Here is a 110,608-nt window from a genome sequence, read left to right on the forward strand (position 1 = left end):
AGAGGTTCCTGAGGTCGAACCGACCCGGAGGTCGGCGGAGGCGGCGATGTAGTCGCCTCCGATTTCTGCGTCAAGTTGTTCTTTTAAAAGAACTTCTGTCGGCGTTTCCGGCCCCCTTGAGGGCGGCGGAGGCGGCTTCCTAAAGAAGGCCGAACCCCGTGTCAACCGGGCTTTTCAGCCATTCCGCAGAGACGAAAACCGAAGCCTTCAGTCCGCAAAATACCACCCGGGAAAGCCACACTGGCTTCCCCGTTTCGTTACCGAGGCGATTCGATTGGAGCAAGCAGACTATGTGGAACCGGCCGTGGAAGCAAGGGTTTTTAGTCCCCTTTTTCCTCCGGGTCCCTGGCGACTTGCGTCCCCGGGGCCCCGGTGGCCAGCCCGTCTCCGAGCGAGGTGGCGATATACGTAGGGGCATCTTCGTCCGCAAGCGGCATTGTTGTGGCGCCCGAAGATTCACACCGAGTCCGGTTCAGCGAGCCTTGTCGCTCAGCGGCTCAACCCGCCGCTATATAGGTCCGCAGGCTCTCGGCCTCATGGGTGGCCTCGGCGATCTGGCACTTCACCACGTCACCGATAGAGATGACGCCGCTCAACCGGTTGTCCTTCAACACCGGCAGATGGCGGATCCGTCGATCGGTCATCCGCCCCATCAGAATCGCGACCGTCTCGCCCGGCTCGGCGAAGACAACGTCTCTGGTCATATAGGCGGACACGGGCCTGGCGAGGCCGGCGGCTCCGTCAGCGGCGACAGCCTTGACGACATCTCTCTCCGAGATGACGCCGACGACGCGGTCGCCGTCGCAGACGATCAGGGCGCCGACCCGCCGGCTGTCCAGCTCGGCGCAGGCGTCGGAGAGGGTGATGTCGGGCGCGACGCTGAACACGTCGCCTCCCTTGCTCTTGAGGATTTCTGCGACCAGCACAGTGCGGCTCCTTCCCTTATGTTCTTGGGAACGGCCGTCGGCCGAAGGACCGAAGCCGCTTCAGCCGAGAGGATCGCCCAGACCGCCCGACGAATCAAACCTTTCGTCGGGCCGCGCGAACAGACGCGCCAGGGGGCCGATGGCCAGAATGCCGAACAGGAAGCCGAAGGCGTGGGCCTCCCAGGCGATTGTTGCGCCCTCGGCGCCGGGCGCGAACCCGATCAGGCCGACGACGGCGTTGATGCCCATCCAGGCGATGGAGGTGGTGATGACGCTGCGGTTGGTCAGGGGCAGGACCCGCCCTCCCCCGCCCAGCAGGCGAGTCGCGGCCCCGATCAGACCGAACACCGCGCCCGATGCCCCGACCAGCGGATCCGGGCTGCCGAGGTGGACGAGGCCATAGCCCAGCGTCGCAAAAATTCCGGCGCATATATAAAGTGCGAGAAACACCCCTGCGCCGGCCGGTCCGCGGAACAGTCTCGCGACCGGCGCGCCGAACGTCAGGGCGGCGACCGCATTCATCAGGGCATGCACCCAGCCGCCGTGCACCAGCATGGAGGTGAACAGTCCGCCGTAGCGCCCCTCGCCGAGATCGACCGGAGCGAAGGCGAGCCCGAGCCAATTGTCGCGCGACCGCTCCTGAAGGACGTAGAGCGCCGGCATCGAGGCGGCCAGCAGCACCGCCAGCAGCGGCGCATTGAAGATGCGTTCCCTCGGGGGCGGACCGGCGAATCGGTCGGGCATCGGCTCCATTCCGCTCAAATGCGGAAAGGCGTCAGCGATCTCAAGCGCTTCTTAATAACCATATCTCATTTTGGGACGCGGACCGCGCCCGGCGGCCGTTAACCGTGTTCGCGTGGGATTGGCCAAATGCGCTTCAAGAGGACGTCCATCGCCCTGCTGACCGTCGCTCTGGCGACGCCGGGCGCAGCCCTGGCGCAATCGAGCGGCTCGGCGGGCCTGTCGACATTCCAGAGCGGCTACGGCGGCGCGCGGCAGTCGGTAACGTCGGCCCAGACCGGATCGACCCGCGACCAGAACGGCAATCGCCTGATCGTCGATGGAATCATCCAGGCGGGCGCCTCGGCCTATTCCCGCCAGTCCGGCGGCGTGTCGAACACCTACTCCGGCGGCGTCGGTAACTCGCAGGGCACGACGATCGCGGGCTCGACCGCCATCGGCAACAATCTGAACGTGGTGGTCCAGGGCAGCCACAACACGGTCATCGTCAACTCGCGCCAGACCAACACGGGCAATGTCAGCGCCCGAACGGATCTGACCGGCACCCTGACAGGCTTCGAATGATCGCGCCCATGTTTGGTCCCCGGCTGAGGAGCGGCGTCGTCGCCGTCGCAGTCGCCGCACTGCTGTCCGCCTGCGTCAGTCCCGTGGCGGGGCCGAGCGGTCTCTACGCCACGCCGATCGGCAATGCGCCGGTGACGTCGAACCCGACGCCCTATTCGACGGCGCTGTATTGCCTGGCCGACTATGCCCGGCGCTACAACCTGCCCTCGCCGCGCATGGCGGTGGGTCGGATCGCCGACTACACAGGGACTGTCTCGGCCGACGGCGGCCGCCAGATTACCCAAGGCGCGTCCCTGATGGCGATGTCGGCGCTGGCGAAGTCGGGCGCCCAGATCGTCGAACGCTACGACACCTCGATCTCGGAGATGGAACTCCGCTACGCCAACAACCGCCTGATCGGCGACCAGGGCGGCACGGCGGAGGAGCCGAACTATCGCCGGATTCTGGCCGGTCAGGTGCCGGGCTCGGACTTCTACATCGCCGGCGGCATCACCGAGGTGAACTACAATATCCGCTCGGCAGGCTTCGACGCCGCCGTGGGTGAGACCGACACCGACGTCCCCGGCTCGGGCATCATCCAGGGCAAGGTCTATGTGATGAACATCGCGATCGACCTCCGGCTCGTCCAGACGACGACACAGGAAGTCGTCGATGTCATCTCCTACCAGAAGCAGATCATCGGCCGCGAAATCTCCGCCGGGGTGTTCGACTTCCTCAACGGCAATGTCATCGACGTCTCGGCCGGCACGGGCGGTATGGAGCCGGTCCAGCTGGCGGTTCGCGCCCTGATCGAACGGGCGACGCTGGAGATGATGGCGAATCTGTACGGCGCGCCGGGGCCAGAAGTCTGCCTCGACGCCGCCAACGACCCTCTGAACACGGTGGGCGCGACCGGCGGCTACTACGCCGCCTACGACAACACGGGAACGAACAATGGCCAGACTCGCGCCGAACCGTCTCGCTGGCACGATCGCCGCGACGGCGATGTGCGTCGCAGCCGCTACTGAGGCCTTTGCTCAGGACCGTTCGATCGTCCTGAATCAGCAGCTTCAGCTCGGCGACGTCATCGCGGGCCAGACCCTGAACGTTGAGGACGCCACCGGAGAGGTGGGCGTGAACAACGCCGCCCAGGGCAACAGCCTGTCGGGCTCGGTCGAAAACGACGCCCTGGACCTGACCTCGACCCAGACGATGCGCGGCAATACCCGCGCGACCACCACCCTGACCCTGACCGGCGACACCGAGGGGCCGGTCAATGCGACGACCCAGGCGCGCGGCAACTATCTGGCGGCCGGGGCCTACGGCGGCGACCTGACAATCGAATCCTCCCAGAGCGTCGAACCGTCGGAGGTCACCGCCTCTTCGACCCTTACCGGATCGAACGCCCGCCTGATCGGCGGGGCCTCGATCGGGGTCACGGCCATCGCCAACACCACGGCCATCGGCGCGAGCGGTGCCCATGTGCAGGGCACGGTGATCCAGAACTCCTCGGCCGGGGTTCGCGCCGAGAACTTCGCGGGCACCCAGTACATCCCCGAGACGGGTGAGTTCATCAGCCAGTCGATCGGCAACTCGGTGCTGGTGAACTCCGGCCTCGCCTCCAGCCAGGACCTGACCCTCCGCCAGCGTCAGGCCGGCGACCAGGTCACCGCCTCCACCAGCGCCAACTCGGGCAATGCCTGGGATCTGGCCGGCCGGGCGCGGGCCACAGGCAACCAGGCGGTTCTCTACAATCAGGGCGGCTCGGCCGTGGTGACAACCGACCAGTCGAACCTGTCCCGGATCCAGACCGCCAGCCGGGTCACCAGCTACGACTTCGGCGCGGCGACCTCGAACGCCTACGGAACAGGCAACGAGGTCTCGATCGGCAACAACGATCGCTATCTGGAGATCGACAATTCCCAGGTGAACTCCGGCGGCGTCGAGGTCTTCTCGACCTTCGAAGGCACGAACGGCTACGACGCCCGTGTCGCTGCGGAGGCCGTCGGCAACTCCGTCACCGGCTACGCCTGCTCCCAGTGCGACGGGTATATGGACGTCACCAACGCCCAGACGAACTCCGGAAACGTCTCGGCTACGGCCACGACGACGATCCGCGGAAGCGGCCGTTCGGTCGCCACCGGGGCCAACGCCGTAGGCAATACGGCGACCTTCTACGTTTCGCGTCCGGGAACCTAGCGCCGCGTCCGCGGCGCAATCTCTTCAAATCCGCCCCGCGCTGGGTCCTTGCGAACGGGCAGTCCGGTCTCGTCCGAGACGTATACCAAAGATTCGGCGACCCCGACGGTCCCGTCGAATTTCCTCTGCTCAAACGACGTGTGAAACAGATGGATGTTTCTGGGTTTGCCCAGAATATCCATTCGGCCGCAGCCAAGGAATTTCACGACGTAATGGACGTTCGTTGTGCCGGGTCGGTCCCCGCCCGATCTCGTTTCCCTCACTGACAAGGTCTTGATTTCGTCAGGTGACATCGCCCCGATCACAGCGATCGGATCCTCGTCGTATTGAAACGTCCGATCGCCAGCATCGACGGCGAACATGTTGCGATAGGTAGAGAGCGTTCTGGTCCCGCTGGAAGCCTCGTCACCTGTTATCGATCTTAACTCGGTGACTGTCTGGATCAGGTCGCCCTCAACCCGGGTGATGCGGCTAGTCATATCGAGAGCGTCGCCGTCGCCGGTCACTGCCCGTCCCGAGAGTTCGGTCCCTACTGAGATCGGCGATTCGAAAGGGTTGGCCCCACTACATTCGACGTACTGGAAGCCAACCCCCGGCGAACCGACTTTTTCGGGCGACTGAGGGACCTCAGCCTGGCATGCGCCGACGACAAACAGGCCTGCCAAACATATCTTGCAGATCCTCACGCCCTTTGAGCCCTAGCCTTGGTTCTTGATGTCGCACATGGCCCGGCAGCCCGTCAGACACGCAGCAAAGCCCGCGTTATCCGTCGGATAGGCGTCTTGGCACGCATCGACGCATTCGAGCTTCTCGAACTCGTTGCAGGTGAACGCGTTGCTCGGCGAGGCGGCGGCCGTGAACAGGGCCAAAGCCGCAAAGATCGATGATTTCATGTTGTCCTCCCGTGATTGCAGAAAGCTGCGCATAACAACCTGAACGACAACGTAGACATGTCAACACCAGGAACGGGTGATCGGTGTCGCAGTCTCCATTCCGCTTTGGTGACCCCACTTCACGCTCCCCAAACTGCACCTGAGACGCCCTCCTTTGGGAACCTGACGTAAAGTTCATTTTACACCCGCACCGGTTCGGAGCGAAGGTGACGACAACCGGCGGGGGCCGTCGGGTTCATATCGTCATCTCTGTTCGGCCGCGCCTGCCCCGGCTCGGCGACCGTTCCACCGGAGCCCGCATGTCTAACGCCCGTCGCCTTCTTCTCCTCGCCGCCTCCGGGCTGGCGCTTCTCAGCGCCATGCCCGCCGTCGCCCAGACGGCCCAGCCCTCTGCCCCGTGGGCCCAGGCGGCCAGCGACATTCCCGCCGATTCGAACGTTCGCTTCGGCGTCCTGCCCAACGGCATGCGCTACGCGATCCTGCGCAACGCCACGCCTCCGGGCCAGGCGAGCCTGCGCCTGCGCATCGCCGCCGGCTCGCTGATGGAAAACGACGACCAGCAGGGTCTGGCCCACTTCATGGAACATATGGCCTTCAACGGGACGACCAACATCCCGGAGAATGACCTGCTGCGCATCCTGGAGCGCCTGGGTCTGGCCTTCGGCGCCGACACCAACGCCGCCACCAGCTTCGACCAGACCTTCTACCAGCTGGAACTGCCCCGGACGAACGACGAGACCGTCGATACGGCCCTGCGGATCATGCGCGAGCAGGTGTCCGAAGCCCTGATGGACGCCGATGCCGTCGACGACGAGCGGAACGTCATCGTCGGCGAGGAGCGGACACGGAACACGCCCGGCCTGCGCTCGGCCAAGGCCCAGTTCGCCCTGCTCGCCCCCGGTCAGCGGATCTCGCAGCGGTTCCCGATCGGCGACCTGGACATCATCCGCACCGCGCCGCGCGATCGTTTCGTCGAGTTCTACAACGCATACTACAGGCCCTCGCGCGCCACGATGCTGGCCGTGGGCGACTTCGATGTGGATCAGATGGAGGCCAAGATCCGCGGCGCATTCGAGAGCTGGCAGCCAAAGGCGGCTGACGGTCCCGAGCCCGAACTGGGCGCCGTGGCTCCGCGTGGACCCGAGACCCGCATCCTGGTCGAACCGGGTGTCCAGTCGTCGATCCAGCTGAACTGGACGCGCGGCCCTGACCTCGATCCCGACACCGTCGCCGAGCGCCAGTCGCGCATCGTGCGCAGCCTCGGCCTGTCCGTGCTGAACCGCCGCCTGGGCGAATTGGCGCGCGCGGACAACCCGCCGTTCGTGGGCGCAGGCGCGTCGAGCTCCACCCTGTTCGACAGCGTCGACATCGGCGGGGTTCAGGCCAGCTTCAACCCGGGCGGCCTGCCGCGGGCGCTTCAGACTATCGAACAGGAAACCCGCCGCCTGCAGGAATTCGGCGTGACCGAAGCCGAGCTGCAGCGCGAGATCACCGACAATCGCACCAGCCTGGAGAATGCCGTCGCCGCCGCCGCGACCCGTACGACGCCTGCCCTGGTCAACGGACTGCTGTTCGCGACCAATGACGACCGCGTCTTCTCCTCGCCCCAGACCAATCTCGACATCTTTAACGCCACCGTCGAAGGCCTGACGCCCGCAGCCGTCGATTCTGCGGTCAAGGCAACCTTCGAAGGCCAGGGCCCGCTGGCCCTGGTGGTCACGCCGGAGCCGATCGAGGGCGGCGAGGCCGGGGTCACCGCCCTGCTTGAGGCCTCCCAGGCCACGCCGGTCACCGCCCGTGCGGTCCAGGCCGCTCTGGAATGGCCCTATGCCGAGTTCGGCGCAGCGGCCCAACCCACAGCCCGCCGTGAGATCGCCGAGGTCGGCGCCACCGTCGTTACCTTCGCCAACGGCACGACCCTGACGGTCAAGCCGACCACCTTCCGCGACGAGCAGATCCTGGTCAGCGTGCGCACCGGGCTCGGCGAACGGGGTCTGCCCACCGACCGCCAGGACCCCCAGACGCTCGCGTCGTTCGTGTTCGCCCCCGGCGGCCTTGGCAAGCTTACAGCGGATGAGCTGACCCGGGTGCTGAGCGGCCGGATCTATGGCGCCAACTTCTCGGTGGACGGCGACGCCTACCAGCTGTCAGGCGCCACCCGGCCCCAGGATCTGGCGCTCGAGATGCAGGTTCTGACCGCCTATCTGACCGACCCGGGCCTGCGTCCCGCCCCGTTCGAGCAGATCAAGGCCCTGTTCCCGCAGATCATCGCCCAGCAGATGGCCACACCGGCCGGAGCCTTTGGCATCCAGTCCTCGGGCCTCCTGGCGTCGGGCGACGCGCGCCAGACCTTCCCGACCGCTCAGGACATCGGCGGCTGGACCATGGACCAGCTCAAGTCCGGCCTGACCGCGGGCCTCGGACAGGGTCCGGTCGATGTCGTCATGGTCGGCGATGTCACCGTGGACGACGCCATTGCAGCGGTCGGCTCGACGATCGCCGCCCTGCCCGCGCGTCCGGCCCTGCCGACCCCGGCCGCCGGCGCCGATGTGCTGCGCTTCCCGGCCGGGACGGCCACGCCGGTCGTGCTGACTCACACCGGGCCGGCGGAACAGGCGCTGGGCTATGTCGCCTGGCCCACGATCGACGCGGTCGCCGATCGCACCGAGGCCCGCCTCGCCAATCTGCTGGCAGCGGTCATGGAACTGCGCGTTCTCGACGAAATCCGCGAAAAGCAGGCCCTGGCCTATTCGCCGGGCGTCGGCGCCTCGTCTTCGGATGTCTATGCGGGTTACGGCTCCATCTCGGTCACCGCCCAGACGACGCCGGAGAACCAGGCCAAACTGTTCGAGGCTGTCGACGTCATCGCCGCCTCGCTCCGCGACACGCCGATCACCGAGGATGAGCTGACCCGGGCTCGCGCGCCCCAGGTCGAGGCCCTGCGCCGCAGCCAGGCGGGCAACGACTACTGGCTGGGCCAGCTCAACGATGTGGCGAGCGATGCGGACACCGTGACCCAGATCACGACCCACATCTCGGACATCGAGGGCTTCACCCCCGCCGACATCCAGGCCGCCGCCCGGCGCTGGCTGATCGACGCCAAGGCCTGGCGCGCGTCGGTAATCTCGTCGAACGTGCCGGCCCAGTAGGACAAAAAAGGCCCCGGAGCTTTCGCTCCGGGGCCAGGTCTTAACTCAGGATCGCCGGCGATGAACCGACGATCGAACACTAGGCCCAGGCGGATGCGCCCAGCCTGAACGGCGCGTTGTCCGCCGTTCAGGAGACGCGGTCGGTCTCTAGAAGACCCGCCCGCCGACCCCGCCGTCCAGCATCATGGTCGCGCCGACGATCGAGGCGCCCTGCGCCATCACGGTTTCCTCGCGGTATTCGGTGTAGATTTCCTCGCGGATCCAGGTGACCACCTTCACGCCCGCGCCGTAGCGGCGCAGCAGCGAACGCTCGTTGCAGTCGCGTTCCTGACGCTGGACCCGGCAGATGATCTCACCCGAACGGTCGCGCCACAGGGCGTTGCCCTTCTCGCAGGCGAAGGTTTCGCCGCCCTGGCCGCCGATGCCGACCTGGCCCGACCATTCCGACCAGGTGACCTGCAGGTGGGTGCCGGCGATGCAGCGGTAGAGCTCGCCTTCGTAGCTGTCGGAAATGTCGCGGTCTGGCGTCACCTGGGAGGCGGGATGCGGGATGTCGCGATCATCGATGCAGAAGGCCTGGATGACGACGCGCTTTTCCCAGCGACGACGCGCTTCGTAGGGCACGCGGATGATCTGGGCGACGGCCCCGGCCTCGACGTTCAGGTTCTGGATGACCGTGGGATAGGGCTGATCGACATTGAAATAGGCAGAGCCCCCGCCACCGCCGCGCAGGTTGCCGTAACCGCCGACGCGGGCGTTGATTCCCGCGCGCGAAGACGCTGAGGCATTCGCGTTGGCGTTCACATTGACGTTGATGTTGATGTCGCCCGGCGGCGGGTAGTCGGGCGGCCCGGGGTGGGTGCAGCAATCCGGCGGAGGCGGCGGAGGGGGTGGCGGCGGAGGCGGGTTGCAGCCCGTGTCACAGGGCGGCGGAGGCGGCGGCGGACAGCCGGCAGTGCACTGGGTCGAGCCCGCGGCGCTGGCCAGGCTCCAGAGGCCGACGGCGCCGGCAAGGGCCGGCAGCCAGGTCTTTATCCGCACCCGCATGGGCTGGGCTCCTGCAACAGTTCGACGGCGTCGCGCGGGGCGCGGGCCGGTTCAGCCTGACATCTGGCGGCAAAGGTCTTTCGTTTCCGTTGCCAAGGCGATGGTCCGGCCTTTGCGCGAGGCCTCTCGAAGGCGAGAGCGATGTTCCATCCCGGCACGCAAAATCTGATCGACCACTGGGCGGCCCTGCCCGAGGCCGGGCGGATCCCTGAGCGCACCGCATTCGATCCGATGCGGCTGGGACGGCTGGTCCCGCAGTTGTTCAGCGCCGACCGCGCTCTGGAAGGCGCGACCTTCCGGCTCGCCGGCGCCTGGATTGAAACCGTGCACGCCCGCCCGATGCGCGGGGTTTCATGGCTGGAGCTGTGGGCCCCGGAAAGCCGGCCGCTGGTGGCCAGCGCCGTCGTCCAGACCTTCCGGGAGGCCCGGCCGGTGGTCATGGTCGCCGAGGCCGCGCGGCTGAGGGGCGTGCTGGAGATCGTCATCGCCCCGATGCGCCGGCCCGACGGGACGGCGGATCGTCTTATCGGCCTTTATCAGCCGGTGGCCGAACAGGAGCGCCGCCGCGAGGCCGTCGGCCCCCTGACGGCGCGACTGTCAATCGGTGTGGGGACGCAGAGCCGCGCGCCGCTGACGCTGGCGGCGCTGGATGGGCGGAGGATCGCTTAATTCGCCTCCTCCCCGTCGCTACGCGACGAGGAGGAGGCTTTGGGCATACCGCTTCCAGTTCTGCACATAGTGCTGCGCCGAGGCCGTCAGGGCGGCGATCTGGCCTGCGTCCAGTTCGCGGATGACCCTCCCCGGCTGGCCCATGACGAGGGAGCCGTCGGGGATCACCTTGCCCTCCGGGATCAGGGCGTTGGCGCCGATCAGGCAGTCCCTTCCGATCACAGCCCGGTTCAGGATTACGGCGCCGATGCCGATCAGACTGTTGTCGCCGACCGTGCACCCGTGGAGCATGACCTTGTGCCCCACGGTCACGTCACGGCCGATGGTCAGGGGCGAACCGGGGTCAGAATGCAGCACGCTGCCGTCCTGGATGTTGGTGTTCTCGCCAATGGTGATCGGCTCATTGTCGCCGCGGACAGTCACCCCGAACCAGACGCTGGCGCCGGACCTCAGAATCACGTCTCCTGCGACGACAGCATTGTCCGCGATCCAGTATTCGCCCTCTGGCGGAAGCTGCGGTTTCTTGTCCGCCAGCGAATAGATCGTCATGGAAGTATCACCTTATTCTTAAGCAAATGAGGGCTTTAACCCTTCGCTAACCACGATAGCATCATTCTGATGATGCGATTCGAGGTCGCCATTTCGGCCCCGAGTCCGAAGCCGGATCAATCCCGGTCCGGTCAGAGCCTTGGGGGCGTGCGTGACGCGTTCGGGTATGCGGCGGGTTCTCCCGCTGGATGTGGGATACATCTCCGACCCCGGATGCCGCTTCTGCGCCTCCCCTCTCCTCCCCACCCTCGTTCGAGGCGATGCTTTCGCAGCATCGCCTTTTTTCATGCCCTGGAGGCACTGATGACCAAGCGTGCAGCCCTGAAGCGTCAATCCCGCGACGGCGGAGCCTTCGACGGCCCCGACTATGGCCAGGATGCGAAAGTCCGCCGCCTGCCGACTCCGCACACGCGGAGCGCATGGTCGCCACATCCGTCCAACGATGACAGGGACCAGGCCTATCTGAAGACGCTGAAGCCCAGGTCCGAGGGACAGGCCGAACTGCTGAACGCCATCGACACCCACAACCTGACCGTGGCGCTGGGCCCGGCAGGCACGGGCAAGACCTATCTGGCGGTCGCCAAGGCGGTCGAGGCGCTGGAAGCGGGCAAGATCGGCAGGATTGTCCTGTCACGCCCCGCCGTAGAGGCCGGCGAATCGATCGGCTTCCTTCCCGGGGCCATGGAGGACAAGCTGGCTCCCTATCTGCGCCCCCTGTACGATGCCCTGTCCGATCGCCTGACCATGAAACGGGTCGGGGCGCTGATGGCCGAGGGGCTGATCGAGATCGCGCCGGTCGGTTACATGCGCGGCCGCACCCTGAACAACGCCTTCATCGTCATCGACGAGGCCCAGAACTGCACCTATGTGCAGCTCAAGATGCTGCTGACCCGGCTGGGCTGGCATTCGACGATGGTGGTCACGGGCGATCCCGGCCAGACCGACCTGCTGCCCTCGCTGTCGGGCCTGGGGGACATCGCCCAGCGTCTGGAGGCGGTGCCGGAGATCGCGGTAGTGAGGCTGGCCGAGGGCGACATCGTCCGTCACCCGCTGGTCGCGAGCATGATCGGGGTGCTGTGATCTGAAGAAGCGTCTCCTCCCTGTTCGCCGCCTGGCGAATGGGGAGGTGGATGCGAGCCCTTGCGAGCAGACGGAGAGGTTCTTCGTGCACGAAAAAAGAACCCTTCCCGTCGTCGGGTCGCATGCTACCCTTCCTCCACTCCGCTCCGAGCAACCTCCCCATTCGCTGCGCGCATGGGGAGGAGACTGTGCGACGGATCAGCGCTTCTTCGCGCCGTCCAGGCTCCAGGCGCCGGGGCCGGAGGTGACGAGATACAGGAAGACGAAGCAGAACAGGATGGCCGCGTCGCCGCCGTTGACGGCGGGGTACGGGCTCTGCGGGAAGTGGCCCATGAAATAGGCGACGGCCATCATGCCCGACAGGATGAAGGCGGTCGGGCGGGTGAACAGGCCCACGATGATCAGGGCCCCGCCCACGGTCTCCAAAATGCCGGCCAGGCCCATCAGGGAGACGATCTCCTGCTGACCGGGCATGGAGCCTTCGGGGAAGCCGAACAGCTTGATGACGCCGTGGGCCATGAAGGTCAGGCCGGTGACGATGCGCAGGATCGCCAGGGCCTCGGATTGCCAACGCGAAGCGCCGTTGAAGAGGTTCATGTGTCTCATCCCTGTCTGTGAAGGATCGCGTTAAAGCGTGCGGCCCGTATAGCGACGCTACGCCAAACGGGCCGCCAGGCAAGTCAGCCCCTGGTGTCAGGCGGCGTCGACCAGGACGATCTCAGCGTCATTGACGGCGGTGACCGTGATCGTGGCCTCGTCCGAAATGGCCGCGCCGTCGCGGGCGTTCAGGCGAACGCCGTTGACCTCGACCTCGCCGATGGCCGGAACCAGATAGCCGCGGCGCGATGCGCCCAGGGGATAGGTGGCGCTCTCGCCGGCCTTCAGGGTCGCGCCGACGATGCGGGCGTCGGTGCGGATCGGCAGGGCGCCCCCTCCCTCTTCGCTGACGTCGCCGTCGAAACCGGAGGCCAGGACCACGAACTGGCCGGCCCGGTCCCCCCTGGGGAAGGGTTTGGCGCCCCAGGCCGGGGCCTCGCCGCGCCTGGTCGGCTCGATCCAGATCTGGAAGATCCGCGTCAGGGTGGCTTCGGCGTTGTATTCCGCGTGGCGTATGCCGGTGCCGGCGCTCATCACCTGGACATCGCCGGCCTCGGTGCGGCCCTTGTTGCCCAGGCTGTCCTCATGGGTGATGGCCCCTTCGCGGACATAGGTGATGATCTCCATGTCCGAGTGCGGGTGGGGCGGAAAGCCCGAGCCGGCGGCGATCTCGTCGTCGTTCCAGACACGCAGATTGCCCCAGCTCATACGCGCAGGGTCGTAGTAGTTGGCGAAGGAGAAATGGTGTTTGGCGTTGAGCCAGCCATGGTTGGCGCCGCCCAGGCTCTCGAACGGTCTGCGCTCGATCATCGAAGTCTCTCCGGCCGCAGGACGTCCCGCAGCGCTGTTGCTTGGACGGTAACATAGGGACCCGGGAGGGAACTGCAACTGTTGTAGTATCAGAAAAGATGTCTCCCTCTCCCGGTGGGAGAGGGAGAGCGCGCACGGCGGCGATAGCCGCCGTCCTGGCGCGGTCGGGTGAGGGGCGTGAGTCGCCGGGAACGCACGACCCTCACCCTTTCGGCTTCGCGCATCGCTGCGCTCTGCGAGCCTCAAGCCCTCTCCCGACGGGAGAGGGTTCAGGATTACCGACCCAGATCATACGTCCCGGTGATGTCGATCCGCACGGTCATCTCGCCGGCCGCGACCGGGGTCGAGGCGCTATCGGCCATCTGCAGACGGGCGGCGTACATCGGCATCGGCGGCTGGGGCGTGTAGCCGCCGCCTTCGTTCAGGGAGCGGATGGCGCCCAGTTCGACGCCCAGGGCCTGGGCATAGAGGCGCGCCTTGTCCTGCAGGGCGCGGACGGCCAGGACACGGGCCTGGTCCTCGGCGACCTTGGGATCCTTCAGACCGAAGGCGATGCCGTTGATCTGGTTGACGCCGGCGGAGACCACGGCGTCGGCCGTGGTACCGACCTTCGTCAGGTCGTTGATGACCACCGTGACCTGGTTGGAAGCCTGGTAGCCGCGCAGGCGGGGCGGCTCGTTCTCGACGTAGTCGTACTGGGCCGCCAGGTTCAGGCCCGAGGTCTGGATATCGCGGTCGGCGATGCCGGCGCGGCTCAGGGCGGCGAAGACCTCCTGCATGCGGCGCGCGTTGTCAGCCATGGCCGCCTGGGCGGTCGTCCCCTCCGTCGTGACGCCGAAGGTGATGGTGGCCATGTCGGGCGCGACCCGGACCTCGCCATAGGCGGACAGGTTGAGGGCGGGTTGAGCAGCCATGGCGTGCACCTGCATCGGACTGGCCCCTCCCGACGAAGATTGGGCGAAGGCGGCGGGCGCGGCGAAAGCGGTCAGAGCCGTGGCGGCCATCAGGGCCTTGAGCGTGCGGGTCATGGAAAACTCCTCATCGAGAACGAAACCTGGGACGGCCCCGTTCTCTGCGGAGGCCGTGGCGGAACCTTGGCCTTGAACGCCTGAACGGCGCGGTGGTCGCATCGGCAGAAACCGTTCATCGGGATGACATCGCCGACAGGGTCCGGGCTCTTTCCCGGCGTGGCTGGCCCTGCTAGGCCGGTCGCCCGCCCGAGGTCGTGCGGTTCGGGGGCGCGTAGCTCAATGGTTAGAGCCGACCGCTCATAACGGTCTGGTTGGGGGTTCGAGTCCCTCCGCGCCTACCACCCTCGCCTATCTGCGCCAGCGATCCTCGCCCCGGACCCGGCCGCCGTCGACGTAGCGACCGTCGGAATCGTACCAGCCGTCGCCCTGCTGGAAGCGGCCGTAGTTGTCCGGCATGTAGGAATAGGACTCGTAGGGATCGCCGTAGGCGCCGTCCATTTCGTCCCACCAGTCGCGTGGATAGGCGGTGAACTGGCAGTCGTAGCCCTGATCCGGGCTCTGGTACCACTGGGGCGCATAGCGGTCTTGGTAGCGCGCCTCCCAGCGCGGCCGGCACAGTTCGTCGGACCAGACGCGGTTGCCCGAGGCGTCCAGTGTGGCGCGATACTCGCGATCGAAGACCTTGCGCATACCGACGAAGGTGTTGTTGGTGACGATCGCCCGGCCGGACTGGACCGCCACGCCGACCGAACCGGCGCGGACGCGGCTGTCGGTCAGGGTCAGTTCGCCGTTGTAGAGGACCGCGCCCTTGTCGGCCCGGCAGATCTTGGAGCCCGAGACCGTGACCGAGGCCCCCTCGACCGCCACGCCCTCGGAGAAGCCGCAGATCCTGGTGTTGACGACCTCCACCCGGCCGTAGTCACGACGCGACCGGACCGCCAGGCCGATGGAGCGCGGGCCGAAATTGTTGGGCGTCTCGGCGCCGCTCAGGGTCACCGAATCGATGCGCGACGGATCGGCGTTGCCGGGCACGATCTCGATGCCGGACTGGGAGCCGGAGATCACCGTCTCCCACAGGTTCAGGGTCGCCCCGTCGGCGACGATGGCCGGAGCGATGGTCTGGGCGTCGATGATGGTGTCGCGCAGTTCGACCGCGCCGCCGTCGGCATAGATGGCCGCCTCGTCGCCCGCATGACGGATGCCGAGACGGTTGGCGACGATCTGGCCGCCGTAGCTGACGATACAGGCCGCGTCCCCGCCGCGCGGCGAGGCCAGGACGACATCGCGCAGTTCCAGCCGCACGCCGGACGCCACGGTGATGCAGGGCAGGCCGTCCGGGGCCTGAAGGGTGATGGCCGAGCCTTCGTTCCAGCGGCGCGGATCGAAGCCGCCCTCCCCGATAATGGTCATGGGCTTGTCGACGTTCAGCCAGCCGACGCAGGCGCCGCCGCGCGCGCGGATGACCAGGGTGCCGCCGGGGCGCACGCGCTGGACTGCCGCTTCGACGCCGCCTGTGCCCGGATTACCGCCGCAGTCGACCAGGACGATCTCCTCGCCGCCGGGGTTCGGGCTGTAGGGCGGCTGGTGATCGGGCCGCCAGTCGGGGCGGTGCGTGTCGTAGTTCCAGCGGCGCGGCCGGTGCTGACGCCGGCTCTGGCTCGCTGGCGGATCCAGCAGCAGGCCGAAGTTCGGGCGGGTCTGGCTTTCGACCCGCGCGGCCGTCTGGGCCTGTGCGTCAGGGGCCGCGACCGTCAGGCCGGCGGCGATGGCCAGGGCGGAAACGGCGATGGTCAGCGTGTTCATCGGATCAGCCCCTCCTTAGCGGCGCTGCGAACGGGAAACCTGGGCGAGGACCGCCTGCAGGCGAGAGGCGGACGGGCCGAAGCCGGCCAGCGCAGAATCGATGCGGGCGGCGACCGCCTCCGCCTTGTCCTGATCCGCGACCCCGGCGACGCCGAGGGCGAAATAGGTCGAGATGGCGAACTTGGCCTCGGGGCTGCCCTGTTTGTCGGCCTGGGAATACCAGTGGAAGGCGCGGGCGTAGTCGGGAGGGACGCCGATGCCTTCGGAATACATCACCGCCAGGACCAGCTGGGCCTCGGACGAGCCGTTGACCGCCGCCAACTGGATGGCGCGCACCATCTCCAGATACGACAGCCGCGATTCCATGTTGTGGCCGAGCATCGCCTCCAGCGTCTGGATCTGGCGCGCCGACAGGTCGTTCGGCGCGTTCGCCACGGTTTCGGTCACGCCGAGATAGCGCAGGGCCCGCCCGACGTGGACGAAGGGCAACTCCGTCATCCGGCCGAGCGCATACTCATAGGCGTCGCCGCGTGGGCGGCTCTCGTCCGAGAAGGGCACGCCCGAGGCCGGGGCCTGGTTCGGATAGAATTCGTAGGGCGGCACCCACTGGCGCGCCTTGGCCTCGACGAAGGCGCCGTAGCGCGATCGGCCGGGCGAGGACCGTTCGAAATCCTTCAGCAGGACATAGGCCCCGACGTCGCCCGTCTGAACCGCCAGGTAGCTGTAGAGATAGGCGTCGACGTCGTTGCGGGGGAACAGGCTGACGGCCGCATAATAGCCCGTGCGACGGCGATCAGTCTGGCCTCCCGAATTGCGGCCCCATGCCTCGCGCGCCTGGGCGTTGTCCTGGGGCTCGCCGAACGGGCCGTAGAGGGCGTCGTGCAGGCGAGCCAGGGCGCGGAAACCGTCCGCATCCTGGGTCGACAGGACGTAGATGATGCGGTTCCGGACCTCGGACTGCTCCTCCATCGTCATGCGGGACAACTGGTTGTCCAGCCGCTCGTAGGCGACGTGGCGTTCCCAGGCCCGGCAATCGTCGTAGCGCGACACATTGCGCAGGCCGCCGAAGAAGCCCCCACGATCCGTCCGGTTGATCGGGGCGTAGCCCTCATCATTGGCCAGGGCCATGCCGGTCCAGACGGCGCTCTCGATCGGGTCCTCGATATTCTTGTCGGTGGCCCGCAACGCCGCATAGCGGGCGCCGAGCTCCAGTTGGGCGAAGAAGTCGCCGCGGAAGGCCGCCCGGCGCAGCTGGCGCAGGCCCGCTTCCTGGGCGTTGAACTCGGATCCGGTGACGGACTGGGGCCGGGGACAGGCGTTGGCGGCCGTGTTGTCATCCTTGCGCCAGAAAGCCACACCCGGGTCGCTGCAACTGGCGACGGCGCCGGCGGTCACGGCTAGGCCGGCGATGACGGCGACGGCCATGATCGGCCCCCGCAGGCGGGAGCCTCGCGAGCGGTCGTCATCTCTGGCGTCGCGTTCGCGCATCCCTCACCCCGTTCCCACGCAGCCGTACAGCGGCTTGGCGTTAACCATTTCCGAAACCATCGGTTTGGTCCAGTGAACTTCCGACCATGGTTAACGCCGGTTTGCGACAAAGCGTTGCCGCAACAGGGACAGAATCCCGTGCGCTCACAGTTAGTTCAAAGACAACATCGGCTTACGCCTGATTGGCTGACGCTCCCTCGCGCTCGCGGACCCCGCGGCCTATATGCCGTCCCCGCCCATCGCACCGCTGGAGCCCGCATGTCCCACGTCGCCCGCGACGACCGCCCCGCCGACAAGGCCGCCCGCTATGCCGAGGTCGAGGCCGAGATCCTGGCGGTGCTGGATGGCGAGCCGAACACAACCGCTCGGATGGCCACCGTGGCGTCGATGCTGGCCGACGCCTTCGAGGACTATTTCTGGGCCGGATTCTATGTTGTCGACCCGACGAAGGCGCGGGAGCTGGTGGTCGGGCCGTATCAGGGGACGCTGGGCTGTCTGCGGATTGCATTTGGACGCGGGGTCTGCGGGACGGCGGCAGAGACGCGCCAGACCCAGCTGGTCGAAGACGTCCACGCCTTCCCCGGCCACATCGCCTGCGACGGGCGGTCGGAGAGCGAGATCGTGGTGCCGGTGATCGACCGTTCGGGCGAACTGATCGCCGTGTTCGACGTCGATGCGACGCGCAAGGCGGCGTTCGACGCGACGGACGCCGAGGCTCTGGAACGGTTGCTGGGAAAGGTGTTCGGCTGACAGTCCCTCTCCTTCCGGCAGAGGGTTCAGGTAGATGAGTCCCATGCGTATCGGGATCGACTTCGGCGGAACCAAGATCGAGGCGGTGGGGCTGGGCGCTGACGGCGCCATCCTGGCCCGGAAACGCGTGCCCAATCCCGGAGCCTATGACGCCGCCATCGACGCGGTCGCCGGGCTGGTCGCCTTCATCGAGAGCGAAAGCGGGCGCATCGGCACGATCGGCATGGGAACCCCGGGCTCGAGGTCGCCTCGCACCGGGCTGATGCGGAATTCCAACTCCATCTATCTGAACGGGCGGCGGTTCGGCGACGACCTGGAAGCGCGCCTGGGCCGGCCGGTTCGTCTGGCCAACGACGCCAACTGCCTGGCCCTGTCGGAGGCGACCGACGGCGCGGCGGCGGGGGCCAGGGTCGCCTTCGCCATCATCATCGGCACCGGTTGCGGCGGCGGGCTGGTGGTCGACGGATCGCTGGTCGAGGGCGTGGGCGGGGTCGCGGCCGAGATCGGCCACATCGGCCTGCCCTGGCCGAGCGCCGAAGAGGCGCCCGGGCCGAAATGCTGGTGCGGCCTGCACGGGTGCCTCGAGACCTGGGTGTCGGGATCGGGCCTTCAACGGGATCATCTGGAGCGGACGGGCCAGGCGCTGGACGCGCCGGGGATCGTGGCGGCCGCACGTTTGGGCGAGGCGGCGTCGGTGGAGAGTCTGGACCGCTACGTTGATCGGCTGGGCCGGGCGATCGCCATGGTCACCAACCTCGTCGATCCCGATGTGTTCGTGCTGGGCGGGGGGATGTCGAACGTGACCGAGCTGTACGAACGTCTGCCCGCCGTGGTCGAGCGGCATGCCTTCTCCGACCAGTGGGCCGGGCGGATCGCGCCGGCGGTCTGGGGCGATGCATCCGGCGTGCGCGGGGCGGCGCGGTTGTGGGCGCTCTGATTTCCCTCTCCCGGTGGGAGAGGGCGCGCGCTAAGTCACCTCCAGGGAGACACTCATGACCACTCGCACCCTCGTCGTCACCGGCGGCCACGGAATTCTCGGCAAGGCCGTCGTCGAGGCGGCGTTGGCCCAGGGGCTGAACGTCGCCCTGCTCGACCACGCCGCAGGCAAGGCGCCGGACGGGGCGCTGGAGATCGGCGGGGTCGACCTGACCGACGCAGCTGCGACCGGCACGGCGATCGCAAAGGTCGTGGAGCGGTTCGGCGGCATCGACGCCCTGCTCAACGTCGCGGGCGGCTTCGTCTGGCAGACCATCGACGACGCCCATCCGGCCTGGGACAGGATGTTCGCCCTGAACCTCACCACCACGCTGAACGCTTCGCGCGCCGCCCTGCCCCATCTGAAGGCGTCGGCGGAGGGCCGGATCGTCAATGTCGGGGCCAACGGCGCGCTCAAGGCGGCAGCGGGGATGGGGGCCTATGGGGCGTCGAAGTCGGCGGTGCACCGGCTGACCGAAGCGCTCGCCGAGGAGTTGAAGTCGACCTCGGTCACCGTCAACGCCGTCCTGCCCTCGATCCTCGACACGCCGCAGAACCGCATGGACATGCCCGACGCCGATCCGGCGAACTGGGTTCAACCCTCCGATCTGGCCGCGGTGATGCTGTTCCTCGCCTCGCCCGCCTCGCGCGCCATGACCGGCGCGCTGGTGCCCGTCACCGGCCGGGTCTGAGCGTGGACGCCCCCCGCAGCCTGCTGTTCCTGCCCGCCTCCAATCCGCGCGCCGTCGAGAAGGCGCGCGGCCTGGGCTGCGACCTCGCCGTGCTGGACCTCGAGGATGCGGTCGCGCCGGAGATGAAGGCCGAGGCGCGGGCGGCTGCGGTCGCCGCCGTGAAGGCCGGCGGCTTCAAGGGCGCGGTCGGGGTGCGGGTCAATGCACTGGGGACCGACTGGGGCGAGACCGATCTGGAGGCTCTGGCCGGGCTCCCCCTGGACTGGATCATCGCACCCAAGGTCGAGGAGCCGGGCCTGATCGACGCCTATGACGCGCGCATGGATGAAGGCGTGCGGCTGTGCGCCATGATCGAAACGCCCCGCGCGCTACTGACTCTCGCGCACATCGCGGCGGCCGGAGGGCCATTGAAGGCGCTGATGCTGGGGGTCAACGACCTCGCGGCGACGCTGGGGTCCGGGCCTTCGCAGGATCGCGAACCCCTGAAGCCCTGGCTGGCGGCGACGGTGGCGGCGGCGCGGGCCAATGGTCTGGCGGCGATCGACGGGGTGTTCAACGGGCTGAGCGACCCGGAGGGGCTGGCGGCCGAGTGCGCTCAGGGCCGGCTGTATGGTTTCGACGGCAAGAGCCTGATCCACCCGAACCAGATCGAGGCGGCCAATGCCGCCTTTGCTCCAAGCCCGGACGAGATCACGCAGGCGCAGGCTATCGTCGATGCCTTCGCCGCTCCGGGGGCGGAGGGATCGGGCGCGATCCGCGTCGCCGACGCCATGGTCGAGCGCCTTCATCTCGCACGCGCACAGGCGCTGCTGGCGCGCGCCGCCGCGAGCCGATAGAGCGATAGCCGAGCTCGGCGAAAGCGTAACGGTTGCAACACCCTGTCCCCCTCAGCACTGACGCGCTCGGCGGTTCGCCCCGGCGGGCCTGGGTCTGTTCTCCGGGCATCCTTGACGTTCCATTCCTTCGGACCTTCCTGCCTGAGCTCGATCTGAAGGCCAGCCCGTTCGCGGCCGTAGACGCCATCGTCGGCTGGGGCCTGAAGCCGACCTCGACCGTCGGCCGCAAGCGGGCCGAGAGCCGGAACCTGCCCTATCTGGCGCTCGAGGACGGGTTCCTGCGCTCCATCGGCCTGGGAGAGACCGGGGCGGCGTCACTGAGCCTGATCGCCGACGACATCGGGGTCTATTACGATGCGACCCGGCCCTCGCGACTGGAACGGCTGATTGAGACGGCGCCCGACTGGTGCGATGCCGCGATGCGCGCGCGGTCGGCGGCGCTGATCGACAAGGTGGTGGCCTCGGGCCTGTCCAAAACCAACATGGGCGGCCCGCTGGACCGGTCGATTCTGAAGCCCGGGCCCCGTGTCCTTCTCGTCGATCAGACGGCGGGCGACGCCTCGATCGGCTATGGGCTGGCGGGGCCGCAGAGCTTCGCCGACATGGTGCGAACGGCCAGAGCGGAACGGCCCGGCGCCCAGCTGATCGTCAAGCGCCACCCCGCCGTGGCGGCGGGAAAGAAGAAGGGCTGTATCGGCGAAGCGGACCTGACCGGCGTGACCTTGCTGGATACAGACGTTCGGCCGGTTGAGCTTCTGGCCGAGGTGGACGAGGTCTGGTGCGTGACCTCCGCATTGGGATTCGAGGCCCTGTTGCGTCGCCTGCCCGTCCGCTGTTTCGGCGCCCCCTTCTACTCCGGCTGGGGCCTGACGACCGATGAGGTTCAGACCGGACGACGCGGGGTGGCGCGCGACCTGCAGACTGTCGCCGCCGCCGCCCTGATCGCCTACCCCCGCTACGTCGACCCCGTGACCGGCCGACGCTGCGAGGCCGAGGCCGCCGTGGATCGGCTGATTTCGTTGCGGGACCGGGCCGAGCGGCTGGCGGGATACTGGGCGGGGGTCGGTTTCTCGCCCGCCAAACGCCCGCCGATCCGGCGGCTGCTGAACGGCCCGCGCACGACGATGAAGTATTTCGCCTCCGCCAGCCGGGCGGCGGCGAAGGCCGAGGCGCTGGGCGGTCGGCTGATCTACTGGGCGGGCAAGGAGACGCCGGAGATTGCGGGCGTCGCAGCGACCACGACCGCGCCGGTTGTGCGGATGGAGGATGGTTTCATCCGGTCGCGCGGGCTGGGCTCGGACTTCTTCGGGGCGCTCAGCGTCGCCCTGGATGGCGAGGGCGTCTATTATGACCCGAGCCGGCCCTCGCGGCTGGAGAGCCTGATCGAGGGCGGCGCGCAGTCGCCTGTTCTGCAGGCGCGCGCGGCCGCCCTGCGCCGGCGCGTCGTCCAGGCCGGCCTGTCGAAATACAATCTCGCGGGCGGGGCGGCGCGGCCGGACTGGCCGAAGGACCGTCGCAAGGTGCTGGTCGTCGGCCAGGTCGAGAACGACAAGTCGATCCTCAAGGGCTGCGGCGACATCCGCACCAACTCCGGCCTGGTCGAGGCGGCGCGGGCGGACTTCCCCGACGCCTTCCTGATCTACCGCAACCATCCCGACGTCATGAGCGGCAACCGGCCCGGGATGCTGGACGCCTCCGCGATCCATGCCGTGGACGCGACGGCGGACGGCTTCGACATCATCGACTGTCTGGAAGCCTGCGACGTGCTGGCGACCCTGACGTCCCTGTCGGGGTTCGAGGCCCTGCTGCGCGGCAAGACCGTGGCGACCTATGGTCGACCCTTCTACGGCGGCTGGGGACTGACGCAGGATCGGATGACCTACGAGCGCCGGACGCGCCGGGCGAGCCTGGACGCGCTCGTGACCGCCGCCCTGATCGAGTACCCGATCTATGTCACGCCGGAGGGCTGGCCCTGCGAGGCCGAGGATCTGGTGACCGCCCTGATCGCCGCCCGAAACGACCCTCCGCCCGAGGCGCCGCCGCACCAGATCGCGCGCTGGTGGAAGGGCATCCTCGCCAGTCTCGACCGCCGCCCCCCACCGGCCTATTGAAGGTTCAAGCAGAGGCCCAATCTACATTGGCCCCTTCTCACCGTGCACCCCGGCGAAGGCCGGGGTCCAGATGGCGTTCCCGGTTCCAGGGTCAGTGTTTCCAATGCTGCTCCAACCGTTCGAGCCTGTGATCTGGACCCCGGCCTTCGCCGGCGTGCACGGGGGGATGAAACAGGAAACGCACCACTCGTGACCCACGCCGTCATCGCCGCCACCGGCCTGTTCACCCCTGAACAGTCGATCTCGAACGCCGAACTGGTGGAGGCCTACAACGCCTGGGCCGAGCGCTGGAACAGGGACCACGCGCTGCAGATTGCCGAGGGCGATGTCGCCGCCCTGACGCCCTCCTCGGTCGAGTTCATCGAGAAGGCGTCCGGGATCAAGAGCCGGTTCGTCCTCGACAAGGCCGGCGTACTCGACCCCGAACGGATGGCGCCGCGCATCCCGGAGCGCGGCAACGAAGAACTGTCGATCATGGCCGAGATGGCCGTGAAGGCCGCGCGTCAGGCGATCGAGGCCTGGGGCAAGCCGGTCTCGGAAATCGGCGCGGTCCTGTGCGCCGCCTCCAACATGCCCCGCCCCTATCCGGCCCTGGCGGTCGAGGTCCAGCAGGCCCTGGGCATCGAGGGCTTCGGCTTCGACATGAACGTGGCCTGCAGTTCGGCGACCTTCGGCATCAAGACGGCGGCGGACTTCATCGCCGGCGGCTCGGTCAAGGCCGTCCTGATGGTCAACCCCGAGGTCTGTTCGGCGCACCTGAACTTCACCGACCGCGACAGCCATTTCATCTTCGGCGATGTCTGCACCGCCGTGATCGTAGAGAGCTCGGACACCGCCGGGCCCGGCGGCTGGGACGTTCTGGGCACGCGGCTGAAGACCGTCTTCTCAAACAACATCCGCAACAATTTCGGCTTCCTGAACCGCTGGGCGCTGGAGACGGGCGCCGTTGCGGGGTCTGACCGGGTCGCCGGCCAGCAGGACGACAAGCTGTTCATCCAGCAGGGCCGCAAGGTCTTCAAGGACGTGGTGCCGATGGTCTCGGAGATGATCATCGACCACGCGGGAGACCTGGGCATCGAGCCCACCGGCCTGAAGCGGATGTGGCTGCACCAGGCCAACATCAACATGAACCAGATGATCGGCCGCAAGGTCCTGGGCCGCGACCCGGCCGAGGACGAGAACATCATCATCCTGGATGAATACGCCAACACCTCCTCGGCGGGATCGATCATCGCCTTCCACCTGCATCACGACGGGTTCGCGGCGGGGGAGACGGGCCTGATCTGCAGCTTCGGCGCGGGCTATTCGGCCGGAACGGTGTTCGTCAGGAAGCGCTGATCACGAAGTGATGACCCGTCGAACATCGGCATAGCTTGCGCCTGCTGCGGGAGTCTGGGAGGTATTCGCAACCAGACGCCGAGCGGCACGGAGTCCCCCGATGAGCCAAGCGCCCGCCAAACCCAATTTCCTTGAAGCCCTCGCACGAGACGTCGCGATGGTGCTGAAATCGCTCGGCGGTTCCGCGCACCAGGACACGGTCATCGACTGTGTCGCGGCGCTCAGGCGAACGCGCGGCGAGCCGGTGACGCAGGATTTGCGTCAGGCGATCGTGGATGCGTTCGAACAATTCTCGGAATGGTTCACCCGGCCGTTCGGCGACGGGTCGATGCGCTGGGCGCTGATCGCGGAACCCGGCTGACGCCGATTGTCTCCTCCCTGCCGCGTAGCGATGGGGAGGTGGCAGCGAGCCCCTTGCGAGCTGACGGAGGGGTTCTTCGCGCCGCGAGATCCCCTCCGCCTCTCCGCTTCGCTGCGAGCCACCTCCCCACGCCTTCAGCGCAGGGAGGAGACGGGCCTCTTATTAGAAGCGACGCACGTAGCTGACGCCGTAGGTGTCGATTTCGCCGCCGTTGTCGTCGGTGAAGTCGCGGCGGGTCCAGTCGGCGCGCAGGCCGTTCTGGGCGTTCAGATAGTAGGTGCCGCCGACGCCGTAGTTGACGCTTTCGCCGTCTTCCTGGGCGCTGACGCCCGCGATGTCGGCCTTGATCGAGGTGGTGCCGTAGCCGACCCGGCCGAACAGTTCGAAGTTCGGGCTCACTGGCACGACGCCCACGGCATAGAGGGCGGCGTCATAGTCCTGTTCCACCGAGCCGTTCACGCCGGCCACGGTGATGTCGTCGTCCTTGACGCCGATGGAGGCTTCGCCTTCCACGGCGAAGTTCGGGTGCAGACGGGCGGTGGCCCGGCCCGTGATCGCGCCGAGATTGACGTTGTCACCGTCCAGCACGGTGTAGCCGACCGAACCCGACCACTGAGGCGAGGAAACGGACTGGGCCATTGCCGGAACAGCGAACAGTGAAATGGCGGCGGTTGCGAGAAGAATGTTACGCATAGTTTCTTTAACTCCGAGATGCGGGACTGTTGTCCCGGCCCCATCCAGCGAGAGCTCAAGTATGTATAGAGCGCGGCCGTTCCAAGGCCCGTTCATTACACGATGGAAACTGTGAGAATCGAAGCACAGACGGCGTTATACTGGCCGCTTTGCTGCCCTATTCCATCGCTGACAGCAGGGTCGCGGCCATGGCGTTCAACGGAGCGGGGATGCCATGCGCCGCGCCCAGACGGGCGATGACCCCGTTGCGGGCGTCCCACTCCATCGGTCGACCCGCCAGACGGTCGCCGAGCAGGGAGTTCACCGAATCCGGCGGGGAGGTCTCGGCCCGCTCGACGACCCAGTCGGGAATGTGGTCGCCCAGATCCGCGCCGACCGCCCGACCGACCAGGACGCATTCGCGCACCATGGCCCGGATGAGGTCGGCGACGCCCGCCTCGCGCACCACTTCGCCCGGCAGACCGGTCAGGGCGTTGACCGCCCCGGCGCAGTTCAGGGCCAGCTTGGTCCAGGCGACGGTGGTGCAGTCGTCGGTGGTCGAGGCGGCGATGACGCTTTCGGCGAACAGGGCGGCGAAGGCCTCGCCCGCCTCCCCGGCCGGGACGACGATCGTGCCGTCGCGGCGGTGCTGGATACGGCCAGGGGCGCTGCGTTCGGCCGGGATGTCGACGACGACGGGCACGATGCGGTCGGCGGCGATGAAAGAGGTGAAGCGCTCGACGTGTTCGACGCCGTTCTGGAGCACGGCGACGAGGGTCTTTGGCCCGACCAGCGGGGCCAGCCAGGTCGAGGCGGCGGCGACGTCATAGGCCTTGGTGGCGACCAGGACCCAGTCGACGGGGGCGGTGATCTCGGCGGGGTCGGTGACGACGCGCGGTCTGGCCTCGATCAGCCGCCCGTCGGGGGCCTCGACCACCAGCCGGTCGAGAGGGGTGCGGGCGCACAGGGTGACCGACGAGACGAGCGGGCTGTGAGACAGCCAGGCCGCGACCGTGCCGCCGATGGCGCCGGGTCCGACGACGGCAATTCTCACGCTTCCTTCTCCCCTTGCGGGAGAAGGTGGCAGCCGAAGGCTGACGGATGAGGGGTCACACGGACGGTCGGGATGGGATTTGGCAACTCAGACCTCCAGTGTCGGAGTGACCCCTCATCCGACCTCGCCGCGCTCGGCCACCTTCTCCCGCAAGGGGAGAAGGAAGCGTCTACCGATCCTTTTCGCGCGCCTCGGCGCCGCGCGCGACCAGAGCCGCCTGGGCCGCCGCCAGACGCGCGATCGGCACGCGATAGGGGCTGCAGCTGACGTAGGCCAGGCCCACGTCCTCGCAGAAGGCGATGGAGGCCGGGTCGCCGCCGTGCTCGCCGCAGATGCCCATCTTGATGTCGGGACGGACCGCCCCGCCCCGCTCCGCCGCAATGCGGATCAGGTCGCCGACGCCTTCCTGGTCCAGGCGGACGAAGGGATCGGTCTCGAAGATGCCCTTGTCCATATAGGCCTGCAGGAACCGGCCCGAATCGTCCCGGGAGATACCGAAGGTGGTCTGGGTCAGGTCATTGGTGCCGAAGCTGAAGAACTCGGCGTGTTCGGCCAGGTCTCCGGCGCGCAGGGCGGCGCGGGGCAGTTCGATCATGGTGCCGACCAGGTAGTCGACGCTGTCGCCGGCCTTGGCGAACACATCGCGGGCCACACGGTCAGTCAGCTCGCGGAGATATTTCATCTCCAGACCCATGGCCACCAGCGGGTGCATGATCTCAGGGATCGGGGCCTCGGCGGCGGTTTTCTTGACCTCGAGCGCGGCCTCGAGGATGGCCCGCACCTGCATCTCGTAGATCTCGGGATAGGCGACGCCGAGACGGCAACCGCGGTGGCCGAGCATCGGATTGGTCTCGTGCAGTTCGCGGGCGCGGCGCTTCAGCTTGGCGGCGTCGATGCCCGAGGTGGCCGCCAGGGCGTCGATGTCCTCGTCCGTGTGCGGGATGAACTCGTGCAGGGGCGGGTCGAGCAGGCGCACGGTGACCGGCAGGCCGGCCATGATGGTGAACAGTTCGACGAAGTCCGACTTCTGGAACGGCTCGATCTTGTTCAGCGCCGTGCGACGCCCGGTCTCGTCATCGGCCAGGATCATCTCGCGCACGGCGGCGATCCGGGCCTCGTCGAAGAACATGTGTTCGGTCCGGCACAGGCCGATGCCCTCGGCCCCGAAGCCCCGCGCGGTGCGGGCGTCCAGCGGGGTCTCGGCATTGGCGCGCACCCGCAGGCGACGGACCTTGTCGGCCCAGGCCATCAGGGTCTGGAAATCACCGGTCAGCTCCGGTTCGATCATGGCCACGGCGCCGTCCAGAACCTCGCCCCTGGAGCCGTCGATGGTGATGATCTCGCCCGCCTTGAAGACGCGGCCGCGCGCAGTGAAGGTCTGGGCCTTCTCGTCGATGTGGATCTCGCCGGCGCCGGAGACGCAGGGGCGGCCCATGCCGCGAGCGACCACAGCCGCGTGGCTGGTCATGCCGCCGCGCGCCGTGACGATGCCGCGCGCAGCATGCATGCCGTGGATGTCCTCCGGCGAGGTCTCCTCGCGCACCAGAATCACGGCGTCGCCGAGCTGGTTCAGACGTTCGGCCTCGTCGGCGTCGAAACAGACCTTGCCGGTGGCGGCCCCCGGGCTGGCGGGCAGACCGGCGGCCACGACCTTGCGGACCGCGTTCGGGTCGAGCGTCGGGTGCAGCAACTGATCGAGCGCGGACGGCTCGACGCGGCTGATGGCCTCTTCCTGGGAAATCACCCCCTCGGCGGCGAGGTCGACGGCGATCTTCAGCGCCGACTTGGCGGTGCGCTTGCCGTTGCGGGTCTGCAGCATCCACAGCCGGCCCTGTTCGACCGTGAACTCGATGTCCTGCATGTCGCGATAGTGGCGCTCCAGGGTTCCGACCACATCCACGAACTGGGCGAAGACCACGGGCATGGCCTCTTCCATCGAGGGGGCGGTCTCGCCCATCTCCTCGCGGCCGGCGATGGTCAGGGACTGGGGCGTGCGGATGCCGGCGACGACGTCCTCGCCCTGGGCATTGATCAGGAACTCGCCGTACAGCCGGGCCTCGCCGGTCGAGGGGTTGCGGGTGAAGGCGACGCCTGTGGCCGAGGTCTCGCCCATGTTGCCGAACACCATCGACTGGATGTTGACGGCCGTGCCCCAGCTCTCGGGGATGTCGTGCATGCGGCGATAGAATTTGGCCCGGTCGTTCATCCAGCTGGCGAAGACGGCCGAGACCGCGCCCCACAACTGTTCGTGCGGGTCCTGCGGGAACGGCTTGCCCAGCTCGCGTTCGACGACGATCTTGTATTCGGCGACGACCTTCTCCCAGTCGGCGGCCGACAGGTCGGTGTCGACAGTGACGCCCAGACGGTCCTTGTGGTCGTCCAGAACCTCCTCGAAATCGTCGTGGGACAGGCCGAGGACCACGTTGGAATACATGGTGATGAAGCGACGGTAGGAGTCGAAGGCGAAGCGGCGGTCGCCCGACAGTTTGGCCAGGCCCTCGACCGTCTCGTCGTTGAGGCCGAGGTTCAGGACCGTGTCCATCATCCCCGGCATGGAGGCGCGGGCGCCGGAGCGGACCGAGACCAGCAGCGGGTTCGAGGCATCGCCGAAGGTCTTTCCGACCACCGATTCTACGGTCTTCAGACCGGCGGCGACCTGTTCGGCCAGATCGGCGGGATAGGCATTGGCGTTCGAGAAATAATGGACGCAGGCCTCGGTCGTGATGGTGAAGCCCGGCGGCACCGGCAGGCCCAGCCTGGCCATCTCGGCGAGGTTCGCACCCTTGCCGCCGAGCAGGTTCTTCATCGACGCATCGCCGTCGGCGGACCCGCCGCCGAAGCCGTACACCCACTGAGTCATCGGTAGTCCTCTGAAGTCGTGTCGTGACCGGCGGGTTGACCCCGCTCGCGTGCGGCCTTGACTACAATGCTGCGGACGCGAAGGCGAGGCCGGGCTGTAACAAAGGGTGATGGGTTGTTTGGGTTCCCGCGTCTGATCCCTCTCCCGGCGGGAGAGGGCTTGAGCGCCCGGGAGCCGTCAGGCGATCGGACTCGCGCGAAAGGGTGAGGGGTTCGCCCTCACCGGTTGGCGACAGCCCCTCACCCTTTCGGCTGGCGCATCGCTCCGCTCCGCGAGCCTCAAGCCCTCTCCCAACGGGAGAGGGATCGGATCAGCCCGCCACCTGGCCGAAGTCGGCGACCTTGCCCATGACGGCGCGGACCTGGCCCAGCAGCTTCAGGCGGTTGTCGCGTTCGGCGGCCACGTCGGAGTTGACCATCACGTCAGTGAAGAAGGCGTCCACCGGGCTGCGCAGGGCGGCCAGCGCCGTCATGGCGGCGGCGAAGTCCTCGGCGTCCAGGGCCGTGTCGACGGCGGTCGCGGCGGCGGCCGTGGCCATGGCCAGCGTCGTCTCGGCGTCGGGCTGGTTGGGCAGGCCGGTCTGGACCATGCCGGTCGGGACGGCGCCCTTCTTCTCCTCGGCCTTGAGGATGTTGGAGGCGCGCTTGTAGCCGGCCAGCAGGTTGGCGCCGTCGTCAGTCGACAGGAAGGCGTCCAGCGCCTCCACCCGCCGCACGATACGCACGAGGTCGTCGTCGCCGAGGGCGAACACGGCGTCGACGAGGTCGTGGCGCTTGCCCTGGTCGCGCAGGAGGACCTTCAGGCGGTCGGCGAAGAAGGCGAGGAGCGTAAGGCTTTGCGCAGCTTTGCCCGATTTCTCGTCGGTGTTGAGGAAGCCCACCAGTTCGGGGTTGCCGCTCCCCGGCCGCTCCAAGACGTGGAAAATCGCGGACTGGAAAGCAATCAAGGCATCATCTTCATCACCATGAAGACGAATGAGCACGTCCTTAAAACCGTTCACCGCACCCAGAAGCAGGGGTTTGAATCCCAGCCGAACGCCATTCTCAAGCACCAGTCGGATCACCCCCAGCGCCGCCCGCCTCAGCGCGAACGGGTCCTTCGACCCCGTGGGCTTCTCATCGATGGCGAAGAAGCCGACGAGGGTGTCGAGCTTGTCGGCCAGGGCGACGGCGACCGTCAGGGGCGCGGTCGGGACCGAGTCCGCCGGGCCTTGCGGCTTGTAGTGGTCGCGGATGGCGTCGGCGATGGCGTCGGGCTCGCCGAAGGCGCGGGCGTAGTAGCCGCCCATGACGCCCTGCAGCTCCGGGAACTCGCCGACCATGCCGGACGCGAGATCGGCCTTGGCGAGGCGGGCGGCGCGTTCGGCCTGATCCGGGTCGGCGCCGAGGAGGGGGGCGATCTCGCGGGCAAGGGCGGCGATGCGCATCGTCCGTTCGGCCATCGTGCCGAGCTTGGCGTGGAAGGTGACGCCCTTCAGCTTCTCCATCCAGACGTCGAAGCCGACCTTGCGATCCTCATCCCAGAAGAAGCGGGCGTCGTTCAGGCGGGCCGAGAGCACGCGGCTGTTGCCGGCGGCCAGCGCCACGCCGCCGTCGGAGGCCTCGACATTGGCGACGACGAGGAAGTTGGGGGCCAGCTTGCCGGTCGCCGGGTCGCGCACCGCAAAATACTTCTGGTGCACCTTCATCGACAGACGCACCACCTCGGGCGGCAGGTCGAGGAACTGCGGGTCCATGTCGCCCAGGATCGGCGTCGGCCATTCGGCCAGACCGGCGACCTCGTCCAGCAGGCCGTCATCGTCGACCAGTTCCAGACCGCGCGCATGGCAGGCGGCGCGGGCGGCCTCGAGGATCTTCAGCTTGCGGTCGGCGACGTCGAGCAGGACGAAATGCTGTTCGAGTTTGGCGCGGTAGTCGGCGAAGTCATGGACCGCGAACGGCTTGCCCGCCCCCATGAAACGGTGGCCCTCGGTGACGGCTTCGGCCGGCATGGCGTCGATCTCGAACGGAACCACCCGGCCGTCGAACACCGCGAGGATGCGCTTCAGCGGCCGGACCCAGCGCAGCGTGCCGTCGCCCCAGCGCATCGACTTGGGCCAGGGGAAGGCGCGCACGATCTGTTCGACCATGTCGGCGACAAGATCCGTCGTCTTCTGGCCCGGCTCACGGATAAGTCCGTAGAAGAAGCCGTCCCGCTCGGTCAGGTCGGCGCGGGTCAGTTCGGTCTTGCGCAGGAAGCCCTCCAGCGCCTGTTCCGGCGCCGAGGCCCGCGGCCCCCGCACCTCTTCGCTGCGCTCGGGCGTGGCGGCCGGCAGGCCCTCGACCACCAGGGTCAGCCGGCGCGGGCCGGCGTAGGTGGTCAGGGTGTCATACGTCAGCCCGGCGGCCTTGAGCCGTTCGGTCGCCATGCGTTCGAGGTCGCGCGCGGCGCCCGACTGCATGCGGGCGGGGATCTCTTCCGAGAACAGTTCGAGGAGGAGTTGGGGCATCAGGCGGTCAGACTAATTCCGAGCATCCCCGCGAAGGCGGGGACCCAGTTCTGTTGTGGGGCACGGTGCGTGGGATCAACTACAGTACCGTGGCGGATGCACTCATCGCCCAAAGCAATGGGTCCCCGCCTTCGCGGGGATGCACGGAAATGGGAGCGGGTCATACCTGCGCCCTTTCCTGTTCGACGTAAGCCAGCGCGCAGGCCTTACACAGGTCGCGGATGCGGCCGATGTAGCTCTGGCGTTCGGCGACGGCGATGGCGCCGCGGGCGTCCATCAGGTTGAACAGGTGTGAGGCCTTCAGGACCTGGTCGTAGGCGGGCAGGACCAGCTGCTGGCCCTGGGGCCCGGTCATGGCCAGAAGGCGGGTCGATTCCGCCTCCATATCCTCGAACCGGCGCTTCAACCCGTCGACGTCATAGCCGTGGAAGTTGGCTTCACTCTGCTGACGCTCGTTCTCGAGGAAGACCTCGCCATAGGTCAGGCCCTCCTTGGTGAACTTCAGATCATAGACGTTGTCGACGCCCTGGACGTACATGGCCAGACGCTCCAGCCCGTAGGTCAGCTCTCCCGAGACGATGTCGACCTCGATGCCGCCGACGCCCTGGAAATAGGTGAACTGCGTCACCTCCATGCCGTCGCACCAGACCTCCCAGCCCAGCCCCCAGGCGCCCACGGTGGGGTTCTCCCAGTCGTCCTCGACGAAGCGGATGTCGTGCAGTTTGGGATCAATGCCGATGGCCCGCAGCGAGCCCAGATAGAGGTCCTGCAGGTCGTCGGGGTTCGGCTTCAGGATGACCTGGAACTGGTAATAGTGCTGGAGCCGGTTGGGGTTCTCGCCATAGCGGCCGTCGCCGGGGCGGCGGCTGGGCTGGACATAGGCGGCCTTCCACGGGCGCGGGCCGAGCGCGCGCAGGACCGTGGCGGGGTGCAGGGTGCCGGCGCCGACCTGTTCGTCATAGGGCTGCAGGATCGCGCATCCGCGATCGCCCCAATATTTCTGCAGGGTCAGGATCAGGTCCTGGAAGGCGAGCGGTTCAGTCGGTGCGGCCACGGGGGAGTCTTTTTGGGCAAGGAGAAAGGCGGCGGACCCTAGGGTCTGCCGCCTTCCAACTCAACCAACCCGGAAAGAGATTACGACTGCGGACGCGGAGCCGGGGTCGGAGCCGGGGCGTCGTCGGCGTCCTCGTCATCGACCTGACCGTCGGTCGGGTTGGGCACGGTCGGCGAGGCGACGGTCGTCGTGGTCGCGGCCGGCTGGCCGCTCGGCGCGTTCACGCCGGTCGCCGGGCGCGTCGTGGTCGTCGTGGCGGCGGGCGGCGTCACCTCGTCGACGGTGTCGTCAGCCGGCGGGGTCGCCGCGTCCGCGTCCTCAGCGGCGGGAGCGGCAGCCGGCGCCGTCGCCGCCTCTGCATCGCCGGTGGCGACCAGGGAGTCGGCCGGGTTCAGCACGCGGTCGATGATGAAGATCGACCCGTTGCCGGCATCGATGTCCGCCGTGGTGACCGTGGCGTTGTCGACCTTGATGGCGTCGCCGGTGCCGTCCAGCTGCACCTCGGTGGTGGCGGCGGTCTGGACGCCGCCCCTGGCGCCCTCGATCTGGCTCGAGTTCACGTCGGCCACGACCACATGGTACAGCAGCACCTGGCGCAGCTCGTTGACGTTGGCGGGGTCCATCAGACGCGTGCGGTCGGCTTCAGGCAGGGCGGCGAAAGCCGCGTCGGTCGGGGCGAAGATCGAGATCGCCGCCTGGGTGCTGAGGGTCTCGATCAGCTGGGCGGCGTCGAGCGCGGCCAGCAGGGTCGTGAACTGACCGTTGGCGCGCAGCACATCCACGACATTGTTTTCCACGACAGCGGCAGTTTGCGTCGGAGCGGCGGCACTCGTCGCGGCCTGGGCCGCAGCGGCTGCCGGCGCCTCGATCGGCTCTTCAGCGGCGACGGGCGGGGTAGCGGCGGGGCCAACCGGCGCCGTCGGAGCGGTCTGGGCGAAGGCGGAACCGGCGGCGAACAGGGCCACGGCGGCGGTCGCGGTGAGAAGACGAGTGCGAAGCATGACAGTATCCTTTTCAAGGCTGCAGAGGCCGCCGGGGAGAATACGCTCGCGGCCCGTTGCTCAGTGTTACTAAGCCAGTAAAAGCCTCTCACCTGACACAGGTTCCACATCGTGTTACTATTTGTTAGGGCAAGGCAAAACTTCAGGCTATCTCACGACCATCTCTGGGAGACCGTTGCTATAACGCCGTTACTTTGCCTTATTGTGCAGGTTTCGCCGCATCATCGCCCAACACCGTCGCCTCGACCCACCAATCGCCGTGGTTGCTGCGCAGGTTGGCGGCGGCGCGCGTGGCGCTCTCGCCGTCGTCGAACAGGCCGAAAACGGTCGCGCCCGATCCCGACATCCGGGCCAGGCGGGCGCCGGTCGCGGCCATGGCCGACAGGGCCGCGCCGATTTCGGGCTCAAGGGACACGGCGGGCGACTGAAGGTCGTTCCGCTGACAGGCCAGCCAGTCGATCACGGCTGCTGGCGACCAGTCCTCCGGTGGGGCGGGACGGTCAGCGGACCTCGTCGCTCCGGCGTCATAGGCGCGGTAGACCGCACCGGTCGGGGACGGCCGGCCCGGATTGGCGAGAACCGCGTGCAGCGGCGGAAGCGCGGGCTCGAAGGTCAGCCGGTCGCCGATGTCTTCCGCCCAGGCCGATCTTGCGCTGAGGCACATGGGACCATCCGCGCCGACGATGCGCGAGATGCGCGCCAGCTCGGCCTCGGTCAGGTCGAGGCCCAGGGCCCTGGCAGCCAGCTTCAAGGCGCTGCCGGCGTCCGACGACCCGCCGCCCAGACCTGCTGCGATCGGAAGCGTCTTCTCAAGGGTGATGGCCAGAGACGGCTCGCCGATGCCCGCCACATGTCCCAGTTCGCGCATGACCCGCAGGATCAGGTTGTCGTCGTCGCCCGCCAGGGCGTCCGCGAACGGACCGGTGACCGTCAGGGACAGGCGATCCGCGTGGGTCACCCAGACCTGGTCGCCGACGTCGGCGAAGGCCACAAGGCTGGACAGGGGATGGTAGCCGTCGGCGCCGGGCGCGGCGACATGGAGGAACAGATTGACCTTTGCCGGAGCGAGCGCCGACAGCGTGTCGGGCCAGGGCGTGGTCAGAGCTCCAGCCCCTCGGTCAGCTTGCGCTCCACCTCGGCGCGACGTTCGTCGTCGGGGTCCAGGGTCAGGACGCGGTTCCACTGGAAGCCCGCCTCGCGCCGACGCCCGACCTGCCAGTAGGCGTCTCCGAGGTGGTCGTTGATCTCGGCGTTGGCGGGCTCCTTGGCGACGGCCTGCTCGAGGGTGTCGACGGCGGTGTCGAACTGGCCCTGGCGATACTGGGCCCAGCCGAGGCTGTCCTGGATGTTCCCGTCGTCCGGGTCGGCGGCATGGGCGCGGGCGATCATCTCGGCGCCCTCCGCCACCCGCGTACCGGAATCGACCCAGAGGTAGCCGAGGTAGTTCAGGTAGGACGGCTCGTTCGGCTCTTGCTGCAAGGCCGCCCACAACTGCGCCTCCGCCTCGGGGATCCGGCCGAGGGATTCATAGGCGGCGCCGCGCATGAAGCGGACGTTGGCGCCCTGGTTCCCGATGTCCAGCAGCGGGCCGTTCAGCAGGGCCAGCGCCTCGTCGTACCGCTCCAGCTGCAGCAGCTGCCCGGCGGTGACAAAAGCGATGCCAGGATCGGTCGGGTTCGCCTCTCGTGCGGCCTGGAAGGCGGCAAGAGCCTCGTCCAGCCGCTGCTCCTCGGCCAGACTCAGGCCGATGGCGACCTGGGCGCCCGCATAGAGGGGCGCGTCGCTGCGCGGAACCTGGGACAGGGCAGCCCTCGAGGCCGTGTCGAGGTTCGCCTTGGCCAGGGTCTGACCCAGCAGATAAAGACTGCCCGGCTCGGACTGCAGGTTCAGCGACAGGCGCAGATAGACGACCGCGAATTCGTTGGCGTTGTCACTGGACGCCTGACGCGCGGCGATGACCAGGGCGCGGGCGGCGCCGTCGCGATAGTCGGGGAGCGCCGGGGGGCGGCCCCGCGCATCGACGCGCGCCCTGGCGGAAACGATGGCAGGGTCCTGCGAGCCGGCGGCCAGGGTCGTGTCGTAGAAGGCCAGGGCCTCGGCGCGCTTGCCGCGACGCTCCAGGAACTCGCCATAGGCGGCGCGGAACAGGGGGGCGGCGCGGGCGTCGAAGGCCAGACCGTGGAGTTCGGCCTCGGCTTCGTCGTAGCGACGGCGGTGCTCCAGCAACTGGGCGCGATGAGAGCGGCCGAACAGGACGGTGATCGGGTCGCCGGTCGGGTTGGGTTCCGCCAGGGCCGTGTCCCAGTCCCCGGCGGCGGCGGCGACCCACGGGCCGATCAGGGCGGCGGCGCGGGCGTGGGGCGCCAGGACTGGACGCGTCTTGAGCGCCTCGTTGGCCATGCGAGCCTCGCCCGCCACCAGGGTCTGGACCACCGACACCAGGGCGCCGGCCTCGCTGAACGCCGCAGGCGTGGCGTCAGAACTAGGCGAGATCCGCGCCGCGACGTCCAGGTCCCCGGCCAGGAGGGCGGCGGTGAAAGCCTGGTCGCGGACGGCCGGCTGTTCCGGCGTCAGGGCTTCGACAGCGCTCAGATAGGCGGACCCCGTCTCGGCCTCTCCGCGGCTGAGCGCGGACCGGCCGGCGAGGTAGAGACCATAGGCCGTGCGCCCCTGGTCATCGCGCGGCGCGGGCGACCAGACGCGGGGAATGGCCTCGATGGTCGGCGCGGGCGAGTCCGCGTTCTCGCCGACCACGATCATGGGAGCGGGGATCGGCGGTTCGGGCAGGACGTCCTGAATCCGCGGCGCCGGGTCGGCCACCGGCGGCGCCTCCTGGGCGAAAGCGGGGGCCGCCGTCAGGGCGGTGAAGGCGATGAGGATCGAGCGGAGGGAGGCGTGACGCATGGCGCCGACATTCACCGGCTTATGCGGCGACGACAAGGCCCATTCCTCCCCCATCGGGGGAGGTGGCTCGGAGCGAAGCGGAGAGACGGAGGGGGCTCTTCCCGGACTCCGGCGTCTGTGGCCGGCCCCCTCCACCACTTCGTGGTCCCCCTCCCCCGACGGGGGAGGATTCACATATTCGGATAGTTCGGGCCGCCGCCGCCCTCGGGGGTGGTCCAGACGATGTTCTGCGACGGATCCTTGATGTCGCAGGTTTTGCAGTGGACGCAGTTCTGGGCGTTGATGACGAATTTCGGATCGGTCTTCGCGACCTCGTCGGCATAGACCACCTCATAGACCCCGGCCGGGCAGTAGAGGCGCGCAGGCTCGCCGTATTTGGGCAGGTTGACGCGGATCGGCACGGTCGGGTCGATCAGCTTCAGGTGGGCCGGCTGTTCCTCGGCGTGGTTGGTGTTGGAGATGAACACCGACGACAGCTTGTCGAAGCTGAGTTTGCCGTCCGGCTTGGGATAGACGATCGGCTTGTGCTTCGAGGCGAGTTCGGTCGAGGCGGCATCCGTCTTGGCGTGCTTCAGCGTCCCGAACAGCGAGGCGCCGCCGAAGAGGGTGCCGAACCACATGTCGAAGACGCCCAGCGCCCCGCCCAGGGTCGTGCCGAACCTGGTCAGGAAGGGCTTGGCATTGCGGACGCGCTTCAGCTCCTGGAAGACCCAGCTGTTCTCGTAGGCGGTCTGGTATTCGACCAGTTCGTCGCCCGAACGGCCGGCCATGACTGCCTCATAGGCGGCGTCGGCGGCCAGCATGCCGGTCTTCATGGCGTTGTGGCTGCCCTTGATGCGCGGCACGTTCACGAAGCCCGCCGAGCAGCCGATCAGGACGCCGCCGGGGAAGGACAACTTCGGCACCGACTGGAAACCGCCCTCGGTGATCGCACGCGCGCCGTAGGAGATGCGGGTCCCGCCCTCCAGGTGTTGGGCGATGGCGGGGTGGTGTTTGAAGCGCTGGAACTCGTCGAACGGCGACAGGAAGGGGTTCTTGTAGTTCAGGTGCACGACGTAGCCGATGGCCACGTAGTTGTCCCCGAAGTGGTACATGAAGGAGCCGCCGCCGGTGAACTCGTCCAGCGGCCAGCCGGTCGTGTGCTGGGCCAGGCCGGGCTGGTGCTTCTCGGGCGGGACCTGCCACAGCTCCTTGAGGCCGATGCCGTATTTCTGCGGCGACTTGCCGTCCTGCAACTTGTGGCGGGCGGTGATGGTCTTGGCCAGCGAGCCGCGCACGCCCTCGGCGATGAAGACGTATTTGCCGTGCAGTTCGATGCCGGGCTGGAAGTCGCCGGTCGGGGCGCCGTGCTTGTCGATGCCGAAGACGCCGGCAACGACGCCCTTCACCCGGCCGGAAGGCTCATCCCAGACGACATGGCTGGCGGCCATGCCGGGATAGACCTCGACGCCCATCCCCTCGGCCTGCTCGCCCAGCCAGCGCGCGACATTGCCGAGCGAGGCGATGTAGCAGCCGTCGTTGTGCATCATGGGCGGCAGCATCGCCATCGGCAGGCTGATCTGGCCCATCGGCCCCAGGACCATGAACCGGTCCTTGGTCACCGGGGTCTCAAGCGGCGCGCCCAGAGCCTTCCAGTCGGGGAACAGCTCGTTCAGCGCCTTGGGGTCAATCACGGCGCCCGACAGGATGTGGCCGCCGACCTCGGCCGACTTTTCCAGCACAGCGACGGTGATGTCTTTCCCGTCTTTCTCGGCACGCTGCTTGAGGCGGATGGCGGCGGCGAGGCCGGCCGGGCCGCCCCCGACGATCAGGACGTCGTATTCCATGACCTCGCGCTCGACGCCCGCGAGCGCCTCCAGCGGCGGCAGGTTGTCGAGGATGGCCTCCTGAGCCGCAGTTTCGACGCCGCCTTCGATCACTTGCTCGGCCATGTCGGTTCTTGTTCCTCGTACGTCGTGTGGCTTTATTGTTTATGGGCACTTATCGGAAGGTGACGCGAGGGCGGTCAAGGCTTATCCCTGATCCCGCCCCGCCATGAACGCCGAACCCAGAGACATCGCCGCCGTCGAAAGCCTGCTCGCCTTCTGGGCCGATGCGGGGGTGGACGCCTGTTTCGAGGAGGCGGCGGTCGACCGGACCATCGTCATCGCACCCGCCCTCAAGGCCGTGACCAGGGCGACGGCGTCAGTCACGCCGGTCGTCGACATGGTCGACGCCACCTCGGACGCGCGACATCTGGCCAATGGCGCGGACACGATGGAGGCGCTGGCCGAAGCCGCCGCCAGCTTCAGGGGCTGCGAACTGGTCGGGATGGGCGCCAGGGGCTGCGTCTTCGGGCGGGGCGATCCGCATGCCCCGATCCTGATCATCGGCGAGGCGCCCGGAGCGGAGGAAGACGCGGCCGGCGAGCCCTTCGTGGGCAAGGCCGGCAAGCTGCTGGACAAGATGATCGCGGCGGCCGGGCTGACCGACAAGGTCTACACCACCAACACCGTCTTCTGGCGGCCGCCGGGCAACCGGACCCCCACGTCCCAGGAACAGGCCGTTTGCGCGCCGTTCGTGGAGCGGGCTTTCTTCCTGATGAAGCCGAAAGCGGTGTTGCTGCTAGGCGCGGCGGCGGCCAAGGGCGTGCTGAAGACCGACGAGGGCATCATGCGGATGCGCGGCCAGTGGCGCGAATGGCGGCTGGCGGAGGGGGACGTCTCGGCCCCGGTCATGCCGACCCTGCACCCCGCCTTCCTGCTGCGTCAGCCCCAGGCCAAGCGTCAGGTCTGGGCGGACATTCTGGAACTGGCCGTCAAGCTGGACGGACAGGAAAACGCCTGAAATCAAAGTTACAGGGTTCCATGCCGCTGATGTGATTGAGGAAGTCGCAGCAGTCCGGCATACTTCTTGTTTGACGACCGATCGCAGAGCACGCGTCTCCTGAATCGAGACGGGAACGCGAAGCACGAGGGGGCCGCCTTGTTCAGTATCCGCCGCCGCGCCTTCCGGGCGCAGACGCTCGCCTTTGTGATGGCCGCCGCGTCGGCCGCCGCACTGCCAGCCCTCGCCGCCCCGGAATCCTATCTGTCGGTGGCCGCTTCAGAGATCGGGGCCGAGGGCGAACAGGGCATCCGCATCAGCACCAACGCCCTCTCGAACGCCGACCGGCTGAGCTACACCACCGCCTTCGACGCCCTGCGTCGCGGCGATCTGGACGCGGCCCGCGCCTCCGCGCTCCAGGCCGGCGACCGCGTCCTGCTGGGCCAGGTCGAGTTCGAGCGGATGTTCCACCCGAACTACACCGCCTCCTATGACGAACTGGCGGCCTGGCTTCAGGACTATGCCGACCTGCCGAGCGCCCAGCGCGTCTACGCCCTGGCCGAGCGTCGTCGCCCGGACGGCGCCGAGGCGCCCCGCCACCCGACGGGCGCCTATTTCAGCCGCACCTGGGACGCAGTCGCCGCGGCCGGCGGCAACTCGGAGGCCGATCCCGCCAAGGCCGCCCGCGTCGCCCTGAACCGCGACGACCTGCAGGGCGCCGTCAGCCAGGGCGAACAGATCGGCGACTGGTGGGTTGTGGGCCTGGCGGCCTGGCGCACCGGCGACTATCCGCGCGCCTACACCGCCTTCGAACGCGTCGCCGTCGATCCGACCGAGGACGGCTGGACCCGCGCCGGCGCCGCATTCTGGGCCGCCCGCGCCGCCGGCCAGATCGGCCGTCAGGACCGCATCCCGGAGTTCCTGCGCCTGGCCGCCCGCTGGCCCGCCACCTTCTATGGCCAGATCGCCCTGCGCCAGCTCGGCGAGGAACCCGTCATCCTGAACGGCGACGGCCCCACCCCTTACGAGGCCGTGGCCCGCACCTCCCCCGCCAGCGACGGCCCCATCGGCGTCAATCAGCGCGAGATGGACGATTTCCTCAACGACGATCCGCGCGCCCGGCGCACTGTCGCCTTCTTCGAGGTCGGCCGCGCCGGCGACGCCCGCGACGAACTGCGCAACGGCCTGCGCACCGCCAGCGACCGCACGCGCCGCCTGTGGACAGGCCTCGCCCGCGTGCTGGGCCCACGCCTCGGCGGCGGCAGCAGCTCAGACGGCAGCCGGATCGACGTCACCAACTATCCGATGCCCGAGATCGCGCCCGAGGGCGGCTGGACGCTGGAACGCTCGCTGGTCTACGCGATCGCCCGCAAGGAAAGCGGTTTCAACGCCCAGGCCCGGTCACCGGTGGGCGCCTATGGCCTGATGCAGGTCATGCCGTCGACGGCGGCCGAGATGACCGGCGACCGCAGCTTCGTCTCGACCCCGCAACGTCTGTTCACGCCTGCGACCAATGTCCGTCTGGGCCAGACCTATGTGAACCTTATGCTGGCGCGTCCCGAGTTCCAGGGCGACCTGCTGCGCGCCGTGGCCAGCTACAACGCCGGGCCGGGCCCCATGCTGGGCGCCCTGCGCCGTCTGGGCCCGAACCCTGACCCCCTGCTGCTGATCGAGACGATCGACGTGCCCCAGGCGCGCGAATACGTCGAGAAGGTCGTGGCGGCCTACTGGATCTATCAGCGCATGACGGGCGGGCCGCTGAACACGCTCGACGCCGTGGTGGCGGGCCAGACCCTGGTGCCGATCAGCCTCGACTATGTCGCCCCGCCGCCCGGCCAGGAACCCACGCCGCTGTCGACCGAGCCGGTTCAGGTCGCGTCGATGCAGCCGGTCGGAACGCGCTAGGCCCCAAATCGGTTGGACTCCAATGGACTCGGCTTGTCCGAGTCCACAGAGTCCAATTCTTGACCGCTTAGCTCGGCACACGCCAGCAAGTAGCTGATTTATAAGATCTTTTTGTTTAGACCATCTCGACGACGGCCGAACACCCTACAGGATGCTGCCCACAAGCGATGCGCACAGGCAGCAGCCCACCAGAATGAACACGCCATAGGTCATCAGCGTCGGGCGGCGCTGGGCCTCCGGCGGAGCGATGTTCGGGGCGGTCGTCTGTTGGGCGGGCATGGCGAAGGATCTCGGGTTCGATCAGGACCGTAACGCGGTTCCCTTAAGGGCCGGTTCGCAGGTCTGATTAATCGGTCGTGACCCTGACCTAAGGCCGAACCGTGACAGCCAGTTCCGCCCATTCCAGGAAGTCCGGCTGCTGTAGCAGCGCGGCAACATATGTGGCCGCCACGCCACTTTCATCGCCATGGGCGGCGAGCTTGATCTGATAGTGCCGCAGACGCGCGGCCAGCGGGGTGAAGAAGGCGTCCGGCATGGACCATTCACCGAACAGGTAAGGGCCGCCCGCGCCAAAGCGCTCGCGCATCTCTTGCACGATCGCGACGAAGCGGCGGACCTCGGCGGCGACCGTGTCACTGGTCGGAGCCGGCGCGCGGTCCGGACCGACCATCGTATGGACAACCCCCGCCGCATCCACCCCCGTGGCGCATTCGCTGCGCAGGGCGCTGAAGCCGGAATGCATTTCGCAGGCCACCGAGCGAGCGAGCCACCGGGCGTGAGCGTCGACGGGCCAGAGCTTCGCCTCGGGATAGCGCTCGGCTGCGAAGACGCTGATCGCCAGCGAGTCCCAGATCGCGACCCCGTCCACCTTCAGTACGGGCACCTTGCCGCTGGGCGAATGGGCGGCGAGCCCCGGGGCTGATTCGGGGCCGGACATGGGGATCTCGCGCAGGCTGAACTCCGCGCCGCATCGTTTTAGGACCAGCCACGCCCGCAGCGACCAGGTTGCAACGGACATGTCGCCGATGATCAGTTCCATAGCCGCTCTCCCTGTGATTCTCGGTCTACCGTGCACCCCGGCGAATGCCGGGGTCCAGATGAAGGATGCGCGGGGCAATGTCAGCGAACCCGATGCGACATCCCGGCCACCCTGTCCGTGGTCTGGACCCCGGCCTTCGCCAGGGTGCACGGTCGAGGCTGGAGCCCCGCCGCTTGACTCCGAGGGGCTCGGGACCGACACGCACGGCCCATGATCAGCCGCTATTCCCGCCCCGCAGCCGTCGCCATCTGGTCCTCCGAGACCAAATACAAGATCTGGTTCGAGATCGAGGCCCACGCCGCCACCAAGATGGCCGAGCTGGGCGTCATTCCGACCGAGGCCGCCGAGGCCATCTGGGCCAAGGGCGAGAACGCCGCCTGGAACTCGGACCGGATCGACGAGATCGAGCGCACGACCAAGCACGACGTCATCGCCTTCCTGACCCATGTGTCGGAGACGGTCGGCGAGGAAGCCCGCTTCCTGCACCAGGGCATGACGTCCTCGGACGTGCTGGACACCTGTTTCGCGGTGCAGCTGGCGCGGGCGTCGGACCTGCTGATCGCCGGCGTCGACCGGGTGCTGACGGCGCTGGAAGCCCGGGCGAAGGAGCATAAATACACTCCGACCGTCGGCCGCAGCCACGGCATCCATGCCGAGCCGGTGACCTTCGGCCTCAAGCTGGCCGGCTATCACGCCGAGTTCCAGCGGGCCAAACGCCGCCTGATGACGGCCAAGGAAGAGATCGCCACCTGCGCCATCTCCGGCGCGGTGGGGACTTTCGCCAACGTTGATCCGGCTGTTGAAGAGTATGTCGCCGAGAAGATGGGCCTCCAGGTCGAGACCGTCTCGACCCAGGTCATCCCACGTGATCGTCACGCGGCCTTCTTCGCCGCGCTCGGCGTCGTCGCCTCGTCGATCGAGCGTCTGGCGGTCGAGATCCGCCACCTGCAGCGCACGGAAGTCCTCGAAGCCGAGGAATTCTTCGACAAGGGCCAGAAGGGCTCGTCGGCCATGCCGCACAAGCGCAACCCGATCCTCACCGAGAACCTGACCGGCCTGGCCCGGCTCGTCCGTTCGTCGGTCGTCCCGGCGATGGAGAACGTCGCCCTGTGGCACGAGCGGGACATCAGCCACTCCTCGGTCGAGCGCGGCATCGGCCCGGATGCGACCATCCACCTGGACTTCGCCCTGAACCGTCTGGCCGGGGTGATGGAGCGTCTGCTGGTCTATCCGGACAACATGCAGAAGAACCTCGACAAGCTCGGAGGCCTCGTCCACTCGCAACGGGTGCTGCTGGCCCTGACCCAGCTGGGTCAGTCGCGCGAGGACTCCTATGAGGCGGTCCAGCGCAACGCGATGAAGGTCTGGCGCGGCGAGGGGAACTTCCTCGACTTCCTCAAGGAAGATCCCGCGGTGATCGTGCCCGACGGCGAGCTCGAGGCCCTGTTCGACCTCGGCTATCACACCAAGCATGTGGACACGGTGTTCAGGCGCGTGTTCGGATAGGGCGTGCCTGAGCCGATCCGCCTGAACCCCACGCTCGACGTCCGCGACTTCGCCGGAGCGTTCCAGCGCGACGGCATGGTGCAGGTCCCCGACTTCCTCACGCCCGACAGCGCCGACCGACTCGAAGCGGCGCTGAAGACGGGGACGCCGTGGGGTCTGTCGCTGACCGACGCCGCCGGCAAGGGCGAATGGCTCTCGCCCCAGGCAATCCAGACACTGGGCCGCGAGGGCCTGGCGGCCAAGGCGCGCGAGGCCATGACCGGCGCGAGGACCGGATTCGCCTTCAGCTTCCTGTCCTATCCCATCATCGACGCCCTGCTGGCCGGGAACGAGCCGGGGCATCCGACCCATGAGCTGGTCCAGCTGCTGAACAGCCCCGAGGCGCGCGACTTCTGCGCCGCCGTGGCGGGCGAAACGGGGATCACCAAGATCGACGCCCAGGCGACCCTGTTCCGGCCCGGCGACTATCTGACCCTGCACAACGACACGGGCGTCGGCGAACGGCGGGCGGCCTATACGCTGGGGCTGACACGCGACTGGCGGACGGACTGGGGCGGTCAGTTGCTGTTCCACGACGAGGCCGGCGATGTGCCGCGCGGGCTGATGCCGAGGTTCAATGTGCTGACCCTGTTCAGGACGCCGCAATGGCACACGGTGGCGACCGTCGCCCCCTATGCCGGGGCGCCGCGCCTGTCGATCACGGGCTGGCTGCGCGACGACAAGCCCTACGCCGAACAGGGGCGGTGACGGTCAAACGGGCCTTCGCGCCCCTCGCCGACGACCGGACCCGCGTCCTCGTCCTGGGCAGTCTGCCTGGCGACGCCTCGCTGAAGGCCGCCGAGTACTATGCCCACCCGCAGAACGGCTTCTGGCGGCTGATCGGCGTGGCCATCGGTCGCGACCTGCACGCCATGGCCTATCCCGACCGCGTCGAGGCTCTGCGAGTCTCGGGCGTCGGCCTTTGGGATGTGATCGCAGCGGCGGAACGGACGGGAAGTCTGGACGCCGCGATCCGGTCGCCCGAGGCGGCGGACCTGCGCGGCCTGATCGGCGGACTGCCGAGCCTGAAGGCCGTCGCCTTCAACGGCGCAACGGCGGCGAAGGGCGGGCGCAAGGTTCTGGCCGACGTCGAGGGGCTGACCTTGATCGACCTGCCGTCGTCCAGCCCGGCCCATGCAACCCGGACCCTCGCGGAAAAAGCGGAGAGCTGGGCCATCCTGAAAGACTTCCTCGCCGAGGACGCCTGAAGGCGGGGGACGCCTGCGGCGTTTTGGCCACCGTGCATCCTTTCGAGCTCCCACCCGTCTTTAGCTCCGACGCCGCCGATAACAGGCGGTTCTCAGGAGAGAAGCCATGAACACCCGTCTGCTCACCATTACCGTCGCCTCGGCCGCCCTGCTGGGCCTGGCCGCCTGCAACAACAGCTCCGACGCCGACAAGGCCGCCACCGACGCCGCGCCGGCGGAGACCATGGCCCCCGCCACCACCGACCCTGTCGTGGGCGGCGCCTCAATGAGCCCCAGCGACACGATCGTCGCCAACGCCGCCAAGGCCTCGAACCTGACAACCCTGGTCAGCGCCGTGCAGGCCGCCGGTCTGGCCGAGACCCTGTCGGGCCCCGGTCCGTTCACGGTCTTCGCGCCGGACAACGCCGCCTTCGAGAAGGTGCCGGTCGCAACGCGCGAAGCCCTGCTGGCGCCCGCCGGCAAGGCTGATCTTACCAAGATCCTGACCTATCACGTCGTGCCTGGCCGTCTGACTGCCGCCGATCTGGCCACCCAGGCCCAGGCCAACGCCGGCAAGGTCGAACTGACCACCGTCGAAGGCGACATCCTGACGGTCGATGTGAACCCGGACGGCTCGGTCACCCTGACCGACGAGAACGGCGGAACCTCGCGCGTGACACAGGCCGACGTCCTGCAATCGAACGGCGTGGTTCATGTCATCGACACCGTCGTGATGCCGGGCTGAATTTCTCGGTGAACCCTTTTGGTCTTGCTGCATTCCACTGAGGCGCAAGACGCAAAAGACATCGGGTGAGGCTATCCCCCCAGCCCCCGATCAAGGAAGGGCCGCAGCTCCCCCCCGCTGCGGCCCTTTTTCCTTGTCTGCTCGTCATCCTCCGGCAAGCCGCCCTTGCGGCGCAGACCGGAGGACCCATCGTCATCCTACGGCCGATCGAAGATCGGACCGGGGGAGGCACCGAAGGCGATCTGTTCAGGCAGACTGTCGGATGCAGACAATTCACGGCAGGTTCGCGCTCTCGCGCGCCGCTGTGTCCCCCGGTCTCGCTACGCTCGCCGGAGGATGACGAAAAGCGGGTTTATTCGCCGGCGCGGACCTGGTCGCGGGCCATCGAGGCCAGTTCGTCCATCTTGGAGCGGATCTCGCCCTCGGAGACACTCAGGCCGGAGCCCTTGAAGTCGCCGGCGATCTTGCGGAACACATCTTCGTCGCCCGGCTGTTCGAAGTCCGCACGGACGACGGCCTTGCCGTATTCCTCGGCCGAATCGGGGCTCAGGCCCATCTTCTCGGCCGCCCACAGACCCAGCAGCTTGTTGCGCCGGGCCATGGCCTTGAATTCCTGCTCCTGATCGAGCGCGAACTTGGTCTCGAAGCCCTTTTCCCGATCATTGAAGGTCGTCATCAGTCGTCAGTCCATTCGTCGCGGGCCAGAGAATGAGACGGCGCCGCCGGGGTGGTCTATCGCTCCAGACCCCTGCAACGCAACGGATAACGGCTCGCATGCGGCGTCCCGTCCACGGACGATACCCACCTGTGGCGCCGGAGTCCGCAGATGGGTTCGTTTGTGTCGCACGGCAGTTTCCGCTAAGGACCGCGCGACCCATTTCCCGCTCAGCTCGAGACCGGACCGCGCCGCCCAGACGAGTTTTCTGGCCGCGCGATTTTCGTTTTCGGGCGATGCGCCATCCCGTCTGGGACCAAGATGATGAATTCGAAGCGCAAGAAGATCTACGAAGGCAAGGCCAAAATCCTTTACGAAGGACCGGAGCCCGGCACCCTGATCCAGTATTTCAAGGACGACGCCACGGCCTTCAATGCCCAGAAGAAGGCGACGCTGGAAGGCAAGGGCGTCATCAACAACCGCATCAGCGAGTTCGTGATGACCCGCCTGAACGGCATCGGCGTCACCAACCACTTCATCAAGCGACTGAACCTGCGCGAGCAGCTGATCCGTGAAGTTGAGATCATTCCGCTCGAGGTGGTGTGCCGCAACATCGTGGCCGGGTCGCTGGCGACGCGCCTGGGCCAGGAGGAGGGCACGCCCCTGCCCCGTTCGATCATCGAATTCTATTACAAGAAGGATGAGCTGAACGACCCGATGGTGACAGAAGAGCACATCACGGCGTTCAACTGGGCCTCGACCCAGGAGATCGACGACATCCTGGCCATGACCCTGCGCGTGAACGACTACCTGTCGGGCATGTTCGGCGCGGTCGGGATCACCCTGGTGGACTTCAAGATCGAGTTCGGCCGGGTGTGGGAAAACGACTTCAGCCGGGTCATCCTGGCCGACGAGATCAGCCCGGACAGCTGCCGCCTGTGGGACACGGCGACCGGCGAGAAGATGGACAAGGACCGGTTCCGCCGCGACCTGGGCAATGTCATCGAGAGCTATACCGAGGTCGCCAAACGCCTCGGCATCATGAAGGACATGCCGACCGTGATTCAGGGGGGACTGCACTGATGGCCAAGGTCAAGGTTCACGTTTTCCTGAAGCCCGGCGTTCTGGATGTCCAGGGCAAGGCCGTCGAAGGCGCCCTGAAGGGTCTGGGCTGGGCCGGCGTCGCCGACGCCCGGGTCGGCAAACTGATCGAGTTCGATCTCGAAGGCGCGGAAGATCCCGCCGCCGAGGCGAAGAAGATGTGCGAGACCCTGCTGGCCAATACGGTCATCGAGAGCTACCGGGTCGAGGTCGCCTAGCAACCGTTCCTTGCGAGCGGTCGTTTGAGACGTCGAACGCAAAGGAGCGCGCCGTGGCCTTCAACCTGACCTCCAAAGATTTCAAGGACGGCGACGTCCTGCCGGACGCCCAGGTTCAGGCGAAGGGGAATAGGTCTCCGCATCTGGAATGGTCGGGTGCGCCAGAGGGCACGAAGTCATTCGCCGTCACACTGTTCGATCCCGATGCGCCGACGGGTTCGGGCTTCTGGCACTGGACGGTGGCCAACATCCCCGCCGACATCCGCGAGATCCCGACCGACGGTCCCGTGCCGGCCGGCGCGGTCGAGGGTCGAACCGACTACGGCGAGCCCGGCTTCGGCGGGGCCGCTCCGCCTGCAGGCCACGGTCCGCACCGCTACATCTTCACAGTCTTCGCCGTCGACGTGGACAGCCTGCCGGTGACCCCCGAGGATTCGGGCGCCAAATACGGCTTCAACCTGCACTTCCACACCCTGGCCAAGGCGTCGATCACGGCGACCTACGAGAACAAGGGCTGAGCTGGGGGCCACCTTGTCGCGATCCAGCAGGATGTGGGCAATATCTACAATCGCCTGGGCCATATGGAAGACCGCGTGGATCGCATGGAGGTGCGTCCCGGACTCGCCTAACCCGCGCACTGACAAGCCGGGCAATCCCTGCTAAACGCCCGCGCCATGAGCGCAGCCGTCATCGTCTTCCCCGGGTCCAACTGTGATCGCGACTGCAAGGTCGCCATCGAACGCTCGACCCATGAGCGGGTCGAGATGGTCTGGCATCAGGAGACCGAATTGCCTTCGGGCCTCGACCTGATCGTGTTGCCGGGTGGCTTTTCCTACGGCGACTACCTGCGTTGCGGCGCGATGGCGGCGCAGTCGCCGGTGATGCAGGCGGTGAAGAAGGCGGCGGACGACGGGGTCGTTGTCGTCGGCATCTGCAACGGCTTCCAGATCCTCTGCGAGGCCGGGATGCTGCCGGGCGCGCTGCTGCGCAACGCCGGGCTGAAATACGTCTGCAAGCCGATCTCGCTGGAAGTCGCCAACGGCCAGACCCGTTTCACTGCAGGCTATCAAGGACAGCGCGAGGTCGTCATGACCCAGGGCAATGGCGACGGAAACTATTTCGCCGACGCCGAGACCCTCGCCCGCATCGAGGGCGAGGGTCAGGTCGTGTTCCGCTATGTCGACAATCCGAACGGGTCTGTCGCCGATATCGCCGGGCTGCAGAACGCGCGCGGCAACGTCCTGGGGATGATGCCCCACCCGGACCGCGCCTTCGAGGCCGAGCTTGGCTCCGCGGACGGCGCGACCCTGTTCCGGTCGATCTACGCGGCCGCCTAGGCTTCGTCGGAATCCTCGTCGCGTTCCAGGGTGCCATCGGCGCCGGATTCGCCGATCGAGGCGAGTTCTCTGGCGCCGACGCCCAGACCCTGTTCCAGCGCGAGGTTTGTCTCGACCTCTTCGGTGTCGGGGTCAGGCGATTCAGCGGGAATTTTGGGATCGACCATGGTCAGCTCTCCTGTTCGGGGGATGTGCGAAAGATAGCGTATCGCCGAACAGCCGGTTCCGGCTGAACTTTGATACGTGATGTGCGTAGTGTTGGGTATGAGCACGTCGCCCCCTCCGACTCTCGTCCCCGCCGACCCGTCACGGCAGACCCGAAGGCTGGCTGTCTTCGCCTGCATGGTCTTCGCGCTGGCGACCGGCCAACTGCAACAACTGGTGAACCTCGGGCAATCGCCGGCCGAGTTCGCCGCTGACAGCGACGCGACCCTGCGGGTCGTCGGCTGGGCCTTCGCCATCTGGGGGCCGATCTATCTGGGTCTGATCATCTACGCCGTCCGCCAGTTGCTGCCGAAGACACATGAGACCGAGATGCTGCGCGCATTCGGCTGGCCGTCGGTTCTGGCTTTGCTGGGCATCGGCTGGTGGATCCTGGCGGCCGGCTGGGACCAGGAGCTGGCGACGATCATACTGATCTTCGGGTCGCTGATCGTGCTGCTCATTCCGCTGTTGCAGAAAGCGGACGCCATCCGAGGCCTCGCGAAGGGCGACCGGGACCGATGGATGACGATCTGGCCGCTCGCTGCGCTGGCGGGATGGCTGACCGTGGCGGCGCCGGTGAACCTTCTGACCGTCGCAACAGGCAACGGCGACCTGCCGGCCATCCTTCCTCCGACCGCGTGGGCGCTGGTCGCTGTAGTCGTCGCGGCGGCGCTGGGCCTGTTCGTCACCTTGCGGACGCGGGTGCTGGCCTACCCCCTACCGATCGCGTGGGGATTGTTGGGCGTATTTGTGGCCGAGCAGGAGAAGGGCAATGCCGTCCTGGCGTTCGGGTCCATAGCGGCATCGCTGGTGGTGTTGGGGGGCGGCCTGATCATCGTGCTCGGACTGAGGCGCGCCGCGACCTGAGGTCAGGTCCAGTTCAGGCGGGCGCTTGGGTTCACGCGAGAGTCCCGCTATGAGGCGCGGCCATGAGCGTTCCTGAAAAGACCATGGCCGAACTGGCCTCCGAATACGGCCTGAACCCCGCCGAGTATCAGGTCGTCCTCGACCGACTGGGCCGCGAGCCGAACCAGCTGGAGCTGGGCGTCTTCTCGGTGATGTGGTCAGAGCACTGCTCCTACAAGTCGTCGAAGATCCATCTTGGCAAATTCCCGACCACGGCGCCGCGCGTGATTTGCGGACCGGGCGAGAACGCCGGCGTCATCGACATCGATGACGGGGATGCGTGCATCTTCAAGATGGAGAGCCACAACCACCCCTCCTACATCGAACCCTATCAGGGCGCGGCGACGGGCGTGGGCGGGATCATGCGCGACGTCTTCACCATGGGCGCACGCCCGGTGGCCTTGCTGAACGCCCTGCGCTTCGGCGATATCGGGCATGAGAAGACCAGGCGGCTGGTGAAGGGCGTGGTGTCCGGCATCGGCGGTTACGGCAACTGCGTCGGCGTGCCCACGGTGGCGGGCGAGACCAACTTCCATTCCGGCTACAACGGCAACATCCTGGTCAACGCCATGTGCGTGGGCCTGGCGAAGTCGGACGCGATTTTCTACTCGGCCGCGCCGGGACCGAATATGTCGGTGGTCTATTTCGGATCGAAGACCGGCCGCGACGGCATCCACGGCGCGACCATGGCCTCGGCCGAGTTCGACGAGGATTCCGACGAGAAGCGCCCCACGGTCCAGGTCGGCGATCCCTTCGCCGAGAAGCTGCTGATCGAGGCGACGCTCGAGCTGATGGCCTCGGGCGCGGTCGCCGCGATTCAGGACATGGGCGCGGCGGGCCTGACCTCGTCGTCGGTCGAGATGGCCGGCAAGGGCGGCGTGGGGATCGAACTCAACATGGACGCCGTCCCCCAGCGGGAAACCGGCATGTCCGCCTATGAGATGATGCTGTCCGAGAGCCAGGAACGGATGCTGGCCGTGCTGAAGCCCGGCCGCGAACAGGATGGACACCGCATCTTCGAGAAGTGGGGCCTGGACGCCGCCGTCATCGGCATGACGACAGAGACCGGCCGGTTGGTGCTGAATCACCACGGCGAGGTCGTCTGCGACGTACCGCTGGCGCCGCTGTTCGACGATGCGCCCCTGTATGACCGGCCGTGGGTCCAGCCCGCGCTGCATCCGCGCCTGTCGCCGGGCGAGGTTCCGGCGCCGGACAGCTGGCCGGATGCGGTGCTAAAGGTGCTGGCCTGCCCCGACATGGCGTCCAAGCGCTGGATCTGGGAACAGTACGACCGCCACGTGATGGCCGACACCCTGCAGGACTCGGCCACCGGCGCCGATGCCGGCGTGGTCCGGGTACACGGAACGGACAAGGGTCTGGCGGTCACCTCGGACTGCACGCCCCGCTACGTCCAGAACGACCCTTACGAGGGCGGCAAGCAGTGCGTCGCCGAGGCATGGCGCAACCTGACGGCCGTGGGATCACGCCCCATCGCCATCACTGACAACCTGAACTTCGGCAATCCGCAGCGGCCCGAGATCATGGGCCAGATCGTCCGCGCCATCGACGGGATGGCCGAGGCCTGCCGCGCCCTGGACTTCCCCGTCGTGAGCGGAAACGTCAGCCTGTACAACGAGACCAACGGCGTCGCGATCCCGCCGACCCCTACCGTCGGGGGCGTCGGCCTGCTGACCAATTACGACGTGGTCGCGGGCTTCTCGACCATGGCCGAGGGCGACACGCTGGTCCTGATCGGGGAAACAGTCGGGGAGCTGGGCGCGTCGCTGTATCTGCGCGAGGTGTTGGGACGCGAGGACGGCGCGCCACCGCGGGTGGACCTGACGCTGGAGCGCAAGACCGGAGACTTCGTGCGCGGCGAGATCGAGGCCGGCCGACTGACCTGTGTCCACGACCTGTCCGACGGCGGCCTGATCGGAGCGGCAGCAGACATGGCGCTGGCGTCCGACACGGGCCTGGTACTGGATGCCTCCAGCGCCACCCACGCCCACGTCTTCCTGTTCGGCGAGGATCAGGCCCGCTATCTGGTCGCGGTCCCGAACCCGCAGGAGGTGCTGGCCGGCGCACGCGAGGCCGGGCTGCATGCCTCGGTCATTGGTCGCGCGAAAGGCGATGCCTTCGCCTCAAATTATCAGGGGTGCGACCTGTTCAGCATCCCGCTGAAGCATCTGCGGGAAATCCACGAGGGCTGGATGCCCGGATGGATCGAGGGCTGAGACCAGGACGAACCGGGCCGCCTTTTCGGACGGCCCGGCGGGTTAGTTCGACTCGGAGATCAGCAGGGTCGCGGACGAAGCCTGGCCAACCGCGCCGACCCAGATGTCGTAGGCGCCGCTCGACGGACGGCCCCAGGTCAGGATCGGGTTCAGGCCCTCGGCGTCGTCATTGCAATACCAGCGGCCGTCCGGGCCGTTGATGACCAGGCTGGTGTCGCGGTCCGAGACTACGCCGAAGCTCAGCGGGAACGAGCCGGCCGTATAGGTGAATTCATAGTCCGGCGCGCTGGCGATCATGCCGACGCAGGTCCCGCCCAGGCGCGAGGCGTCGATCGACCCGCCCGAATAGATCCTGACCTGGATAGGGTCCGGGGTGAAACCGGCGCGGGCGCCCATACTACCCGAAGTGGCGGCGGCACTGGGGTCCTGGGCCGCGGCGGAGGTGGCGGCGGCCATCAGAGCAGCGGCGATGGCTGAGGCGAGACGTACAGTACGCATGGCTGGGGTCCTTTGGTTGACGGAGGAGTGCACCGACGCAACGCGGGGCTCCCAATTCGCCGGGCCCCAAGGAGAGGCCCGGCATCATCAGTCCGGATGAAAGAGTCAGTAGTCGAGGCTGCCTTCGGTGATGACCAGGGTCGCCGGACCCGCGTCGCCGACGGCGCCGACCCAGATGTCGTACTGGCCGCTGGGCGCCTGTCCCCAGACCAGACCCGGGTTGAAGCCGCTGTTGTCATCATTGCAATAGAAGCGGCCGTCGGGCCCGTTGATCACCAGGCTGGTGTCGGTTCCGGCCAGGACGCCGATGGCGAGACGACCGCCGGCCGAGCTGAAGTTCAGCACGACATCCGGGCTGCTTCCGACAGTTCCCACGCAGGAACTTCCCAGATCGGAGGCCTGATTGCCGCCGCCCGAATAGAGTTCGACCGTCACAGGATCGGGAACGAAACCGGCGGAGAGAGACACGCTCTGTTGGGCGCTGGCCCCGGTTGCGACAAGAGCCGCCGCACACATAGACGCCGTGAACATTGAGGTCTTCATTGTAGCCTCCTCCGTTATGAGACAGCCCCCAGCTGCTAGCCCTAACATGACCTCCCGGAGCTTGACCTTACAACCCTCTTATTTCTGACAATGTCGGCTGGCGTACGAAGCCTGACTGTCACATCAGAGGCCTATCGAGGCCGCCTGATTGGAGTTCGCCATGTCCCTCTTCCTGTCGCGCCGCCTGCTTCTGACCGGCCTCGGCGCCGGATCGGCCGCCGTCACCCTGCCTCGCGACGGCCTGGCCCAGGCGGTGTTCGACGAGAACCCGTTCCAACTGGGCGTCGCCGCCGGCGATCCCCTGCCCGACGGGTTCGTCATCTGGACGCGGCTGGCGCCCCGGCCGATGGAGCCCGGCTACGGCATGCCGCGCCAGGCGATGGCGGTGCAGTGGGAAGTCGCCGCCGACGCCGGTTTCGGCACGATCGTGCATTCCGGCGAGGCCATCGCCCGCCCGGAACTGGGGCATTCGGTCCATGTCGAGGTTGAAGGGCTGGAGCCCGGCCGGCCGTATTTCTATCGCTTCCGCGTCGGCAGTGAACGTTCCGGCGTCGGCCGCGCCAAGACCACGCCGGTCGTGGGCGCGCCTCTGGCCCAGGTGAAGTTCGGCGTCGCCGGCTGTCAGGCGATCGAGAGCGGCTATTACACCGCCCACCGCAAGATGGCGGCCGAGGACCTGGATTTCGTCTTCTTCTACGGGGACTATATCTACGAGGGACGCGGCAACCGCACCTACGGCGGGACATCGACCCAGGAGAACCTGCGCGTCCATCAGGGCGGGGAGGTCTATTCCGTCGACGACTACCGCCGCCGGTACGCCCAGTACACGATGGATTCCGATCTTCAGTCGGCGCGCCAGTCGGCGGCCTGGTTCGTGGTCTGGGACGACCACGAGATCGATAACAACTGGGTCTCCGACATCGATCAGGAGGGATCGCCGGCCGAGGTCTTCGCCCTGCGCAAGGCGGCCGCGATGCAGGCCTTCTATGAGCATATGCCGCTGCGCCGGTCGTCCTTCCCGCGCGGCTCCCAGATGCAACTGTATCGCAAGGCGACCTACGGCGACCTGCTGGACGTGCACCTGCTCGACACCCGACAGTACCGCTCGGACCAGCCCTGCGGAGACCGGTTCAACTCGGGTTGCGAAGCCATCGATGCGCGTGAGGCCGAGGTCCTGGGCGAGGCTCAGCAGGCCTGGCTGTTCGACGGGCTGAACCGCTCGCAGGCGAAATGGCAATCGCTCGCCCAGCAGATCATGGTCATGGACCTGGATCGGAACCCGGGCGACGACTATGGCGTCAACCCGGACAGCTGGGCCGGATATCGCGTACCGCGTGCGCGGCTTCTGAACCACATCAAGGATCGGCGCATCGACAACGTCGTCGTCCTGACGGGCGACGAGCATCAGAACTATGCGGGCGAACTGTTCATCGACGGCCGCAATCCGGAAGGCGAGCCGATCGCGACCGAGTTCGTCGCCACCTCCATCAGTTCCGGCGGCGACGGGGTCGACCAGCGGCCCGACATAGCGGCGATCCAGTCGGTGAACCCGCAGCTGAAGTTCAACAACTCGCAGCGTGGCTATGTCGTCTGCGAGGTGACGCCCGAGCGCTGGCGCACCGACTTCAAGGTGCTGGACCAGGTTCACGACCGGACGGGCGTGCTGTCGACGCGCAAGTCGATGGTCGTCGAGGGCGGCAGCGCGCGGCTGCACGACGCCTGACGGATCGCGGCCGGAAACCCGACTCCGGAAAGTGGAGTCCAGATAGTCCGTTGAGTCCGGATCGACCTGAACGAAGTCAAGACGTTGAGATTTTGACCGTAGTGGAATTCGACTATCTTGAAGGATAGGCGATCGCGCCGTCAGCGGCTGGATGAGACGATTTCAAAGACCTCCACACGACGTGGGGGAGCGGGCAGCGGACAGCAAGACCCGGCGAGGACTTTATTCTCTTGTCGGTTTCGCCTGCGGCGCCGTGATGCGAGACGGCAGCCGGGTTTTGCAGCAAGCTGGCGACCAGAGAACCCAGCAAAGGCCATCCATGATCCGTCACTCTCTCATCGTTCTGGCCGTCCTTCCCGTCTTGCTCGGCGCCTGTGACGGCGGCGGCGATCCGGTGCAGCAGGCGATGCGCGAAACCGCGACCGTCAACCAGGCCGCGACGGTGACGGCCGGCGAGGTCTCCGGGCCTCATGACGGAGATCATGGGACGGCGGGAAATCAGGCCTTCGCCGCCTCCGAGGCGGAGATGCACCGGTTGATGTCGGCGGCGTCGGGTGAGACGGTCGATCAGGCCTATATCGCCAAGATGATCGCCCACCATCAGGGCGCAGTGGCGATGGCCGAGATCGCTCTGCGCGACAGTCGCGACCCCGAGGTGCGGCGCATGGCCCAGATGGTCATCGCTGCCCAGACGCGCGAGATCGCCGAAATGCAGGCGTGGCGACCGGCCGCGAACTGAGCGTCAGGCCTCGTCGAGGAAGACCCTGAGCGCGTCGCGGCGGCCCTCGAACAGGCGAGCGACCAAGGCATCCACCTCGCCGGCCAGATAGTCCCGGCGCTCGATCGCGTGGTGGTAGCGCTGGCGGCCGTCGTGACGTTCGGAGCGGACGGCGCCCTTGCGCATCAGGCGGCCGAGCAGGGTCTTGATGGTGGCGTCGCCCCAGGCGTTGTCGGCCTTCACCGTCTCGATCAGGGAGGCGAAGGAGAGCGGACCGTGACGCCACAGGGCGGAGAGGATGGCGCTCTCCGCTTCGGTGACGGGGATGCGCGCCACTTCAGGCCCTGAGGACGGCGCGATCGACGCGGGCCTCGACGGCCCAATGGCAGATCACGGCGATCACGCCGACGATCAGGCCCATGACCACGAGGAAGGTCGCCTCGGCCAGGCCGGGGGCCAGGACGTTGATAGGCTGGGATCCGAACTTCGCGAGGCCGACGAACATCATCAGGCCGTTGAAGGCGGCGCCAAGCAAGCCGAGCAGGGGCGCGCCAAGTCGCAGCGCCGAGAGATAGGTCGAGCCGCCCGACAGATGCGGACCCGAAGTGACCTTCTTCACCGTCACGACGACGGCGGCGATGGCGGCGATGATCAGGGCGAGGATGATCGCCTTCATCGAAGGCGCGGCTTCAAAGAAGATCGTGACCGGCTTAAGGCCCTGCGCGAGGGCGGTGCCCGGCACAACCACCAGGGCGACGGCGGACAGAATCGAAAGCGAACGCGAAGAAGGCATGTCATTCTCCCTTGGACTACGTTTGTAGGCCAATAAGGTTACATGCGTAATCTTTATCGTCAATGCCCCCGCTTCAGGCGGCGCTCGGGATGTGCTGGCTGAGGCGGCCGCCGACGCGGATGGGTTCGATGCGGGTGGCGAGGCCGGTCTTGTCGTCGGTCTCGACATAGACGCCGCAGATGGTGGCCGGTCCGTGCGCCGGAACATAACGACCGCCGGAAATCCGCGTGGTGAACCGCCGCAGCGGCTCTTCCTTCTCGTTGCCGATGACGGAATCATAGTCGCAGCAGCCGCCGGCGTCGGTCTGATAGGCCGTGCCGCCGGGCAGGATCTGGCAGTCGGCGGTCGGGACGTGGGTGTGGGTGCCGATGACCAGGCTGGCGCGGCCGTCACAGAAATGGCCCATGGCCATCTTCTCCGAGGTCGCCTCGGCGTGCATGTCGACGATGACGGCGTCGGCGACGTGACCCAGGGGGGCGGCGTTCAGTTCGCGGTCCACGGCGCTGAACGGATCGTCGTTGGGGTCCATATGGATGCGGCCCAGCACGTTCATGACCAGGACGGTGCGACCGCTGTCGGTCTCGAACAGATTGGCGCCGGCGCCCGGCGCATCCATCAGCCGGGGATAGTTGGCGGGTCGGATCAGGCGCGGCTCGCGCACGATATAGGTCAGGGCCTCGCGCTGATCCCAGGAGTGGTTGCCCAGCGTCAGGCAGTCGGCGCCGGCCATGAACAGCTCCTTGGCCGTGTTCTCGGTGATGCCGAAGCCGCCGGCGGCGTTCTCGGCATTCACCACCACGAAGTCGAGCTTGAGCACCCGCTTCAGGCCGGGCAGATGGTCGGACAGGCCGTCGCGACCGGACTTGCCGATCACGTCGCCGAAGAAGGCCAGTCTCATAGTCCAGGCCTCACCATTGGCCCAGCGGGCCAATCCTCGACCCTAAGGCCGTCGACGCGCTCAAACTCGCGCAAATTACCTGTCACCATAGTCAAGCCTCGGCTGCGGGCGTGACCGGCGATGAGGATGTCGTTGCCCCCGATCATACGGCCCTTCTTCTGCAGGTCAGCCTTGATATCGGCCGCGTGTTCGGCCGCTTCGGCGTCGAAATCCAGAACGGTCATACGGGCGAGCAGGCGAACAGCATTGTCACGCTCTTTCAAGGGATTGGCCGAGACGGCCGCGCCGTGGAGAAGCTCGGTCATCACGACAGTTGAGGTCGCCAAGGCGTCAGCATGCTCGTTAAGCCGCGCCTCCAGATCGCCACCGATGAAGGGGCGGTTGCGAATGATGCGGATGCAGACGTCGGTATCGAGACAGTAGTGCAGCATCAGAACTCGGCGATCGAATTGTCGATGGGATCGTCCGGCATGACAATTTCGCCCGCAGGTTCCGCAAGGAAGTCGGACCAGACCGCGTTAGCGGGAACCAGCAGAATTCCACGACCCTCCCGGATCACACGCAGTTCCTTCACATCGTCCGGAAAAGCGACCGACTTGGGAATCCGAACCGCCTGCGAACGATTGGACTTGAAGACCGTCGCCTTGGCATAGGGCGGTTTGAAGGGAGCGTTCATAGAGCGAATGTCAGGCCCAAGACGGCATATGTCAACGGGATATGCCAAACTGGTGATAGGCCGCCTCAGTCAGAACGCCATGCAGTCGCACATCATGCTCATCCATCGGCAAGCTGGCGACGCGCTGGCCGGCGAAGGCGAAGCCGATGCGGATCGCCTTGGGCCGCGCCGCGAATGTCCGGTCATAGTAGCCGCCGCCCTGACCCAAGCGTCCGCCGAAGTCGTCGAAGGCCAGCAGGGGCGTGATAATCAGGTCGGGGTCGACGACCTCGGCCAACGGCAGGGGCGCGGGACAGCCGGCGGCGTCCATCTCCAGCGGTTCGCCGGGCGACCAGCGACGGAAGATCATCGGTGCGTCCCGCTCCAGCGCGACGGGCAGGCACAGACCATGACCGGTCTCAATCAGGGCCAGGCCCAGCGGCCCGGGATCCAGTTCGGAACCGATGGCGCGATAGACGGCGACGAGCCCGGTCGGCGGCAGACTGCCCGCGTGCGACGCGGCCCGGTCAGCGGCAAGCGGTTCCAGCGCGGCCAGCCAGCGTCGTGCTGCGCGGGCCTCGGCGCGGAGGGCTGGCTTGTCCGGGTAGGTCAGACGGGCGTCCGGGCATTCTTGTCGTAGGTCAGGATGACCACGACAAAGAAGATTGCGATCTCGGCCAGCATCAGTGCCCAGACCAAGGCCACGTCCCGGAGCAGGTTGCCGGTCAAAAGCATAGCGAGAATGAAGACACCCGTCGCCGCCCAGCCTTCCCAGCTGGCGGGAGATGCGCCCCATCCGAAGCGCTTCGGACCAAACCAGACGCGTTTCATGGCCTACTCCTCAAGCTGACGCTTGCCACGGCTTGTCTACGCCCGGGTCGCGGCGCGCTCAAGCAGCGAGCGACCGCAAAGCCTGTCCTCCGGCCGATCGAAGATCGGACCGGGGGGCGAGCGATAGCGCCCAAAAGAGAGACAGGTTGGCGGCGCCGTAAGAGCCGTGAAGGACGGTTTAAATCCTCTCGAGCCTGGGTAGCCAGGTGGGCTCCGCGTATCCGACCCCACGAGGTCAGACAGGGGCAGATCCCTTCGAGTGAATTAAGGCCGCGAGGATGTGTTGCCTTCGACGAGAGCCACAGCATGACCCGCCGCTGGAGAAGATAGGCGCTCTTGGTCACATGGACAATGGCGTCTCCTCCCCGTCCGCAGGATGGGGAGGTGGCCCGGAGCAAGGCGGAGGGACGAAGGGGTTCTTTCTGCGTTCACCCAAGACCCCCTCCGTCAGCCCGCAAGCGCTCGCTGCCACCTCCCCATCGCTGCGCGACAGGGAGGAGAGGCATGAGCTCAGAGAGACTGCGCGATCTTCTCGATGCGGGCGGCGACGGCGTTCAGGGCCTCGGCGACGCCGGTGTCGGAAAGCGGGGTCGAGGCAGCGTCGGCGGCGACCGGGCCCGTCCCACCGCCCATCCGCACCTCATGCAGTTCGTCGGCCAGCACCAGGGCGGCCATCAGGAACAGGCGGATGTCGCCAACATGGCCCACGTCGCCCGCGACCTGTCGCACATGGACGTCGAATTGCTTGGCGAGGATGCGGACCCGCTCCTCCTGTCCGTCGGCGCAGCCCACGGCGTAGGGGCGTCCGTTGATCTCGACCGTGACCGTCGCCATCAGACGTCGTCCCGGGCGAGGATGTCGCGCACGGCCATGGCGGCGGCGGCGAGGGCGGCTGACGCTTCGCGCCCGGCGGCCTCAAGTTCGGCGATGCGACGATGCTCGTCCGGTCCGGCGGGCGTCGGGATAGCGAACAGATCATCGTCGGCCAGGCCTGGGGCGTTGGCGGGACGCGCCTTCAGCTCCAGCACCTTGCGTTCCAGCAAGGCGAGGGCCCGGTCGATCCTGTCGCGCGCAGCTGTCGAGGCGTCGGCCATCGTTTCCTCCAGATTTCGTATAGAACCCGCCGGGACGCCGGGGTAAAGCGGCGCGCCTCCCTTTTCCGCACCAAGACGAAAGGTCCATTCGTGGCCCGCCCCTCAGACGCAGCCGAAAAAGCGACCCCGAAGATGATGGCGGACGCCATACGCGTCCTGGCGATGGACGGGGTTGAGAAGGCCAACAGCGGCCACCCCGGCATGCCGATGGGCATGGCCGATGTGGCGACAGTGCTGTTCTCGAAATTCCTGAAGTTCGATGCGAGCCGCCCGGACTGGGCCGACCGCGACCGGTTCATCCTGTCGGCGGGCCACGGCTCGATGCTGATCTACGCCCTGCTGCACCTGACCGGCTACAAGGCCGCGACGGCCGAACAGCTGTCGAACTTCCGCCAGTGGGGATCGAAGACGGCCGGCCACCCCGAGTACGGGCATATGCCGGGCATCGAGACCACGACCGGTCCGCTGGGGCAGGGCCTGGCCAACTCGATCGGCTTCGCCATGGCCGAGCGGCATCTGGCCGCCCGGTATGGTGACGACCTGGTCGACCACCGCACCTGGGTCATCGCCGGTGACGGCTGCCTGATGGAGGGCGTGTCGCAGGAGGCCATCGCCCTGGCTGGCCGCTACAGGCTCAACAAGCTGACCGTCCTGTGGGACGACAACGAGATCACCATCGACGGCAAGGTCAGCCTGTCGGATGCGGTCGATCAGAAGGCGCGCTTCAAGGCCTGCGGCTGGGCCGTCAAGGCCGTCGACGGCCATGACATGAAGGCGATCAAGTCGGCGCTGCAGTGGGCGACCAGACAGGACATGCCGACCCTGATCGCCTGCAAGACCAGGATCGGCAAGGGCGCCGCCACCATGGAAGGTAGCCACAAGACCCACGGCGCCGCCCTGGGCGCGGCCGAGATCGCGGCGACGCGTCTGGGCCTGGCCTGGAACCACGCGCCGTTCGTGATCCCCGAGACCATCGACAAGGCCTGGAAGAAGGTCGGCAAGCGCGGCTCGAAGGACCGCAAGGCGTGGGAGGCGCGCCTCGCCGCCTCGTCGCAGGCCGCCGACTTCACCCGCGCCATGAAGGGTGACCTGCCGGAGAGCGCGTTCGACGCCCTGAACGCCGGCATCGCCCGACTGATCGTGGACCAGCCGGCCCAGGCGACGCGTCAGGCGTCCGGCGCCGCGCTGGACGCCCTGTTCGGCGCCGTGCCGGAACTGATCGGCGGTTCGGCCGACCTGACCGGCTCTAACAACACCTTCGTCAAGGGCACGCCGATCCTCGACGCGCCGACCTATGAGGGTCGCTACGTCAACTGGGGCATCCGCGAGTTCGGCATGGCGGCGGCCATGACCGGGATGGCGCTGCACGGCGGCGTCATCCCCTACGGCGGCACCTTCATGGTGTTCTCGGACTACAGCCGTTCGGCGATCCGCATGGCGGCCCTGATGGGCATCCGCGTGATCCACGTCCTGACCCACGATTCCATCGGCCTGGGCGAGGACGGCCCGACACACCAGCCGGTCGAGCACCTGGCGGCGCTGCGGGCGATCCCGAACCTGCTGGTCTTCCGGCCCGCCGATACGGTCGAGGCGTTCGAATGCTGGCAGCTGGCCCTGCAACACAAGGCGACGCCCTCGGCGATGGCCCTGTCGCGGCAGAAGACTGCGGCGGTGCGTGTGACGGCGTCGGACGAGAACCTGTCGGCCCGCGGCGCCTATGAACTGCGTGCCTCGAACGGCGAGGCGAAGGTCACCCTGTTCGCCACGGGCACGGAGATGCCCCTGGCGCTGAAGGCGGCCGAGACGCTGGAGGCCGAGGGCACCCCGACGCGGGTCGTGTCGGTCCCCTGCTTCGAACTGTTCGAGCAGCAGGACGCCGCCTACCAGGCCTCGGTCATCGGCCGGGGCACGGTGCGCGTCGCCTGCGAGGCGGCGATCAAACAGGGCTGGGAACGGTTCATCGGCGAGGACGGCGCCTTCATCGGCATGACCGGCTTCGGCGCCTCGGCCCCGGCGGAGGTGCTGTACCGCGAGTTCGGCATCACGGCGGATGCGATCGTGGCGGCGGCCAAGGCTCGCCTGTAGTGAGCCGGATCGGCGCGGTCAGCCTGCTGGTCCGTGACTATGACGAGGCCATCGCCTTCTACGTCGGCACGCTGGGCTTCGACCTCAGCGAGGACACCGACATGGGCGGCGGCAAGCGCTGGGTGCGGGTCACCCCGAAAGGCGGCGAGACCGCCCTGCTGCTGGCTCGCGCGACGACCGAGGCGCAGGTCGCCCGGATCGGCGATCAGGCCGGCGGCCGGGTCTGGCTGTTCCTGGAGACCGACGACCTGATGCGCGACCACGCCGCCTGGCTGGCCGCCGGGGTCACGTTCCGTGAGGCCCCAAGGTCCGAATCCTATGGCAAGGTGGTGGTCTTCGAAGATCTGTACGGCAACGGCTGGGATCTGATCGAACCGGCACACTGAGGGGCGGCTGAGATGAAGACGATCACGAGTGCGGCGATGGTCGCCCTGATGCTGGGACTGGCCGCATGCGGTCAGGGCACGACCTCCCGGGCGGAGGGCGTCGCCGCTGCGGCAGGCGGCCCGATCCTGGTCGAGAAGCCCAGGCTGTCCGCCGATATCGAGGCCATGCCCCGGCTGTCCGGCGACAGCACGGCCATCGTGCGCATCAATGCCGAACTGGACCGCCTGGACGCCACAGCCGTGGCGGATGCGGGCGAATGCGGGCAGATGGCCGATAGCCAGGAGGGCGACGGCTGGACCCGAACCATCACGCGACCGATGACAGGTCCGGCCTATCTGACCCTGCGCGAGCATCTCGAAATCTTTTGCGGCGGCGCCTATCCGTCGACGTCGCAGACCCCGATCACCTGGGACCTGTCGACCGGCGAGCGGGTGAACTGGGTCGCCCTGCTCCCGGGCCTGGGCCTGGTTCAGGACCAGTCCGAGGAAGGGATGCCGACCGACTACGTCTACAGCGTCCGCTCGCCCCGGCTGGAGACGCTGTACGAGCGCAAGATGCTGGCGGAGACGACCGACGCCGAACGGCGGGAAGCGTGCCAGGACGTCTGGAAGCCCCTGGCGGACGATGAGCTGGGTCAGGGCTTCCGCGTCTGGGCCGATGCCGAGCACGGCGGCGTGGCCATCGACGCCGACTATGCGCACGTGGTTCAGGCCTGTGGCGGAACCGTCTATCTGACCGCCGACGAGATGCGCGAGGCAGGCGCGCCTGCGGCGCTGATCGACGCGCTCGCCGCCGGCAAGACCGCCGGAAACTGGGCGCCCAGGGAAGCTGCCGAAGCGGCTGAATAAGGACCATCTGATGAAACTCGGCACCCCTCTTTCCGACACCGCCGTCCGGGTGATGCTTCTGGGCGGCGGCGAACTGGGCAAGGAGGTCGCGATCGAGCTGCAGCGGCTGGGCTGCGAGGTGATCGTCGTCGATCGCTACGCCAACGCGCCCGCCATGCAGGTGGCGCATCGCAGTCACGTGATCCCGATGACGGACCCGCAGGTGCTGAACGGCGTCATCATGGCCGAGGCGCCGCACATCATCGTGCCGGAGATCGAGGCCATCGCCACGGAGGTCCTGGCCGACATCGAGGCGGCGGGCATGGCGCGGGTCATCCCGACGGCGCGGGCGACGCAGTTGACCATGAACCGCGAAGGCATCCGCCGGCTGGCGGCCGAGGAGCTGGGCCTGCCGACCAGCCCCTATGCCTTCGCCGGGTCGGCGGCGGAACTGGCGGCGGCCGCGCACGAGATCGGCCTGCCGGTCTTCGTCAAGCCGGTGATGTCGTCGTCGGGCAAGGGCCAGTCCTTCATCGACGCCTATGAGGACGCCGCCAACGCCTGGGCCTATGCCCAGTCGTCAGGCCGGGTCGAGACGGCGCGGGTCATCGTCGAGGGGCGGATCGACTTCGATTTCGAGATCACCCTGCTGACCGTTCGCTCGATGCGCGACGGCGCCGTGGTCACCGACTTCTGCGCCCCCATCGGCCATCGTCAGGTCAAGGGCGACTATGTCGAGAGCTGGCAGCCCCAGGCCATGAGCGCAGCCTCTCTGGCGACTGCGCAGGACATCGCGGGCAAGGTGACGGAGGCTCTGGGCGGGCTCGGCGTCTTCGGCGTCGAGCTGTTCGTGAAGGGCGACGCGGTCTGGTTCTCGGAGGTTTCGCCGCGCCCGCACGACACCGGGCTGGTGACACTGGCCACACAGACACAGAGCGAGTTCGCCCTGCATGCGCGGGCGATTCTCGGCCTGCCTGTCGACGTCAGCCAGCGCGAGATCGGCGCCAGCGCGGTCATCTATGGCGGCATGGATGGGGTTGGGATCGCCTACGAGGGCGTGGCCGAGGCCCTGTCGGTCCCGACCGCCGACCTGCGCCTGTTCGGCAAGCCCGAGGCCTTCGAGCGGCGACGCATGGGCGTGGCCCTGGCGCGGGGCGAGACGACGGATCAGGCGCGCGAGCGCGCGACGCTGTCCGCAAGCAGGGTCAGGCCGGTGGCGGGGTAGCCGGCCGCTCCGCCGCTTCCGCCCGTAGTCGCTCGATCTGGGCCAGGGCGATCGTCAGACCCGGATCGCGACCGGCCCGGATTTCGCTCCAGTCGGTGTCCAGCACGATGTCCGGCGTGACCCCCGTCTTCTCCAGACGAACACCCGCAGGCGTGGTCATGTCGGTCATTCCGATCCGGATCCCGCCGCCGTCCGGCAGCTCGACCAGGCGCGACGCGATGACCGCGCCGCGTGTCGGCTCTCCGACGATCACGGCCCGGTCCAGTTCACGCGCCACCGCCGGATAGAGTTCGCCGCCGCTCGCCGAGGCGGAGCCGACGAGGATCACCACCGGCCCGAGATAGGGTCGTTCCGGCGGCTCGACATTGTAGATGCGGTTGATGAAACGGCCCTGAGTGACCGCAAAGTCGATCCGTCGATCAAACAGGTAGGACAGCATCAGGCCGGTCAGGTTCAGGCTGCCGCCGCCATTGGAGCGCAGGTCGACGATCAGCCCGGCGGGCGGCGCTTGCGCCAGCGCGTCGAACTCGCCCTTGTACCAGTCGAAGGTCTCGCGGTCGAAATCGTCAAAGCGGATATAGGCGATGTCGCCCTCGAGTCGCCGGGCTTCCATGCGCGGCAGGGGGGCCATCAGGACACCGGTCAGTTCGATCTGGTGACGCTCGCCGACCTCGTCGAGGAAGACGAACCGGTCGGCCCGGTCCTCGCGCGCGACCGAACCCAGGTGCGGACTGGCCCCGTTGATGCTCTCGATCTTCCAGCCCGGCATCACCCCGGCCTCCGCCGCCGGACTGTCGGGACGTACGCGGAGCACCCAGCGTTCATCGCCGCGCGGCAGGATGACAACGCCGTAGGCCGGCCGTTGGGCGCCCGCGTCATTCGCGGCCAGACGCTCGCGGCGGGTGGGGCTGAGGGCCTGGGTGTGATCGTCGCCGAGAACCTCGACCAGTTGCTCCAGCCGGGCGTAAAAATCGAGCTCCGTCGTCTGCGCCACGGCCTCGGCGCGACGGGACGCAGCCTCGGCGGCGAAGTCCGTTCCTTGGAAGTCGCGGCTGTAGAACAGCCGTTCGACATAGCGGACCGCCTGGTCGTAGACGCGCGCGTTCAGGGCCGCGGGTTCGGCCGAACCGTCGGCGACCTGAACCGCCGGAGGCAGGACCCCCGGACGCTCGTAAGGAATGGTCTGGCAGGCGGACAGCGCCAGGGCGGCGGCGACAAGGCTCGAACGCAACCAGCGCAGGGCCGTCGTCGCAATCATGGCCTCAGAGGCCTTCGGAGCTGATGGCCGGGACGACCTTCACCCTTGCCGTGTCCTGACGGGCCAGGGCCGCGATGGCCGCATCGAGCGCCGGGTCGAGACCCGCGCGGCGTTCCTCGGCCGTGCGGACCACGACGATGTCAGGCTCAACGCCGCGCTTCTCCAGCCGCACGCCGCCGGCGGTGATGTAGTCGGCGCGGCTGAGGGTCAGACGGCCGCCGTCCGGCAATGGACTGTCCTGCGAGATCAGCACCGCCCCGGCGGTGTGTTCGCCGACGACGAGGGCGCGGCCGGATTCCTGCAAGGCGGCCGGGGTCAGTTCGGCGGCGCTGCGGCTCGATCCGTCGACCAGAAGGACGACGTCGTTGGCCACGGGGCCGGTCAGGGTCCCGCAGCCCGGCATGATCGACAGGGTCACCGGCCGGCCGCTGCGCGAGACCCGCGTCGCCCATTCCTGGCGCGCCGGGAGGAAGCAGGACAGGGCCGCGTCCGCCTCGAGCAACAGACCGCCGGGGTTGCCACGCAGGTCGATGACGACGTCGGTTTCTGGCGAGACCTCGGCAAGGCGTTGCCCCAGCCAGCGGCCGAGGCCGGACTCGAACCCTTCGATCCGCAGCACGACCACGCCGGGTCGCGACGCATCCACGCTGAAGGCCGGGATCGGATCCATGACGCGCGGGGTGACCGAGACACGCTGCAAGGCGCCGGCTTCGTCGGTCAGGTCGAGCTGCAGCGCACGGCCTTCCTCGACGTCGAAATCGACGCCCCAGGACTGGCCGTCGATGGTCTGGAGCACCCAGCCCGGCTGGAGGCCCGCTTCCGCCGCCGGAGAGCCGACGCGGACATTTTCGATACGCCACTGGTCGCCGTCCTGACGGGCCAGGGAGACCCCCATCACCGCGCGCCGGGTCCGCTGCTGGTCCTGACGGCGGGCGACGGCGGCGGAAATAGCGCCGGCGTGATCGTCGTCCAGCAGGTCCAGCATGCCGCTGAGCGCCCGGTACAGGTCGCGGTCGTCGTCGGCGGCGATGGCCTGAGGTCGCCAGGTCTCGCGGACGGCGTTCCAGTCCAGGCCGTGCAGGTCCGGGTCGTAATACTGGCGACGAACGAGGTTCCAGACCGTGTCGAACACCCGCCCGTTCATGCGGGCGCGGTCGCGGGTCGGGATCGCGGGCGCCTCGATCGTCTCGACCGCCTGGGCGGAGACGGCCGAAGGCGCGAACGCCGCCCCCGTGAGGAGGACGGCGCCGGCGATCAGGGCAAGGAAGGCGCGGCGGGCGGGGAGAACCATCCCCGCCAGCCTAGACCGGCGAACCGCCGCGCCTCAAGTCACGAAACCGATGGCGCAAGAGCGGATCAGTCGGCGTGCGGCGGTGCGGGATGTCCTTCGCCTTCGTCGAGGAAGCCATTGTTGTCGGCGTCCATGTGGCCGAACGCTTCGCGCATCGGGGCCAGGAACTCTTCCTGCGAGACCTTGCCGTCGCCGTCCTTGTCCATCTCGCCGGGGCCGTCCGGGCCGCCGAAACGATGGACGAAGACCTGATGCGAACTCGAACCGCCGGGGCCGGCGTGGGGCGGACCGCCCTCGGGACCCCCCTCCGGGCCGCCGTGACGGAAGGAGAAGACGCGGACATCGCCGCCCGGACCGCCGTGGCCTTCGGGGCCGCCGAACATCATCACGCCGGGAGCGCCGTGACCGCCCGGGCCGCCTTCACGGGTGATGATGTGAACGCCCGGACCACCGGGGCCGCCGGGACCGCCGGGACCGCCCATCATCATCATGCGATGGCCGGGGCCGCCTTCGCCATGACCGGCGGCCAGTTCTTCGGTCGACAGGCGTCCGTCGTCGTTCGCGTCGAGGCGATCGAAGGCGTCGCCCATCGGAGCCGAGAACTCCTCGCGCGTGACCACGCCGTCGCCATCCGCGTCGAGCCGGCCGGGACCTTCGCCGCCCGCATTGACGATGCGGATCTCGGAGCGGGTCTCGACCCGGGGCGCGGCCTGATCCTGGGGTGCGGCGCCGTTCAGGGCGGCCAGCAGGGCGATGGCGATGACGGACATGAAGTCTTTTCCTTCAAGTTTCTGATGCGCACTTGGACCATGGCCGGCTTGCCGGGGTATTTCAGGCTCCGGATCAATTGTTTCAGCCGTGAAATGGTACGGTCTCTCTGTCAGGGCATGTAGGCGGCCATGAGCGATCCCTCCCCTCGCATCCTCGTCGTCGACGACGATCCCGGCATTCGGGAAGTCCTGTGCGACTACCTCGGCCAGCACGGCTATCAGGCGCGTGGCGCGGCCTCGGCGGCCGAGATGGACCGGGCTCTGGCCGAAGGTCCGACCGACCTGATCGTGCTCGACCTGATGATGCCGGGCGAGGACGGGCTGTCAGTGGTGCGTCGGCTGTCGGGCACGCCGCCCGTGGTCATGCTGTCGGCCATGGGCGAGGACACCGACCGGATCGTGGGGCTGGAGCTCGGCGCCGACGACTATCTGGCCAAGCCGTGCAATCCGCGCGAGCTGCTGGCCCGCATCCGCGCCGTTCTGCGCCGCCCGCGCGAGGACGAGGCTCCGGCGGGGGCGGCCCTGATGTTCGACGGCTGGAGGCTGGACCTCGTGCGGCGCGAACTGTCGCAGCCCGGCGGAGAGATCGTGACCCTGTCGGCCGGAGAGTTCGGCCTGCTGCGCGCCTTCGCCGAGCGGCCCGGCCGGGTCCTGACCCGCGACCAGTTGCTGGAGGCCGCACGGGGCGCCGACGCCGACGTCTTCGACCGCGCGATGGACGTCCAGATCAGCCGCCTGAGGAAGAAACTCGACGACGGCTCGGGTCGCGAACTGATCGCCACGATCCGGGGCGAGGGGTATCGCTTCGACGCGCGTGTCCGACGGGCGGACCGGGCCGGGGCGCGGGCATGAAACCCCGGTCTTCGCCCTTCGGCTCCATGTCGGTCCTGATGCAGGTCGCCCTGCTCTCCGTCTTCGCGGTCGTCGCCTCCCAGGCCGTGGTCTTCGCGGTCGTCCTGACCGCGCCGCCGCCGCAGCCCGCCGGGTTCGGCATTCCGGCCGCCGCAGACGCCCTGGCCGGACGGCCTGCCGAGACCTCCGACGGCCGCGCGCTCGTCCGCCGGGTCTCGGACCAGCCGCCCCAACACGACCTCGGGGGCGGACCGGTTGAACACGCGATCAGCATGGGTCTGGCCCAGCGGCTGGGCCGGGGGCCGGGCGAGGTGCGGGTGTGGCTGTCGCCGGAACGCACGCACTGGCGCCCCGCCCTGCCGCGCGGACCTCGCGCCCCGGATCAGGGGCCGCTGGTCGCCGGCGCCCGCATCACCGAAAGCACGTCCAGCATCGTCTTCAGTCGGCGAACCGAGCCAGGCGAGGATCACCGGGCGGACCACGACGCCATCATGGCCGAGGTCGGCGAGGTGCTGGCGCGGCGCGGCATACCCTCGCCCCCGGGCTCGAACGACGTGCGCGTGGTTACGGCTGGCGAGGGACCGACGCGGTTCACGGTCACCGCCGACCGGCTGACCTTCGCGCCCTTCTCGGCCTCGGTGCGGATGGAGGACGGGCGCTGGGCCACGGTCGAGCCGCCGCGTGGCCTGATCGACCCGTGGCAGATGCGGCTGCTGATCGCCCTGGTCATCACCGCCCTGTTGCTGGCGCCGCTGGTCTGGCTCATGGCGCGTCGGTTGACCCGCCCGATCCGCCAGTTCGCCGAGGCGGCCGAGCGGCTCGGCGCCGATCCGGACGCCCCCCCTCTGGTCCCGTCCGGCCCGTCAGAGGTGCGCACGGCCATCGGCGCCTTCAACGACATGCAGGCCTCGATCCGGGGCCATATGCGCCAGCGCACCCAGACCATCGCCGCCATCGCCCACGATCTGCGCACCCCCCTGACGCGGCTCCGGTTCCGCGCGGAACAGGCGCCCGAGGCCCTGCGCGACAAGATGGCCGCCGACGTCGAGGAGATGGACGGGCTGATCGGCCAGGCCATGGCCTTCGTGCGCGGCGAGGTCCAGGCGGAGCGTCGCGAACGGCTGGACCTCGCGCATCTCGCCGCCGACTGCGCGGCAGGCTTCGCCGAGACCGGGGCGGCGGTGACCTTCTCCGGCGATCAGAGCCTGCCGGTCGAGGGCGACCCGGCGGCCTTGCGGCGGGCGGTCGCCAACCTGATCGACAATGCGCTGAAGTTCGGCGACGCGGCTCGCGTCAAGGCGGTCCGGTCGGGAGACAGCGTCCTCCTGACCGTCGCCGACGACGGCCCCGGCCTGCCCGAGGCCGAGCTGGACACGGTGTTCGAGCCGTTCCAGCGCGGCGAACGCTCCCGCAACCGTCAGACCGGCGGGGCGGGGCTGGGCCTCGCCGTGGCGCGTCAGGCGGCGCGGGCGGCGGGCGGCGACGTGACGCTGACCAACCGCGCCGGAGGCGGGCTGGAGGCCCGGCTGTCCCTGCCGCTCGCAAGCTGAACCGTTACATCCGATCATCCCTTGTGACGCTCCCGGGGTTGATCCTCAGCTCCGCCGGTCCCATTGAAGCGCCAACCATAAAACGTCGCTTCAGGAGCTCGCCCCCATGACCGTTCGCGTCGCCATCAACGGCTTCGGCCGCATCGGCCGCCTCGTCCTCCGTTCGATCGTCGAACATGGCCGCCGCGACATCGAGGTGGTGGCGATCAACGATCTGGGGCCGGTGTCCACCAACGCCCACCTGCTGAAATACGATTCGGTCCACGGCCGCTTCCCGGGCACGATCGAGCACGGCGACGACTGGATCGATGTGGGTCTGGGCAAGATCAAGGTCACGGCCGAGCGCGACCCGGCCAACCTGCCGCACAAGGCGCTGAACGTCGACATCGCCTTCGAGTGCACCGGCATCTTCACGGCCCGGGACAAGGCCGAAGCCCACCTGAAGGCCGGCGCGAAGCGTGTCCTGATCTCGGCGCCCGGCGACAACGCCGACAAGACCATCGTCTACAAGGTCAACCACGAGACCCTGACCGCCGACGACATCATCGTCTCGAACGGTTCGTGCACGACCAACGCCCTGGCCCCGGTCGCCAAGGTGCTGAACGACCTGTTCGGCATCGAGCGCGGCTATATGACGACGATCCACTCCTACACCGGCGACCAGCCGACGCTGGATACGATGCACAAGGATCTGTACCGGGGCCGCGCCGCCGCCCTGTCGATGATCCCGACCTCGACCGGCGCCGCCAAGGCCCTGGGCCTGGTCCTGCCGGAATTGAAGGGCAAGCTGGACGGCTCCTCGATCCGCGTCCCGACCCCGAACGTCTCGGTCGTCGACCTGAAGGTCGTCGCCGGTCGCGAGGTCACCGTCGAGGAGATCAACGCCGCGCTGCAGGCCGCCGCCGACGGTCCGATGAAGGGCGTGCTGGCAACGACGACCGAGCCTTTGGTCTCCACCGACCTCAACCACATCGCCGCCTCGTCCACCGCCGCCCTGCCCCAGACCCAGGTCGTCGACGGCAAGCTGGCCCGCGTCCTGACCTGGTACGATAACGAGTGGGGCTTCGCGACGCGGATGGCCGACACGGCGCTGGTGATGTCGAAGTTCCTTTGACACACGCTTCCCTCTCCCGTTGGGAGAGGGCTTGAGCGCCCGGGAGCCGTCAGGCGATCGGACTTGCGCGAAAGGGTGAGGGTCGTGCCCTCACCGGCGAAGCCAGCCCCTCACCCTTTCGGTTAGCGGATCGCTATCGCTCTCCGAACCTCAAGCCCTCTCCCGCCAGGAGAGGGAACGGAGACCATGATGACCTTCCGCACCCTCGACGACGCTGGTTCCCTGGTCGGCAAGACCGCCCTCGTCCGCGTGGACTTCAATGTCCCGATGGAGGCCGGCAAGGTCACCGATGACACCCGCCTGCGGGTCGCCCTGCCGACGATCAACAAGCTGCGCGACGCGGGAGCCAAGGTGGCCCTGCTGGCCCATTTCGACCGGCCGAAGGGCAAGGTCGTGCCGTCGATGAGCCTGCAGCCCGTGGTCGATGATCTGGAGCATCTGCTGGGCGCCCCCGTGCGCTTTGCCAGCGACTGTGTCGGCGACGAGGCCAAGGCCGCCATCGCCGACATCGACGCCGGCGGGGTGATCCTGCTGGAAAACGTCCGCTTCCACGCCGGCGAGGAGGCCAACGACCCCGCCTTCGCCGCGCGGCTGGCCGAACTCGCAGACCTCTACGTCAACGACGCCTTCTCCGCCGCGCATCGGGCCCACGCCTCGACCGAGGGTGTCGCCCACCTGCTGCCCGCCTACGCGGGCGAATCGATGCGACGCGAGCTGGACGCTCTCGACGCCGCCCTCGGCAATCCGAAGAAACCCGTCATCGGCATCGTCGGCGGGGCCAAGGTCTCGACCAAGCTGGACCTGCTGAAGAATCTGGTCGGCAAGCTGGACCGGCTCGCCATCGGCGGCGGCATGGCCAACACCTTCCTGTTCGCGCAAGGGATCGACATCGGCGGCTCCCTGGCCGAACGCGACATGGCCGAGACCGCGCTCGAGATCATCGCCGAGGCGAAGGCGCGGGGTTGCGAACTGCTGCTGCCCGTGGACTTCGTCGTGGCGACCGAGGTCAAGCCCGGCGTCGCCAGCCGCGCCGTCCCCGCCGGGGAAACCCTGTCCGCCGACGACAAGATCCTCGACGCCGGTCCGGCCACGGTCGCGCGCCTGACCACCGCCATCGACACCTCGAAGACCCTGATCTGGAACGGACCGCTGGGCGTGTTCGAAATCCCGCCCTTCGACACCGCCACGGTCGCGGTGGCCCGCCACGTCGCGGCCCGCGCCCGGGGCGGACATCTCGTCGCAGTCGGCGGTGGCGGCGATACGGTCGCGGCCCTGCACCACGCCGGTGTCGCCGACGACATGACCTTCGTCTCCACAGCAGGCGGCGCCTTCCTGGAGTGGATGGAGGGCAAGCCCCTGCCGGGGGTCGAGGCGCTCAACGGGTGAGCGCGCCGTTCGACCCGCGTCCGATCAGCAAGGCGGCGAAGAACGAGCGGCGCAAACTGTTGGCGACCAGCTTCAACACCGTGGGTCTGACGGTATTTGGCCTCGGCGTCGTCACGCCTCTCGTGACGGCTGTGTTTCCCGGGTCGCCGCTGACAATCTGGGTCTGCGGTGCTATATCTCTTCTGTGCCACCTGATCGCTCGCAGGATGCTGCGGAGCCTGGAGGACTGACGATGACGACTGAATGGATTCTGAACTCTCTCGCCGCTGTCGCGGCCGTAATGGGCATTCTGTATGTCACCCATATGCGCGATGAGCGGAAATGGGCGCGTGATGCGGAGCGTGAACGTCTGGCTCAAGCCGAATGGGAACGCACCCACCCCGCCGAATAGCGACATCTCCGCCTGTTACACGGCGTGACTTGAGGCCGCCCGGCCGCTAAACCGGGAAAAAACAAGACCTCAGGAGTTCATCGCCATGGCGCGCATCACGCTGCGACAGCTTCTCGACCATGCGGCCGAGAACGACTACGGCCTGCCGGCCTACAATATCAACAATATGGAACAGGGCCTGGCGATCATGGAGGCGGCCGAGGCCGTCAATGCCCCGGTCATCATCCAGGCCTCGCGGGGCGCCCGCTCCTATGCCAACGACATCGTGCTGGCCAAGCTGATCGACGCCCTTGCAGAGCTTTATCCGCACATCCCGGTCTGCATGCACCAGGACCACGGCAACGGCCCCGCGACCTGCGCCACCGCCATCCAGTACGGCTTCACCTCGGTGATGATGGACGGCTCGCTGATGGAGGACGGCAAGACGCCCGCCGACTACGACTACAATGTGGATGTCACCCGTCGCGTCACCGAGATGGCCCACAGCTGCGGCGTCTCGGTCGAGGGCGAACTGGGCGTACTCGGCTCGCTGGAGACCGGCATGGGCGAGGCCGAGGACGGTCACGGCTTCGAGGGCAAGCTGGATCACTCGGCCCTGCTGACCGATCCGGATCAGGCCGTCGACTTCGTCAGCCGCACCAAGGTCGACGCCCTGGCCATCGCCATGGGCACCTCCCACGGCGCCTACAAATTCTCGCGCAAGCCCGACGGCGAGGTCCTGGCCATGCATGTGATCGAGGAGATCCACCGCCGCCTGCCCGACACCCACCTGGTCATGCACGGCTCATCGTCCGTGCCGCAGGACCTGCAGGACATCATCAACCAGTACGGCGGCCAGATGCCCCAGACCTGGGGCGTGCCGGTCGAGGAAATCCAGCGCGGCATCAAACACGGCGTGCGCAAGATCAACATCGACACCGACAACCGCATGGCCATGACCGGCGCGGTGCGGAAGATCCTGATGGAAAAGCCGGGGGAGTTCGATCCGCGCGCCTGGCTGAAGCCCGCCAAGGAGGCGATGCGCAAGCTCTGCATCGAACGCTACCAGCAGTTCGGCTGCGAGGGGCAGGCGTCGTCCATCCGACCGATGTCCACCGCCCAGATGGCAACGCGATACGCCAAGGGCGACCTTGACCCGGTCTATGGCCGCGAGCTGAAGGCGGCCTCGTAAAGCGCGACCGGGCTGCCAGCCTGCATCGGATCGTGCCCGACCTCGGGGTGATTTCGAAAGCGGCGGCAACGCCCCGAAGCGGCCGCGCACCCTGAGTCGGCGATGCGGTTGCCCGCCCGTCCATCCTATTGATCTGGATCAAGGACGCTCCCTACCTGGATGAAAGACATTGATGATCCGGATGGACCGATCAGGCCCGCCCGGATTGCGGCAGACCTCATCTCGCGTGCGGCGACCAGACCGGCACGCCAACAGGGGAGACCAGAGTGGCGAGCAACATCAATCGCAGGTCCTTCATGGCAAGGATCGTCGGCGGAGCGGCAATTTCGGGAAGCGCACTGTCTCTCGTAACGGGTCAGGCCGGGGCGCAAACCTATACCGGTCGATCGGATTCCGATCCCACGGATCGCGCCAACTACGGTCGCAACCAGACGGGTTACTCCGACCACGACAGCACAGATCTCGCCAATCAGGGACGCCCCCCGACCGGCTACTCGGATAGCGACAGCGGGCCACAGGCCGATCCAGCGAATCAGGGTCGGGGTCGGGACCGACCGCCCCCGAGCGGCGTCTCCGACCGTGACAGCAACGATGCGGCCGGAGAGGGACGGAACCAGACCGGTCGCTCCGATAGCGACAGTACGGATCTCGCCAACCAGGGACGAGGGACGGGCTGCTCCGACAGCGACAGCGGGGAAGGTCGGGATCGCGTCGGCTATGGCCGCTGTCCCGATGGACAGAAACTCTAGCGGCCTCATCGGGGCCGGGAATCGAGCTCATGCACAACAGGCTGAAAGACCCGCTCGGGTGGCTCCTGGGTGACGCGGCGGGGCGGTTCCTCGACACCTGTTTCGAAATGGAGCCGGTGGTCATTCATCACGGGGATGCCGAACGCTTCCGGCCGTTGCTGTCGATCGCTGCCGTTGACCGGAAGATCGCCGAGCTGGATTTGCGCGAAGGCATGTTGTCGATGGCCAACGCGAAGGAGCCGATCCAGAATTCGGACTTCGTCGCCGCCAATGGCGTGGTCGATCGCGTCGCGGTGGCCCGTCAGTACCGCCGCGGCGGGACAGTCATTCTCAATCAACTCCACCAGTCCGATATCACCCTGGCGGCGTTCTGCCGGGCGGTGGAAAGGATCTTCTCCTGCCATGTCCAGACGAACATCTATCTGACGCCGCCTGGATCGCAGGGATTCCACACCCACTACGACAGCCATGATGTCTTCATCCTCCAGATCGAGGGGGAAAAGGCCTGGCGGCTCTATGACAGACCGGTCGACGCCCCCTATCGGGGAGAGTCCTTCGAACTCGGCAAACATCCGGTCGGCGAGCCCCGCCAAAGCTTCACGCTGAAGGCGGGGGATTGCGCCTATGTGCCTCGTGGCCTGATGCATGACGCCTCGACCTCTGGCCAATCCGCCTCGCTCCACATAACCTGTGGCCTTCTGGTGAAGACGTGGGCTGACCTCATGCTGGAAGCGGTGTCTCAGGTCTGCGTCGAGGACCCCAGCTTCCGACGGAGCCTCCCGCCCGGCTTCGCCAATCCTGGTTTCGACCGCGGCCAAGCCAAAGAACATTTCTCGGAGCTGGTCACCAGGATTGCCGGCCTCGTCGAAATGGGCCCGTCTCTGGATGTCATCACTGATCTTTTCATTCGATCGCGCGAGCCCGATGTCCGCGGCGCGATCGAGGGAGCCTCAAAGCCGCTGGCCGCGCGCTATCGTGCCCGCCGGGCGCTCTGGAAACTCGAGGATGCAAATCCAGGACTGCGCCTTGTCGTTCCGGGCGGAGACATGACCTTCGCTCGAGCGCCCCGGGCTGTCCTCGAGCGGGCGCTCGATGGCGAGCCGTTCGCGCCCCACGACCTGGGATGGGAGGAGGCAGAGGATGTGATCCGGCGCCTCGCCACGACCGGATTGATCGAAGCTATCGACTGAACGCCCCCAAAGGCAGTAGTGCGTGCGCGGTGTGAGCACGTGGCTCGTTCGCCCCGTCAGACATGCGGCCGGCGCATCGCTGGCGGCCTGAAGATCGGCACGGCGCTTGAGGGGAAGTGGGCCCATTCTTATTCTCGAAGCTCGCATCGAGGCGACCGGCGAGCGGCTCGACAAGGCTCTTGCCCTCGCCTTTCCAGAACTCTCCCGGGCGCGTCTTCAGGCCCTGCTGCTGCAGGGGGCCGTTTCCGTCGATGGTCAGGTCATCACCAGCGGGTCGGGCCGGGCCGGGCCGGGGCTCTATCGCGTCGACCTCCCTGCGGTGGTCTCGGCCAATCCGGAGCCGCAGGCGATCACGCTGACCGTCCTCTATGAGGACGCCGACCTGATCGTCATCGACAAGCCTGCCGGCATGGCCGCCCACCCGGCTCCCGGCACACCGGACGGCACCCTGGTCAACGCCCTGCTGCATCACTGCGGCGACAGCCTGTCCGGCATCGGCGGCGTCGCTCGCCCCGGCATCGTTCACCGGCTGGACAAGGACACCTCCGGCGTGATGGTCGCCGCCAAGTCCGACCGCGCCCATGCCGGCCTGTCGAAACTGTTCGCCGCCCACGACATCGAACGGACCTACATCGCCCTGACGCGCGGCGCGCCTTTACCCGAGCGCGGCCGGATCGAGACCCAGATCGGCCGCTCCTCCTCGGACCGGAAGAAGATGGCGGTGCTGAAGATCGGCGGACGCAACGCCGTCACCGACTATGTGGTTCAGGCCCGCTACGGGGTGCCCGCCAAGGCCGGGGCCGCACCGCTGGCGGCCCGCGTCGCCTGCACCCTGCACACCGGGCGGACCCACCAGATCCGGGTGCACATGGCATCGAAGGGGTCGCCGATCCTGGGCGATGCTGTCTATGGGTCCGGCAGTCCGGCTGCCATTGTCCGCTCGGCTATCGCCGAAACTGGCCTTGCTCGGCAGGCGCTCCACGCCTCCGTTCTCGGCTTCGTTCATCCGGTGACCGGCGAGGCGCTGCGTTTCGAAACCGCGTTGCCGCCTGATATGCTTGCCTTGGAGATCTTGCTCGCAGCCCTCTAGAGGCCCGACATGACCGACGCCGAAATCCGCGACAACCTCGACCTGCACTGCTACGAACTTCCGGTCGGCGATGAGGTCGCCGTTGTCACCTACAACCTGTCCGAATCCAATCTGATGATCACCTAGACCCTGGTGCCCCAAGCGCTCGAAGGCCAGGGCATCGCGAGCCGCCTGGCGAAACACGTTATCGCCGACGCCAAAGAGCGGGGCCTGTTGATCCTGCCTGTCTGCCCGTTCTTCTCTACCTATCTGCAGAAACACCCGGATCACGCCGACGTCGTCCATCCCGGGTATCGGGAGATCCTTGGGCTCTAAAGCGGCCGCACAAGGTAAGTCTTGATAAAGGACGCACTATCAGTTATACCCCTCGCCTTGGGCGCAAGTGGCGCCAGGGTCACGGTAACGCTGAGGTGTGACGATCCGCCTCTGACAAAGACGGCAACCCATAGCTACTTGTCCGGTTGAGGGGTGAGGGGACGGCGCATATTCGGTGGCCGTCTGCGCTGAGCCTGCTCTTATCTAGGTTCGGAGGGACCACTATGGCTGCACTGAAATCACTCGCGGTAATGTCGCCTGAACAGGGACTGTCGCGATATCTGACGGAAATCCGCAAGTTTCCGATGCTCACCAAGGACGAGGAGTTCATGCTCGCCAAGCGGTGGACCGAGCATCAGGACTCCGAGAGCGCGCACCGCCTCGTGACCTCCCACCTTCGCCTCGTGGCCAAGATCGCCATGGGTTATCGCGGCTACGGCCTGCCGATCGGCGAGGTGATTTCCGAGGGCAACGTCGGCCTGATGCAAGCCGTCAAGAAATTCGATCCGGACAAGGGTTTCCGGCTGGCGACCTACGCCATGTGGTGGATCCGCGCCTCGATCCAGGAATACATCCTGCGCAGCTGGTCGCTCGTGAAGATGGGCACCACGGCGGCTCAGAAGAAGCTGTTCTTCAACCTGCGCAAGGCCAAGAGCCAGATCTCGGCCTTCGAGGAAGGCGACCTGCATCCGGAACACCTCTCCGCCATCGCCACCAAGCTGGGCGTGTCTGAGGAAGAGGTAACCAACATGAACCGCCGTCTCGGCGGCGACGCCTCGCTGAACGCGCCGCTGCGCGTTGACGGAGAGAGCGAGTGGCAGGACTGGCTGTCGGACGACAATGCCGTGTCTCAGGAAACGGCTCTGGCCGAGTCTGAGGAGAAGTCGCTGCGCATGGGCCTGCTTCAGGAAGCCATGGGCGAGCTGACCGATCGCGAGAAGCACATCCTGACCGAACGTCGCCTGAAGGACGATCCGGTCACCCTGGAAGAGCTGGCCGGCCAATACGGCGTGTCGCGCGAACGCGTGCGCCAGATCGAGGTCCGCGCCTTCGAGAAGCTGCAGAAGGCCATGCGCGCGGCAGCCGAGGAACGGAACCTCGTCGACGCATAACGCGCTCAACGCGGGCACAAGAAAACAGGCGCACGAGAGCCTCGCGCGCCTGTTTTGCTATTCGATTGTGAGGGTTAGCCGACTCGGGTCAATTCCGTGCCCGGCGCGGCCAGGGCGAGGATCGCGCCGATCGGTCCGGCCAGAACGGCCTTGGTCGGAGCGCCCGCGGCGAGACAGCCCTCCAGCCCGGCGGCGGCCACCGCCAGCCGCGTATCGGATGTCTTAATCGCCAACGCCTTGAGCGTCTCCGCCTGCTGTTTGACGGCGCGCACCGCCTGCATCGGATCGCTGTCGAACTGAGCCAGCGACGCCGCCAGAATACGCAGCGCCTGATCCTTGACCGCCAAGGCGGCTCCAGCGGCCGTCGCCGGCTTGTCGGCATTACGCTTCTGAGGCCCCGCATACTCCCCCGAATTGAACCGGCGCCGGTCCGGCCCGACGTAGCCGACCGCCTCGATCCAGTCGCGCGGCTTCAGCGCCACGTTCTCGACCCGCCGGAACAGATCAGCAGAGGTGAAGGGCTTTCTGAGGAATTCGTGGATGCCGGAATCGCGGGCGCCCTTGATCGAGGACGCCGTCGCATCAGCGGTCATCATGATGATCGGCGCCCGACGGCAGCCGAGATTGGAGCGGCGAATACTTTTCGCGAGACGTTCGCCATCCAGCTTCGCGCCCGAGCGCTCGGTGAAGATCAGGCCCGGCTCCATCTCGCGCGCATGGTCCAGCACGCGGTGCTCGTCGGACTCTGTCACGACCTCGCGCGCGCCCAGACTCTTCATGACGTCCAGCAGCAGCCGCGCCGACGCCAGGTTCGGGTCGGCGATCAACACGCGTCGAACGACCGGCTCGATGCGGTTCAGGGTCTTGGCGTCGGCTGCGAACACTAGGCAACTCCGGGGAGGTCAGCATTGTGGCTAACTGCCGCCGGTTAAGACCACGTTGAATGAGAACGGATTTATTCACCCCCCTCCCCGTGCCCTCAGCTCTGGAACGGATCCCGCATCAGGATGGTGTCGTCGCGCTCCGGGCTGGTCGACAACAGAGCCACCGGCGCCCCGATCAACTCTTCGATCCGACGCACATATTTGATGGCGTTTGCGTTGATGTCCTTAAAGCTGCGAACCCCGCTGGTGCTCTCGCTCCAACCCGGGAGTTCCTCAAACACTGGCTCGGCCGCCGCCTGGGCCTTCAGACTGGACGGCAGATAATCCAGCACTTCGCCGTCGATGCGATAGCCCGTGCAGATCTTCAGCGTCTTCAGCCCGTCCAGCACATCCAGCTTGGTCAGGGCGATGCCGTCGATGCCGTTGATCGCCACCGACTGGCGCACCAGCACGGCGTCGAACCAACCGCAGCGCCGCGCCCTGCCGGTATTCACCCCGACCTCGCGACCCACGGTGGCCAGGTGCTCGCCGACGGCATCGTTCAGTTCGCAGGCGAATGGCCCTTCGCCGACGCGGGTGGTGTACGCCTTCACGATCCCGAGCACATAGCCGACACCGCGCGGCCCCAGACCCGAGCCCGCCGCCGCCTGTCCGGCGACGGTGTTGGACGAGGTGACATAGGGATAGGTGCCGTGATCGACGTCCAGGAAGGCGCCCTGCGCACCTTCGAACAGGATCCGCTTGCCGGCCTTCTGCGCCTGATCCAGCACCCGCCAGGCCGGCTTCACATAGGGCAGGATCTTCGGCGCGATCTCCAGAAGTTGCGCCAGCAGGGCCTGCGGATCGATCGGCTCCAGCCCCAAACCGGCGCGCAGCGGATCATGGTGCGACCTCAGCCGCTCGATCTTGATCTTCAGATCGTCTTCGTTGGCCAGGTCGCAGACCCGGATCGCGCGCCGCCCCACCTTGTCTTCGTATGCGGGGCCGATGCCGCGTCCCGTGGTGCCGATTTTTGCCCCGGGCGCGCTCGCCGCCGCCTCGCGCGCCACGTCCAGCGCCGGATGGATGGGCAGGATCAGACAGGCGTTGTCGGCGATCGTCAGGATTTCGGGATTTATGGTGACGCCCTGGGCCTCGATCTTCGCGATCTCCCCGACCAGATGCCAGGGATCGACGACCACGCCGTTGCCGATGATCGAAGGCTTGCCCTGCACCACGCCGCTCGGGAGCAAGGCGAGCTTATAGACCTTGCCGTCCACGACCAGCGTGTGGCCGGCATTATGGCCGCCCTGGAACCGCACGATGATGTCGGCCCTGTTCGACAGCCAGTCGACGATCTTGCCCTTGCCCTCGTCGCCCCACTGGGCTCCGACCACCGCTACGTTCGCCAAGGTATTCGTCTCCGCCTGATGCGGGCGCAGCCTATAGCGGGGGAATCGGGGAATGTCGTCCCGACCGGGACGAATTCGGCTCAGAGTTCGCGGACAGCCGTCTCGAACGCCCAGTCCAGCCACGGGGTGGCGGCGACGATGTCGTCGGTCTCAATCGTGCAGCCGCACCAGATGCGTAGTCCGGCTGGCGCATTGCGGTGGCTCTCGACATCGAACGCCGCCTGTTCGACCTCCAGCAGCGTCTTCATCCGCTTGACGAAACCCTGCCGTCCCGCGTCGTCCAGCGCCCTGACGCGCTGATCGACGATCTTCAGGCACACCGAGGTCGTCGAGCGGATCGTGGCATCCTCAGCCAGGTAGTCGATCCAGTCGGTACGTTCGACCCAGTCGTTCAGCGCCGCCGCGTTCGCGTCCGTCCGCCGGATCAGTTCCGCCAAGCCGCCCGCGCCCTTCGCCCACTCCAGAGCGTCGATCCAGTCTTCCAGCGTCCACACCGAGAAGGTGTTCAGCATCGTGCCGGTGGCCAGGCTTCGGTCGAAACCCTTGCCGTCGCGCAAGCGCAGCACCTTGGGTACTGCACGCGGGGGCTCATAGGCGTCCAGGCGGGCCACGGCGCGGGGCGACAGGGCAGCCACCCCGATCCCCGCCTCGCCGCCCAGCGCCTTCTGGAAGGAGAAGGTCACGACATCCAGCTTTTCGAAATCCATCGGCATGGCGAAGGCCGCCGATGTCGCGTCGCAGATCACGATCCCCTGGCGGTCGTCGGAGATCCAGTCCACGCCCGGCGTCTTCACGCCCGAGGTCGTGCCGTTCCAGGGGAAGACCAGATCCTTCTTCGGATCGACCTTCGACACATCCGGGAACCGGCCCCAAGGCGCCTCGAGGATCTCAAGCTGGTCGAGTTTCAGGTGATCCCTGGCGTCGACAGCCCACTGCTTCCCGAAATTCTCGAAGGCCATCACCTGCACGGGCCGCTGGCCCAGCATGTTCCACATGGCGGCTTCGACCGCCCCGGTATCCGACCCCGGCAGATAGGCCAGCACCCAGTCCCGCGGGATTTCCAGAAGCTCCTTGGTCAGGCGCAGGCCATAGGCGAACCGCTCGACCACCTCCGGCGAGCGGATGCCCCGCCCCAGCAGGTCGTGCGGCAAGGCCTGCGACGACCATCCCGGGCGTTTGGCGGTCGGCCCCGCCGCGAACCAGGGCCGCACGGGTTTCGTGTTCGGCTTCGACATCATCAGCTCTTGCCCGGCTTGTAGGGGCGGTTGGCGCGCCAATCTTCGGCCACCCGGTGCAGGATCGGATCGATCACATCCGGCAAGGTCACGATCAGTCGCGCCTTCAGGTCGCCCCGGGCCCCGCCGGCGAAGGCGCCGCGGCCCTTGAGACGAAGCGTCTGTCCGGAGTTCGCCCCGGTCGGCACGGTCACCGAGACGGTCCCGTCCGGCGTCTGGCACTCGACCTTGCCGCCCAGGATCGCATCGGGGACCGAGATCGCCAGGTCCATGGTCAGATCCGCGCCCTCGACCTTGAATACCGGATGCGGCGCGATCCGTAGCTCGATCAGGGCATCGCCCGGCTCGGTCCTTCCGGGCGTTCCCTGGCCACGCAGCCGGATCGTCTGCCCGTTGGTCGCCCCCTTGGGAATGGTGACGTCCAGCGTCCGGCCGTCCGAGAACTGGATCCGCCGCGTCGCCCCGCCGATGGAGTCCTCCAGGCTGATCTCCAGCGTCGCCCGAACGTCCTGCCCACGACCGAATCCGGCGGCCCGCCCCCGACCGCCTCCGCCGAACCGGCCGAAGATGTCGTCCAGATCCAGGTCCTCGAACGCCCCGCGACCGCCGGGCCCTCCGCCCGCGCCGAAGCCGCCGAAACCGCCCGTCCCCATACCCGCGCCGCCACCCGGCTGTCCGCCGCTGTAGCCGCGATACTGGGGCTGGCCGTCGGCGTCGATCTGGCCGGTGTCGTATTTCGATTTCGTGTCGGGATCACTCAGGATATCGAACGCGGCCGAGACGCGTTTGAACCGTTCCTCGGTCGCCTTGTCACCGCGGTTCTTGTCCGGGTGCAGTTCCTTGGCCAGTTTACGGAACGCGGCTTTGATGTCGGCGGCGTTCGCCCCCCTGGACACACCCAGTTCCTTGTAGGGATCACCCGCCACGCCGTTCGCCGCTCCGTCAAACTTCGTCGAATCCGGCTCGCGCGTCGCGACCGGCCTTCGTCTCGTCAGTTAAGGCATGCGGTGTGCGGCGCAATGCTTTTCAGGCGATCAGCGGCGCCTGCGCCTCGACGCCCCACCCGAAACCGGGCCCGTATTGCGCCACCGCCACGACAGCATCCGGCTCGCCGCCGCCCGGAAAATCTTCGGCTATGTCCTCCACAGCATAAAGGAACGAAGCCTCCTCCACCTCGAACGTCCGCCGCTGCACGCTGCCGTCAAGGATGCGCACCCGGAACCGGCGCGGATCGATTTCGGCCGGCTCCTGGTCCCATACGTCACCGATTCGGACCCTGGGCGTCCATACCAGTCGCCGTCCGCCGCCCTCCTCCAAGACCCTCAGGACTGGACTCCACGGCCTCGCGTGTAGTCGCATCGGCGTAAAGGCGGCATCGACGAACCCGAGCCCGCCCGGGGCCCGCCCGTTCGGCCCAACCCGCGCGATCCGCGCAAGACCGCGTTCCCCCGTCGCCGTCTCGAACCGTCCCGCCCGGGGGTCCAGCAGCACCACGATCGCGCCTTCGGGCGCCCCCTCCTCCATCTCGCCTTCCGTCCCTTGCTGCCCCCGCAGCAGTCCGCTCAGTCGCCAGATACCGGCGCCCAGCAGGGCCGCCTGCCGATACTGCACGATCTCCCACCCCGCCGCCGTCTCCACGGCAGCCAGGTTCGCCCCGCCCAGAACCGCGCTCTCCGACAGACTGGCCGGGGCCGCGCCCTCCAGCCGCACCACCACGGCGTTCGTTTCGTCCCAACGATGCAGCACGCCGGGCGTCAGGGTCTGTGTCAGCCGCCCTACGGTCGCGGGCGCCCCGACAGTTCCTCTGGCGGTCAGGGTCTCCGCATTCTCTCCGACATGCACCGTCACTGGCCGCCATGGTTCGCAAGCCACTGCCGCGATCAGCCGATCGTCCGGCTCCGCGCCCGGCAGGGGCGGCAAGTCAAGGATTCGCACGAACGGGGCTCCCGCCGACTCGATACCGGACCCACGCCGCCACACAACCGGCTCGGTACCGACGCTCTCACCATCGCGTCTCGCCAAAACCGCCGTCGGCGTCTCGTCCAGCGTCACCCGCTCGGCCCGCCAAATACCCGTCTCACCCTCGACCGCCACAGTGTCTCCGGCCTCGAGCCGCAGCGCCTCCAGAGGCCCCAGGGCGACCGTCAACCGATCTTCGCCCTCGCCCTTGAGCAGCCGTCGGGCCAGGGCCTTCGCCAGCCCCGGGCCACAGACGGCAGGCAGGTCGGCATCGACACTGCCTCCGTCGCCCTCGCCCCGCACCACCGTCGCGCCGGTCTGATAGTCCGCGCCTTCGTCGATGAAACGGATTCGCGCCGTGGCCGGCAGGGCCTCCAGAGACCGCGTCCGCACTGGTCCCGCGCGCTCCTCCGTCAATCCCAGATCAGCCAGCGCCAGCGATCCACCGGCCCCCTCGACCCCGATCAGCGACACCCGTCCGCCTCGCTCACACGCTTCCATGTCGAACGCTTGCAACAGTGGCTCAAGCGCGTCGCGTGTCCGCATCGGCCGGTCGGTCACATAGCCGGACACGGCCCCCGAGGCTGCACCGATCTCGAAGTCTTCCACGCCGCCGCGTCTCAGGATCGCGGCCAGCAGCGACTGGGCATCCCCGCTCATCCGTCCATTCAGCCAATGCCCGGCCTCCCATGCTCCCGCATCAGCCCAGACGTCCTCCAGCGCCGGAAATGCCGGATAGGGTCGCGCATCCCAGCACCAGGCGTCCGCCGCCTCCAGCATCGGCTCGCCATAGACCGTCGAAACCGGATTGTTCGCGGCCGACTCGAAATGCTGAAGCACCGCCTCCAGCGCTCGCCGCTGCATCCGGTCGTCTCGAACACCCGTCGAGTGCGGCGGTAGGAAGCTCTCTGACGATTTCGGGTCCTGGAACAGGTTTGGCGCATTGCCGCCCCGATCCACTGCCGCGCAACCGAACTCCGTCAGCCGGATCGGCTTCATCCCCGGAACCCACGGCGTCGGCGTCGCGCTGCGAACCCCGCCCGGACGATTATGGTGTGCGTGCGACCACCATCCCGCCAGGTCCTTCGACCGGAACACCCAGTCCTCGCCATCCGCCCCATCAAGGATCGGCGTGCGCACCTGCGCCGCCCGATCCGCATCGCTGGCGTAATACCAGTCGAACCCCTCGCCGCCCGCGACCTGGCTCGCCAGATAGGTCGCATCGTCGGGCGCGCCGAACACCTCCGCGTCGATGCCGCCGTCCCCGGCCCGCCAGTCGCCCAGCGGCGGATACCAGTCGATGCCGACGTAGTTGATCGCCTCGTCCGCCCACAGCGGGTCCAGATGGAAGATCACGTCCCCCGACCCGTCGCCCGGCCTATGTCCCGAATACTCCGACCAGTCCGCCGCATAAGACAAAGTCAGGTCCGGCCCGACCACTGCCCGGCAATCCGCCGCCAGAGCCCGGTACTGCGCGACCGCCGGATAGCCGCCGCCCGCATCCCGCGTCCACGTCAGCCCCCGCATCTCCGACCCGATCAACAGGCCGTCGCATCCCGTCTCCGCCGCCAGCCCCGCATAGTGGAGCGCCAGCCGCCTGAGACCCCAATCCCCGCCAAAGATCGCCGCCACATCCCCTGGCGCTTCTGCACCGTCCTCGCCCTTGATCCGCCCGCGCCACGGATAGGCCGCCTGCCGGACCCCGCCGTAGGGATCGGGCAGGTCATTGTCCGTCGCCACATCCATGAACACGAACGGATACAGCGTCACCGCCCACCCCCGCGTCTTCAACGCCGCCACCGCCTGCCGCACGCTCTCGTCCGACGGCGTGCCGCCATAGGCTGGATGCCCGTCGATCTCGGAGATCAGGTGCGCGTCTACGCGTTCCAGCCCGGCCACGGACCAGCCCAGCGGCTCCGTCGGCTTGTCGCGGCGCTCCACACCCGGCTTCACCCGGCAACGCCCGGCCCTCAGGTCGTCACCGAACCATCCGATCACCAGGCTGACCCGCTTAAGGTTCGGACACTGCGCCGCCAACTGATCCAGCGACGCGGTCAGATCGGTCCGCCCATCGCCCAGATGCACATTCTCGGCTGTCGTCCGGGTCAACCCCTCGCGGCGCACTACCGGCTCGGTCGCCAGCACGAACTCGCCCGCCCCGGGGATCAGACAGACCCCCTCCAGCTTCTCCTCCAGCGTCTCGCCGCCCGGCCTGCGGAACACTTCGAAACTCAGTTGCGGCGCCCGATCCCCGAACGCGCCCAGCGGCAGGTCCTCGAACACCACATAGGCCGTATCTCTGTACGCGGAGACCTCGCCTTCCACCGCCTCGATCAGCGGATCCGGCATCTGGTCCCGAGTCCCGCGATAGATCCGCATCGCCACCCCCGTCTGGTCCAGCAACGTGCCGTCCGCCCAGACCCGCCCGATCCCGTCGATCGGTCCCTCGCAGACGGCCACGGCGAAACTCAGTGAATAGGCGTAGTCGATCGCCCTCGGCCCGCCCTTGCCGCCGCCGCTTTCGTTGCGTCGTTCCAGGAACCGCGCCGCCCAGATCACCTGCCCTGTAATCCGTGCCCGCCCGAACGCGCAGACCATCGGCGCGCCCTCCGCCGTCGACTGGATTCTCAGTGTTTCCAATCGCGGACCGCGCTGACGCGCCGGCGACAGGGCGCCGATGAGTCCGCGATCGACCACCCCGCCCAGAGCCACGCCAATGGCGTGCCCGACCCCGCCGCCGATCAGTCCGCCGATCCCGCCCAGAACCACCTGCGCCATCAGTCTTCTCCTTCAGGCCAGGCGAACACAGCCGTCAGTCGCCGCATCCACCACGGCCCCATCCAGCTCTCCACCACCGACCGTCCCCAGTAGGCGTGGATCATCCTCGGCTCCGGTCCCTCGACCGAGGTCAGGATCGCGCAGTGTTTCACCGGCGCCCCTTCGGCCATACGGAACAACAGCACGTCGCCCGGCCGCATCTCCACGACCGGTTTCTCGACCAGCCACCGCCGCGCCGCTTCCAGCAGAGTCTCCTCCCCACCCACTTCGGCCCAGTCGGGTTGATAGGCGGGCGGCTCCTCCGGCTCGTCGCCACGGATCTCCCGCCACACCCCGCGCACCAGCCCCAGACAATCCGCCCCTTCACCCTTCAGGCTCGCCTGATGCCGATAGGGGGTGCCGAGCCACCCGCGCGCCGCGGTCAGCGGGTCGCTCATCGCCGACTCCCGCCGTCATGGCGCCCGCCCGTCGCCGGATAGGCGGTCAGGAAGTCGTCGCCTGGAATGTCGGGGAAACCCTGGAAGTTGACGCCGTTGCCGAACGTCCCGACGCAGGTCTGCCACCGCTTGTCGCAGCTCCGCCCGTCGGGTTCGACGCGGCACCGCGCATCGCCCAGCACGGCGTCGCAGGTTCGCCCGTAGGTCCGCCCCACGACCCGTTCCAACGCCGCCAGCGGTCCCTCGATCTCCGCCGTGAACCCCTGGCCTTCGCGCCGGATGCGGCTCAACACTCCGGCGCCCAGTCTCACCTTCAGGTCAGGCCGCTGCCAATCCACCCGCCACATCGCGACCGTCGCCCGGTCCCACAACCCTGCCGCCACATCCGCCTCGACGATCCGCTCATCATCCAGCACGCCGCCGACTGCGAGGCCGCCGGCGGCCAACCCTTCCGCCGCCTCCGCCGCGCCTCGCGACCATCCGCTGGCCGCCCGACAAACGACGCCGTCGACGCGCACATCCCGGTCATGATCGGTGAACCCCAGCCGCTCCCCATCCGCCCGCCCGACGATCCAGGCATGGCAAAGCGTCGCCGCCCCGCTTTCGATGCGGGCGAGCAGTTCCTCCGGAATCTCTCGCATCTCAGATCCTGACCTCGATCAGGGGAACCGCCGCCATTCGTCCGGCCCCGAAGCTCTCCAGCGTCACCTCCAGCCGGTCCGCGTCGAACCGGACGGGCGTGTCGAACAGGAACCCCGCCGTCACGGTCACGCCCACGCCCGGCGCCGCATCCAGGGTCACCATGCCCGTCGTCGCATCGACCGCGAACGCCGAGGACGCCAGCTCGACGTCCCCCACCGCCACCTTGACCGATCCCTCGACCGGCTTGGTGATCGGGCGTTCGACATCGCCATACGCCTTCACCAGCTGAAACGCCGATCGTGCGCCATCCCCGACATCCAGAACGGCGTCGGCCGGTCCCGGCGTCCCGCCCGGCTCGCAAGAGGCGAAGTCCGCGAAGTCACGGAACCGAAAGCCGTACAGCCGCCCCCGCCGCGCCTCGAAGAAGGCCGTCAGCTCCGCCATGTCCGCCAGCGATTTCAGATTTGCGCCGATCAGATAGCGCCTTCGCCCCATCGCCCAGGGGCTGGATCGCCGCTCGAACCCGGACGCCAGGGTGACGACATCGGTCCGCCGCTCCACCCCGCCGGTCGATCCGAACGCCAGCCGTGCAGGCAGGCGAACCTCGTGAAACGCCATTCTATAACTCCTGATTCACTTGAAGGGCGAGCGCCGCTCGTCCAGTCTCCGCCCGAACGCGGCCAGCCCCGGCCGCCGGCAGGGGAGCCTTGGTTCAATGCGCGGTCAGATTCTCAGCTTCGACGACGCCTCGGGCGCCGGTCTCATCTCGGGCGACGACGGCATCCGCTACACCTTCGGACGCGAAGCGGTGTCGCCGCCCGCCGCCATCACCGCTGGCCTGCGCGTCGATTTCGTGCCTGTGGCGGGTGAAGCCACCAACGTCATGCTCCTGGCCGCTGCTCCGGCCCCGGGCGCGCCCTCTGCGACGCCCGGCGTTCCGGTCGACAACTACGATTTCGCGAAGGCGATGTTCGCCTTCGACGGCCGGCTGCGCCGATCGCACTTCTGGATTTCCTGGGTCATCCTGTTCGTCGGCGGCTGGGTTCTGAACTTCATCCCGCTCCTGAACCTTCTCGGGATCGTGCTGCTTTGGCCCCACTTCGCCATCGGTGCGAAACGTCTGCACGACATGGGTCATACTGGGTGGCTCATCGCCGCTCCCTACGTCGTGGGTCTCATCGGCATGATCGCCATCTTCGCCACCGTGGGCACATCGCTACTGACCAACTACGCCGCCATCGAGAACGAGGATCCCGCCGCCATACTGGCCATGATCGGTCCATCCATCGGCATCGTCGGCATCATCTGCCTGATCCAGCTGGGCTTCCTGATCTGGATCGGCGTCACCGACAGCCAGCGCGGCGACAACCGTTTCGGCCCGAGCCCCAAGGGCGAGTAGCCCGGGCTCAAACCGCACCGGGATCAGAGCCGTCGCGCGCCCAGCGCGGCGGCTCTCGCCAGCATCTGGGCGATCTGCGCCTCGGACCTCAACAGCGCCGGCGCCCCGCCATCCACCGTGACGTTCACCGTGACTCCGCCTGATCCGCCAGGCTCGATCACGCCCGATCCCTGAGGTCGGAACACCTCCGGTCCGCGTTCGCCAACCAGATAGGCCCCGCCGCCCAGCAGTGCGCCTCCATCTGCCCGCGCCCCGCCGAACCCGACGACGCCGGCTACGGCTTGCGCGATCGCCGCGCCCAGCCCGCCGCTTGATCCGCCCAGCCCCGCACCGACGGCCCCCAGCACTGCTCGCGCCAGTTCGGCCAGGCTGACCTCCCCGTCCGCCGCGGCCCGCGCCAATGATCGCGTCAGGCTGGCTCCCGCCCGCCCGAACGCCTCCTCGATCGCCCCCGCCGCCCGCTCCGCCGGCTCCCGCAACGCCTCCAGAGCCGCAGCGGCTTCCGCCGCCCGTGCGGGGACCCCGTCCAGTGCATCCGGTCGATCGTCGTCGCTCATGTCTCGCCTCCATCCGGCCAGGCCGCCATCAGTCGCTCGAACTCAACCCGCCCCAGCGGCGAGACGCCCGGCGCGCTCTCCGTCAGCATCCGCCATTCGGCGAGCGACAGCAGCCAGAACGCGGGGGGCCTGACGCCCATCGCCATGGAGGTCCGCAGCATGGCCGACCAGGGCGTCGCCTCAACCACGCGCGGCCGTGAAGGCCAGGGCGACGGCCTCGGCCGCCTCCACAGGGTCGATCGCTGCCCGGTCCAGATCGCCCGCCAGCGCGCCTTCGCCGCCGCCCCGCAACAGGGCCGCCAGCACCGCCATCAGATCCCGCGCCGACAAGGCCCGCATCCGTTCCGCCAATCCGGCGACGCCCGACACGTCCAGCGCTGTCTCGATCTCGGCCAGCGCCCCCAATGTCAGGCACAGCCGCCGCTCAGCCCCCGCCAGCACCGCGACCGCCTCGCCACGCACTTTGTTCACCCCGATCATGCGGCCGAGAACGCGACGGCGCCGGCGCTGGCCAGGCTGATGGCGAACGTCGCCTCGCCTTCGTGGTCGCCCGCGTATTCCAGCGCCGAAACAAGGAACGGCCCCTCCAGCGTGCCGAAATCCGGCACCACCAGCCGCCATGTCTTCAGCCCCTGGTCAAAGAAGGCCTCGCGGATCAGGGCGTCGGAGGCCGCGTCGCGGAAGATCCCCTGGCCCGACACCGCCGCGGACTTGACCCCGGCGCCGCCCAGCAGCTCTCGCCACCGGCCGGCGCTGTCCGCGTCTGTCGCATCCACAGTCCTTGCGTTCAGCGAGATCGTCCGCGCCCTCAGTCCCGCCACTGTCGAGAACACGCCGGGCGCGCTCTCGATCTTCAGCAGGATGTCTTTTCCGCGCTGTGCGGCCATGGTCATTCTCCTCAGATGTCTTCGGTGATCGCCCGCACGCGCACCACGCCCCAGACCCGCCTGTGGTCGCTGGAGCGGAACACGTCGGCATAGGTCGCCCGGATCGACACGGCGCGAACGCCGTCCGCCTCCAGCGCCGCTTCGTGCACCGCCGCTCTCACGGCCGCACAGATGGCCTTGGCTTCTTCCGTCCCGGCGAAACGTGACGCGCAGCGCAGGCTCAGTTGATGCTCGATCCCGCACCCATCCGCCTCGACCGGTCGGCTCTCGGATCGACCCACCAGCAGATGCGGATAGCCCGCGCCCCTCGGGGCCTCGTCCCAGACCCGCGCCGGCTCGCCCAGCAGGGCCTGCAAAGCCGCGTCCGCGCGCAGGTGCGCGATCAGCGCCTTCTGCAGCGCATTCTCATGATCGCTCATCGCGTCCTCTCGATGTTCAGGATTACGCGTCCGGGCCGGGCCGGATCGCCGTCGACGGCGGCGATGAGCCAATCGGCCCCGCCGAACCGGATCACCCGCCCTTCACTCAGACGCGGATCGGCACGCGTCTCCGCCAGCGCCATCTCGACCGCCGAGGTCAGACCCGCTTCCGTCCGTTCGCGTCGTTGTCGCCTCTCCAGCCTGAGCCAGACCGAGCCGAGCGCCTCGTAGCTGACGGCCAACCCGCCATAGGGCGTCTCCGCCTCGACGCGTTCCAGCAGTTCGGCCAGCACCCTCACAGCCGCACCGCGCGATAGGGCGCAATCCAGGCCTCCACCGGCCGGATCGACATATCGACCTCGCCCCGCTCATAGGCCCGCAAGGCCAGCATCAGGATCGCCAGCCTCAACGGCGCTGCCGACGCGGAGGTGAGGGCCAGCCCCGCCTCGCCCTCGACCCGCGCCTGGGCCGCATCAATCAATGTCTGGATCAGCCCGTCCTCCGCCTCGTGCTCGACGCGCAGAAACAGCTTCGCCTCCGTGAGAGACACGGGTGCGGTCATGAGAAATCTCCGATGTCAGAATGCCCATCTCCCCTTGCGGGAGAGGGCTTGAGCGCCCGCGAGCGAAGCGAGTGGTCTTGCGCGAAAGGGTGAGGGGTCTCGCTGCCGAGAACCGGCGAGGGTCGGCGTCACCCCTCACCCGCCCGCGCCAGGACGGCCGCTAACGCGACCGTGCGCGGCCTCCCTCTCCCGCAAGGGGAGAGGGAGCAACCATCAGCTCGCCGCGAACTTCATCACCTTGATGGCGTCGAAATTCTGCACCCCGCCGCCGACCCGCTTGGTCGTGTAGAACAGCACATAGGGCTTGGCCGAATACGGGTCCCTCAACACCCGCACCCCGGCGCGATCCACGATCAGATAGCCGCGCTGGAAGTCGCCGAACGCGATGGCATGACTGTTCGCCGCGATGTCCGGCATCGTCTCGATCTCGGTCACCGGATAGCCCAGCAGCGACGCAGTCTCGCCCGGCCGCGACGCCGGCGACCAGATGTAGTTGCCGTCCGCATCTTTGAACTTCCGGACAGCCGAGACCGTCTTCCGGTTCATCACGAACCGCCCGTTCGGCCGGAACTGGGCCTTGGGCGCATAGATCAGGTCGATCAGCCTGTCCGATGGGCTGGAGCTGGCGAAAGCTCCCGCCGCCCCCGAGGCGACATAGCCAATGTCACCCCAGGTCTGGGATGCATCCGCCACGATGGAATAGCCAAGGAAGCCCCTGGGCTTGTTCACCCCATCACCCGTCACGAACGCCGCCGTCTCCTGCGCCGCGAAGGCGTCCTCGACCTCGCTGGCCAGCCATTCGTCCAGGTCGACCAGGGCGTCATCGAGCAACGACTGCGTCGCCGCCGGATTGGCGTACAGATCGGCGGCAGGGAACTCCAGGAGGGCCAGGGTCGCCGGATCCGTCTCCGGACGCGCTGCCGTCTCGGCCACCCAGCCCGAGGCGATCCCCGCCGTCGACACGGGCTTGCGGAACACGCCCGACGCCACCGTCCGCACCGTGGCGATCTCGCGCATCGGACTGGTCGCCATCAGGCGCCGCTCAATGGCCCGCTCCGTCTCCGGCGGCACGACATAGCCGCCCGAGCTCGACGCCGACGACAGCCCGGCCTTGAGCTCCAGACCCAGCTCGCGCCCGGTCCGCACATAGCCCTCGAACGCGGCCTTGGCCTCGGGCGCCGAGGCGACCACGGCCGGTTCGGCGCCGATCGCCGCCCCGATCACAGGCCTGCGCGCGTCCGACAGCGCCCGGTCCAGACGCGCCTGGGCCGCACCCACCGCCTGGTCGATCCGCGCCACCTTCTCCTCCAGCAGCGTATCAGCCGAGGCCTTCTTCTCGATCTCGCTCAGCCGGGCGTCGTTGGCCCCTTTGAACGCCTCGAACGCCGCCATCATCTCATGCATGGCCGCGCGCGCTTCGGGCGAAGCCGAAGCCTGTTTGGTCTCTTTCATCGTGTCTCCGCTTGATAAATCCGGCGGCTCATCCGACCGGAACCGCGACCGGAACCGTCAGGCTCCGTTCGATTGACAGGCCCCGGCCCTCATGGTCGGCTCGCCCAAAGGCAAAGCTTCCAGGAAGGGCCGCCCCCGATGTCTCTGATCCGTTCCGCGATCCTCGCGACCGCGCTCGTCGCCTCGGCCGGCGCGGCCTCCGCCGCCCAGCGCTGCGGCGCTACGACCCACACCAGGTTCGACGAGACCCGCGCCTATTTCCAGAACACCCTCGGCGCCTGCCGCCCCGACGGCTTCTGCTCCGCCGTCCTGGCCCTCACGCCTCCCGACGATCAGACCGCCTATGCCCAGCAGCTGCGCATCGCCCGTCCCACGCCGGGCGCGGACTATGTGGTCGAACTGGTCGCCGTCGTCCCCATGAACGCCGGCGACGGCCAGCCCATGTCGGTCTCCTTCGGCCGCCGCCCCATCGACCTGACCGGCAAGGCAGCGGTCGGGGACAGCGCCAACGCGTTCGAGATCACCGACGCGGCGACCGTCTCGGCCATCGTCTCGGGTGCCCGCCGCTCCAACGGCATGCGCTGGACCTACCAGTCCGAGACCGGCCCCGCCGAGGCCTGGTTCGCCCTCGGCGGCGTCACCCGTGCCCTGACCTGGATCGACTGTATGGGCCGCCGCTAGACCGGCCCGAACCGCGCGCCCGGCAGCATCGGAAACGTCACCAGCGATACCTCCCACAGGTCCACGCCGCTGAGCACCCTCAACCGCCCGTCCCTGCGCGCCTTCGCCGCCCGGAACCCGATCGACAGCCCGTCCAGCGCTCCCGCCCGGCTCAAGGCCTGGGCATAGCGCGCCTCCGCCGACCAGTCGGCGATCCGGCCCCGAACAAGCAGGCCCCGATCGTCCTCGACGATCTCGTCCCAGACCCCGATCACGGCCCGGCTCTCGTGCTGGTGCAGCATCCGCACCCCGCCCGCCCCGGTCCGCTTCAGGCTGTCGCCGAACGCGCACCTCGCGACGACATCCCCGTTCAGATCCGCCACGCCCCAGAGCGAGGCATAGCCCTGGATCGCCAGCCCGGCTTCGATGGCCACCGTCATCGCCCGCCCTCCAGCTTGCGCTCGACCCGCTCGACAGCCGCCCGCGTCGCGAGCCCCTGTTCCTCCAGTCGTGCCAGCCGCTCAGCCACCAGCCTTTGCTCGCCGACCCGGTCTTCCAGTGTCGCGATCCGCGCCGCAGCCCCGCCGGCCCACACCAGTCCGCCGATGGTCTGGATCGCCAGCGCCGCGGCCATGGCCGTCGCCAGCTTCTTGAGATCGTCCATCAGTCGCCGACCCCCGCCATCCGCCGACGTTCTTCGTCGGTCAGGAAACTTGCGGCGTTCAGCCGTGCCCACAGCGCGTCCCGTTCCGGCTGCAGCGCCGGTATAGCGTCCAGATCCGGCTCGATCCGCACGTCCTCGAACCTTCCGCCCAGCCAGCCGCTCAGCGCCCCGGCCATCTTCCTCGCCAGGGGAACCACCGTCCCTCGCCAGAAGGCCGCATTGGCCTCGCGATAATTCGCATAGGTCGCGTCGCCGGGAATGCCGAGCAGCTGCGGCGGCACACCGAAGGCCAGGGCGATCTCCCGCGCAGCCGCGTGCTTGCCGGCGATGAAATCCATGTCCGCCGGGCTCATCGACATCGGCTTCCAGTCCAGCCCGCCCTCCAGCACCAGCGGCCGCCCTGCGTTCGCGGCCCCAGCATGCGCCTCGCCCAGTTCCGCCTTGAGCGCCTGGAACTGCATTTCAGTCAGCCGCTCTCCGTCTTTCGACGAGAAGACCAGCGCCCCGCTCGGCCGTGCCGCATTGTCCAGCAGCGCCTTGTTCCAGGCGCCTGAACTGTTGTGCACGTCGATCGCGAACGCCGCCGCCTCCAGCGGCGAGAATCCGTAGTGATCATCCGTCGGATGAAACAGCTTCAACTGCATCACCGGCATCCAGCCGTCTGCCTCCCGCCCGATCCTCACCGATCGTCCGCCGACCGCATATTCATAGGCCTCGGGCCACCCCGACCGCCCCGGCACGATCCGCACCCGGTCCGGCCTCAGGCTCCACAGTTCGCCGGGTGTCTCGTCGCCCACAGCCTCGACGTAGGCGTTGCCCGCCGTCTGGAGGGCGCCATAGACGCCCTCCAGCCATTCCGGCCCCGACTGTTCCGGGTTGGGCTTGGCCATCAGCCGCGCTACCGGATGCGCGTCGTTGCGCACCCCGTCGACGAACACGACCAGCGGCGCCGAGGCCGCCGCCTCCGCGATCATCCGGACGCAGCGATAGGCTACGGCGTTCTTGCCGAACCCTTCCGCCGCCAGGCTGGCATAGTCGCGCGGCGTCCACCGCGGCCGTCCTGCGCCGGTCACCGCGATCAGCGGGCCGACGCGACTGTCCTTGAGCTCGGGCGCGGCTCGGCCGACCCGCCATGGAAATTTCGGCATGGCTTCTCCCGTGGCCGGGGGCCCCGGCGTGAATTTTGGTGTGTGCGGTCAAGCGTCCGTCAGAGCCCGGGGCTTCCACCGACGGCGCGCACGCCGGTCAGATGTTGGCGATGGTCATGCCATCACCCGTCGCTTGAGTTCGTTGCCGGCCCCGAGCCGGGAGTGACCCGTGACCGGATCGATTCTCGCCCCCCGGCCTCACCGACCGCCCGAAGCACTTGTGTCGGGGGGGGGGGGCTCGCCCCGTTTCGTCCCCATTTCCGGCTATGCCCAAACTATAGGGGACCAGCGTCACAAGGCGCGTAAAATGGCTCTTAAAAGTTCCGGCCGTTGAAATCGCGGGCGGATTCGGACGATCCGTTGATGGCTATCGCCGAACCTTCGACAGTCGCGCCACTCTGGCCTCGCTCTTGTCGACGCAGGGTCAAGGCGCCGGCGATGGCCCCGATCAGGTCGCCCATGTGGATCGGTTTGCCGACATGGCCGTCCATCCCGGCCCGCGCACAGGCCTCGATCTGCTCGGGCTGCACGTTGGCAGTCAGGGCGAGGATCGGTACGCTGGCCCTCGCTCCGTTCAGCGCGCGGATCGCCCGCGCCGCGTCCATCCCGTCCATCACCGGCATGTGCACATCCATCAGGATCAGGTCGTAGTCTTCCTTGGATGCCGCCGCGACCGCCTCGGCGCCGTCGCACACTGCGTCCAGTTCGACACCCCACCCCGACAGGATGATCCGCATCAACTCGCGGTTGGCCGGGGCATCGTCAGCCAGCAGGATCCGCGTTCCGGGCTCCAGCAAGATCACCTCGCCGATTGCCGCGTCCGCCGGTCCCTCGGCCTCAACCAGCGGGATCTCGAACCAGAAGGTCGAGCCCTCGCCCGGCCGACTATCGACCCCGATCACGCCACCCATTAACTCGATCAACCGGCGCGAGATCGCCAGCCCCAATCCTGTCCCCCCATAGAGCCGCGTCGTCGACGCATCGGCCTGGGTGAATCGTTCGAACAGGGTGCCGATCTTCTCAGACGCAATGCCGATACCGCTGTCGCTCACCGCGACCCTCAACTGCCCGCCACAGCGGCGCACATCCAACCGGATTTCCCCCGAAACCGTGAACTTCACGGCATTGGACAGGAAGTTCAGGGTCACCTGCCGCAACCGGCCTTCGTCCCCGATGATCGCGACGGGCAGATCGTCGGCGATCTCGACGATCAGACCCACGCCCTTGGCCCGGCATTGGGTCTCCACGATCGCCGCCGCGCCCCGCGCCGTTGCCGCCGGATCGAACGCAGTCGCGTCCAGGCCGACCGCCTCGGCTTCCAGCTTGGAGTAGTCCAGAATGTCGTTGATGACGCTCAGCAGGGCGTCGCTGGACGTGGCGATGCGGTCGGCATAGCGCCGCTCGGCGTCCGGCAGTCCGGCGCTGGCCTGAAGCAGCCCGGCGAACCCGATCACGCTGGTCAGCGGCGTCCTCAGTTCGTGGGACATATTGGCCAGGAATTCCGACTTGGCCCGGGCCCCCGCCTCGGCCACGTCGCGCGCTGCGATCAGTTCGTCCTCGAGCGCCTTGGTCGCGGTCACGTCGCGCACGACGTCGTGAAACTCGACCACCCGCCCCGCGTCGTCACGGATCAGGGTCGTGCGCGCCTCGAACCACCGCGTTTCACCGCTGGCCAGATTGCCGCGATAGCGCAGGCCGTCCCGTCCCGTGGCCCCGTCGCTGCGGACCAGATCGCGGAAGGCCTCGGTCAGGCGCGGAACATCCTGGTGATGGATCAGGGCCGTCACCGACTGCCCGATCAGCGCGTCCGGGGCCATGCCGGACACCGCCTCGACGCTCGGCGAGACGTAGCGGATGCGCCCGTCCACCCCGTAGGTCAGGAGGATGTCGCTGGCATGGTCAGCCAGCAGACGGTAGCGCGCCTCGCTCGCCTCGGTGCGCTGCTGGGCAAGTTTCTGGTCGGTCACATCCTGGAACACACCGAACAGGGCAGCGGTGGCGCCGGTGTCGTCCCGCTCGGGCCGGCACTGGGACGTGACGATCCGCTCCTCGCCATCTTCGCGGATCAACCGCAACTGGAACCCGGCCGGTTCGCCGGTCTGGATCGCCTCGCTGAGGGTGTCCTGCACGATCTGCCGATCATCGGGGTGGTAGCAGCCGATGGCGTCGTCCAGGCCCGGGTCGAACGTCGCGCGGCTCTTGCCGTGAATTCGGTAAACCTGGTCTGACCAGGTGGGTTTGCCTGTGGCCACGTCCAGGCGCCAGCTTCCGACACCGGCCAGTTCCTCGGCCATGGTCAGGGTCTCGACCAGTTCGGACTGCACCCGGTCGGCCGCCTTGCGCGCGCTGATGTCGCGGACATGGTCGTGGATTTCCAGCAAGGTCCGCCCGGTCTCGTCCCATACGGCACGGGGCGAGGCTTCAAGCCAGACGATCGTACCGTCCGCCCGGATCGCCCGATATTCAAGGCGCGGCATCGGTGCCCCCGGCCCGGACCGAAGGCAGGCGAGCAGCACCGCTTCCACGGGCGCATGATCGTCGCCCAGAATGAACTCCGCGCATCGGCGTCCGACCATCTCTTCGGGCCGATAGCCCAGAATCATCTCGGCTGAAGGCGACACATACAGGAACGTCCCGTCCGGCCGGTAGCGGGCGATGATGTCGGTGGCCGTCTCGCTCATCATGCGGAACAGCGCCTCGCTCTCTCTCAGGCGTTCCTCGGCGAGGAGGCGTTCGGTGACGTCCTGAAAGGCCCCGTAGAGGGCGATCGGCCTTCCGGCCTCATCGCACTGGGTCGCTGCACGGGTGCTGACCCGCCGTTCACCGCGCGCGCCGCCGGTCAGCCGCAGGTCCAGATTGTAGCCCTGTCCCGTTGCGATTGCCCGTTCGACGCAGGCCGCCAGCATTTCGCGGTCCTCCGGATGGTAGTCGGCCAGAACGTCCCCATAGCCGGGGTCGAATGTCGCCCGGTCATGGCCGTGGATGCGATAGACCTCGTCGGACCAGTCGACCTTGCCGGTGACAAGATCGAAGCGCCAATGCCCCGTCCCCGCCAACTCTTCGGTCAGTTCCAGCAAGGCCAGTTGTTCGGCCTGGGCCCGGCTGGCCTTGACCTGATCGAACAGGTCGCCGGCCAACCGCGCGAGATGGCGCAGCATGGTCATCTGCGCTGGCGTCGGCGGGTCTCGCGGGACGGTATCCATGGCTCCGATCGCACCGATCGGTCTGCCCGCGCCGTTACTGATGGTCGCCCCGGCGAAAAACCGTATCCGGGGTCCTGCAACCACCATGGGGTGAGCGCTCAGGTCCGGGTCGTCCAAGGCGTCGGGCACGACCAGGGTCGCATCGGGGCCCATGGCCACTAGCCTGGCGCTTACGCTGACCTCGCGCGGCAGGGTCTTCTGTCCGACGCCGATCTCGGAGCGAAACACCGCCTGATTGTCCTCAAGCACGGACACCAGCCCGAAAGGGACGTCGAGTGCCGCGCAGGCCAGCGCCGTCAGCCGATCGAACGGCGTCGTGAGGGTTTCAGAACCCGGGGTCGCGCTGTTCATGAAACCTGCGGCCGAACGGCTGCGCTGAGCTTCGGATAGAAGGTTCCAAGGTTGGGTTAACGCGGTTCGTTTCCGCGTTCCTCATTCCACTCCATCGCCTCGTGTTCGACGGCGTCCTCGGGCTCGGCCAACTCCTCCTCGGAGATCGTCTGTCCCCGGATCGAGACACCGGCCGTATGTACGGTCTCCGGGTCGCCCGACACCAGCGGATGCCAGTCCGCCAGACCACGGCCCTCATGGATTCGCCGGTATCCGCATGACTTCGGCATCCACGCCAGCGCCTGGATATTCCACGGCGTCAGCTTGATGCAGTCCGGCACATGCTCCTTGCGGTTCGCATAGTCGGTGCAGCTGCACAGCTGGCTGTCGAACAGCTTGCAATGAACCCGTGTCGGGAACACCTCGCCCGTATCCTCATCCTCGAAACGGATCAGGCAGCACAGTCCGCACCCGTCGCACAGGCTCTCCCACTCCTCGCGGGTCATCTGATCCAGGCGCTTCGTCTGCCAGAAGGGCTTGGGTTCGGGGGTCACAGGCTCTACATCCACGCGTCCCTTTAGCCTCCCCGGCTCCCGAAAGCATCCATGGCTCCCCGCTCTTCTCCGAGACCCCCTCTCGTCGCCCTCAAGGACGTCCGTCTGCAGGATGGACCGCGCCCCCTGTTCGACGGCGTCGACCTGGCCATTGAGCCGCGGACCCGCTCGTGCCTCGTCGGCCGCAACGGCGCCGGCAAGTCCACCCTGATGAAGGTCGTCATGGGTCTGATCGAGCCAGACAGCGGAACCCGCTCGATCCAGGGCTCGGTCAAGTTCGCCTATGTGCCGCAGGAGCCGCTGATCGCCGGCGACACCCTGCTGGACTACGCCACCTCGAACGGCGCCGAGCACTGGACGGCGGAGGCCTGGCTCGAGACCTTCGGCATGGCCCCGAACAAGTCCACCAAGGGTCTGTCCGGCGGCGAGATCCGCCGCGCCGCCCTCGCCAAGGCCTTCGCCGAAGAGCCCGACCTGCTGCTGCTCGACGAGCCCACCAACCACATGGACATCCTGGCAATCGAGCTCCTCGAGACAGAGATCATCAACGCCAAATGCGCCGCCCTGATCGTCTCCCACGATCGCGCCTTCCTGAACCGTGTGACCCAGTCCTGCCACTGGCTGGAAGGCCGTCGGGTCCGAACCCTGAACAAGGGGTTCGACGCCTTCGACGAATGGGCCGCCAAGACCATGGAAGAAGAGGCCATCGCCTTCCAGAAGCTGACCAGGACCATCGAGCGCGAGACTGTAACATTCTACAGTTCGATCACCGCCCGCCGGAGCCGCAACGAAGGCCGCGCCCGCTCACTCGACGCCCTGCGCGCCGAACGCACCGAACAGGCCAGGGACCGGCCGCGCGAGATGCTGCTCGGCGTCGATTCCGGCTCCACGTCCGGCAAGCTGGTCGCCGACCTCAAGGGCGTCACCAAATCCTTCGGCGACCGCGTCGTCATCAAGCCCTTCACCAGCCGCATCATCCGGGGCGATCGCCTCGCCATCGTGGGCCCCAACGGCGCCGGCAAGACCACCCTGGTCAAGATCATGCTCGGCGAGCTGGAGCCCACAGAGGGCACGGTCAAACTCGGAGCCAGCCTGGAGACCGTCTATCTCGACCAGTCGCGCGACGGCCTGAAGTCCGACATGACCCTGTGGGACGCCCTGACGCCGGGCGGCGGCGACTCGATCATCGTTCGCGGCTTCTCGAAGCACGTCGCCGCCTACGCCAAGGACTTCCTCTTCACCGACGCCCAGCTGCGCCAGCCGATCTCGACCCTGTCGGGCGGCGAGCGTAACCGACTGCTGCTGGCCATCGCCCTGGCCAAACCCGCCAACATGCTGGTCCTTGATGAGCCGACCAACGACCTCGACATGGACACGCTCGACAAGCTGGAAGAGCTGTTGGAGCAGTACGACGGCACCCTGATCCTGGTCAGCCACGACCGCGATTTCGTCGATCGCCTCGCCACCTCGACCATCGGCATGAATGGCCGGGGCGAGATCGTCGAAACCCCGGGCGGCTGGACCGACTTCATCCGCCAGAACCCCGGCTTCCTGAAACCCCAGACCGCCGCCCCGGCCGGGTCGAAACCCGCGCCCGTCGTCGCTGCGCCCCCGCCGCCTCCCGCCGCCAAGGGCAAGCTGTGCTTCAAGGACCAGCACCGGCTCAAGGAGTTGGACGCCCTGATCCACGCCCTGCCTGTGGACATCGCCGGCCACCAGAAGCGGCTCGATGACGTCAACTTCTATTCCCGCGACCCGTCCGGCTTCGCCTCCACCATGAAGGCCCTGGAGGCTACCCAGGAGAAGCTTCACGCCGCCGAAGAGGAATGGCTGGAACTGGAAGCCAAGCGGGAAGCGCTCGCAGGTTAGGGTCGTCAGCATTCGGCACTGTCACAGCGCGTCCAAATCATGCGCAGGTGCGGAGCGTCGGAATCCCGGCCCGGAGCCATTCAGATGATCAAGACCCTTCTCACAGGCGTTGCGATGGCGATGGCCCTCTCGTCACCGGTGCTCGCTCAGGATGACGAGCCCCTCCTTCCGCCCACGCCCGCCCAGCGCCAGGTGCAAGACCGCGTTGCCACCGCCGTGTTCGATGTCTGCCTGCCCCTTCTGGACAGCGCCGATGCCGCATCGGGCTGGGCCAGGCTGGGCGTAGCGCCAGCCGCCGTGCCGGGCGCCGACGATGAACCCTTGAGCATCGAGACCGACGACGGCGTCCGCGTCCTTGTCTCGTCCGACCGATGCAGCATCGGCGCCGCGTATGACGAGGAAGCCGGCGTCGGCGACGCCCTGAACGGCCTGACCACCCGCATGGAAGCCGCCGCTGCGGCGTGGACTCAGCAACCCGGCATGGAGGGGGTCGGCGTCCCCTATCTTTCCGCCGATGCGCGCACGTTGATCTTCCCCGACATCCCGGACGCCTCGGTGTCGGTCACTCGTTTCAGCGTCTCGCCTGAAGAGGTCCGCGCCCACTACGCAGCCGCCGAGGCGGCTGAACGCCGCACCGCCGGCGAGGCGGTGATGGCGACTCCGGCCCTGTGCGCCGTCATGAAGGAAGAAGACCCGGCCCCGACCCCAGACTTCGGTGGCGTGCAGGTCGAAATCGGCGGCTACGACCGATTCAGCGGCGCATTGCTGCGCGGCCAGCTCATCGCCTATCTCCAGACAGTCGCTGCAGGCTGCACCCTGGAGGTGATCGGCGGAGATCCGACGCCGACGAACCCCACCCGGATCGAAATCGGCGCCGCCCTCTCCGCGTCCGATTCGGGCTGGACGACCGCCGGCGCCAATGCCTGGACCCGCGTCGATGGCGCCCGTATCGCGGTCATCGAGCCCCTGTCGGACTCCAACAACCTCACCTACACGATCACGCCGCCGTACTGACTCGAGCCTGATCGGTTGAGACGGAAGCGCTTCGCGCTTCTGTCGAAAGCGTGAATCAGGCTCTCGTTCATATCTGGAGCAGGATTCACTGCATCAGCGGAATCGCGAAGCAATTCCGCCTCAGCCGATCCTGCTGTAGGCAAACGGATTCTGTGGACAAGCCAGAACGCTGATCTGCCAAAAGAAATCTCGTCCGTCCACAGAGGTTAACGCGGTTATGCACCGGCCCCGGGGCGATCCTGCACATACCGCGCGAATCGACCCCTTGCTGGATCCCGCGTTTGGAGCGAGCTTGATCACGCCGAGGGACACGGCGGCGCGGAAACCTAGGGAGACCGGGGTTTCAAGCGGGTCGGTCCGGCTCTCTGACCAAGGGTTCCAAGCCACTTCGGTGGACGCGGAAAGCCCGGGCAGGGTCCAGGCTCCCAGCCTTTAGCGCTTCGGTGCGGGGGGATGGAGAACCAGACCGGGATCGATGGACGACGCGAGGGTCAAAAGCCCGGACGAGACGCCACCGGACAGGAGTCGCCAGGATACAGCCGACCGTCGCCGGGTTCGCCCGCCGGCGCTGACGCCAGGGTCCATAACCTCAATGGCCAAGTCCCAACCCGGACTTGGTGGGGGGACGTAAGCACCGGTTCGTCCGGACTTGCGTCCCCTCGCTCAATTCTGGAGCCTGGCGGCATTCGCGGGAACTCTACGACCGGGCCTGACGCAGGCATGTGCCAGACGTCGGCGCCGGGTCTTTGACATCACAGCTTCGAACCCGTCTCTAAGGACGATCCCGACTCCAGTTTTCAGGGTCGACCGCGACCGCTTCGGACGGTTCGGACGCTTCGGACGGTGTTTTGTTGAGCTTGGCCGTCCGGCCTGCCGCGTAAACCGTCAATAGGTCACGCTTCCCTTGCAACCCCTCCGGCCCTAGTTTGCGGCGATGCAACGTCGCGCGACTCATTCCGTCGTCAGCCGCCGCCTCGTCCTTGCCGGCGGCGTCGCCGTCACGGTCACAGGCCTGGCGTCCTGCGGCAGCTCCGAGGCGCCGGTTGACGATGAGGGCCGCGTCCGTATCCGCTTCGCCACCGACTGGCGCGCCCAGGCCGAGCACGGCGGCTTCTATCAGGCCCTCGCCTCGGGCGCTTATGAACGGCGCGGCCTTAACGTCCAGATCATCCAGGGCGGCCCCGGCGTGAACGTGCCCCAGTTGCTGGCCTCCGGCGCCGTCGAACTGGGCATGGGCTCCAACAGCTTCATTCCCCTGAACCTGGTCGCCGAAGGCGCGCCGGTGAAGGCCGTCGCCGCCTTCTTCCAGAAGGACCCCCAGGTCCTGATCGCCCACCCCGACCCGGACCTGACCGGCATCGCCGACCTGGCCGGCCGCCCCTTCCTGCTGGCCGACGCCTCGATCACCGCCTTCTGGGTCTGGCTGAAGGCCAAATACGGCTTCACTGACGACCAGGTCCGCAAATACAATTTCAATCCCGCCCCCTTCCTCGCCGACGAACGGGCCGTGCAGCAGGGCTATCTGACGAGCGAGCCCTACACGATCGAGAAGGAGGCAGGCTTCGAACCGCGCGTCTTCCTCCTCGCCGATGAGGGCTACCCCTCCTACGCCACAATGGTGATGTCGCCGGACGGGTTCGCCCGCGACAATGCGGCCGCCTTGCGGAGCTTCATCGCCGCCTCGGCCGAGGGTTGGCGCGACTACATCCGGGGCGACCCGGCCGCCGCGAACGCCCTGATCAGGAAGGCCAACCCCGAGATGACCCAGGACATCCTGGACCAGGCCCGCACCAAGCTCAGCGAGAACGGCATCGTCGATTCGGGCGATGCGGCCCTCTATGGCCTCGGGGCCATGACCGCCGACCGGTGGCAGGCCTTCTTCGACGTGACTTCACAGGCGAACGTCTATCCCGCCGACCTGCGCTGGCGCGACGCCTTCACCGACGAATTCCTCCCCGGCCGTGGCTGACCAGGGCCGGGCGGCGGTCGCCGGCCTTTCAAACGTCAGGATGGACTATCCCGGCCGCGCCTCGCTTGGTCCGCTGGACCTGACCGTCGGTCCGCGCGAGATCGTCGCCATCGTCGGCGCGTCCGGCGCCGGCAAGTCGACCGCGCTCCGCCTGCTTGCCGGACTCGAACACCCTGCCGCCGGGACTGTCATTCGCCCCGCCGAGCCCGGCCGCACAGGTTTCGTCTTCCAGAACCCGACCCTGATGCCCTGGGCCGACGCGCGCGCCAACGTCGCCCTGCCGCTGGAGCTGTCCGGCGTGCCTGCCGTCGAGGCCCGCCGCCGAGCGGACGACAGCCTCGCCGCCACGGGCCTCGGCGACCGCACCACAGCCCGTCCGCGCCAACTGTCCGGCGGTATGGCCATGCGGGTCTCCCTCGCTCGCGCCCTGTCGGTCGAACCCGATCTTCTGCTGCTCGACGAACCCTTCGCCGCGCTCGACTCTACCACCCGGCGTGGCCTGATCGAGGACCTGCACCGCCTCTGGGCCGCCCGCCCCATGGCCATGGTCTTCGTCACCCACGACGTGGAGGAGGCCGCCTACCTGGCCGGACGCGTGGTCGTCCTGTCCCGCGCCGAGGGCCGAGCCGTCGCCGATATCGCCATGCCCGGCGCACTGCCCCGCCCCGAAGGCTGGCGAAGCGACCCCGCTCATCGCGAGGCAGTCGAGGCGGTCGCCGAGGCACTGGCGCGCTCGATGGAACTGGCGTCGTGAAACGCCACCTCATAGACGCCCTGCCCGCCCTTCTCCTGACCGCCGTCCTGCTGGCGATCTGGGAGGCATCGTGCCGCCTGCTGCATGTGCCGGTCTATTTCCTGCCGCCACCCAGCGATGTCGCCCGCGCCCTGGTCGACAACGGCGCGATCCTTGCCGGCTCGGCCTTGCAAACCTTCTGGATGGCGCTGAAGGCCCTGCTCGTGGCGGCCCTGATCGGCGGTGGTCTGGCGATCAGCGTCTCCCTCAGCCGCCCGGCGGAGCGCGCCGTGGCTCCGCTGGCGGTTACGCTCCAGGTCACGCCGGTCGTCGCCATCGCGCCTCTGGTGCTGATCTGGTTCGGGCTCGACCATGCCGACCGGGCAGTCACGGCGCTCGCCGCCGCCATTGCCTTCTTCCCTATCTTCTCCGGCGTCCTGACCGGGTTGAAGTCGGCCGACCCGGATCTGGCGCGGCTGTTCGATCTGCACGCCGCTTCTCCGCTCCAGCGCCTGTGGCGCCTCCGCCTGCCCTCCGCCCTGCCCTTCGCCCTGGAGGGCCTGCGCGTCGCGGCGGGTCAAGCGGTGGTCGGCGCCGTGGTGGCCGAGTTCGTCTCTGGCTCTGGCGCGGCACAGGGTCTCGCCTGGCGTCTGCTCGAGGCCGGGAACCGTCTGCGCACGGCCGAACTTCTCGCCGCCCTCGTCTGCCTCGCCCTTCTCGGCCTCTCGCTCAACGGCGCGACCCGGCTGATCGAGCGTCGGCTGCTACGCGACCGGGCCTGAAGTCTTTACGCATGTTAGCGCGGGGTTAAGCCCGGGCTGCCTAGGCTTTGCGCGACGTTCGTCTCGAACGGGAGCCCCGCCTTTGCAGCACCGCACCCCCCGAATTCTGACGCTGCTCCTGGCGACGGCGGGCACGTGTCTCGCCGCCTCGGGCGCCGTGGCCCAGTCCAATACCGACCGCACTCCCGCGCCGGGCCGCTACCTGAACTGGGCCAACCGCCCGGCCAATACGACTCCCGCCAATGTCGTCGCCGAGCAGACTCGCGCCCGCAACGCCATGATCCCGCGTCGCGTCGCGCCGTCGCAGGCCCCTTACCGGCCTATGATGCAGCCAACCTCGACGCCGCTGCCGGCGTCGCGCGGCCTGACCCCCGCCAGCGCCTGGCTGGGCCCCCGCGTCGCACCCGCTTTCGCCCCGGGCTCCCCTGACCCGATCGGCTACGCCACGACCGAGATGGCGTCCGCCCCGATCTATTCGCCCTCCCCGCCCGCCCCCGTCGAGCACGCCGCGCGCGCTCCGGTCGAACGCGTCGCCGCCGATCCCATGGCGCCCCGCCGCGACGCCCCGGTCTTCAACCTCCCGCGTCAGGTCTCGGCCGCGCAGGCTCCGATGCCGCAAGAGGCGCCGCAACCCGTCGCCGACACCCGCGACCCCATGGCCCCTCGCCGCGACGCTCGCATCTTCCAGATGCAACAGGGCCAGCCCCGGGGTCAGGAACAGGCCTCGCTTCCTGCGCCGACCCAGGCCGCGCCCTCCGGCCAATCCTCGGTCCAGTCCGGTCAGTCGGGCACCCGATACTATTCGGTGCACCGCGACGCGGGCCATCGCCCCGATCCCACGATCCTGCCCGAACCCGTCTATTTCGACAGCGTCACCCTGGACCTCGCCGAACCGCCCGAGAACGAGCCCCTGATGCCGGACGCCCAGGGCCGCCGCCGAGCGGTTCCCAATGCCGATCCGAGCCTGCCATGACCGACGCCGCCTTCGCCCCGGTCGAGACCGGATCGCGCCTGCCCGATTTGATCGTCCTGGCCCAGGAAACTTCCAGCGAGAAACGCCGCGCCCTGCTGCGTGAGCTGACCGAGCATTTCTTCGGGGCCGGAAAGCGCAGTGCAGGCGAGGACGCCCTTTACGACTCGGTCCTGACGGACCTGACCGCCGAGATGGATACCGCCGTCCGCGCCGAGCTCTCGGCCCGATTCGCCCTGTCGCCCGACGCCCCGCGCGGCCTGATCCGGCGGCTGGCGAACGACGAGGTCGCGGTGGCCGAAGCCGTCTTGCGCGCCTCCACCGTCCTCACCGACGACGATCTGCTGGGTGTCGTCCGCTCGAAGGGCCAGGCCCATCTGCGCGCCGTGTCGGAACGCGCGACCGTGTCCGAGGCCGTGTCCGACGTGATCGTGGAACGCGGCGACGACGAGACCCTCGGCACGCTTCTGCGCAACGACGGGGCCCGCTTGTCGCGCGCCGCGACCGAGACCGCTGTCGAGCGTGCCAAGGTCAATCCTGACCTTCATGAGGCGGCTGTCCAGCGCAAGGGCCTGCCCGCTGACCTCCTCAACGACATGTATTTCGTCGTCGAGGGCCGGCTGCGTCAGCAGATCCTCGAACAGAACGCCGCCATGGATCCGGTCCTGCTGGAAAGCGCGCTCGCTGCCGGACGCGCCCGCGTGGCCACCGAGGACGGCGCCCTGCCCGCCGACTACTCTGAATGCCTCGCCTATGTGGAAGAGCTGAAGGCGGCCAACCAGCTGAACCCGATCATGCTGGCCCGCTTCCTGCGTTCCGGCAGCCGGACTTCCTTCCTGATCGCCCTGGCCCAGCTTGCCGATGTGGACTTCCACACCGCCAGCCAGATCGTGGAGAAGAAGGAACTCGACGCACTGGCGGTCATCTGCAAGGCCGCCGACCTCGATCGCTCCCTGTTCCTGACCTTCGCCGTGGTCATCATGGGCGGTGAGGACAATGCGATGGGCAAGGCCCACAGTTACGCCAAACTCTATGCCGAGCTGCAGCGCGACGCCGCCCTGCGCACCCTCCGCTTCTGGCGCATGCGCCGGGGCACGGCTGCTGCGGCCTGAAACGGAAACGCCCGCCTCCTTGCGGAAGCGGGCGTCCTGATCTTCGAACTTTTTAAGACTACTTCTTGGCGGCGCGGGGAGCAGCGCGGGCGGGTTTACGGCCGCCCTGGCCGAGGCCCATCTGCTTGGCCAGGTCCGAACGGGCCTTGGCGTAGTTCGGGGCGACCATCGGGTAGTCCTTGGCCAGGCCCCATTTGGCGCGATATTCTTCCGGGCTCATGTCGTATTTGGTGCGCAGGTGGCGCTTCAGCGACTTGAACTTGCGGCCGTCTTCCAGGCAGATCAGGAAATCGGGGCTGATCGACTTGCGGATCGGCACCGCCGGTTCTTTGACCTCGGGCTCGACCTCGACGACGCCTGTCGAGACCTGGGACAGGGCGGCATGGATATTGGAGATCAGCGACGGCAGATCGTTCGCCGACACGCTGTTGTTGCCGACATAGGCCGACACGATGTCAGCAGTCATTTCGAGCAGTTCGGACCGTTCGTCCAGTCTTGCAGCGTCCACGAGCGTTTCCTTGCCTAATCTTGCCGGACAGTGGCGATTGAGGCTCTGGGAAATACGGATGTTCGGCGATGAAAGCAATGCGCCTCCAGACATCGGGCGTCATAATGTTCTCGGGCAGTCTGACGAACTATAGTCTCACTTCGATCCGAACCCGCTTAACGACCGAAGTTTTCCGCCAGCGCCATCATGGCCGCGCGTTCCGGCGTAGAATAGTCATCCAGCGGCAGTTCATCACCCTCGCGGATAGCTCGCAGCAGGTCCGGTGACAGGGCCGAGGACAGAGACCAGTTCCAGTAACGCAGCACCGTCTGGGCCCGATCGACGGCCAACATCTCAAAGGTGATCTGCACGCGGTCCCAGTCGGGATGGACCAGGCCGTCCGGCGTGGTCTCTGGACGACGCACCGACCGCCACAGGTTCTGAAGATCGACGCGCGACATGCCGGTGGCCTTGCACAGGATGGCGAGGGGCTCTCCGCCGACGTCGCCCATGATCTTGGCGCCCGTCAGAGGCTTGATGCCGGCCAGATAGGCGATCTCGGCCGCGACCTCGCGGTTCAGCCCCTCCCGCGCCGCGACGGTGACCGCGTGTTCCAGGCTGTCGTAGGGGCTTTTGTCGATGGCCGCACGGTTCCGCTGGCGGCGCTCAATGAATTGCAGGGCCTTCCTCGACACCGGATCCTGCCAGCCCTCCTCGGCGGCCATGGCGAAGACGTCCTCGACGACCTCCTGCATGACCTCACGACTGACGGCGAAACGCTGGAGGATGGTCTTCCTGTCCTCGGCCGGCGCCCACCAGAACATCACATAGGCGCCGGACGGACGAAGCTCGGGCCGGCGCAGCAGGGGGCCGCACAGGAGGGGCATCTGGCGGCTCAGTCCCACGATCGCCTCCACTCCGCTCTGCGACAGGCGGGCGGTGGTGTTGCGCAACAGGCATTCGAGAACACCCTGCTCACCGAAGCTGATCAGGGTCTCGGTCACCACCTCGGTCAGGCCGCGGCGGCCTGCCATCAGGAAGCGGTGCTCCGCCCCCGTGTCCCGGGCGCAGGCGACCAGGTCGGCGTCGGTCAGCGACGCGCACTGCTCCAGCAAAAGCCCCGCGATCGCCGGGTCGTCCCTGAGCAGCATCCGCGCCAGGCTGTTCGGCAGTTCGGCCAGCGGCGCCAGTCGCGACGCCACTCGCTGGCGTTCACGCGGGGCCGCCAATCTCAGCATCTCGACCAGCAGGTCGCCGGTCACCGAGCGCTCGAAGGCGTTGACCCGACTGCCCGGCAGGGAGACGACATCGGCAAGGCGCTTCAGCAACGCATGCCGCGCCCGGAAGGCCGGCTGCGGAGCCTCTTGGTCTGGAACGGGCGCCGGATCGGACATGATGCCGCCAGCCTAGCGGCGGACGGGTTAACCGCCGGTGACGGCCTATAATCCCTCGAACAACGCCGTCGACAGGTAGCGTTCGGCGAAACTGGGGATGATGGCGACGATAGTCTTTCCGGCGTTCTCGTCGAGGGTCGCCAGGCGGAAGGCGGCGGT

At 67.8% G+C, this 110,608-nt stretch carries 113 protein-coding genes, 1 tRNA gene and 1 other RNA gene (1 of these 115 only partly in view); 52 read left to right on the plus strand and 63 right to left on the minus strand.

Annotated elements, in window-relative coordinates; genetic code table 11:
- Positions 1-497: 497 nt before the first annotated feature.
- A complete protein-coding gene (locus tag ACP7AB_RS00025; RefSeq protein ID WP_425987651.1) occupies positions 498-926 on the minus strand; it encodes a CBS domain-containing protein in 429 nt (142 codons plus the stop codon).
- Between the two features lie 60 nt (positions 927-986).
- Positions 987-1,670 carry a rhomboid family intramembrane serine protease gene (locus ACP7AB_RS00030; RefSeq protein WP_425987653.1) on the minus strand — a complete coding sequence of 228 codons (684 nt, stop codon included), beginning with the start codon at positions 1,668-1,670 and terminating at the stop codon, positions 987-989.
- 126 nt (positions 1,671-1,796) lie between these two features.
- Here ACP7AB_RS00030 and hfaA point away from each other — a divergent pair, with 126 nt between their 5' ends.
- Genes hfaA through hfaD form a run of 3 tightly spaced genes read left to right on the plus strand, consistent with a single transcriptional unit; the run spans position 1,797 to position 4,409 of the window.
- Positions 1,797-2,231, plus strand: a complete 435-nt coding sequence (gene hfaA, locus ACP7AB_RS00035) for a holdfast anchoring protein HfaA (protein ID WP_425987655.1) — start codon at positions 1,797-1,799, stop codon at positions 2,229-2,231.
- The gene (gene hfaB, locus ACP7AB_RS00040) at positions 2,228-3,238 is read left to right on the plus strand and encodes a holdfast anchoring protein HfaB (protein WP_426046050.1); all 1,011 of its coding nucleotides are present in this window, start codon (positions 2,228-2,230) and stop codon (positions 3,236-3,238) included. The genes hfaA and hfaB overlap by 4 nt, the downstream gene beginning before the upstream one ends.
- Positions 3,165-4,409 (plus strand): holdfast anchor protein HfaD, encoded by a 1,245-nt coding sequence (gene hfaD / locus ACP7AB_RS00045; protein WP_425987659.1) that lies wholly within the window; start codon positions 3,165-3,167, stop codon positions 4,407-4,409. Before hfaB ends, hfaD begins: the two co-directional genes overlap by 74 nt.
- Here the strand turns inward: hfaD and ACP7AB_RS00050 are convergent.
- On the minus strand, positions 4,406-5,074 hold the full coding sequence (locus ACP7AB_RS00050) for a hypothetical protein (protein WP_425987661.1): 669 nt from the start codon (positions 5,072-5,074) through the stop codon (positions 4,406-4,408). The two genes, hfaD and ACP7AB_RS00050, sit on opposite strands and share 4 nt — an antisense overlap.
- Before the next feature lie 33 nt (positions 5,075-5,107).
- Positions 5,108-5,302, minus strand: coding sequence for a hypothetical protein (locus ACP7AB_RS00055; RefSeq protein WP_425987663.1), 195 nt, complete (start codon positions 5,300-5,302; stop codon positions 5,108-5,110).
- A gap of 299 nt (positions 5,303-5,601) precedes the next feature.
- Here ACP7AB_RS00055 and ACP7AB_RS00060 point away from each other — a divergent pair, with 299 nt between their 5' ends.
- Positions 5,602-8,451: a M16 family metallopeptidase gene (locus tag ACP7AB_RS00060; protein WP_425987665.1), complete on the plus strand. Its 2,850-nt coding sequence runs from the start codon at positions 5,602-5,604 to the stop codon at positions 8,449-8,451.
- Positions 8,452-8,598: 147 nt separating this feature from the next.
- Here ACP7AB_RS00060 and ACP7AB_RS00065 read toward each other — a convergent pair whose 3' ends face one another.
- Entirely contained in the window at positions 8,599-9,498 is a 900-nt protein-coding gene (locus ACP7AB_RS00065; RefSeq protein ID WP_425987668.1) for a hypothetical protein, read from the minus strand.
- Between the two features lie 141 nt (positions 9,499-9,639).
- Here ACP7AB_RS00065 and ACP7AB_RS00070 point away from each other — a divergent pair, with 141 nt between their 5' ends.
- Positions 9,640-10,167, plus strand: coding sequence for a PAS domain-containing protein (locus ACP7AB_RS00070; protein ID WP_425987670.1), 528 nt, complete (start codon positions 9,640-9,642; stop codon positions 10,165-10,167).
- A gap of 18 nt (positions 10,168-10,185) precedes the next feature.
- Here the strand turns inward: ACP7AB_RS00070 and ACP7AB_RS00075 are convergent, their stop codons facing one another.
- The gene (locus ACP7AB_RS00075; protein ID WP_425987672.1) at positions 10,186-10,716 is read right to left on the minus strand and encodes a gamma carbonic anhydrase family protein; all 531 of its coding nucleotides are present in this window, start codon (positions 10,714-10,716) and stop codon (positions 10,186-10,188) included.
- Positions 10,717-11,007: 291 nt separating this feature from the next.
- Between ACP7AB_RS00075 and ACP7AB_RS00080 the strand changes: the two genes are divergently transcribed.
- Positions 11,008-11,796, plus strand: a complete 789-nt coding sequence (locus tag ACP7AB_RS00080) for a PhoH family protein (RefSeq protein ID WP_425988260.1) — start codon at positions 11,008-11,010, stop codon at positions 11,794-11,796.
- 198 nt (positions 11,797-11,994) lie between these two features.
- Here ACP7AB_RS00080 and ACP7AB_RS00085 read toward each other — a convergent pair whose 3' ends face one another.
- From ACP7AB_RS00085 to ACP7AB_RS00095, 3 genes are all read right to left on the minus strand, one after another.
- Complete coding sequence (locus ACP7AB_RS00085; RefSeq protein ID WP_425987675.1) at positions 11,995-12,393, minus strand: DoxX family protein; 399 nt, start codon at positions 12,391-12,393, stop codon at positions 11,995-11,997.
- 96 nt (positions 12,394-12,489) lie between these two features.
- Positions 12,490-13,203, minus strand: a complete 714-nt coding sequence (locus tag ACP7AB_RS00090; protein ID WP_425987677.1) for a pirin family protein — start codon at positions 13,201-13,203, stop codon at positions 12,490-12,492.
- A gap of 275 nt (positions 13,204-13,478) precedes the next feature.
- Positions 13,479-14,231: an SIMPL domain-containing protein gene (locus tag ACP7AB_RS00095; protein WP_425987680.1), complete on the minus strand. Its 753-nt coding sequence runs from the start codon at positions 14,229-14,231 to the stop codon at positions 13,479-13,481.
- Between the two features lie 208 nt (positions 14,232-14,439).
- On the opposite strand from ACP7AB_RS00095, the gene ACP7AB_RS00100 reads away from it, so the two are divergent.
- Positions 14,440-14,515, plus strand: a tRNA-Ile gene (locus ACP7AB_RS00100).
- Positions 14,516-14,522: 7 nt separating this feature from the next.
- Here ACP7AB_RS00100 and ACP7AB_RS00105 read toward each other — a convergent pair.
- Together ACP7AB_RS00105 and ACP7AB_RS00110 are read right to left on the minus strand one after the other, a co-directional pair.
- A complete protein-coding gene (locus tag ACP7AB_RS00105; protein WP_425987683.1) occupies positions 14,523-15,977 on the minus strand; it encodes a hypothetical protein in 1,455 nt (484 codons plus the stop codon).
- Between the two features lie 15 nt (positions 15,978-15,992).
- On the minus strand, positions 15,993-17,465 hold the full coding sequence (locus ACP7AB_RS00110) for a tetratricopeptide repeat protein (RefSeq protein ID WP_425987686.1): 1,473 nt from the start codon (positions 17,463-17,465) through the stop codon (positions 15,993-15,995).
- 258 nt (positions 17,466-17,723) lie between these two features.
- Here ACP7AB_RS00110 and ACP7AB_RS00115 point away from each other — a divergent pair, with 258 nt between their 5' ends.
- From ACP7AB_RS00115 to ACP7AB_RS00145, 7 genes are all read left to right on the plus strand, one after another.
- Positions 17,724-18,215 carry a GAF domain-containing protein gene (locus ACP7AB_RS00115; protein ID WP_425987688.1) on the plus strand — a complete coding sequence of 164 codons (492 nt, stop codon included), beginning with the start codon at positions 17,724-17,726 and terminating at the stop codon, positions 18,213-18,215.
- Between the two features lie 43 nt (positions 18,216-18,258).
- Positions 18,259-19,152 carry an ROK family protein gene (locus ACP7AB_RS00120; protein WP_425987690.1) on the plus strand — a complete coding sequence of 298 codons (894 nt, stop codon included), beginning with the start codon at positions 18,259-18,261 and terminating at the stop codon, positions 19,150-19,152.
- 55 nt (positions 19,153-19,207) lie between these two features.
- The gene (locus ACP7AB_RS00125) at positions 19,208-19,882 is read left to right on the plus strand and encodes an SDR family NAD(P)-dependent oxidoreductase (RefSeq protein WP_425987692.1); all 675 of its coding nucleotides are present in this window, start codon (positions 19,208-19,210) and stop codon (positions 19,880-19,882) included.
- A gap of 2 nt (positions 19,883-19,884) precedes the next feature.
- Positions 19,885-20,718 (plus strand): HpcH/HpaI aldolase/citrate lyase family protein, encoded by an 834-nt coding sequence (locus ACP7AB_RS00130; RefSeq protein WP_425987694.1) that lies wholly within the window; start codon positions 19,885-19,887, stop codon positions 20,716-20,718.
- Between the two features lie 32 nt (positions 20,719-20,750).
- The gene (locus ACP7AB_RS00135; protein ID WP_425987697.1) at positions 20,751-22,829 is read left to right on the plus strand and encodes a capsular polysaccharide biosynthesis protein; all 2,079 of its coding nucleotides are present in this window, start codon (positions 20,751-20,753) and stop codon (positions 22,827-22,829) included.
- A 189-nt stretch (positions 22,830-23,018) separates the two neighbouring features.
- A complete protein-coding gene (locus ACP7AB_RS00140) occupies positions 23,019-24,167 on the plus strand; it encodes a beta-ketoacyl-ACP synthase III (protein WP_425987699.1) in 1,149 nt (382 codons plus the stop codon).
- Between the two features lie 100 nt (positions 24,168-24,267).
- Positions 24,268-24,528: a hypothetical protein gene (locus ACP7AB_RS00145; RefSeq protein WP_425987701.1), complete on the plus strand. Its 261-nt coding sequence runs from the start codon at positions 24,268-24,270 to the stop codon at positions 24,526-24,528.
- Between the two features lie 162 nt (positions 24,529-24,690).
- On the opposite strand, the gene ACP7AB_RS00150 is transcribed toward ACP7AB_RS00145, so the two are convergent.
- The 9 genes from ACP7AB_RS00150 to ACP7AB_RS00190 form a co-directional block, all read right to left on the minus strand.
- Complete coding sequence (locus ACP7AB_RS00150; RefSeq protein WP_425987704.1) at positions 24,691-25,221, minus strand: porin family protein; 531 nt, start codon at positions 25,219-25,221, stop codon at positions 24,691-24,693.
- Positions 25,222-25,378: 157 nt separating this feature from the next.
- Positions 25,379-26,254, minus strand: a complete 876-nt coding sequence (locus ACP7AB_RS00155) for a 2-dehydropantoate 2-reductase (protein ID WP_425987706.1) — start codon at positions 26,252-26,254, stop codon at positions 25,379-25,381.
- A gap of 169 nt (positions 26,255-26,423) precedes the next feature.
- A complete protein-coding gene (gene ppdK / locus ACP7AB_RS00160; protein WP_425987708.1) occupies positions 26,424-29,114 on the minus strand; it encodes a pyruvate, phosphate dikinase in 2,691 nt (896 codons plus the stop codon).
- A 310-nt stretch (positions 29,115-29,424) separates the two neighbouring features.
- Positions 29,425-31,602: a glycine--tRNA ligase subunit beta gene (gene glyS, locus ACP7AB_RS00165; protein WP_425987710.1), complete on the minus strand. Its 2,178-nt coding sequence runs from the start codon at positions 31,600-31,602 to the stop codon at positions 29,425-29,427.
- Between the two features lie 160 nt (positions 31,603-31,762).
- The gene (locus tag ACP7AB_RS00170; protein WP_425987713.1) at positions 31,763-32,656 is read right to left on the minus strand and encodes a glycine--tRNA ligase subunit alpha; all 894 of its coding nucleotides are present in this window, start codon (positions 32,654-32,656) and stop codon (positions 31,763-31,765) included.
- Positions 32,657-32,736: 80 nt separating this feature from the next.
- Positions 32,737-33,657: a fasciclin domain-containing protein gene (locus tag ACP7AB_RS00175; protein ID WP_425987715.1), complete on the minus strand. Its 921-nt coding sequence runs from the start codon at positions 33,655-33,657 to the stop codon at positions 32,737-32,739.
- Positions 33,658-33,856: 199 nt separating this feature from the next.
- On the minus strand, positions 33,857-34,735 hold the full coding sequence (locus ACP7AB_RS00180) for a 4-(cytidine 5'-diphospho)-2-C-methyl-D-erythritol kinase (RefSeq protein WP_425988261.1): 879 nt from the start codon (positions 34,733-34,735) through the stop codon (positions 33,857-33,859).
- 20 nt (positions 34,736-34,755) lie between these two features.
- On the minus strand, positions 34,756-36,597 hold the full coding sequence (locus tag ACP7AB_RS00185) for a tetratricopeptide repeat protein (protein ID WP_425987717.1): 1,842 nt from the start codon (positions 36,595-36,597) through the stop codon (positions 34,756-34,758).
- A gap of 134 nt (positions 36,598-36,731) precedes the next feature.
- Entirely contained in the window at positions 36,732-38,387 is a 1,656-nt protein-coding gene (locus ACP7AB_RS00190; RefSeq protein WP_425988263.1) for an electron transfer flavoprotein-ubiquinone oxidoreductase, read from the minus strand.
- Between the two features lie 208 nt (positions 38,388-38,595).
- On the opposite strand from ACP7AB_RS00190, the gene ACP7AB_RS00195 reads away from it, so the two are divergent.
- Together ACP7AB_RS00195 and ACP7AB_RS00200 are read left to right on the plus strand one after the other, a co-directional pair.
- The gene (locus tag ACP7AB_RS00195; protein WP_425987719.1) at positions 38,596-39,387 is read left to right on the plus strand and encodes a uracil-DNA glycosylase; all 792 of its coding nucleotides are present in this window, start codon (positions 38,596-38,598) and stop codon (positions 39,385-39,387) included.
- Positions 39,388-39,525: 138 nt separating this feature from the next.
- Positions 39,526-41,271: a lytic transglycosylase domain-containing protein gene (locus tag ACP7AB_RS00200; RefSeq protein WP_425987721.1), complete on the plus strand. Its 1,746-nt coding sequence runs from the start codon at positions 39,526-39,528 to the stop codon at positions 41,269-41,271.
- 144 nt (positions 41,272-41,415) lie between these two features.
- On the opposite strand, the gene ACP7AB_RS00205 is transcribed toward ACP7AB_RS00200, so the two are convergent.
- Positions 41,416-41,550: a hypothetical protein gene (locus ACP7AB_RS00205; RefSeq protein WP_425987723.1), complete on the minus strand. Its 135-nt coding sequence runs from the start codon at positions 41,548-41,550 to the stop codon at positions 41,416-41,418.
- An 88-nt stretch (positions 41,551-41,638) separates the two neighbouring features.
- Positions 41,639-42,310, minus strand: a complete 672-nt coding sequence (locus tag ACP7AB_RS00210) for a glutathione S-transferase (protein WP_425987725.1) — start codon at positions 42,308-42,310, stop codon at positions 41,639-41,641.
- Positions 42,311-42,520: 210 nt separating this feature from the next.
- Here ACP7AB_RS00210 and purB point away from each other — a divergent pair, with 210 nt between their 5' ends.
- The 4 genes from purB (at position 42,521) to ACP7AB_RS00230 (ending at position 45,787) form a co-directional block, all read left to right on the plus strand.
- On the plus strand, positions 42,521-43,816 hold the full coding sequence (gene purB, locus ACP7AB_RS00215) for an adenylosuccinate lyase (RefSeq protein WP_425987727.1): 1,296 nt from the start codon (positions 42,521-42,523) through the stop codon (positions 43,814-43,816).
- Between the two features lie 3 nt (positions 43,817-43,819).
- The gene (locus ACP7AB_RS00220) at positions 43,820-44,563 is read left to right on the plus strand and encodes a 2OG-Fe(II) oxygenase (protein WP_425987729.1); all 744 of its coding nucleotides are present in this window, start codon (positions 43,820-43,822) and stop codon (positions 44,561-44,563) included.
- A complete protein-coding gene (locus ACP7AB_RS00225; protein WP_425987732.1) occupies positions 44,560-45,063 on the plus strand; it encodes a DNA-deoxyinosine glycosylase in 504 nt (167 codons plus the stop codon). Before ACP7AB_RS00220 ends, ACP7AB_RS00225 begins: the two co-directional genes overlap by 4 nt.
- 106 nt (positions 45,064-45,169) lie before the next feature.
- Positions 45,170-45,787 (plus strand): fasciclin domain-containing protein, encoded by a 618-nt coding sequence (locus ACP7AB_RS00230; RefSeq protein ID WP_425987735.1) that lies wholly within the window; start codon positions 45,170-45,172, stop codon positions 45,785-45,787.
- Positions 45,788-46,139: 352 nt separating this feature from the next.
- Here ACP7AB_RS00230 and ACP7AB_RS00235 read toward each other — a convergent pair whose 3' ends face one another.
- Positions 46,140-46,463 carry a DUF1476 domain-containing protein gene (locus tag ACP7AB_RS00235; protein ID WP_425987737.1) on the minus strand — a complete coding sequence of 108 codons (324 nt, stop codon included), beginning with the start codon at positions 46,461-46,463 and terminating at the stop codon, positions 46,140-46,142.
- Between the two features lie 303 nt (positions 46,464-46,766).
- Between ACP7AB_RS00235 and purC the strand changes: the two genes are divergently transcribed.
- The 4 genes from purC (at position 46,767) to purQ (ending at position 49,098) form a co-directional block, all read left to right on the plus strand.
- Positions 46,767-47,525, plus strand: coding sequence for a phosphoribosylaminoimidazolesuccinocarboxamide synthase (gene purC, locus ACP7AB_RS00240; protein ID WP_303695343.1), 759 nt, complete (start codon positions 46,767-46,769; stop codon positions 47,523-47,525).
- Entirely contained in the window at positions 47,525-47,761 is a 237-nt protein-coding gene (purS, locus tag ACP7AB_RS00245; RefSeq protein WP_425987740.1) for a phosphoribosylformylglycinamidine synthase subunit PurS, read from the plus strand. The genes purC and purS overlap by 1 nt, the downstream gene beginning before the upstream one ends.
- Positions 47,762-47,814: 53 nt before the next feature.
- Positions 47,815-48,279, plus strand: coding sequence for a YbhB/YbcL family Raf kinase inhibitor-like protein (locus ACP7AB_RS00250; RefSeq protein ID WP_425987742.1), 465 nt, complete (start codon positions 47,815-47,817; stop codon positions 48,277-48,279).
- A 156-nt stretch (positions 48,280-48,435) separates the two neighbouring features.
- On the plus strand, positions 48,436-49,098 hold the full coding sequence (purQ, locus tag ACP7AB_RS00255; protein ID WP_425987745.1) for a phosphoribosylformylglycinamidine synthase subunit PurQ: 663 nt from the start codon (positions 48,436-48,438) through the stop codon (positions 49,096-49,098).
- Here the strand turns inward: purQ and ACP7AB_RS00260 are convergent.
- Entirely contained in the window at positions 49,095-49,265 is a 171-nt protein-coding gene (locus ACP7AB_RS00260) for a hypothetical protein (RefSeq protein ID WP_425987746.1), read from the minus strand. The two genes, purQ and ACP7AB_RS00260, sit on opposite strands and share 4 nt — an antisense overlap.
- Before the next feature lie 175 nt (positions 49,266-49,440).
- On the opposite strand from ACP7AB_RS00260, the gene ACP7AB_RS00265 reads away from it, so the two are divergent.
- On the plus strand, positions 49,441-50,169 hold the full coding sequence (locus tag ACP7AB_RS00265) for a hypothetical protein (RefSeq protein WP_425987748.1): 729 nt from the start codon (positions 49,441-49,443) through the stop codon (positions 50,167-50,169).
- Positions 50,170-50,231: 62 nt separating this feature from the next.
- Positions 50,232-52,442 carry a phosphoribosylformylglycinamidine synthase subunit PurL gene (gene purL / locus ACP7AB_RS00270; protein WP_425987750.1) on the plus strand — a complete coding sequence of 737 codons (2,211 nt, stop codon included), beginning with the start codon at positions 50,232-50,234 and terminating at the stop codon, positions 52,440-52,442.
- 42 nt (positions 52,443-52,484) lie between these two features.
- On the opposite strand, the gene ACP7AB_RS00275 is transcribed toward purL, so the two are convergent.
- Together ACP7AB_RS00275 and ACP7AB_RS00280 are read right to left on the minus strand one after the other, a co-directional pair.
- Positions 52,485-52,940: a peptidase S1 gene (locus ACP7AB_RS00275; RefSeq protein ID WP_425987751.1), complete on the minus strand. Its 456-nt coding sequence runs from the start codon at positions 52,938-52,940 to the stop codon at positions 52,485-52,487.
- A gap of 105 nt (positions 52,941-53,045) precedes the next feature.
- Entirely contained in the window at positions 53,046-53,483 is a 438-nt protein-coding gene (locus tag ACP7AB_RS00280; protein ID WP_425987753.1) for a peptidase S1, read from the minus strand.
- 160 nt (positions 53,484-53,643) lie between these two features.
- Between ACP7AB_RS00280 and ACP7AB_RS00285 the strand changes: the two genes are divergently transcribed.
- Both ACP7AB_RS00285 and ACP7AB_RS00290 read left to right on the plus strand, forming a co-directional pair.
- Complete coding sequence (locus ACP7AB_RS00285; RefSeq protein ID WP_425987755.1) at positions 53,644-55,206, plus strand: alkaline phosphatase D family protein; 1,563 nt, start codon at positions 53,644-53,646, stop codon at positions 55,204-55,206.
- 319 nt (positions 55,207-55,525) lie between these two features.
- Positions 55,526-55,945: a DUF305 domain-containing protein gene (locus ACP7AB_RS00290; RefSeq protein ID WP_425987757.1), complete on the plus strand. Its 420-nt coding sequence runs from the start codon at positions 55,526-55,528 to the stop codon at positions 55,943-55,945.
- A gap of 3 nt (positions 55,946-55,948) precedes the next feature.
- Here ACP7AB_RS00290 and ACP7AB_RS00295 read toward each other — a convergent pair whose 3' ends face one another.
- The 10 genes from ACP7AB_RS00295 to ACP7AB_RS00340 all read right to left on the minus strand — a co-directional run bounded on the left by ACP7AB_RS00295 (position 55,949) and on the right by ACP7AB_RS00340 (position 60,195).
- Positions 55,949-56,260, minus strand: coding sequence for a BlaI/MecI/CopY family transcriptional regulator (locus ACP7AB_RS00295; protein ID WP_425987759.1), 312 nt, complete (start codon positions 56,258-56,260; stop codon positions 55,949-55,951).
- A gap of 1 nt (position 56,261) precedes the next feature.
- Complete coding sequence (locus tag ACP7AB_RS00300) at positions 56,262-56,717, minus strand: MotA/TolQ/ExbB proton channel family protein (protein WP_425987762.1); 456 nt, start codon at positions 56,715-56,717, stop codon at positions 56,262-56,264.
- Positions 56,718-56,790: 73 nt separating this feature from the next.
- On the minus strand, positions 56,791-57,615 hold the full coding sequence (locus ACP7AB_RS00305; protein ID WP_425987764.1) for a TIGR00282 family metallophosphoesterase: 825 nt from the start codon (positions 57,613-57,615) through the stop codon (positions 56,791-56,793).
- Entirely contained in the window at positions 57,612-58,046 is a 435-nt protein-coding gene (locus ACP7AB_RS00310; RefSeq protein WP_425987766.1) for a PIN domain-containing protein, read from the minus strand. The genes ACP7AB_RS00305 and ACP7AB_RS00310 overlap by 4 nt, the downstream gene beginning before the upstream one ends.
- Positions 58,046-58,291 (minus strand): type II toxin-antitoxin system VapB family antitoxin, encoded by a 246-nt coding sequence (gene vapB / locus ACP7AB_RS00315; protein ID WP_425987767.1) that lies wholly within the window; start codon positions 58,289-58,291, stop codon positions 58,046-58,048. The genes ACP7AB_RS00310 and vapB overlap by 1 nt, the downstream gene beginning before the upstream one ends.
- Positions 58,292-58,322: 31 nt before the next feature.
- Entirely contained in the window at positions 58,323-58,964 is a 642-nt protein-coding gene (locus ACP7AB_RS00320; RefSeq protein WP_425988266.1) for a 5-formyltetrahydrofolate cyclo-ligase, read from the minus strand.
- Positions 58,880-59,101, minus strand: a complete 222-nt coding sequence (locus ACP7AB_RS00325) for a hypothetical protein (RefSeq protein WP_425988290.1) — start codon at positions 59,099-59,101, stop codon at positions 58,880-58,882. Before ACP7AB_RS00325 ends, ACP7AB_RS00320 begins: the two co-directional genes overlap by 85 nt.
- 148 nt (positions 59,102-59,249) lie before the next feature.
- A non-coding RNA gene (ssrS, locus tag ACP7AB_RS00330) (6S RNA) lies at positions 59,250-59,412 on the minus strand.
- A 199-nt stretch (positions 59,413-59,611) separates the two neighbouring features.
- Positions 59,612-59,935 carry a cell division protein ZapA gene (locus ACP7AB_RS00335; protein WP_425987769.1) on the minus strand — a complete coding sequence of 108 codons (324 nt, stop codon included), beginning with the start codon at positions 59,933-59,935 and terminating at the stop codon, positions 59,612-59,614.
- Positions 59,935-60,195: a hypothetical protein gene (locus ACP7AB_RS00340; RefSeq protein WP_425987771.1), complete on the minus strand. Its 261-nt coding sequence runs from the start codon at positions 60,193-60,195 to the stop codon at positions 59,935-59,937. Before ACP7AB_RS00340 ends, ACP7AB_RS00335 begins: the two co-directional genes overlap by 1 nt.
- 135 nt (positions 60,196-60,330) lie before the next feature.
- On the opposite strand from ACP7AB_RS00340, the gene tkt reads away from it, so the two are divergent.
- The 4 genes from tkt to purT are packed head-to-tail and all read left to right on the plus strand — an operon-like array spanning position 60,331 to position 64,719.
- Positions 60,331-62,280, plus strand: coding sequence for a transketolase (gene tkt / locus ACP7AB_RS00345; protein ID WP_425988268.1), 1,950 nt, complete (start codon positions 60,331-60,333; stop codon positions 62,278-62,280).
- Positions 62,280-62,666, plus strand: coding sequence for a VOC family protein (locus ACP7AB_RS00350; protein WP_425987773.1), 387 nt, complete (start codon positions 62,280-62,282; stop codon positions 62,664-62,666). The genes tkt and ACP7AB_RS00350 overlap by 1 nt, the downstream gene beginning before the upstream one ends.
- A gap of 12 nt (positions 62,667-62,678) precedes the next feature.
- Positions 62,679-63,515, plus strand: a complete 837-nt coding sequence (locus tag ACP7AB_RS00355) for a hypothetical protein (RefSeq protein ID WP_425987775.1) — start codon at positions 62,679-62,681, stop codon at positions 63,513-63,515.
- Positions 63,516-63,525: 10 nt separating this feature from the next.
- Positions 63,526-64,719 (plus strand): formate-dependent phosphoribosylglycinamide formyltransferase, encoded by a 1,194-nt coding sequence (gene purT / locus ACP7AB_RS00360; protein ID WP_425987777.1) that lies wholly within the window; start codon positions 63,526-63,528, stop codon positions 64,717-64,719.
- Here purT and ACP7AB_RS00365 read toward each other — a convergent pair.
- The 3 genes from ACP7AB_RS00365 to ACP7AB_RS00375 all read right to left on the minus strand — a co-directional run bounded on the left by ACP7AB_RS00365 (position 64,700) and on the right by ACP7AB_RS00375 (position 68,038).
- Complete coding sequence (locus ACP7AB_RS00365; RefSeq protein WP_426046051.1) at positions 64,700-65,977, minus strand: S41 family peptidase; 1,278 nt, start codon at positions 65,975-65,977, stop codon at positions 64,700-64,702. The two genes, purT and ACP7AB_RS00365, sit on opposite strands and share 20 nt — an antisense overlap.
- Before the next feature lie 4 nt (positions 65,978-65,981).
- Positions 65,982-67,268 (minus strand): S41 family peptidase, encoded by a 1,287-nt coding sequence (locus ACP7AB_RS00370; RefSeq protein ID WP_425987781.1) that lies wholly within the window; start codon positions 67,266-67,268, stop codon positions 65,982-65,984.
- 65 nt (positions 67,269-67,333) lie between these two features.
- Positions 67,334-68,038, minus strand: coding sequence for an EF-hand domain-containing protein (locus ACP7AB_RS00375; protein WP_425987783.1), 705 nt, complete (start codon positions 68,036-68,038; stop codon positions 67,334-67,336).
- A 129-nt stretch (positions 68,039-68,167) separates the two neighbouring features.
- Here ACP7AB_RS00375 and ACP7AB_RS00380 point away from each other — a divergent pair, with 129 nt between their 5' ends.
- From ACP7AB_RS00380 to rpoH, 11 genes are all read left to right on the plus strand, one after another.
- On the plus strand, positions 68,168-68,890 hold the full coding sequence (locus tag ACP7AB_RS00380) for a response regulator (RefSeq protein WP_425987786.1): 723 nt from the start codon (positions 68,168-68,170) through the stop codon (positions 68,888-68,890).
- Positions 68,887-70,440, plus strand: coding sequence for an ATP-binding protein (locus ACP7AB_RS00385; protein WP_425987788.1), 1,554 nt, complete (start codon positions 68,887-68,889; stop codon positions 70,438-70,440). Before ACP7AB_RS00380 ends, ACP7AB_RS00385 begins: the two co-directional genes overlap by 4 nt.
- 106 nt (positions 70,441-70,546) lie before the next feature.
- On the plus strand, positions 70,547-71,554 hold the full coding sequence (gene gap / locus ACP7AB_RS00390) for a type I glyceraldehyde-3-phosphate dehydrogenase (RefSeq protein ID WP_425987790.1): 1,008 nt from the start codon (positions 70,547-70,549) through the stop codon (positions 71,552-71,554).
- A 189-nt stretch (positions 71,555-71,743) separates the two neighbouring features.
- Complete coding sequence (locus tag ACP7AB_RS00395) at positions 71,744-72,940, plus strand: phosphoglycerate kinase (protein WP_425987792.1); 1,197 nt, start codon at positions 71,744-71,746, stop codon at positions 72,938-72,940.
- A complete protein-coding gene (locus ACP7AB_RS00400; protein WP_425987794.1) occupies positions 72,937-73,170 on the plus strand; it encodes a hypothetical protein in 234 nt (77 codons plus the stop codon). The genes ACP7AB_RS00395 and ACP7AB_RS00400 overlap by 4 nt, the downstream gene beginning before the upstream one ends.
- 2 nt (positions 73,171-73,172) lie before the next feature.
- A complete protein-coding gene (locus ACP7AB_RS00405) occupies positions 73,173-73,331 on the plus strand; it encodes a hypothetical protein (RefSeq protein ID WP_425987796.1) in 159 nt (52 codons plus the stop codon).
- A gap of 85 nt (positions 73,332-73,416) precedes the next feature.
- Positions 73,417-74,502, plus strand: a complete 1,086-nt coding sequence (gene fba / locus ACP7AB_RS00410) for a class II fructose-bisphosphate aldolase (protein WP_303695260.1) — start codon at positions 73,417-73,419, stop codon at positions 74,500-74,502.
- An 856-nt stretch (positions 74,503-75,358) separates the two neighbouring features.
- On the plus strand, positions 75,359-76,441 hold the full coding sequence (locus tag ACP7AB_RS00415; protein ID WP_426046052.1) for a cupin domain-containing protein: 1,083 nt from the start codon (positions 75,359-75,361) through the stop codon (positions 76,439-76,441).
- 106 nt (positions 76,442-76,547) lie between these two features.
- On the plus strand, positions 76,548-77,531 hold the full coding sequence (locus ACP7AB_RS00420) for an RluA family pseudouridine synthase (protein WP_425987799.1): 984 nt from the start codon (positions 76,548-76,550) through the stop codon (positions 77,529-77,531).
- Positions 77,532-77,663: 132 nt separating this feature from the next.
- Positions 77,664-77,846, plus strand: coding sequence for a GNAT family N-acetyltransferase (locus ACP7AB_RS00425; RefSeq protein ID WP_425987801.1), 183 nt, complete (start codon positions 77,664-77,666; stop codon positions 77,844-77,846).
- A gap of 224 nt (positions 77,847-78,070) precedes the next feature.
- Positions 78,071-78,958, plus strand: coding sequence for an RNA polymerase sigma factor RpoH (rpoH, locus tag ACP7AB_RS00430; RefSeq protein ID WP_425987803.1), 888 nt, complete (start codon positions 78,071-78,073; stop codon positions 78,956-78,958).
- Positions 78,959-79,032: 74 nt separating this feature from the next.
- On the opposite strand, the gene ACP7AB_RS00435 is transcribed toward rpoH, so the two are convergent.
- The 8 genes from ACP7AB_RS00435 to ACP7AB_RS00470 all read right to left on the minus strand — a co-directional run bounded on the left by ACP7AB_RS00435 (position 79,033) and on the right by ACP7AB_RS00470 (position 88,902).
- Positions 79,033-79,842 (minus strand): response regulator, encoded by an 810-nt coding sequence (locus tag ACP7AB_RS00435; protein WP_425987805.1) that lies wholly within the window; start codon positions 79,840-79,842, stop codon positions 79,033-79,035.
- Positions 79,843-79,937: 95 nt separating this feature from the next.
- The gene (locus ACP7AB_RS00440; protein ID WP_425987807.1) at positions 79,938-81,233 is read right to left on the minus strand and encodes an adenylosuccinate synthase; all 1,296 of its coding nucleotides are present in this window, start codon (positions 81,231-81,233) and stop codon (positions 79,938-79,940) included.
- An 80-nt stretch (positions 81,234-81,313) separates the two neighbouring features.
- Positions 81,314-82,471 carry a phosphoserine transaminase gene (locus ACP7AB_RS00445; RefSeq protein ID WP_425987809.1) on the minus strand — a complete coding sequence of 386 codons (1,158 nt, stop codon included), beginning with the start codon at positions 82,469-82,471 and terminating at the stop codon, positions 81,314-81,316.
- Positions 82,471-83,394 (minus strand): J domain-containing protein, encoded by a 924-nt coding sequence (locus ACP7AB_RS00450; RefSeq protein WP_425987811.1) that lies wholly within the window; start codon positions 83,392-83,394, stop codon positions 82,471-82,473. The genes ACP7AB_RS00445 and ACP7AB_RS00450 overlap by 1 nt, the downstream gene beginning before the upstream one ends.
- A 100-nt stretch (positions 83,395-83,494) precedes the next feature.
- A complete protein-coding gene (locus tag ACP7AB_RS00455; protein WP_425987814.1) occupies positions 83,495-87,205 on the minus strand; it encodes a baseplate multidomain protein megatron in 3,711 nt (1,236 codons plus the stop codon).
- Positions 87,205-87,642 carry an NlpC/P60 family protein gene (locus ACP7AB_RS00460; RefSeq protein ID WP_425987816.1) on the minus strand — a complete coding sequence of 146 codons (438 nt, stop codon included), beginning with the start codon at positions 87,640-87,642 and terminating at the stop codon, positions 87,205-87,207. Before ACP7AB_RS00460 ends, ACP7AB_RS00455 begins: the two co-directional genes overlap by 1 nt.
- Complete coding sequence (locus ACP7AB_RS00465; protein WP_425987818.1) at positions 87,639-88,283, minus strand: baseplate hub protein; 645 nt, start codon at positions 88,281-88,283, stop codon at positions 87,639-87,641. The genes ACP7AB_RS00460 and ACP7AB_RS00465 overlap by 4 nt, the downstream gene beginning before the upstream one ends.
- Position 88,284: 1 nt before the next feature.
- Complete coding sequence (locus ACP7AB_RS00470) at positions 88,285-88,902, minus strand: phage distal tail protein, Rcc01695 family (RefSeq protein ID WP_425987820.1); 618 nt, start codon at positions 88,900-88,902, stop codon at positions 88,285-88,287.
- Positions 88,903-88,999: 97 nt separating this feature from the next.
- Here ACP7AB_RS00470 and ACP7AB_RS00475 point away from each other — a divergent pair, with 97 nt between their 5' ends.
- The gene (locus tag ACP7AB_RS00475; protein WP_425987822.1) at positions 89,000-89,683 is read left to right on the plus strand and encodes a DUF805 domain-containing protein; all 684 of its coding nucleotides are present in this window, start codon (positions 89,000-89,002) and stop codon (positions 89,681-89,683) included.
- Between the two features lie 23 nt (positions 89,684-89,706).
- Here ACP7AB_RS00475 and ACP7AB_RS00480 read toward each other — a convergent pair whose 3' ends face one another.
- The 8 genes from ACP7AB_RS00480 to ACP7AB_RS00515 all read right to left on the minus strand — a co-directional run bounded on the left by ACP7AB_RS00480 (position 89,707) and on the right by ACP7AB_RS00515 (position 93,560).
- Positions 89,707-90,240 carry a phage tail tape measure protein gene (locus ACP7AB_RS00480; protein WP_425987824.1) on the minus strand — a complete coding sequence of 178 codons (534 nt, stop codon included), beginning with the start codon at positions 90,238-90,240 and terminating at the stop codon, positions 89,707-89,709.
- The gene (locus tag ACP7AB_RS00485; protein WP_425987826.1) at positions 90,237-90,401 is read right to left on the minus strand and encodes a phage tail assembly chaperone; all 165 of its coding nucleotides are present in this window, start codon (positions 90,399-90,401) and stop codon (positions 90,237-90,239) included. Before ACP7AB_RS00485 ends, ACP7AB_RS00480 begins: the two co-directional genes overlap by 4 nt.
- A gap of 19 nt (positions 90,402-90,420) precedes the next feature.
- On the minus strand, positions 90,421-90,720 hold the full coding sequence (locus tag ACP7AB_RS00490) for a GTA-gp10 family protein (protein ID WP_425987828.1): 300 nt from the start codon (positions 90,718-90,720) through the stop codon (positions 90,421-90,423).
- Complete coding sequence (locus tag ACP7AB_RS00495; RefSeq protein WP_425987831.1) at positions 90,717-91,127, minus strand: phage major tail protein, TP901-1 family; 411 nt, start codon at positions 91,125-91,127, stop codon at positions 90,717-90,719. Before ACP7AB_RS00495 ends, ACP7AB_RS00490 begins: the two co-directional genes overlap by 4 nt.
- Before the next feature lie 11 nt (positions 91,128-91,138).
- Complete coding sequence (locus ACP7AB_RS00500) at positions 91,139-91,546, minus strand: DUF3168 domain-containing protein (RefSeq protein ID WP_425987833.1); 408 nt, start codon at positions 91,544-91,546, stop codon at positions 91,139-91,141.
- Positions 91,543-91,845: a phage head completion protein gene (locus ACP7AB_RS00505; protein WP_425987836.1), complete on the minus strand. Its 303-nt coding sequence runs from the start codon at positions 91,843-91,845 to the stop codon at positions 91,543-91,545. Before ACP7AB_RS00505 ends, ACP7AB_RS00500 begins: the two co-directional genes overlap by 4 nt.
- A complete protein-coding gene (locus ACP7AB_RS00510; RefSeq protein WP_425987839.1) occupies positions 91,842-92,108 on the minus strand; it encodes a head-tail connector protein in 267 nt (88 codons plus the stop codon). Before ACP7AB_RS00510 ends, ACP7AB_RS00505 begins: the two co-directional genes overlap by 4 nt.
- 213 nt (positions 92,109-92,321) lie before the next feature.
- A complete protein-coding gene (locus ACP7AB_RS00515; protein WP_425987842.1) occupies positions 92,322-93,560 on the minus strand; it encodes a phage major capsid protein in 1,239 nt (412 codons plus the stop codon).
- 138 nt (positions 93,561-93,698) lie between these two features.
- On the opposite strand from ACP7AB_RS00515, the gene ACP7AB_RS00520 reads away from it, so the two are divergent.
- Complete coding sequence (locus tag ACP7AB_RS00520; RefSeq protein WP_425987844.1) at positions 93,699-94,241, plus strand: hypothetical protein; 543 nt, start codon at positions 93,699-93,701, stop codon at positions 94,239-94,241.
- Here ACP7AB_RS00520 and ACP7AB_RS00525 read toward each other — a convergent pair.
- The 5 genes from ACP7AB_RS00525 to ACP7AB_RS00545 form a co-directional block, all read right to left on the minus strand.
- Positions 94,238-94,660, minus strand: coding sequence for an HK97 family phage prohead protease (locus tag ACP7AB_RS00525; protein ID WP_425987847.1), 423 nt, complete (start codon positions 94,658-94,660; stop codon positions 94,238-94,240). The two genes, ACP7AB_RS00520 and ACP7AB_RS00525, sit on opposite strands and share 4 nt — an antisense overlap.
- Positions 94,657-94,884, minus strand: a complete 228-nt coding sequence (locus tag ACP7AB_RS00530; RefSeq protein WP_425987849.1) for a hypothetical protein — start codon at positions 94,882-94,884, stop codon at positions 94,657-94,659. Before ACP7AB_RS00530 ends, ACP7AB_RS00525 begins: the two co-directional genes overlap by 4 nt.
- Positions 94,884-96,032 carry a phage portal protein gene (locus ACP7AB_RS00535; protein WP_425987852.1) on the minus strand — a complete coding sequence of 383 codons (1,149 nt, stop codon included), beginning with the start codon at positions 96,030-96,032 and terminating at the stop codon, positions 94,884-94,886. Before ACP7AB_RS00535 ends, ACP7AB_RS00530 begins: the two co-directional genes overlap by 1 nt.
- A gap of 314 nt (positions 96,033-96,346) precedes the next feature.
- Complete coding sequence (locus ACP7AB_RS00540; protein WP_425987854.1) at positions 96,347-99,586, minus strand: PAS domain-containing protein; 3,240 nt, start codon at positions 99,584-99,586, stop codon at positions 96,347-96,349.
- A 56-nt stretch (positions 99,587-99,642) separates the two neighbouring features.
- Positions 99,643-100,119, minus strand: a complete 477-nt coding sequence (locus tag ACP7AB_RS00545; RefSeq protein WP_425987856.1) for a YcgN family cysteine cluster protein — start codon at positions 100,117-100,119, stop codon at positions 99,643-99,645.
- Positions 100,120-100,170: 51 nt separating this feature from the next.
- Between ACP7AB_RS00545 and ACP7AB_RS00550 the strand changes: the two genes are divergently transcribed.
- The 7 genes from ACP7AB_RS00550 (at position 100,171) to ACP7AB_RS00580 (ending at position 108,568) form a co-directional block, all read left to right on the plus strand.
- Positions 100,171-101,988 carry an ABC-F family ATP-binding cassette domain-containing protein gene (locus tag ACP7AB_RS00550; RefSeq protein ID WP_425987858.1) on the plus strand — a complete coding sequence of 606 codons (1,818 nt, stop codon included), beginning with the start codon at positions 100,171-100,173 and terminating at the stop codon, positions 101,986-101,988.
- Positions 101,989-102,072: 84 nt separating this feature from the next.
- Positions 102,073-103,002, plus strand: a complete 930-nt coding sequence (locus ACP7AB_RS00555; protein WP_425987859.1) for a hypothetical protein — start codon at positions 102,073-102,075, stop codon at positions 103,000-103,002.
- Between the two features lie 934 nt (positions 103,003-103,936).
- Positions 103,937-104,971: an ABC transporter substrate-binding protein gene (locus ACP7AB_RS00560; protein ID WP_425987862.1), complete on the plus strand. Its 1,035-nt coding sequence runs from the start codon at positions 103,937-103,939 to the stop codon at positions 104,969-104,971.
- Positions 104,972-105,011: 40 nt separating this feature from the next.
- A complete protein-coding gene (locus ACP7AB_RS00565) occupies positions 105,012-105,725 on the plus strand; it encodes an ABC transporter ATP-binding protein (RefSeq protein ID WP_425988271.1) in 714 nt (237 codons plus the stop codon).
- Complete coding sequence (locus ACP7AB_RS00570) at positions 105,722-106,486, plus strand: ABC transporter permease (protein WP_425987864.1); 765 nt, start codon at positions 105,722-105,724, stop codon at positions 106,484-106,486. The genes ACP7AB_RS00565 and ACP7AB_RS00570 overlap by 4 nt, the downstream gene beginning before the upstream one ends.
- 82 nt (positions 106,487-106,568) lie before the next feature.
- A complete protein-coding gene (locus ACP7AB_RS00575; RefSeq protein ID WP_425987866.1) occupies positions 106,569-107,459 on the plus strand; it encodes a hypothetical protein in 891 nt (296 codons plus the stop codon).
- Entirely contained in the window at positions 107,456-108,568 is a 1,113-nt protein-coding gene (locus ACP7AB_RS00580; protein WP_425987868.1) for a DUF2336 domain-containing protein, read from the plus strand. The genes ACP7AB_RS00575 and ACP7AB_RS00580 overlap by 4 nt, the downstream gene beginning before the upstream one ends.
- Positions 108,569-108,626: 58 nt before the next feature.
- Here the strand turns inward: ACP7AB_RS00580 and ACP7AB_RS00585 are convergent, their stop codons facing one another.
- From ACP7AB_RS00585 to cysK, 3 genes are all read right to left on the minus strand, one after another.
- Positions 108,627-109,034: a MucR family transcriptional regulator gene (locus ACP7AB_RS00585; RefSeq protein ID WP_425988274.1), complete on the minus strand. Its 408-nt coding sequence runs from the start codon at positions 109,032-109,034 to the stop codon at positions 108,627-108,629.
- Between the two features lie 197 nt (positions 109,035-109,231).
- Positions 109,232-110,449, minus strand: a complete 1,218-nt coding sequence (locus tag ACP7AB_RS00590) for a DUF2336 domain-containing protein (RefSeq protein ID WP_425987870.1) — start codon at positions 110,447-110,449, stop codon at positions 109,232-109,234.
- A 45-nt stretch (positions 110,450-110,494) separates the two neighbouring features.
- Positions 110,495-110,608: the 3' portion of a cysteine synthase A gene (gene cysK / locus ACP7AB_RS00595; RefSeq protein ID WP_425987872.1), read on the minus strand. Its footprint extends 864 nt past the window's final position; the window shows 114 of its 978 coding nt (coding positions 865-978); its start codon lies beyond the right edge, outside the window; the stop codon is at positions 110,495-110,497.

The sequence above is a fragment of the Brevundimonas sp. TWP3-1-2b1 genome (genome assembly GCF_049896165.1).
Classification (GTDB): Bacteria; Pseudomonadota; Alphaproteobacteria; order Caulobacterales; family Caulobacteraceae; genus Brevundimonas; species Brevundimonas subvibrioides_B.

Excerpts from the sequence above, each read along its gene's own strand:
- ACP7AB_RS00030 (WP_425987653.1), bottom strand. The coding sequence starts at position 1,670 with ATGCCCGACCGATTCGCCGGTCCGCCCCCGAGGGAACGCATCTTCAAT.
- hfaA (WP_425987655.1), top strand. The coding sequence starts at position 1,797 with ATGCGCTTCAAGAGGACGTCCATCGCCCTGCTGACCGTCGCTCTGGCG.
- hfaB (WP_426046050.1), top strand. The coding sequence starts at position 2,228 with ATGATCGCGCCCATGTTTGGTCCCCGGCTGAGGAGCGGCGTCGTCGCC.
- hfaD (WP_425987659.1), top strand. The coding sequence starts at position 3,165 with ATGGCCAGACTCGCGCCGAACCGTCTCGCTGGCACGATCGCCGCGACG.
- ACP7AB_RS00055 (WP_425987663.1), bottom strand. The coding sequence starts at position 5,302 with ATGAAATCATCGATCTTTGCGGCTTTGGCCCTGTTCACGGCCGCCGCC.
- ACP7AB_RS00060 (WP_425987665.1), top strand. The coding sequence starts at position 5,602 with ATGTCTAACGCCCGTCGCCTTCTTCTCCTCGCCGCCTCCGGGCTGGCG.
- ACP7AB_RS00065 (WP_425987668.1), bottom strand. The coding sequence starts at position 9,498 with ATGCGGGTGCGGATAAAGACCTGGCTGCCGGCCCTTGCCGGCGCCGTC.
- ACP7AB_RS00070 (WP_425987670.1), top strand. The coding sequence starts at position 9,640 with ATGTTCCATCCCGGCACGCAAAATCTGATCGACCACTGGGCGGCCCTG.
- ACP7AB_RS00075 (WP_425987672.1), bottom strand. The coding sequence starts at position 10,716 with ATGACGATCTATTCGCTGGCGGACAAGAAACCGCAGCTTCCGCCAGAG.
- ACP7AB_RS00085 (WP_425987675.1), bottom strand. The coding sequence starts at position 12,393 with ATGAACCTCTTCAACGGCGCTTCGCGTTGGCAATCCGAGGCCCTGGCG.
- ACP7AB_RS00090 (WP_425987677.1), bottom strand. The coding sequence starts at position 13,203 with ATGATCGAGCGCAGACCGTTCGAGAGCCTGGGCGGCGCCAACCATGGC.
- ACP7AB_RS00095 (WP_425987680.1), bottom strand. The coding sequence starts at position 14,231 with ATGACCCGCACGCTCAAGGCCCTGATGGCCGCCACGGCTCTGACCGCT.
- ACP7AB_RS00105 (WP_425987683.1), bottom strand. The coding sequence starts at position 15,977 with ATGAACACGCTGACCATCGCCGTTTCCGCCCTGGCCATCGCCGCCGGC.
- ACP7AB_RS00110 (WP_425987686.1), bottom strand. The coding sequence starts at position 17,465 with ATGCGCGAACGCGACGCCAGAGATGACGACCGCTCGCGAGGCTCCCGC.
- ACP7AB_RS00115 (WP_425987688.1), top strand. The coding sequence starts at position 17,724 with ATGTCCCACGTCGCCCGCGACGACCGCCCCGCCGACAAGGCCGCCCGC.
- ACP7AB_RS00120 (WP_425987690.1), top strand. The coding sequence starts at position 18,259 with ATGCGTATCGGGATCGACTTCGGCGGAACCAAGATCGAGGCGGTGGGG.
- ACP7AB_RS00125 (WP_425987692.1), top strand. The coding sequence starts at position 19,208 with ATGACCACTCGCACCCTCGTCGTCACCGGCGGCCACGGAATTCTCGGC.
- ACP7AB_RS00145 (WP_425987701.1), top strand. The coding sequence starts at position 24,268 with ATGAGCCAAGCGCCCGCCAAACCCAATTTCCTTGAAGCCCTCGCACGA.
- ACP7AB_RS00150 (WP_425987704.1), bottom strand. The coding sequence starts at position 25,221 with ATGCGTAACATTCTTCTCGCAACCGCCGCCATTTCACTGTTCGCTGTT.
- ppdK (WP_425987708.1), bottom strand. The coding sequence starts at position 29,114 with ATGACTCAGTGGGTGTACGGCTTCGGCGGCGGGTCCGCCGACGGCGAT.
- glyS (WP_425987710.1), bottom strand. The coding sequence starts at position 31,602 with ATGCCCCAACTCCTCCTCGAACTGTTCTCGGAAGAGATCCCCGCCCGC.
- ACP7AB_RS00175 (WP_425987715.1), bottom strand. The coding sequence starts at position 33,657 with ATGCTTCGCACTCGTCTTCTCACCGCGACCGCCGCCGTGGCCCTGTTC.
- ACP7AB_RS00190 (WP_425988263.1), bottom strand. The coding sequence starts at position 38,387 with ATGGAATACGACGTCCTGATCGTCGGGGGCGGCCCGGCCGGCCTCGCC.
- ACP7AB_RS00195 (WP_425987719.1), top strand. The coding sequence starts at position 38,596 with ATGAACGCCGAACCCAGAGACATCGCCGCCGTCGAAAGCCTGCTCGCC.
- ACP7AB_RS00205 (WP_425987723.1), bottom strand. The coding sequence starts at position 41,550 with ATGCCCGCCCAACAGACGACCGCCCCGAACATCGCTCCGCCGGAGGCC.
- ACP7AB_RS00210 (WP_425987725.1), bottom strand. The coding sequence starts at position 42,310 with ATGGAACTGATCATCGGCGACATGTCCGTTGCAACCTGGTCGCTGCGG.
- purB (WP_425987727.1), top strand. The coding sequence starts at position 42,521 with ATGATCAGCCGCTATTCCCGCCCCGCAGCCGTCGCCATCTGGTCCTCC.
- ACP7AB_RS00230 (WP_425987735.1), top strand. The coding sequence starts at position 45,170 with ATGAACACCCGTCTGCTCACCATTACCGTCGCCTCGGCCGCCCTGCTG.
- ACP7AB_RS00235 (WP_425987737.1), bottom strand. The coding sequence starts at position 46,463 with ATGACGACCTTCAATGATCGGGAAAAGGGCTTCGAGACCAAGTTCGCG.
- purC (WP_303695343.1), top strand. The coding sequence starts at position 46,767 with ATGAATTCGAAGCGCAAGAAGATCTACGAAGGCAAGGCCAAAATCCTT.
- purS (WP_425987740.1), top strand. The coding sequence starts at position 47,525 with ATGGCCAAGGTCAAGGTTCACGTTTTCCTGAAGCCCGGCGTTCTGGAT.
- purQ (WP_425987745.1), top strand. The coding sequence starts at position 48,436 with ATGAGCGCAGCCGTCATCGTCTTCCCCGGGTCCAACTGTGATCGCGAC.
- ACP7AB_RS00260 (WP_425987746.1), bottom strand. The coding sequence starts at position 49,265 with ATGGTCGATCCCAAAATTCCCGCTGAATCGCCTGACCCCGACACCGAA.
- ACP7AB_RS00265 (WP_425987748.1), top strand. The coding sequence starts at position 49,441 with ATGGTCTTCGCGCTGGCGACCGGCCAACTGCAACAACTGGTGAACCTC.
- purL (WP_425987750.1), top strand. The coding sequence starts at position 50,232 with ATGAGCGTTCCTGAAAAGACCATGGCCGAACTGGCCTCCGAATACGGC.
- ACP7AB_RS00275 (WP_425987751.1), bottom strand. The coding sequence starts at position 52,940 with ATGCGTACTGTACGTCTCGCCTCAGCCATCGCCGCTGCTCTGATGGCC.
- ACP7AB_RS00280 (WP_425987753.1), bottom strand. The coding sequence starts at position 53,483 with ATGAAGACCTCAATGTTCACGGCGTCTATGTGTGCGGCGGCTCTTGTC.
- ACP7AB_RS00285 (WP_425987755.1), top strand. The coding sequence starts at position 53,644 with ATGTCCCTCTTCCTGTCGCGCCGCCTGCTTCTGACCGGCCTCGGCGCC.
- ACP7AB_RS00290 (WP_425987757.1), top strand. The coding sequence starts at position 55,526 with ATGATCCGTCACTCTCTCATCGTTCTGGCCGTCCTTCCCGTCTTGCTC.
- ACP7AB_RS00300 (WP_425987762.1), bottom strand. The coding sequence starts at position 56,717 with ATGCCTTCTTCGCGTTCGCTTTCGATTCTGTCCGCCGTCGCCCTGGTG.
- ACP7AB_RS00305 (WP_425987764.1), bottom strand. The coding sequence starts at position 57,615 with ATGAGACTGGCCTTCTTCGGCGACGTGATCGGCAAGTCCGGTCGCGAC.
- ACP7AB_RS00310 (WP_425987766.1), bottom strand. The coding sequence starts at position 58,046 with ATGCTGCACTACTGTCTCGATACCGACGTCTGCATCCGCATCATTCGC.
- vapB (WP_425987767.1), bottom strand. The coding sequence starts at position 58,291 with ATGAACGCTCCCTTCAAACCGCCCTATGCCAAGGCGACGGTCTTCAAG.
- ACP7AB_RS00325 (WP_425988290.1), bottom strand. The coding sequence starts at position 59,101 with ATGAAACGCGTCTGGTTTGGTCCGAAGCGCTTCGGATGGGGCGCATCT.
- ACP7AB_RS00335 (WP_425987769.1), bottom strand. The coding sequence starts at position 59,935 with ATGGCGACGGTCACGGTCGAGATCAACGGACGCCCCTACGCCGTGGGC.
- ACP7AB_RS00340 (WP_425987771.1), bottom strand. The coding sequence starts at position 60,195 with ATGGCCGACGCCTCGACAGCTGCGCGCGACAGGATCGACCGGGCCCTC.
- tkt (WP_425988268.1), top strand. The coding sequence starts at position 60,331 with ATGGCGGACGCCATACGCGTCCTGGCGATGGACGGGGTTGAGAAGGCC.
- ACP7AB_RS00355 (WP_425987775.1), top strand. The coding sequence starts at position 62,679 with ATGAAGACGATCACGAGTGCGGCGATGGTCGCCCTGATGCTGGGACTG.
- purT (WP_425987777.1), top strand. The coding sequence starts at position 63,526 with ATGAAACTCGGCACCCCTCTTTCCGACACCGCCGTCCGGGTGATGCTT.
- ACP7AB_RS00365 (WP_426046051.1), bottom strand. The coding sequence starts at position 65,977 with ATGATTGCGACGACGGCCCTGCGCTGGTTGCGTTCGAGCCTTGTCGCC.
- ACP7AB_RS00370 (WP_425987781.1), bottom strand. The coding sequence starts at position 67,268 with ATGGTTCTCCCCGCCCGCCGCGCCTTCCTTGCCCTGATCGCCGGCGCC.
- ACP7AB_RS00375 (WP_425987783.1), bottom strand. The coding sequence starts at position 68,038 with ATGTCCGTCATCGCCATCGCCCTGCTGGCCGCCCTGAACGGCGCCGCA.
- ACP7AB_RS00380 (WP_425987786.1), top strand. The coding sequence starts at position 68,168 with ATGAGCGATCCCTCCCCTCGCATCCTCGTCGTCGACGACGATCCCGGC.
- ACP7AB_RS00385 (WP_425987788.1), top strand. The coding sequence starts at position 68,887 with ATGAAACCCCGGTCTTCGCCCTTCGGCTCCATGTCGGTCCTGATGCAG.
- gap (WP_425987790.1), top strand. The coding sequence starts at position 70,547 with ATGACCGTTCGCGTCGCCATCAACGGCTTCGGCCGCATCGGCCGCCTC.
- ACP7AB_RS00395 (WP_425987792.1), top strand. The coding sequence starts at position 71,744 with ATGACCTTCCGCACCCTCGACGACGCTGGTTCCCTGGTCGGCAAGACC.
- ACP7AB_RS00405 (WP_425987796.1), top strand. The coding sequence starts at position 73,173 with ATGACGACTGAATGGATTCTGAACTCTCTCGCCGCTGTCGCGGCCGTA.
- fba (WP_303695260.1), top strand. The coding sequence starts at position 73,417 with ATGGCGCGCATCACGCTGCGACAGCTTCTCGACCATGCGGCCGAGAAC.
- ACP7AB_RS00415 (WP_426046052.1), top strand. The coding sequence starts at position 75,359 with ATGGAGCCGGTGGTCATTCATCACGGGGATGCCGAACGCTTCCGGCCG.
- rpoH (WP_425987803.1), top strand. The coding sequence starts at position 78,071 with ATGGCTGCACTGAAATCACTCGCGGTAATGTCGCCTGAACAGGGACTG.
- ACP7AB_RS00445 (WP_425987809.1), bottom strand. The coding sequence starts at position 82,471 with ATGATGTCGAAGCCGAACACGAAACCCGTGCGGCCCTGGTTCGCGGCG.
- ACP7AB_RS00455 (WP_425987814.1), bottom strand. The coding sequence starts at position 87,205 with ATGGCGCAGGTGGTTCTGGGCGGGATCGGCGGACTGATCGGCGGCGGG.
- ACP7AB_RS00460 (WP_425987816.1), bottom strand. The coding sequence starts at position 87,642 with ATGAGCGACCCGCTGACCGCGGCGCGCGGGTGGCTCGGCACCCCCTAT.
- ACP7AB_RS00465 (WP_425987818.1), bottom strand. The coding sequence starts at position 88,283 with ATGCGAGAGATTCCGGAGGAACTGCTCGCCCGCATCGAAAGCGGGGCG.
- ACP7AB_RS00470 (WP_425987820.1), bottom strand. The coding sequence starts at position 88,902 with ATGGCGTTTCACGAGGTTCGCCTGCCTGCACGGCTGGCGTTCGGATCG.
- ACP7AB_RS00475 (WP_425987822.1), top strand. The coding sequence starts at position 89,000 with ATGCGCGGTCAGATTCTCAGCTTCGACGACGCCTCGGGCGCCGGTCTC.
- ACP7AB_RS00480 (WP_425987824.1), bottom strand. The coding sequence starts at position 90,240 with ATGAGCGACGACGATCGACCGGATGCACTGGACGGGGTCCCCGCACGG.
- ACP7AB_RS00485 (WP_425987826.1), bottom strand. The coding sequence starts at position 90,401 with ATGCTGCGGACCTCCATGGCGATGGGCGTCAGGCCCCCCGCGTTCTGG.
- ACP7AB_RS00490 (WP_425987828.1), bottom strand. The coding sequence starts at position 90,720 with ATGATCGGGGTGAACAAAGTGCGTGGCGAGGCGGTCGCGGTGCTGGCG.
- ACP7AB_RS00495 (WP_425987831.1), bottom strand. The coding sequence starts at position 91,127 with ATGGCCGCACAGCGCGGAAAAGACATCCTGCTGAAGATCGAGAGCGCG.
- ACP7AB_RS00500 (WP_425987833.1), bottom strand. The coding sequence starts at position 91,546 with ATGAGCGATCATGAGAATGCGCTGCAGAAGGCGCTGATCGCGCACCTG.
- ACP7AB_RS00510 (WP_425987839.1), bottom strand. The coding sequence starts at position 92,108 with ATGACCGCACCCGTGTCTCTCACGGAGGCGAAGCTGTTTCTGCGCGTC.
- ACP7AB_RS00515 (WP_425987842.1), bottom strand. The coding sequence starts at position 93,560 with ATGAAAGAGACCAAACAGGCTTCGGCTTCGCCCGAAGCGCGCGCGGCC.
- ACP7AB_RS00520 (WP_425987844.1), top strand. The coding sequence starts at position 93,699 with ATGTCTCTGATCCGTTCCGCGATCCTCGCGACCGCGCTCGTCGCCTCG.
- ACP7AB_RS00525 (WP_425987847.1), bottom strand. The coding sequence starts at position 94,660 with ATGACGGTGGCCATCGAAGCCGGGCTGGCGATCCAGGGCTATGCCTCG.
- ACP7AB_RS00530 (WP_425987849.1), bottom strand. The coding sequence starts at position 94,884 with ATGGACGATCTCAAGAAGCTGGCGACGGCCATGGCCGCGGCGCTGGCG.
- ACP7AB_RS00535 (WP_425987852.1), bottom strand. The coding sequence starts at position 96,032 with ATGCCGAAATTTCCATGGCGGGTCGGCCGAGCCGCGCCCGAGCTCAAG.
- ACP7AB_RS00540 (WP_425987854.1), bottom strand. The coding sequence starts at position 99,586 with ATGAACAGCGCGACCCCGGGTTCTGAAACCCTCACGACGCCGTTCGAT.
- ACP7AB_RS00550 (WP_425987858.1), top strand. The coding sequence starts at position 100,171 with ATGGCTCCCCGCTCTTCTCCGAGACCCCCTCTCGTCGCCCTCAAGGAC.
- ACP7AB_RS00555 (WP_425987859.1), top strand. The coding sequence starts at position 102,073 with ATGATCAAGACCCTTCTCACAGGCGTTGCGATGGCGATGGCCCTCTCG.
- ACP7AB_RS00560 (WP_425987862.1), top strand. The coding sequence starts at position 103,937 with ATGCAACGTCGCGCGACTCATTCCGTCGTCAGCCGCCGCCTCGTCCTT.
- ACP7AB_RS00565 (WP_425988271.1), top strand. The coding sequence starts at position 105,012 with ATGGACTATCCCGGCCGCGCCTCGCTTGGTCCGCTGGACCTGACCGTC.
- ACP7AB_RS00580 (WP_425987868.1), top strand. The coding sequence starts at position 107,456 with ATGACCGACGCCGCCTTCGCCCCGGTCGAGACCGGATCGCGCCTGCCC.
- ACP7AB_RS00585 (WP_425988274.1), bottom strand. The coding sequence starts at position 109,034 with ATGACTGCTGACATCGTGTCGGCCTATGTCGGCAACAACAGCGTGTCG.
- ACP7AB_RS00590 (WP_425987870.1), bottom strand. The coding sequence starts at position 110,449 with ATGTCCGATCCGGCGCCCGTTCCAGACCAAGAGGCTCCGCAGCCGGCC.